Here is a 115,343-nt window from a genome sequence, read left to right as displayed (position 1 = left end):
GAGATGGCGGCACCGATCAATACGCCCGGCGCCAAGTCCACCGCCAGACCACGCACCGCGGCACGCTGAACCACCGTCCAATTGACGGCAGCGGCCAGGGGCACGCACAAAGCCACGACAAAACCCAGCCAGCCTTGCGTTGCCACTTCGGCGCCAAACATCCAAGCGATGCCCAAGGCCGCCATCACAATGGCGAGAGCGGTGCGAACATCGATGCGCTGACCCAGCACCACGCGGGCCACCAGCGCGGTAAAGAAGGGGCCCATCGCCATGGTGATCAGCACATTGGCCACGGTGGTCATGGTCAGGGCCAGCATGAAGGCGGTGAACATCACCGACCAGCACACCCCCGACAGCCACAAAGATACGCCGCCTTGGCGCATGCCCTTGAACACATCGCGCCCTTGTGTCAGGGGCAACAACACCAAAAGTGACAAGAAAGTGAACAGGCTGCGCCAAAAGGTGATTTCAAAGCTTTGGGCGCTCTCCAGCTGGCGCGTGACCACACCCGCAATCGACCACATGGCGGCGTTGGCCACCATCAAGACCACCGCTTGCCCATGGCTAAGCCCGGCCAACATGTTCAGGCCCCGGTGCGGCTGGCACGCTTGCGGTCGTGCTCTTTGAGGTGGCGCTTGCGCAAACGGATGCTTTTGGGGGTGATCTCGACCAACTCATCGTCCTCAATGAACTCGACTGCATATTCCAAGGTCAGCTCAATCGGCGGCGTGATTTTGATCGCATCTTCTTTGCCCGACACGCGGAAGTTGGTCAACTGCTTTTGGCGCACGGCATTGACCACCAAATCGTTGTCCCGGCTGTGGATGCCCACGATCATGCCCTCGTACACCGGGTCGCCATGGCGCACAAACATGCGGCCACGGTCGTCGAGTTTGCCCAAAGCGTAGGTGACGATTTCACCGTCATCCATGCTGATCAGCACGCCGTTTTTGCGGCTGGCAATTTCACCCCGGTATGCCTCGTAACCATCAAAGATGTTGCTGGCCAAACCGGTGCCACGGGTCAAGTTGAGAAACTCGTTTTGAAAACCAATCAAACCGCGAGCCGGGATGCGGTATTCCAAGCGCACACGGCCCCGGCCATCAGGCTCCATGTTGGCCAATTCGGCTTTGCGCTCGCCAAGGGCTTGCATCACACCGCCCTGGTGGCCTTCTTCAAGGTCCACGGTGAGCATTTCAATCGGTTCATGGCGTTCACCATTGACCTCTTTGTAAACCACGCGGGGTTTGGACACGGCCAACTCATAGCCTTCACGGCGCATGTTTTCCAACAAAATGGTCAGGTGCAATTCGCCACGGCCAGACACCTCGTAAATCCCGTCTTCGTCGGTGTCTTGCACGCGCAAGGCCACGTTGGCTTGCAACTCTTTGTCCAAACGATCGCGCAATTGGCGGCTGGTCACGAACTTGCCTTCACGACCTGCCAAAGGCGAGTTGTTGACGCAAAAATTCATGGTCAAGGTGGGCTCGTCAATTTTGAGCATGGGCAAGGGTGCGGGGGACTGGGGGTCGGTCAGTGTCACACCAATGTTGACTTGTTCAATGCCGTTGACCAACACAATGTCGCCAGGTCCTGCCTCGGTGGCTTGCACCCGCTCCAAGCCTTCAAATTTCAAAAGTTGCAGCAATTTGGCTTTGCCCAAAGAGCGCTCTGGCCCTTGCATCACCAACACCTCTTGATTGGGGCGGATGGTGCCTGCGTTGATGCGGCCCACGCCAATGCGGCCCACATAGCTGGAGTAATCCAGCGAGCTGATTTGCAGCTGCAAAGGGGCGTTGGGGTCACCGGCATGGGCAGGCACGTGATCAAGAACAGTGTCAAACAAGGCGCCCAAATCAGGCCCCCATTGCTCCCCAGGTGTTCCCTCGTTCATGCTGGCCCAGCCATTCAAGCCAGAGGCGTAAACCACTGGAAAGTCCAATTGGTCTTCACTGGCGCCGAGTTTGTCAAACAAATCAAACGCGGCATTGATCACGTAGTCAGGGCGCGAGCCGGGGCGGTCCACTTTGTTGACCACCACAATCGGCTTCAAGCCCAAAGCCAAGGCCTTTTTGGTGACAAAGCGGGTTTGCGGCATGGGGCCTTCCACCGCATCGATGAGCAGCACCACACCATCGACCATGGACAAGGCCCGTTCGACCTCGCCGCCAAAGTCAGCGTGTCCAGGGGTGTCGACGATGTTGATGTGGGTGCCCTTCCAGCTCACCGCGCAATTTTTGGCCAAGATGGTGATGCCACGCTCTTTTTCCAAATCGTTGTTGTCCATCACCCGCTCGGTGATTTTTTCATTCGCGCGGAAGGTGCCCGATTGGCGAAGCAATTGGTCCACCAAGGTGGTTTTGCCATGGTCCACGTGGGCGATGATGGCGATGTTGCGAATTTGTTGAGTCATGCAGGGTTCTCCAAAAGGGATTTGATTTCTAGCGGGCTGAGCAGTCGCGTCGGGATGAGTTCACCGGCTTTGACATGGGCTGTGCCCAAAAGGCTGTGGGGGTCTTGTCCGTAGACAGAAACGTGTTCGCAATCGGGCCAAGCCCCTCGGCGGCGCAAGCCACTCAAGAAGCGCCCTGAATCATGCGGCTCCAATGTGATGGGTTGATGACCTTGCAACAGGCTGTCCACCGGGCGCAGTTGGGCCTGGCGTTGGTTGTCGTCCATGGCCTCCAATTGTTCGAGCGTGATGCAATCGGCCACCCCAAAGGGGCCGCTGCGGGTGCGGCGCAGGCTGATCAAATGCGCACCGCAACCCAGTGCTTTGCCCATGTCTTCGGCCAGCGTGCGGATGTAGGTGCCTTTGCTGCAATCCACCCACATGCGCACACAGCGCAGGCCGTCTTGGGGCTCGATTTCTTGCAAGCGCAAGGAATGGATGGTGATGGCGCGAGGCGCCCGCTCCACCGTCAAGCCCTCGCGGGCGTATTCGTACAAGGCTTTGCCGTCTTTTTTCAAGGCGCTGTGCATGGGTGGGGTTTGCTGGATCGGGCCGCTGAAGGTCTGCTCCACTAGGCGCAGATCATCGGGTGAAAAGGTGGCTTCGCATTGAGCCAGCACCTCGCCTTCGGCGTCCCCGGTGCTGGTGGTTTGGCCCATTTTGGCCACCGCCTCATAGGCTTTGTCGGCATCGAGGTGGATTTGCGAAAACTTGGTGGCCGCACCAAAACACAAGGGCAGCACGCCACTGGCCAAGGGATCGAGCGTGCCGGTGTGGCCGGCTTTTTCAGCGCGCAACAGGTATTTGGCTTTTTGCAAGGCGTTGTTGCTCGACATGCCCAATGGCTTGTCCAGCAGCAGCAGCCCATGCACAGGGCGCCGCTGCACCCTGGTGCGTGGCGCGTTCATGGTCAGTCCTCTTTGGCCCGAGAGGAAACGGCCTTGGCGATCAAGGCGTTCATGTCGGCTGCTTTTTCGGTGGTTCGGTCGTACACAAAATGCAAGGTGGGCACTGTGTGGATGTGCAGTTTCTTGAACAAACCACTGCGCAAAAAACCCGCCGCTTGGTTCAACCCCTCGGTGGCCAAGGCAGCGTCACCACCCAGGCAACTGAAGAACACTTTGGCATGCGCGTAGTCGGGCGTGACTTCCACCGCATTGATGGTCACCATGCCCACCCGTGGGTCTTTGAGCTCACGGGCGATCAGACCCGTCAAATCGCGTTGGATTTGATCGGCCACCCGAAAACCTCGGTGGGGCAAAGATGACTTTTTGGTTGCCACAAGCTGAATGCGAAATCATGTTTTATGACGCCTGGGCGTCACAGAACCCGGGCCACTTCTTTGATTTCAAAGAACTCAATCAAATCGCCCTTGGAGATGTCGTTGTAGCCCTTGATGTTCAAGCCGCACTCAAAGCCTTCTTTGACCTCGCGCGCATCGTCCTTGAAGCGCTTGAGGCTTTCCAGCTCACCCGTGAAGATGACCACGTTGTCGCGCAACAAGCGCAACCGCGCACTGCGACGCACCAAGCCAGCGGTGACCATGCAACCCGCGATCGAGCCGATCTTGCTGACCTTGAACACTTCGCGAATTTCGGCGGTGCCCAAAATTTCTTCTTTTTTGTCCGGGGTCAACATGCCCGACATGGCGGCTTTGAGGTCGTCGACCGCGTCGTAAATGATGTTGTAGTAACGGATGTCCACACCATTGCCTTCGGCCACCTTGCGGGCGCCGGCGTCAGCACGGGTGTTGAAACCAATCACCACCGCCTTGGAGGCAATGGCCAAATTGATGTCGCTTTCGCTGATGCCACCCACAGCGGCATAGACGATTTGCACCTTGACTTCGTCGGTCGAGAGCTTGAGCAAGGACGTGGCCAAAGCCTCTTGTGAGCCTTGCACATCGGCCTTGACGATGATGGGCAACATCTTGACGTCGCCAGCGGCCATGTCGGTGAACATGTTCTCCAATTTGGCGGCTTGTTGCTTGGCCAATTTGGTGTTGCGGAATTTGCCGGCCCGGTAGGTGGCGATTTCACGTGCCCGGCGCTCATCGGCCATGACCATGAATTCGTCACCCGCTTGGGGCACCTCGGTGAGGCCTTGGATTTCCACCGGAATGGAGGGGCCTGCCGATTTGATGGGTTTGCCGTTTTCGTCGAGCATGGCGCGAACACGGCCAAAGGTTTGACCTGCCAAGACCACGTCGCCCACATTCAAGGTGCCCGATTGAACCAGGATGGTGGCCACGGGGCCGCGACCTTTGTCGAGCTTGGCTTCAATCACCAGGCCCTTGGCCATGGCGTCGATGGGGGCCTTGAGCTCCAAAATTTCGGCTTGCAACAGCACTTGCTCTAAGAGTTGATCGATGCCGTCCCCGGTTTTGGCGGACACAGGCACGAAGGGTGAATCACCGCCAAACTCTTCTGGCACCACTTCTTCGGTGACCAACTCGCCTTTGACGCGATCGGGGTTGGCGTCGGGTTTGTCCATTTTGTTCAGCGCCACGACGATCGGCACACCCGCCGCTTTGGCGTGTTTGATGGCTTCACGGGTTTGCGGCATCACGCCGTCGTCGGCGGCGACCACCAAAATCACGATGTCGGTGGCCTGCGCACCACGGGCCCGCATGGCGGTGAACGCCTCGTGGCCAGGGGTGTCCAAAAAGGAGATCATGCCGCGCGGGGTTTCAACGTGGTAAGCCCCAATGTGCTGGGTGATGCCACCGGCTTCACCGGCGGCCACACGGGCCTGGCGGATGCGGTCGAGCAACGAAGTTTTGCCATGGTCAACGTGGCCCATGACCGTCACCACAGGGGCTCGGGGCAAAGACTCTGATTTGGTGGCTGAATCTTCTTCATCGGTGAAGGCCTCTGGGTCATCCAGGGCTGCCACGATGGCTTTGTGGCCCATTTCTTCCACCACGATCATGGCGGTGTCTTGGTCCAAGGGCTGGTTGATGGTCACCATTTGGCCGAGCTTCATCAATTGCTTGATGACCTCAGAAGCCTTGATCGCCATCTTGTGCGCCAACTCTGCCACGGTGATGGTTTCGGGCACATGGACTTCAATGATGCGCTGTTCAACAGGTGCCGAGGCCTGGGGTTGGTCATCGCGATCGCGGTCACGGTTGCGGGCCCGTGGACCACCGCGCCAACTGTTGCGCCCCACACCGGTGTTGCTGTCGCCGCGGGTTTTGATTTCTTTTTTCTTGCTTTGGTCATCGGCCCAGCTGGAAGACAGTTTGGCGCTTTTGAGCTCTTTCTGTCCTTCTTTGGGCGCTGTGGCATCGGTGCCAGCGGGTTTGGCCGCAGCTGGTTTGACTGTGCCCACGGCGGGCTTGTGCAAGGTTCCCTTTTTGGCACCAGCAGCTTCTGCAGGCTTGGGCTCGTCAGGTTTTTTCGCCACCAAGACCCGTTTGGGCGCATTCATCATGGTGCGAATGGCTTCGGCCTCAGCCAAGGCCTTGCTGCGACGCTCGTCGCTGGATTTGCTGGCTTCCAAAGCGGTGTCAGCGGCTTGCTGGGCCTTTTCGGCGGCCGTCAAAGCCACTGGGGCTGCGGGCACGGCGGCCTCAACCAACGGTTCGATGGGCGCTTGGGTCGCTGGTTCGGCCACCGTCTCTTGAGGTGTGGGCTCTTGCTGGGCTTGTTTGGCGGCCAAAGCCCGGGCATCAGCGGCTTCGCGTTTGGCCAGAATTTCGGCTTCTTGGCGGCGAATCAGTTCGGCTTGGCGCAGCGCGTCTTGTTCGCGCCGTTGTAATTCGGCTTCATCAATGGCCGGTGCCACGGGCACGGGCGCAGCCGCGGGACGAGGGGCTTCAACCGGGGCAGGGGCTTCAACGGCCTCTGGGCCATCATCGCGCTTGATGAAGGTGCGCTTCTTGCGCACTTCGACTTGAATGGTGCGGGCTTTGCCGGTGGCATCGGCTTGCTTGATCTCGCTGGTGGACTTTTTGACCAAGGTGATTTTTTTGCGCTCGGGCGATTCTGTGCCGTGGCTGGCTTTGAGATGGTTCAATAGCTTTTGCTTGTCACCATCGGTGAGGGCATCGTTGGGGGTTGATTTTTCAACACCGGCCAAGCGCAATTGCTCGATCAGCGTGCTGGTGGATTTTTTGAGTTCGTTGGCAAACTCGGCAACCGTCGTACTGGACATTTGTGGTGTTCCTCTCCATGACCATTACTCTTGACCTGCGAACCAATGTTCGCGTGCCTTCAGGATCAGGGCCTTGGCCTCCTCCTCCGGTTGGCCGGTGATGGCGGTCAGCTCATCCACGGCCAGGTCTGCCAATTCGTCTCGGGTGTTGACACCGTTTTGCGCCAATGTGGCGATCAAATCGGCATCCAAGCCCTCCAGGTCGCGCAGGTCTTGAGAGACCTCTTCGATGCTTTCTTCACGGGCAATTTCCATGGTCAGCAGCATGTCTTTGGCGCGGGTGCGCAACTCGTTGACGGTGTCTTCGTCAAAGCCTTCGATTTCCAACATTTCTTGCAAGGGGACATAAGCCACCTCTTCCAAGCTGGTGAAACCCTCGGCGATCAAGATGTCGGCAATCTCTTGGTCGACGTCGAGCTTTTCCATGAACAAGGTGCGCAGGTAATCGGTTTCGTTGGCTTGTTTTTGCGCCGATTCGTTGGCGTCCATGATGTTGATCTTCCAACCCGTGAGGTCAGAAGCCAAACGCACGTTTTGACCACCACGGCCAATGGCGATGGCCAGGTTTTCTTCGTCAACCACCACGTCCATGGCGTGCTTTTCTTCGTCCACCACGATCGAGCTGACGTTGGCGGGGGCCAAAGCGCCAATCACGAACTGCGCGGGGTCTTCGCTCCACAACACAATGTCCACCCGTTCGCCGGCCAATTCGTTGGTGACGGCATTGACACGGGTGCCGCGCACACCGACACAGGTGCCGATGGGGTCGACCCGCTTGTCGTGCGAAATCACGGCAATTTTGGCGCGTGAGCCTGAGTCTCTGGCGCAAGATTTGATCTCCAGCAAGCCCTGCTCGATCTCGGGCACTTCTTGGCGGAACAGCTCCATCATGAACTCTGGCGCAGAGCGCGACAAAATGATGGGGGCGCCGCGCAAGGTCAGGTCCACTTCCATGATCATGGCGCGCACGCGGTCGCCGTTGCGCAGGTTTTCTTTGGCGATCATTTCGCCACGTCTCAAACGACCTTCCACCCGGCCGCTCTCGACGATGATGTCGCCCTTGTCCATGCGCTTGACCGTGCCGACAAAAATTTTGTCGCCACGCGACAAAAAGTCGTTGAGCAGCATCTCGCGCTCGGCGTCACGGATTTTTTGCAAGATGACTTGCTTGGCCGCCATGGCACCAATGCGGCCAATCGGCAGAGATTCCACGCCCTCTTCGATGTACTCACCCACCTCGACATCAGACACGCGGTCGGTGGCGTCCATGAGCAATTCTTCAGCATCCGGGTTTTGCAAACCGGCCTCGTCGGGCACCACCATCCAGCGGCGAAAGGTTTCGTAATCACCACTGTCGCGGTCGACTGCCACGCGGATGTCCACGTCGCCTTGAAACAACTTTTTGGTGGCCTGGGCCAAGGCCAATTCGACCGCCCCAAACACCACATCGCGCTCGACATTTTTCTCTCGCGAGATGGCATCCACCAACATCAACATTTCGCGGTTCATGATCTCTGACTCCTCTCGTGCTCAAACTGAACGGGCCGAACGACCCTTGAAATCAACCAAAGGCGCAAGGCGTGCCTCGCGCAACTCTTCCAATGCAAACCCCAGCACCTGTGATGGCGGGGTTGCCCTTTTCTGACTGATCCGCTGACCGGGCTTGGTGGGCGCCTCATCGCGCCAAACAATTTGCCAATGTCCGGGGGCCTCGCCTTTTTCCAGCGTGCCTCTGAATTTTTTCCGAAGTGCCGATACCTGGCCACCGGCCGCAGCACCCATGGCCGCCTTCAAGGTGATGTCAATCACTTCACCCGCAAACCGCTCAAAGTCGGCTTGGTGGCGCAAAGGCCGGTCGATGCCCGGCGAGGACACCTCCAAGCGGCGGTATTCCGCTTCCTCTGCTTCCAACACAAATTGCAGTTGGCGGGTGACTTTTTCACAGTCTTCCACCGTCACAAACACGGCCTCGTCGCCCATGGTCCAGGGGTGGTCAATGGTGATGCGCAGCAAACCACCGGCCGAGCGTTCCAGCTCCACCAGGTCGTAACCGAGTCCGGTCACGGTTTGAACAACAACTTCTTGCAAGGCCACAGACAATCACACCCCAAACCGAAAAGCGATTGACCAAAAAAAACGGGCGGTTGGTATCCGCCCGGTTGGTCGTCAAGCAAATATTATAACCGCTAAATATTTGATTTCAATCGCTTTATGACCTTGCGATGGCTGGGGCTGAGGCCTGCACCAGGGTTTGGGTGTAGGTGTGGCGGGGTTGTGCCAACACGGCTTGGGTTTCGCCTGACTCCACCACTTGGCCATCTTTCATCACCATGACCTGATGGGCCATGGCTTGGATGACGTCCATGTCGTGGGTGATCAGCAAATAGCTCAAGCCACGCTCAGCTTGCAAGGTTTGCAGCAGTTGCAGCAATTGCTTTTGAATCGACACATCCAGGGCGCTGGTGGGTTCATCCAAGACCAGCAATTGAGGCTCCAACACCAGCGCACGGGCCACCGCGATGCGCTGGCGCTGACCACCGGAAAACTCATGGGGGTAGCGCTGCAACAAGCCTGGAAATTCGCTCTCACGCATGCCCACCTCAGCCAAAACCTGCTTGACCATGGCTTGGCGCTCTTGATCTGACAGCTGGGGCTGATGCACCCTCAAACCCTCGCCCACCACGTCTTCCACCGTCATGCGCGGTGACAGCGAGGAGTACGGGTCTTGGAACACCACTTGAACCACGCGGCGCAAGGGCAAGTCTGCTGGGTGATGGTGTTGCCAGCCTTGCCCCATCACTTGCAACTGACCTTGGAACGGCAACAGGCCCAACAATGCCAAGGCCAAGGTGGATTTGCCTGACCCCGACTCGCCCAAAACACCCAAAGTTTCGCCTCGCCGGATGGAAAAGCTGACCTGGTCAACGGCGACAAAAGCACCCGCTTTGAACCAACCCCGCCAGCCCGGCAATCGGGTTCGGTAACTGACCCGCAAGTCTTTCACCTCGGCCACCAAAGGGGCCTGGGCTTGCACATCAGCCAAATGGCGCTGGGGTCGGCTGTCCACCAGTTTGCGGGTGTAGGGGTGTTGCGGTTGTTGGAGCACTTGCTGCACCGGACCGTGTTCCACCACATGCCCCTGTTCCATCACCGCTACCCGATCGGCAAAGCGTTGCACCAAATTCAGGTCGTGGGTGATCATCAACACCGCCGTCCCGGTTTCGCGCTGCAAAGTGTCGAGCAAGTCCAAAATTTGACCCCGCATGGACACATCCAAGGCGGTGGTGGGCTCATCGGCCAACAACAATTTGGGGCGGCAGGCCAAGGCCATGGCAATCATCGCGCGCTGGCGTTGCCCCCCAGATAGTTGGTGCGGGTAGGACTTCAAAAAACGCTCGGGCGGGTTCAAGCCGGTTTGGCTGAGCATTTCTGCACTGCGCTCCCAGGCATCGCGGCGCGACAGAGCCATTTTGAGCAGCAACACTTCAGACAGTTGATCGCCGATGGTGAACAAGGGGTTGAGCGCGGTCATGGGCTCTTGGAACACCATGGCGATGTCTTGGCCACGCAGCTGCTGCATGCGAGCCTCGCTGGCTTGCATCAGGTCTTCACCATTGAACCAGCATGTACCGGTCAATTGCGCGGTGCCCAGCAACCGCAACACACCCAACGCTGTCACAGTTTTGCCCGAGCCCGACTCGCCGACCAAGGCCAGGCGTTCGCCCGCCGCCAAGTCCAGGTCGATGCCGTGCACCACCTCATGCCCACCAAAAGACACCCGCCATTGGCGCAGAGATAACAAAGGGCTTGGGACCTGGCTCATTGGTCCGCCTTGCGCGGGTCCAGGGCGTCGCGCAAAGCGTCACCCATGAAGGTCAGCAACAACAAGGTGCCCACCAACACCAAAAACGTGGACAAGGAGATCCACCAGGCGTCGATATTGGTTTTGCCCTGGGCCAGCAGTTCACCCAAACTGGGCGTGCCTGGGGGCACCCCCAAGCCCAGAAAATCCAAGCTGGTCAGGGCCAAGATCGCGGCACTCATGCGAAAGGGCAAGAAAGTCACCACGGGCGTCATGCTGTTGGGCAACACATGGCGTCGAATGATCGCCCAGGGGCTCAAACCCAGGGCTTTGGCCGCCCGCACATAGTCGAGTTGCCGGTTGCGCAAAAACTCTGCGCGCACATAGTCGCTCAAGCCCATCCAACCAAACAAACTCAACAAGATCAGCAGCAAGCCCACGCTCGGGTCAAACACCGCCGCAAAAATGATCAGCAAATACAGCTCGGGCATGGCCGACCAAATTTCGATGAAGCGTTGAAAGGCCAAATCGGTTTTGCCGCCAAAAAACCCTTGAATGGCCCCTGTGACCACACCCAAAATCGTGCCAACGACCGTCAAGGCCAAGGCAAACAGCACCGACACCCGAAAGCCATAGATCAGCCGGGCCAACACATCGCGGCCCCGGTCATCGGTGCCCAACCAGTTGTCTGCCGACGGGCCGCTGGGGTTGGGCTCTTTGGCAAAGTAATTCAAGGTGCTGTGGTGGTAGGGGTTGACGGGGTAAATCGCCCAGTTGCCGGGCTTGGCGAATTGGGCTTGGATAAAAGGGTCTAAAAAGTCGGTGGGGGTGTCGAAGTCCCCGCCGAAAACCGTCTCCGGCAGGTTTTGCACCAATGGCACATACCAGCGCCCGTCATGGCGGGCCAGCAAGGGCTTGTCATTGGAGATGAGTTCGGCGCCCAAGCTGAGCAAGGTCATGGCCACAAAAATGACCAGGCTGGCAAACCCCAGGCGATGGCGCTTGAACCGCAACCAAGCGCGTTTGGCCGGTGTGGGCGAAGCCACCCAAGTGGATTCAATCGAATTTGACACGCGGATCCACCCACACATAACAAAGATCACTGATGAGTTTGGTGACCAAACCAATCAGGGTGAACAAATACAAAGTGCCCAAGACCACCGGGTAATCACGGCGCATCACACTTTCGTAACTGAGCAAACCCAGCCCATCCAAAGAAAACAAAGTTTCGATCAACAAGGAACCGGTAAAAAAAGCCCCAATGAACGCTGCGGGGAACCCGGTGACCAATGGAATGAGGGCATTGCGCATCACATGCTTCCACAGCACGCGCCCCTCGCTCATGCCCTTGGCGCGGGCGGTCAACACATATTGCTTGCGAATCTCTTCCAAAAATGCATTTTTGGTCAACATGGTGGTCACCGCAAAAGCACCCAACACACTCGCCGTGATGGGCAAGGCAATGTGCCACAGGTAATCCACCACTTTGGCACCAAAGCTCAACTCAGCCCAGTTGCCAGAGGTCAGCCCACGCAACGGGAACCATTGCAACTGCCCCCCAAAAATCACCAGCAAGGCCACACCCAAAACAAAACCGGGAATGGCGTAACCGGTCAGCACCAATAAGCTGGTCAAGGTGTCAAAGCGGGTGCCTGCACGCACGGCTTTGGCGATGCCCAAGGGCACCGATATCAAATAACTGAGAAAGAAGGTCCACAGCCCCAAGCTGATCGACACCGGTAATTTTTCTTTCACCAACTCCCACACCGACTTGGGATGGAAAAAGCTTTTGCCCAAATCAAACCGGGCAAACTGGCCCAGCATTTGCACAAAACGCTCGGTGGCAGGTTTGTCGAACCCATACAGCTGCTTGATCTCTTCGATGCGGGCTGCATCAACACCCTGTCGGCCACGGTAGCCAGCACCACTTTGCGCCGCCCCTTCGCCACCGCCATCGCGGCCTTGCAGTTGCGACACCATTTGCTCCACGGGTCCACCCGGCACAAACTGAATCACCGCAAAGGTCACCAACAACACACCAAACAAGGTGGGAATCATCAACAACAAACGTTTGAACACATACATCAACATGTCAGCGCACCCCCGCCCCTTGACTGCGGTTGGCCGCATTGGCCCACCACGTCGAACTGATCCAAGCTTCGGGTTGGTAATAACGCGGCGTGACCGCCGGTTGCTCAAAGCGCCCGCCCCGCCAGGCCACCCGGTGCACGCCGCCATACCAGTGCGGCACGCTGTAGTGGCCATGGCGCAGCACCCGGTCCAAGGCGCGCAGGGCATCGGTCAACTGCGGCCGGGTTTGGGCGGTGATCACCTGGTCGAGCAAAGCATCTACCGCCGGGTCTTTGAGCCCCAACACATTGCTCGAGCCTTCGGTGTCAGCGGCTTTGGAGCCAAAGCGCTCCAGCAATTCAGTCCCCGGCGACTCGCTGCCCACATAGCGCGAGCTGATGATTTCAAAATCAAACACATCCATGCGTTTTTGCAAAATGGCGAAATCAATCACCTTGTAATTCACGCTGAAGCCCAACTTTTGCAGGTTCTTGGCAAACGGGGTCACCACCCGGCCCATGCTGCCGGAGTTGTCCAAAAACTCCAATGTGAAGGCCTGGCCCTGGGCATTGCGCAAAGCGCCATCGCGGTAGGTCCAGCCGGCATCTTGCAACAATTTTTTCGCCAGACGCAGGTTGTCGCGCAAAGTTTTGCCCGACGCTGGGTCCAAAGACGTCACCGGTGGCAAAGGAACGGGCTGATCAAACACCGCCGCATCGAGCTGGCGACGCAAAGGCTCGAGCAAGGCCAATTCGCGCTCGGTGGGCAGACCCTTGGCCTCAAAGTCACTGCCCACAAAATATCCCCTCACCCGGGTGTAGGCGTTGTAGAAAAGCTGTCGGTTCATCCACTCATAGTCCATGGCCAGGGCAATGGCTTGGCGCACCCGCACATCTTTGAACTTGGGCAAGCGGGTGTTGAACAAAAAACCTTGAAAGTCACCCGCATTGCCATGCTGCAGCTCACGCTTGATGAGTTGGCCGCTGTCAAAGGCTTTGCCAGAATAGGCCCGCGCCCATTCACGCGCCACAAAAGCCTGGATGTATTCAAATTCCCCCGCTTTGAACGCTTCCAACTGCGCCGTGCTGTCTTTGTACAGCCGGTAGGTGATGCGGTCAAAGTTGTACATGCCTTTGCGCACATTGATGTCTTGGGCCCAATACTTGGCATCGCGTTGGTAATGCACATCGCGGCCAAAATCCACCGAGCCAATGGTGTAAGGGCCAGAACCAATCGGTGTGTCGGTGATGATTTTGTCCAGCGGCTTGCCTTCGCCCCAGCGGTGGCTGAAGACCGGCATGCCTCCCACGATCAAAGGCAACTCGGGGTTGACACGTTTGAAATCAAACCGCACCAAACGCTCACCCAGCACCACCACCGCCTTGACCTCTGCAAAGTAGGTGCGGTATTGGGGGGCGGCGGCGCGGCTGGTGAGTTGGTCAAATGAGTGCTTCACATCCAAGGCCAACACCGGGTCGCCATTGTGAAAGCGGGCTTGCGGTCGAATTTTGAAGGTTGCCGACAAGCGGTCTGCTGACACACTGACATCCTCTGCCAGCAAACCATAGGACGTGGTGGGTTCGTCCATGGTGCCAGTCAGCAAGCTCTCAAACAGCAAACTGCTCAATGCCGGTGGTGGGGTTCCCTTCAGGGTGAAGGGGTTGTACTTGTCAAAATTGGAGCCGCGGGTGGGGGCCACCATGGCGATGCTGCCGCCCTTGGGGGCTTGTGGATTCACATATTCAAAATGGCTGAAATCCGGTGGGTATTTGATGTCACCAAATTGGGCATAGGCATGCGCCGCCCAAGAAGGCGCAACCACCCAACACAAACACAGGAACAAAAACCATCGCATGCGACAATTCTGCAAGATTTTCAATGGAGATGCGCGCCATGTCGCAAATAAATGGTTTTTTGAGCGGGAAAAAACTGCTGATCACCGGGGTCTTGTCGAACCGCTCCATCGCCTACGGCATTGCCCGCGCCTGCCGCCAGCAAGGTGCCGAGATCGCTTTGAGTTATGTGGGCGAGCGTTTCAAAGAGCGCACCGCCGAATTTGCCAAAGCCTTTGACAGCGAACTGATTTTTGACTGCGATGTGGGTGACGACGGCCAGATTGAGCGGCTGATGACGGACCTGAGCGCCCATTGGCCAAAGTTTGACGGCTTGGTGCACGCCATTGGATTCGCCCCCCGTGAAGCGATTGCCGGTGACTTCCTCGAAGGCTTGAGCCGAGAGGCTTTTCGCGTTGCTCACGACATCAGTGCCTACAGCTTTCCGGCCTTGGCCAAAGCGGCCCTGCCCCACCTCAATGACAACGCGTCTGTGCTGACGCTGAGCTATTTGGGCGCATTGCGCACCGTGCCCAACTACAACACCATGGGCTTGGCCAAAGCCTCGTTGGAGGCCAGTGTTCGTTACCTCGCTGAATCGCTGGGCAGCCAAGGCCGGGGTTTGCGCGCCAATGGCATCAGTGCCGGCCCGATCAAAACCCTGGCCGCCAGTGGCATCCAAGGGTTTGGCAAGATCCTCAAAGTGGTGGCCGAAGCCTCACCCATTCGGCGCAACGTCACCATTGAAGACGTGGGCAATGTGGCGGCCTTTTTGCTGAGCGACTTGGCGGCTGGCGTCACCGCTGAAATCACTTACGTGGATGGCGGCTTCAGCCAAGTGGTGGGCGGCATCGCCGAGCCCAGCGCTTAATACTGACACCACCCACGCAACGCCCCTGCCCAGGGGCGTTTTCATTCAGGTGCCGACTTTGACGCAATCCGCGTAATAGTGCGTCACACCCTGGGCGTCTTTTTCTTCGACCAAACCATGGATGTCGCTCTCGAACCCCGGGCATTGGGTGTTGAACTCGCGTGAAAACTTCAAGTAGTCGATGATTTTTCGGTTGAACACCTCACCAGGGATCAGCAAAGGAATGCCCGGTGGATAAGGGGTGACCAAACTGGTGGTGATGCGCCCTTCGAGCGCATCGATGGGCACGCGCTCGGTGTTGCGGTGCGCAATTTGCGCATAGGCGTCGCTGGGCTTCATGGCCGGCGTGAGGTCGCTCAGGTACATCTCGGTGGTCAAGCGGGCCACATCGTGTTTGGCGTACAGGCTGTGCACATGCTGGCACAGGTCTTTGAGGCCCATGCGTTCATAGGTTCTGTGCTTTTGACAAAACTCCGGTAAGACCCGCCACAGGTGTTGGTTGCGGTCGTAATCGTCTTTGAACTGCTGCAAAGCCGTGAGCAAGGAATTCCACCGGCCCTTGGTGATGCCAATGGTGAACATGATGAAGAAACTGTAAAGCCCGGTTTTCTCCACGATCACACCGTGCTCGGACAAAAACTTGGTCACGATGCTGGCCGGTATGCCTTGTTGGTCAAAAAGCCCATTCAGGTCCAGGCCAGGGGTGACGATGGTGGCCTTGATCGGGTCCAGCATGTTGAAGCCATCGGCCAACTTGCCAAAGCCATGCCATTTGGCGGTGCGACCCTCTGCCTTGATGATCCAGTCTTCGGCGCGGCCGATGCCATCCTCGACCAATTGATCGGGGCCCCACACTTTGAACCACCAGTCTTTGCCGTACTCGTCATCGACCTTGCGCATGGCGCGGCGGAAATCCAGCGCCTCCAAGATACTTTCTTCCACCAGGGCGGTCCCACCCGGGGGCTCCATCATGGCGGCGGCCACATCGCAACTGGCGATGATGCTGTACTGCGGGCTGGTGCTGGTGTGCATCAAATAGGCTTCGTTGAACAAATGCCGATCCAGCTTGTTGTTTTGCGAGTCTTGCACCAACACATGGCTGGCTTGGCTGATGCCGGCAAGCAATTTGTGGATGGATTGGGTCGAATACACCATCGACTCCAATGGGCGCTCGCGCTTTTTGCCCATGGCATGGTAGGTGCCATAAAACGGGTGAAACGCCGCATGCGGCAACCAGGCCTCATCAAAATGCAAGTTGGCCACATAGCCATCGAGCATCTTTTTGATGGTTTCGGTGTTGTACAACACGCCGTCGTAGGTTGACTGTGTCAAGGTCAGCACCCGGGGCTTGACCTGTTTTTCATCCACCCCTTTGAGCAAAGGGTTGGCCTTGATCTTGGCCTGAATGGTGGCGGGCTCAAATTCCGACTTGGGGATGGGACCAATGATGCCGAAGTGGTTGCGCGTGGGCTTGAGAAACACCGGCACAGCGCCCGTCATGATGATGGCGTGCAGCACCGATTTGTGGCAATTACGGTCGACCACCACAACGTCCCCCGGGGCCACCGTGTGGTGCCACACCATTTTGTTGGAGGTGCTGGTGCCGTTGGTGACAAAAAAGCAGTGATCGGCGTTGAAAATGCGCGCGGCATTGCGCTCGCTCTCGCCAATGGCGCCGTCGTGATCGAGCAATTGACCGAGCTCTTCCACCGCATTGCACACGTCGGCGCGCAACATGTTTTCGCCAAAAAACTGGTGAAACATTTGGCCCACGGGGCTCTTTAAAAATGCCACGCCACCCGAGTGACCCGGGCAATGCCAGGAATAAGAGCCATCTTCCGCATAGTCGAGCAAGGCTTTGAAGAAAGGCGGTTGCACGCCCTCCAAATAACTTTTGGCCTCGCGGATGATGTGGCGTGCCACAAACTCAGGCGTGTCTTCGAACATGTGGATGAAACCATGCAGTTCGCGCAAGATGTCATTGGGCAAATGGCGCGAGGTTTTGGTTTCGCCATAGACATAAATCGGCACGTCAGCGTTTTTGCGGCGCACTTCGTTGATGAAGCTGCGCAGGTTCACCACCACCGGGTCCAAATCGGGACCGGGAGAAAACTCTTCATCGTCAATCGACAAAATGAACGCACTGGCCCGCGACTGTTGCTGGGCAAATTGACTCAAGTCGCCGTAACTGGTCACGCCGAGCACCTCAGAACCCTCGGATTGAATCGCGTCGGCCAAGGCACGGATGCCCAATCCCGATGTGTTTTCAGAGCGAAAATCCTCGTCAATGATGACGATGGGAAAGCGAAACTTCATGCACGACTCCTGTCAAGCCGGGTGAGGGGCGGGTCAAATAGGCGCGAAGTGTACCTGCATAGCACTGCTACAATTTGACGCTTCCGGAGAGGTGGATGAGCGGTTTAAGTCGCACGCCTGGAAAGCGTGTGAGGGTTAACAGCCCTCCGCGGGTTCGAATCCCGCCCTCTCCGCCAAATGCCCCATTCATGGGGTATTTTTTTGGCTATTTTTTGGTCGCCTGCATGCAAATCACGCGCACCTTGAATTCAATTTGCTCAGATGAACTGGTGTCTGTGCTGGGTGGGTCCATGGCCAAGCCTGGAAAAGGTGGTTTGAAGGCAGATAACTGGCAGTGTTTTTCGTAGGCAGACAGGCCAGGCCGCAAATCACCGCCTCCACGCAAAAATGACAGCTCTTTTCGGTGCGGCGCACCGATGGGGCTGGCGTAAAAACTCTCCCGGTCCATGCACTCCATGGGCCTAGCGGCCAAAAACCGGTCCCAGGCTTGGGTGTTTTCTTGGCTTTGTTCTTCCCATTTGGTCAGCCTGATTCTTTGGTCTTGCTGTGACTCGAGTTCAGCCGCAACACCCGCTGTGACACATCGATCAACTTCGGACTGGCATGCAGACAACAACCCCAAAGCTGCCAGCATCGATGCAGCCAAAGCGCGCTGGACTGTCACGCCCGCATTGACAAACGATGTGGATGCTGAAACCACTGGCTCGCTACACATCATGATGACACCTTCAATTCAAGAGGGGCTTTTTTGCCACGGCTCAACCAGGTCAACAAGGAAAAACAGATGAAAGCCAACAGGCTCAAAGCGATGAAGCCAGAGCGATAGGTGCCGGTGGCATTGGATATCCAACCCACCAAGGGGGAGCCAAACACCACCCCTAAAAACGTCACCGCCAGGGTGCCACCCGTGGCCACGCTGGCCATGCCCGGCGGGGCTTGGCGCGCCACTTCGGCGAGATAAACACCATTCCAGCCGATCGCCGTGGCACCAAACACCACCAACACCGCGTTGAACCACAAAGCCGAGGTGCCCACCTCGAAAAAGGCACAGGCCATGGCCGTGCCCGACATGGTGATGGCGAGCAAGCTGAGCGTGCGCAAGGGTTTGATCCAGCGGTCGGCCACATAGCCCCACATCACCCGCCCCATCACCCCACCAAATTGGGTCAAGGTCATGGCCAAGCCGGCACCGACCAAGGTCAGCATCAATTCATCGTGCAAATAGGTGACCAAATAGGTCATCAAAGACATTTGGACCACTGAAAACATGAAGGAACAAACCGCCAGGGTGGCCAAAGAACGGTGCGAAAACACCAGCCGAATGGGTTGCAAAATATTGCCCCAGCGCAGGGGCTGATCGGGTTTTCGATCGTCATCCAAGGCGTCGCGCTGGGGTTGCGCCGCCAGCGCACACAACATGCAAGCTGCCGAAACAATCAGCAGCGATGTTTGCCAATCCACCCACAACAACAGGGGCGGAACCATGGCCCCAGCCATCATTCCCCCCAGCGGGACACCGGTTTGCTTGACCGAAAACACCAAAGACAAGCGGTGTGCTGGCGTAGAGCGGGCCAACAGGTGCGAACTCGCCGGGGTCATGGGGCCGTAACCCAAACCCACCAAAAAAGCGCCCAGCACCATGGCAGGAATCCACGGCATGGCGCACAAAGCCAAGCCCAGCGCGCACAGCACCAAACCCCACTGGCTCACCCGAATGGGGCCCATGCGGATCACGCTGGCACCCGAGGCCAAGCTGGCCAAAATGGCACCCACATAAGAGATGCCGATGTACACCCCCAACAAGGTGGGAGAGACATTCATGGCTTTGGCCACCACCGGGGCCATCACCGGCAAGGTCAACAATGCCATGGTCACCAGGGCCTGGATCAACAAGGTGATGAACAAGGGCATCCAGGTGCGCCAAGGTGGATTAGACATAGAGAAGTTTTCTCAATTCGGTTTTCAAAACTTTTCCAGTCTCGTTCTTGGGCAAATGATCCACCACACGGTATTGCTTGGGCCGCTTGAAGCGTGCCATGTGCGACAAGCAATGGGCATCCAAATCATGCAAGGTTTGTTGTTCGTCCCCATTGGCGAGGGGCCGCAACACCACAAAAGCCACCACTTCTTCGCCCCATTCTGGGTGGGTGCGCCCCACCACCGACACCTCAGACACGCTGGGGTGCAGCAGCAGCACCTCTTCCACCTCACGCGGATAGATGTTGCTGCCGCCCGAAATGATCAGGTCTTTGCTGCGGTCCTTGAGGGTTAAAAAGCCTTCTTCATCCAAGCTGCCCATGTCGCCGGTGTGCAGCCATCCCTGACGCAGGGTTTGCGCCGAAGCCGCAGGGTTTTGCCAATAGCCTTGCATCACCACCTCGCCGCGAACGCAAACCTCGCCAATCTCGCCCACCGCGACAGGCCGGTCTTCATCGTCCATCACCTGCACTTGCAATCCTTCAAAGGGCCTGCCGACCGAAGCCAAACGCAGGGCATGGCGTGGATGCTGGGCATCGCGGTGCATGTCTTTGGAGCTCACGGTGATGGTCATGGGCGACTCACCTTGGCCATAAATTTGCACAAACCGCGGGCCAAATCGGGCCAAGGCCGCTTCAATATCGGCCACATACATGGGTCCACCACCGTAAATGATGGTTTTCAATCCGGTGAACGGATCATCGCTGGGGGCTTCGACCAAGCGCTTGAGCATGGTCGGTGCGGCGAACATGGAGATGCCCTGCCAGTGGGTGCCCAAATCAAACAACTCTTGGGCATCAAACCCACCCGACTCGGGGATCACGTTGCACGCAGCCCGCGCCAAATGAGGCACTGAATACAAGCCCGAGCCATGTGACATGGGCGCGGCGTGGATGATGCAGTCCTCCACCCCGATGTCATCGACATCGGCGAAGTAGTGCTGGCACATGGCCATCATGTTGTGGTGCGACAGCATGACGCCTTTGGGTCGCCCCGTGGTACCACTGGTGTAGAACAACCAGGCCAAATCTTGCGCCCCTCGCGCGGTCAAGGTCATGGCTGGCGCTTGGGCCATGCGCCGGTAAGCCGCGCCATTGATATCCACCACATGGCGCACGCTGTGGGACAGCGCGGCACCTTGCTCACAGGCGCTCAAGGTTTTGGGGTGGGCCAGCACCAAAGGGGTTCCAGCATCGTCAAAGATGTAGGCCAGCTCCTTGGGGTGCAGTTGTGAGTGGATGGGCACAGCCACCAAACCGGCATGCCAAATGGCCAGCAGTGACTCCCAATAAGCAGGGTGATTGCGCATCACCAAACCCACCCGGTCGCCGCTTTGAAGGCCCAGGGCCAGCATGCCAGATGCCATGGCGGACACTTGCTTGAACAAACCCAGATGGTCTTGCAACACTGTTTTTCCCCAAGCCAAGGCGGGGGCATGCGGGTGATCGCGGGCAGCGCGTTCGAGCAAATGGGCCAAGTTCATGGGTACGCGCTCCTAGGCTTTGCGGGGTATGACCACGCCGTCAAATTCTTTCATGGCGATGCCCAGCGCTTGAGAGGCCATGTCTCGCACAGCGGCAGGTTGCCCGGCTTGAAAAATATAAGCCGTGTAAAACTGCTTGAGCGTGGGATGGGCCAAAATTTCTGCCTGGGTGCGGCTTTGGGTGATTTGGTCTCCGTAGACCATGGGCAAAGGCACCCGCACATTGCGCTCAGCATCGCGCAAGATGGCCTTGGGCTCGCCGCCTTGGGCCACTGTGTCCATTTCCTCAAAGAAGCGGCGGCGCATGGCCACAATGCCCCTGTCACTGGCACTCAAGTTTTCTCGGCTGCGGTCGGCGATGCGGCCTTGCCCCACCCAAGCCAAAAAATCTTGGTTCATCACATGGGTGTCGATCCAGCGACCGTGCTCGTCTTTCACCGGGCCCCACCAAGTCGGGATGTGGGTTTGTGCATAAGGCTCGCGTTCGCGCGGCACACGGGTGTATTTCCAGGTGACGCTCAAGGTGTTGTCGTCATCAATGGGCACACGCCACTCAAAGTGCTCCCCCAAGAAGAAGCCGTTGGGCCACAAGCAAACCCGGCCCACGGTCCAGGCCTGGTCGTCTTCGCTGGTGTCTTGTTTGACCCGGTGATAGGTGAAGCCAAACTCAAACTCTTTGAAATCCAACTTCACATGGGTAGCGCCAAAGCAAACCTCGCCGGTGCGCTGGCGGTTGCCCCAGTTCTCGTGCATCCATTCAAAATGCACCGGATCAATCGAATTTTCTTGGCATTGAAACCAATTGCACGGCACCTCTGAGAGCACCACTTGGGTGAAGCCGTTGTCCCACGAAAACGCCTCCCAATCGGGCAGCAAGGGGGCCGGTTGTGGCCCCATGTAAGCCCACAGCATGCCGCCCTTGGCTTGCACTGGATACGCCGTGAGCTTGACCCGCGCTTTGGCTTGGCGCTCAGGGTGCGCAGTGTCCTCAAACGGTTGATGGATGCAAGCGCCGTTTTGATCGAATTGCCAGCCGTGGTAGCTGCAGCGCAAGCCCTGCGCCTCCACCATACCAAAGCTCAAATCGGCGCGTCGGTGTGGGCATTGGCGCTGCACCAAGCCGTAAGTGCCGCCCAGGTCCTTGTACAGCACCAGGTCTTCGCCCATCAAGCGAATCGGTTTGGTGCTGGTTGCGTCAAATTCAGACACGCCCGCGATCGGCATCCAATAGCGGCGCAATAAGTTGCCCATGGGGGTGCCAGGACCCACACGCACCAAGCGCTCGTTTTGCGCTGGCGTCAACATCTGTGCATGCCGGTGATATGGGTGCTCTTCGGGTGGGCTTGCCGCATCAATCGGATTTGATGTTGGCCAATTTGACGGCACGCTCGTATTTGCGAACGTTTTTCTTGATGATCTCGCCGTACTCGTTGGCGTTGCTGTAAATGATGGAAAAACCTGTTTCCTTGAACTTGGCCAAAAAGTCAGGGCTCTCGGTGGCTTGCTTGACTGCTGCCTGCAGCTTGTTGACGATGGCCGGGGGAATGCCCGCTGGACCCAGGACCCCTGTCTCGGCCTGGAAGTCGTAGTCTTTGACCATTTCCGCCAAAGACGGCGTATCGGGAAAACGCGACCAGCGCTTGCCACCGGTGACGGCCAGCAAATTCAAGGTGCCGGCTCGGATGTGGGGCGCAGAGGCGGTGAAAGCGGTCAACAAAATCGGCACATCGCCAGCCAACACGGCGGGCACCGACTGCCCGCTGCCTTTGTAGGGAATGTGGGTGATGTCCAAGCCCGCATCGGCCTTGAAGGCTTCCATCGAAATGTGGTGGATGCTGCCCACACCTGAGGAGCCGTAATTGACCTTGCCTGGATTCGCCTTGACCTCTTTGACCAGGTCTTGCAGGGTTTTGATGCCTGTTTTGGCATTGGCCACCAACAACAAAGGCTCATAGGTCAAGCCAGAGATGGGCGTCAAGTCTTTGAAGGTGTCATAGGGCATGCTTTTGAAAATATGTGGCGCAATGCCCAGTTGGCTGGTGTCGCCCAACATCAAGGTGTAGCCATCGGCGGGCAATTTCACCAATTGAGCGGTGGCGGTCAAACCACCCCCACCGGGTCGGTTTTCAACCACAAAGGGTTGGCCCAAGATGTCAGTGAGTTTTTGGGCCAAAGCGCGGGCCACGAAATCGGGGCTGCCACCGGCCACATAGCCGACCAAAATTTTGACCGGTTTGACGGGGTAGTCTTGCGCCCAAGAGAGCACAGGCGACAGACAAACCAGGGCAATGGACAGGGTTTTGAGCAAAAAATTCATGGGTCATCCTGGTTGAAGTAAAAGGCTGCCTCACTGGGACGGCGGTGGCTGAGCAGGGTCTGCGGCCTGAGAACAAAGACCGGCGCAGATTACACCAAATCGATTTGGCCCTGACGCCAAAGCTGGCCAGCTCAGTCGTGTGCACGACAGGGTCTGCGCGCCGGGCCATGTTGTTGGTTACAGTTTGCAGCCCACCACCCCACCAGGAGCGCCCATTGCCACCACCCCATCCCAGATCAAAACCGTCATCAAGACCGGCGGCACCCACGGCCTGGGCTCGGAAATGACCAAAGCCTTGATCGATGCCGGGCACCGGGTGGTGATCGATATGGCCCAGTGGGCTGACTGCGAACAGGCTACGCCCCTATGGACCCTGCAAGCTTGAACCTCTGCACCAAGGATTTCCGCCTGTCCTCTTTTTTTTGCATGTCTTATCCATGAGTTTTTGGGCTGACATCATCGCCTTGCTGGCTGCCACCTGTTGGGCTGGGGCCAACACCTGCATTGCGCGGGGCTCTTCCCACCAAGGGGGTGAGAACGGGGCTTTTTTATCCATCCTGCTGACCGCCTTCATCGCTGGCGTGGTGTGGTTGATCGGTGGAGGTACCGATGGGCAGGCCTTGAACACCGAGGGACTGGCTTGGTTTGTCGCTGCCGGTGCATTGACCATTTTTGTGGGCCGGGTGTTTTTTCATTCCAGTGTGCAATACATGGGCGCGGTGCGCAGTTCTTCGGTCAAGCGTTTGGTGCCTTTGTTCTCGGTGGTGCTGGGCGTGGTTTGCCTGGGAGAAAGCCTGAACCTGTCAGCGATGGTGGGCATGGCCTTGATCTTTGCCGGGTTTGGCGTCTTGGTGTGGGAGTCCAAGCAAAAAATCACACCGCACCATCCTGGTGACGCCGCGTACCAGGGGCCGACCCGCCAGACCTTGCGCATGGGCATGGTGTACGGGGTGGTCTCGGCGGGGGCTTATGCCACCGGCAATATGTCGCGCAAATTTGGCCTGCTGCACATCCCTGAACCGGCATTTGGTGCCATGCTGGGGGCCTTGGTAGGGGCCATTCTTTTTTTGGCCTCGGCGGTGTTTTTGCAAAGTTACCGCGAGGCGGTGAAAAACACCTTGCAAAAACCCAACCCCTGGCTGCTCAGCGCGGGCATATTGGCTTCAGCCGGGCAGTTGCTTTATTTTGTGGCCATTGACTGGAGCTCTTTGTCGCGGGCCACCTTGATTGTGTCGATGGATGTGTTTTTGACCATCCTGGTGGCCCTGGTGTTTTTTCAGAAACGCGAAGCCGTCAATCGATATGCTGTGACCGCGGCCGCCTTGGGCGTGCTGGGCACTGGCGTGATCATTGGGGGCTCAGCCTGATTGGCGGCACTCTTTTGGGTTTGGATTGGCTTTAAAGAGCGATTCACAGGCCCGCTTTTTCAGTGCTGCGCGGCAACACAATGCCGTCATACGGTTTGGCATCGATGCCCATGGCTTGTGAGAAAGCCAGCCGCACATCCTCGGGTTGACCAGCCTGAAACGGGTAAGTGGCATACAGAATCTTCAAGCGCGGATTGGCCATGATTTGCTCTACCGTGTGGGCTTGCAGCAGCTCCTCTCGGTCCATCATGGGCAAGACCACGCGCTGATTTTGGGCCGGGTCACGCAGGATGCCCTTGGCTTCCTCGCCCTTGGCAATGCGCGCCATTTCATCAAAAAAGCGCCGCCGAATGGTCACCACCCCACCGTCACTGGCACCCAACATCTCTTGGCTGCGGTCGGCAATCACACCTTGGCCCACCCAGGCCAAAAAGTCTTGATTCATCACATGGGTATCGATCCAGCGCCCCTGTGCATCTTTGAGCGGTCCGTGCCACGTGGGGATGTGGTCTTGCACGTAGGGTTCGCGCCCAGCTGGCACGCGGGTGTATTTCCAGGTGATGCTCAGGGTGTTGTGGTCGTCGATGGGCACACGCCACTCAAAATGCTCGCCCAAGAAAAACCCATTCGGCCACAGGCAGACACGGCCCACCGTCCAAGCTTGGTTGTGCTCGTCGCTGTCTTGTTTGGTGCGGCGATAGGTGAAGCCAAATTCAAACTCATCAAAGGCCAATTTCAAATGGGTGGGACCCAGCTTGGTGCTGCCGGTGCGCAGGCGGTTGCCCCAGTTCTCGTGCATCCATTCGAAGTGCACGGGGTCGATGGAGTTTTCTTGGCACTGAAACCAGTTGCAGGGCACTTCAGAGATGACCACCTGGCTAAAGCCATTGGGCCAAGAAAAGGCCTCCCAGTCGGGCAACAAAGGCACAGGCTGCGGCCCCATAAATGTCCACAACATGCCACCTTTGCTCTGCACCGGGTAAGACTTGATGCGGATGCGATCTTTGGCCTTGCGCTCGGGGTAAACGGTGTCTTCATAGGGTTGTGCAATGCAGCGCCCTGATTCATCAAAGTTCCACCCGTGGTAATTGCAGCGCAGGCCTTTGGCCTCGACCATGCCATAACTCAGGTCGGCGCGGCGGTGGGCGCATTGCCGATCCACCAGGCCATAGGTACCGCTCAAATCTTTGTACAGCACCAAGTCTTCACCCAACAAACGAATCGCCTTGGTGGCTTGGTGGTCAAACTCTGACACGCCAGCGATCGGCATCCAATAGCGGCGCAGCAATTCGCCCATGGGCGTGCCCGCACCCACTTGGGTCAGTTGTGCGTTTTGTTCCGGGTTGAGCATGAAGGTTCTCCTGAAGGGGGATCACCAAGCGCAGTGCTGCAGAGGACCTGCTGAGTGCTCAGGACCGCCACAAGACAGAGGCTGGTGATAAATGTGTTGGGGATTTTCCACCACCCCGTCGGCGTCGCCATACTGCAAGGATCATTTCAGCATGTGTTCGTAATCCGCACCCATCACTTGGCTGACGGGTTGACCGGCCCGCAGGGCTTGGGCCATGGCGGCTTCGCGGCCGACGATCATTTCAGCGGCCTGCAAAACGCGGTCAATGTCTGCGGCGGCAATGAACACCGCCCCGCTGGCATCGGCAATCACGTAATCCCCTGGGCAAACCGTCACTTCACCGATGCGCACCGGTTGGTTGGTGAAGGCTTCAGCCACCCGAGAACGAGCGGTGCGGGCCGTCAGGCCACGGGCGTAGACCGGAAACTCATAGGCGCGGGCCTCGTCGATATCGCGCACCGGGCCATCCACCACCACCCCCGCCACTTGCCGCAGTTTGGCCGCCAAGGACAAAATGCCGCCCCAGGAGCCTGCGTCCAAACCGGTGCGTTGCTCGATCACGATCACGTCCCCGGGCTGCGCGGCTTCAATCGCGGTGGTGCCCAGTTGTCGCGGGGCCCCTTCATGGGGCGGCACTTGCGCAGCCGGCACCAATTTGTAGGTCACCACTTTTCCTGCAATGCGTTGTTGGGTCGATTGTTGGGTCAGGCCGCTGACGCTGGGGGGCAGGCCCAATTTGTCCATGGCGTCGGACACCGCACACACATCCAGGCGCTGCAAGCGCTGGCCCGGGTCATCCATGCTGACCGTCCTTGACCACCGCAACGACCTCGATTTGAACCAGCATGCCACCCGGCAAGTCGGCCACCATGGTGTGGCGAGCGGGTCGGTCATGCGGATCAGGGAAACATTGGAGCCACTCTGCATTCAGCGCATCGCGGTGGCTGTTGTCTTTCACATAGGCTTTGACATGCACCACATCGCCCAGATCGGCCCCACCCTGGGCCAACAAGCTGCGCAAGTTCATGAACATGAACTTGGCTTGGCTGGGGCCATCAGCTGGCAAGGTGTCGGTGGCAGGGTCTTTGCCCATGATGCCGGATGAATAAATCATGTTGCCCACCCGGGCACCCATGGGAATCGGGGCATTGCCATGGCTGACGCCAGGCACTTCGATGGATCTGCGGCCTCGGTTGGGCATGGATGTGCTCATTTAATGTCCTTAAAAATCAATGGCTTGCTTCAAACCCGTTGCCCGTGTTGCCATCCTGCGGACGGCCTAGCGTGGAACACGACTTTGAAACCATGCTAAACGGTCAAGCTCGCGGCTTGACAACATCGGTGCAGGCGGGGAAATGCACAGTTGTGCTTGCGATGATAGACTCCCTCCCCCTTTAAGGAGAGCCCCATGCCTGGATTGCTGCCCCTCGTCGACCCCCATGGACTGCTGGAATATTCGGTGGTCTACACCGACCGTTCGCTCAACCACATGTCCAAAGACTTTCAAAGCGTTATGCGCGATATTTCGCGCTTGATCAAGGAGGTCTACCACGCCCACAGTGCGGTCTTGGTCCCGGGCAGTGGCACCTTTGGCATGGAAGCCGTGGCCCGACAATTTGCCACCGACAAGCCTGTGCTGGTGCTGCGCAACGGCTGGTTCAGCTACCGTTGGACGCAAATTTTTGACATGGGCCGCATCCCATCGGCCTGCACCGTGCTTAAAGCGCGGCGCATGAAGCCGGGCGCCCAAGAGCCCTTCTCTCCCGCCCCCATCGAAGAAGTGGTGCGCACCATTGCCGCCGAAAAACCCGCTGTGGTGTTTGCCCCGCATGTGGAAACCTCTTGCGGCATGATGTTGCCCAACGACTATTTGCGCCAAGTCGCCGACGCGGTGCACGCGGTGGGTGGATTGTTTGTTTTGGACTGCATTGCCTCGGGTGCCATGTGGGTGGACATGCAAGCCTGCGGCATCGACGTGCTGGTGACCGCCCCCCAAAAGGGTTGGAGCAGTTCGCCGTGTTGTGCGATGGTGGCCATGAGCGAGCGCGCCCGCCAAGCCATTGACGGCACCACCAGCACCAGCTTTGCCTGTGACCTGAAAAAATGGCTGCAAATCATGGAAGCCTATGAAGCAGGCAGCCATGCCTACCACGCCACCATGCCCACCGATGCGCTCAAGCGCTTGTGCGCCGTGATGTTGGAGTCCCAAGCCCTGGGTTTTGATCGTTTGCGCTTGGCCCAAGCAGAACTCGGTCGCAAAGCCAGAGAAATGCTCAGCCGCCACGGCATCCCCAGCGTTGCCGCCCCCGGCTTTGAAGCCCCGGGTGTGGTGGTCAGCTACACCCAAGACCCGGAAGTTCAGTCTAGCAAAAAGTTTTTGGCCCAAGGCCTGCAAACCGCTGCCGGTGTGCCTTTGCAATGCGATGAAGGCAGCGACTTCATGACCTTCCGCATCGGCTTGTTTGGCTTGGAAAAGCTCCTCAATGTGGACCGCACCGTCGACTTGCTCGAAGGCGCCCTGGAACAAGTCATGCCGCAGGCCCTGGCCCAGACGGCGTAAAACAAACACCTCGCCCAACGTGCCCTCCACCCTGAGGGCGAACTGGGTTGAGGCGGTGTGATACAGGTGAGTCAGGTTTTACCTGTGCACCATCCCCAAGAAAAAGGCCCCTCACGGGGCCTTTTTCAATGGTTGCGGGATCGGCCGCTGATCAGCGCACCACGGACAACATGTCGCGCTTGCCACCTTTGTAGGTGTACAAAGTCAATGCGCCGTTTTTCACATCGCCTTTGTCGTCAAAGGAAATGGTGCCGGTCACGCCTTTGTAGCCTGTGGTTTTGGCCAAAACGGGCAGGTATTTGGCTGGATCACTGGACTTGGCAGTGACCATGGCGTCCACCATCAAATTCACAGCGTCGTACACATAAGGTGCGTACAGCTTCACATCGTCATTGAAACGCTTTTTGTAGCGCACCCCAAAATCGTCCATGGCTTTTTTCTGTGTGCCTTCAACGCCGCCCGCTTCGGCGCACACCACTTGGCCATCGGCCATGGCGTCACCGGCCAATTTGGACAACTCACCGGTGCAAATACCATCACCGCCCATGAACTTGGCGCTCACGCCCAAGGACTTCATTTGCTTGAGCATGGGGCCGGCCACGGCATCCATGCCGCCAAAGAACACCACATCGGGCTTTTTGCCCTTGAGGGTGGTCAAGATGGGCATGAAGTCGGTGGCTTTGTCGTTGGTGAATTCGCGACCCACGATGGTGCCGCCAGCAGCCTTGACGGCCTTTTCAAACTCATCGGCCACGCCCTGTCCGTAAGCGGTGCGGTCATCGATGACAGCAATGTTTTTGCCCTTCATGGTTTTGACCGCATAGCGGCCCAAGGTGCCGCCCAAGTGAACGTCATCGGCCACCACACGGAAGGTGGTTTTGTAGCCCTGGCGGGTGAATTTGGGGTTGGTGGCCGAGGGGGAGATTTGGGGAATACCGGCATCGCTGTAAATTTTGGACGCCGGGATGGAGGTGCCCGAATTCAAGTGGCCAATGACGCCATTGACCTTGCCGTCCACCAATTTTTGCGCCGCTGCTGCGCCTTGTTTGGGATCGGCCGCATCGTCTTCGGCAATCAATTCAAATTTCACCTTGGCGCCACCAATGCTGATGCCCTTGGCATTCAAGTCTTCAATGGCCAAACGCGCACCGTTCTCGTTGTCTTTGCCCAGGTGGGCAATGGCGCCACTGATGGGGCCCACATGGCCAATTTTCACCACGGTTTGGGCTTGTGCCGACACCGCCAACAAAGCGGCCGAAACCAGGAGGGAGTACTTGATCAACATGGGGGTTCCTTTCAAAGGGTTGTACCGAACGGGTGGTGCACAAAATATAACCCATGGTTTGCTTTGTGGGCGCCAAGGTGAGCCAATAACCTGGGCCATGGCATGCCATCCATCCAGTGGTTTAGGGATTTTTGAATGCCGACTTGTCGGTTTCGGCAGGGTCTGCCAAACCTGGCTGAAGGGGGCTTTGCTGCAAATGCGCGCGCACGGTGGCGCGGATCAAATCGGGCAATTGGGCCAACAACTGGTCGGTCACCATCATGCACAAACGGGTTTCGTCCAGGGCCGAGGGAAAAGGCTGGGCTGGGGAATGCGCTGCTGGCGCTTGGATCGGGGCCTGGTTCAGCGCAATTTCTTGGGTCAGGGTGGGCACCCATGATGGGGGTGGTTCTGTGGGGTTCATGGCGCAGTGGAAGTGGGCGAGGCATCGTGCCGGGTCAAGCGGTGCTGGGCTTGGTCGTAGGCACGCCAGCGCTGCCTGGCTTGGGCCCGCTCGGCCTCAGCCAAACCCACCACTTCAATCACCCTTTCATAGTGGGTGTACTCAGTGGGGATTTCCGCAAACAAGTTGAGCAGCATCGGTGGGGTCTGACCGGGGTCTGGCCGGGTCAATGTTTCGCACAACACAATGGGGCTGCACATCAGCACTTCAGCCGGCGCATCGGCCCAAGCATGGGGCACGAATTCGGTGGGTGACAAGGCCCACAACTGCTGGTCGATGTCTTGCAAGCGCTCTCGGGACCCCGTCACCGTGACCCGCGCGCCCCGGGCATGGGCCTTGCGCAACAAACGGCAACAGTAGTCCGTGGGTTGGCTGACATTGAAGTGGAATGCCACTTCCATCAGCGCCCGCCAGCCTCTGCTTGGGACAGCAAGTAATGCAGCAGCAAACCCACGGGTCGTCCGGTGGCGCCTTTGGCCGCGCCACTTTTCCAGGCGGTGCCGGCGATGTCCAAATGGGCCCAGGGAAAGTCCGTGGCAAAGCGCTGCAAAAATTTAGCAGCAGTGACCGAGCCCGCAGCCCGGTCTGCCACGTTGGCCACATCGGCAAAATTGGATTTCAAGCCCTCGGCATAGGCCTCGTCCAAAGGCATGCGCCAACACAGGTCTTGGGCGGCTTCGCCCGCCGTTTCCAGGGCTTTGGCCAGGCCATCGTCGGTGGCATACAGGCCGCTGCGCACATGGCCCAAAGCGATCACACAAGCGCCTGTCAAAGTGGCAATGTCAATCACCGCGCTGGGCTTGAAGCGCTTGGCGTAGGTCAGGGCATCGCACAAAATCAAGCGGCCTTCTGCGTCGGTATTGAGGATTTCAATGGTTTGCCCGCTCATGCTGGTGACCACATCACCGGGCTTCAAGGCGCGGCCATCGGGCATGTTTTCGCAAGCGGGGATCAAACCCACCACATTGATGGCCGGTTGCAATTTGGCCAGGGCCATGAAGGTGCCCATCACGCTGGCGGCGCCACACATATCAAACTTCATTTCGTCCATGCCGGCACCGGGCTTGAGCGAGATGCCACCGGTGTCAAAGGTGATGCCCTTGCCCACCAACACCACCGGCGCCTTGGACTTGGCCGCCCCGTTGTAGTGCATCACAATGAAGCGCAAGGGTTCTGTGGAGGCCTGGGCCACGGCGGCGAATGAGCCCATGCCCAGCTTGGCCACCTCTTTGGGTCCCATAACCTGGACGCGCATGCGCCGCTGCTTGCCCAAACTTTGTGCTGCTTTGGCCAGCATGCTGGGGGTGGCGTGGTTGGCGGGTCGGTTGCCCCACTCTTTGGCCCACTCCACGCCTTCAACCAGGGCTTGCTGGCGGGCAAACTCGGTTTTGTGCTTGACCGCATCGGGCATGGCCAGGGTGACCCGCTTGAGGTTGCGCGCCTTGGCGCTGGGTTTGGTGGTGGTGAACACATAGCTGGCATCGGCCAGGGCCTGCATGGCGGGACCCACCAATGGGGTCGCAGACTCCGGTACCCAGACGGTGATGGCCTCGGGTTTGGCCCCCTTCAACACCCCCCAGGCGGCGGTCAGGGCTTGGCGAACCTGGGCTGCACCTGCACTGCCCGCGCCCACAAAACAAACCCGTTTGGCAGCCCAAGCTGGGGCCTCAAACAAAGAGACATGAAAGCCGACTTGGGTGGAAAAATCCCCGTTTTTGAGATGCCGGGTCAACCAATCGGCCAAAGGACCGCGTGCGGGCTTGAGCCCGTCAGGAACCAGGACCACCAAAGCATCGGTTTTGTGGCTGTGGACGGCATTGGATGAAAGCGTGAGCAAGCTGAAGTTCATAATCGGGTTTTCCTCTGCACGGTATGTTATTCGATTCCAGTCTCAAACAAGAGCTCAACCGCAGCTTTGGCGCCACCTTGGTGGTGCTGGTCACGGTGGTGATGACCATGGTGCTGATCCGCACCCTGGGTCTGGCGTCCAATGGCAATGTCAACCCCGCAGAGGTCAGCCTGGTGCTGGGTTTCACGGTTCTGGGCTATTTGCCCACCGTCTTCACACTCAGCCTGTTTGTGGCCATGGTCAGCACCTTGTCTCGGTTGTACCGCGACAGCGAAATGGTCATTTGGCTCACCAGTGGTCAAGGCCTGGTGCAACTGTTACGCCCCTTGTGGCAATTTGGCTGGCCGCTGATTTTGATCGTCGCCGCCCTGGTTTTGTGGGTCTGGCCCTGGAGCAACCAACAGGTCCAAGAGCTGCGCGAGCGCTATGAAAAACGTGGCGACTTGGAGCGCGTCACCCCTGGGCAATTTCAATCCTCGGCCTCTGGGCAGCGGGTGTTTTTCATCGAAAAAGACCAAGTCGGCGATTTGCAAGGCAAAAACGTTTTCATCTCCATCACCGACGCCGACAAAACCGTGATCGCCACGGCGCGCACGGGCCTCATCGATGTGCGTGACGACGAGCGCTTTTTGGTCTTGGAAAATGGCCAAAGGCTGGAGCGCCGACATGCCAACCAAGAACTCACCTTGGCCGAGTTTGAAACCTATGCCACCCGCATCAGCCGCACCCTGATCGATCCAAGCCAACTGTCGGCCAAGATGCTCACCCTGGATGAGTTGTTGATCCAGCCTAACCTAGAAAACCAGGCTGAATTGGTGTGGCGTTTGGGCAGCATCTTGGCCTGTTTCAATTTCATCTTATTGGCCTTGTTGGTGGCGCAATTCAACCCGCGCTCGGGGCGCAGCTTGCAGTTGATGCTGGCCTTGTTTTCATTTTTGGTCTACACCAACATGATCAACATTGGCAAAGCTTGGGTGGTCAACCACAAAGTCACCCCCCTGGGGTTTGCCTTGGCTTTGCACGGGGGGGTGCTGGTGCTGGCCTTGGCCGGTGTGTGGATCAGGCACCACCAATGGTCTTGGCGCCATTGGCTGCCGGCCCGATCCTTGGCTAGGACCACGCCATGAAAACCATGCGCCGGCTGATTTATACCGAGGTCTTGACCGCCGTGGGTTTTGTGACCTTGGCATTTTTGGGCTTGTTTTTCTTTTTCGACTTGGTTGAAGACCTGCAAAACGTGGCCGGACGCCATTCGCCCAACTACCAACTCAACCATGCTTTGCTCTATGTGGCACTGCTGATCCCCATCCATGTGTATGAGTTGATGCCGATCACGGTGCTCATTGGCTGCATTTTTGTCATGGCGCGAATGGCCCAATCGTCGGAGTTCACCATTTTGCGCACCAGTGGCATGGGCCCTGGCTTGGCCTTGCGCCACTTGATGCTGTTGGGCTTGTTGTTTGCCCTGCTGACATTTGTCATGGGCGACCACATCGCCCCCTGGTGCGAGCGCGAAGGCCGCTTGCTCAAGTCGCGCTTTGAAGGCGGTGTTTTGCACATCGGTCAAAACGGTGCTTGGCTCAAAGAGAAACAAAAACACAGCCAGTTCGCCGTCAACGTGGGGGCCATCAACGGCGAGGGCCAAATGCGCGACATCCGGCTTTATGAATTTTCATCCAGTGGGCGCTTGATCTCGCACACCTTGGCGCAAAAGGGCCGCATCGCCAACACCGGTGGGTGGGTATTGATCGATGTGGCACGCAGCGAGTTCGGCCCCAGCCAAGAGACCCCCAAGCCCGTCGCCCAAAGCCAATTGCCCGACATGCTGTGGCCCTCAGACATCAGCCAAGACATGGTCACCGTGGCCTTGATCAAACCCGAACGCATGGGCATTTGGGACTTGTTTCACTACGTGCGCCATTTGGAAAACAACGCGCAAACCGCGCAACGGTATGAAATTGAGTTTTGGAAAAAGGTGTTCTATCCCTTGAGTTGCTTGGTCATGGTGGTGCTGGCCCTGCCCTTTGCTTACCTGCACATGCGCAATGTCAATATCGCCACCTATGTGTTCATTGGGGTGATGTTTGGGGTGAGTTTTTTCTTGCTGAACAACATGTTTGGTCATATCGGCAACTTGAACCAATGGACCCCATGGCTGGCTGCGGCCTTACCGGGCATGATTTATTCCCTGATGTCGCTGGGCGCATTTGCCTGGCTGGTGTTGCGCCAATGACCGCCATCGTTTTATTCGCCCATGGTTCCCGCGACCCGGCGTGGCAGCGCCCGATGCTGGCCGTGGCCCAGCGCATCCGTGACCTGGCCCCCACCATGTGGGTGGCTTGCGCCTATTTGGAATTGACCGAGCCCAGCCTGCCACAAGCCGTGGCCCAAGCGGTGGAGGCGGGGCATGTGCAGATCCGCGTGGTGCCCATGTTCTTGGGCGTGGGTAAACATGTGCGCGAAGACCTGCCCATCTTGATGGCGCAGTTGCAAGCTCAACACCCCCATGTGCAGTTTGACCTGCAAGCAGCGGTGGGCGAGCAAGCGGCAGTGCTCGACACCTTGGCCTTGGCCGCCACGATGGACATGGGCTTGCAGCCCGCTCCTTCTCAACCCGCCAAAGCGCCCCCATGAACCTGCACCAATTCAAATTTGTCCAAGAGGCGGTGCGGCGCAACCTGAACTTGACCGAAGCGGCCAAAGCCTTGCACACCTCACAACCCGGTGTCTCCAAAGCCATTTTGGAGTTGGAACATGAGCTGGGCATCGACATCTTCACCCGCCACGGCAAACGCCTCAAACGCGTCACCGAGCCCGGCCAACAAGTGCTGCACAGCATTGAGCGCATCTTGGCCGAGGTGAACAACCTCAAACGCATTGGTGAGGAATACAGCCAGCAAGACCGTGGCACCTTGTCGATTGCCGCCACCCACACCCAAGCCCGGTATGTGTTGCCCAAGCCTGTGGCTCAGTTGCGCACCACTTACCCGCTGGTCAATGTCAGCATGCACCAAGGTGCGCCCGCTCAAGTGGCCCAAATGGTGCTCGACGAAGTGGCTGAACTGGGCATGGCCACCGAGTCCCTGGCCGATTACCCCGATTTGGTCACCCTGCCCTGTTATTCATGGGAACATGTGTTGGTGCTGCCCTTGGGCCATCCCTTGGTGGACCAGCCCCTGAGCTTGGCCGCCTTGGCCGAACAGCCCTTGGTCACCTACCACCCGTCTTTCACAGGGCGCACCCGCATCGACAACGCTTTTGCCAAAGCCCATTTGCAGCCGCGTGTGGCTTTGGAGGCCATCGACTCGGATGTGATCAAAACCTATGTCCGGCTGGGCATGGGGGTGGGCATCGTGGCCGAAATGGCCATGAACGAGAAAAACGAGGAAGACCTGGTGTCTCGCCCCTTGGGCCACTTGCTCGGCCACAATGTGGCCCGCGTGGCCTTCAAGCGCGGCGCTTATTTGAGGAATTTTGTGCTTGAATTTGCCCACATGCTGAACCCTTCCCTGACCCACCAAGCCCTGCAAGACGCCATGCAAACGCCTTGGATGGCCCCTGCCCACAACCCATCTTGACCTTTTTTGACCATGACACCGATTCTTGACACCAAACTGCCCAACGTGGGCACCACCATCTTCACCGTCATGTCGGCCTTGGCCACCGAACACCAAGCGGTCAATCTGGGCCAAGGCTTTCCAGACTTTGGCTGCGACCCGGCCTTGATCGATGCGGTCAGTGACGCGATGCGCGAAGGCCTGAACCAATACCCTTCCATGCTGGGTGTGTTGGAGTTGCGCCAAGCCATCGCCCAAAAAATCCACACCCTGTATCAAAAGCAGTACGACCCCGTGGCGGAAATCACCGTCACCGCTGGGGCCACCCAGGCCATCATCAATGCCATCTTGGCGGTGGTGCGCGCCGGTGATGAGGTGATCGTGCTCGAACCCTGCTACGACAGCTACATCCCCAACATTGAACTCGCCGGCGGCACCGTGGTGCGGGTGCCGCTCACCCCGGGGAGCTTTCGGCCGGACTTTGACCGCATCAGCGCTGCCATCACCCCGCGCACCCGCGCCATGTTGATCAACTCGCCGCACAACCCCAGCGCCACGGTGTGGAGCGATGCCGACATGCTGCGGCTGCAAGAAATCCTCGCCCCCACCCAGGTACTGCTGATCAGCGACGAGGTGTATGAACACATGGTCTACGCCCCGCTGGTGCACCGCAGCGCCGCTTCTTACCCGGGCTTGGCCGAACGCGCTTTCATCATCTCGAGCTTTGGCAAAACCTACCATGTCACCGGTTGGAAAGTGGCCTATTGCGCCGCTCCGCCCAGTTTGACCGCTGAGTTTCGCAAGGTGCACCAGTTCAATGTGTTCACCGTCAACACACCGGTGCAGCATGGTTTGGCGCGCTTCATGGAACGCACCGAGCCCTACATGGGCTTGCCCGCTTTTTATGCCCGCAAGCGCGATCTGTTCCGCGCAGGGTTGGAACGCACCGCCTTCAAGCTGCTGCCCAGCGAGGGCAGCTACTTTCAATGTGTGCGCATTGACGAGCTGAAAGTGGCCGAAAAAAACCTGAGTGAGAGCGACTTTTGCCAGTGGCTCACGCGCGAGGTGGGCGTGGCCGCCATTCCCTTGTCGGCTTTTTATGCCGATGGCTTTGACCAGCGGGTGATTCGCTTTTGCTTTGCGAAAAAGGACGAAACCTTGAACCTGGCTTTGGAGCGCTTGGCCCGCCTTTGAACTTGGCTCACCACTGCGCTTGAAAGGCTCAGTGGTTAAGCTGGGCCCAGGCTTTGTCCAAACGCTTGCTGCTGACCGGTTGCGGGGTGCGCAACTCCTGGGCAAAAAAGCTCACCCTCAATTCCTCGAGCAGCCAGCGAAACTCCAGCATGCGCTCATCGGCCACGCCTTTGCGCTCGGCCACCAAGCGCCAATAGCGCTGCTCTTGGGGTTTCAACTCGCCCAAGCGCTGGGCATCCCGGGCCGGGTCGGCGCGCCATTTGTCCAAGCGCAACACCACCGCTTTGAGGTAGCGCGCAAAGTGCTGCAACTGCGGCCAGGGGGTGGCAGCCACAAAGTTTTTGGGCATCAAGCGCTGCAACTGCTGGGCGCAGTCGGCCGTGGCCTCGGGGGCGTTTTTGGTGTCTTTGATCTTGCGCACCGCCAAGGCGTATTCGGCCAACACCGCACCCACCAAGCGCGCCACCTCTTGGGCGATCAGGGTCAAACGACCACGCCCATCGGCCAGTCGGCGTTGAAAAGCAGCGGCGTCGCTGGGCAAGGGGTCGAGCAAAAAGGCCCGGTCAAAAGCCACATCCAAAATTTGACCGCGCAGCTCTTCCACGCTGCCCAGGGGCATGTAGGCAACCGCCATTTTTTGCAAGTCGGGGATGTTTTTTTCCAGGTACTTCAGCGCATCTTTGATTTGCAAGGCAAACAAACGCCGCAGGCCGGCATGGTGTTTGGCGGCGGCCATTTCGGGCTCGTCAAAGACCTCGATGCACACGCCGTCCCCCGCATCGACCAAGGCCGGGAAACCCACCAACACCTGCCCAGACTTGCGAATTTCCATCAGCTCGGGCAATTCGCCAAAGTCCCAGCCGGTGTACTTTTGATCGCTGGACGCGGCCCCGTTGGAGCGGCCTGCGCCGGGTATGGCCTGCGCTGGCGGGTGGCTTGGCCCCGGTGAGGTCCCCATGGCGGGCTTGGCATCGGAGGCCTTGGTGGACTGATCATCAGGGGCCGCTGGGGCCAGGGTTTTGAGTTGGGCCAAGGCCTGAAACGCCCCACGGGCTTGGCTGCCCCATTCGGCTTTGAGCGCACCCAGGTTGCGGCCCATGCCCAACTGCCGACCGTGCTCGTCGATGAGCCGCAGGTTCATGAAAAAGTGCGGGCTGAGCATGTCCAACTTGAAGTCCGCGCGTTTGACATCCAGGCTGGTTTCGCTGCGCACCCGGGCCAACAAGGCATCGGTCAAGGAGCCCAAGCCAAAGGCTTCGTTCTCGCCCATGGCTTGCGCCAGCCTGGCCGCGGCTTCTGGCAGGGGCACAAAACGCGAACGCGGTTTTTGCGGCAGGCTTTTGAGCAAGGCTTGGATCTTGTCTTTGAGCATGCCCGGCACCAGCCATTCGGTGCGCTCTTCGCTGACTTGGTTAAGCACAAACAAGGGCACGCTCACAGTGATGCCGTCACGCGCGTCCCCCGGCGCATGCAAATACTCGGCGCGACAGTCCACGCCACCCAAACGCAGGGCATTGGGAAAGGCCTGTGCGGTGACACTTTGGGCGCTGTGGCGCATCAGGTCTTCGCGGCCCATTTGCATAACCTCGGCCTGGACAGCGCGTGCTTTTTCATACCACTGCTGCAAGCTGCGCCGGCTGTTGACATGGGCCGGCAGTTGGGCCTCGTAAAAAGCCTCGATGATCGCGTCATCCACCAACACATCTTGGCGGCGCGACTTGTGCTCCAAGGCCTCGACCTGGGCCAATAAGCGCTGGTTGGCGCGCAAAAAAGGCCAATCCCCATCGAGTTGACCGTCAACCAAGGCTTCGCGGATGAAGATTTGCCGCGCACCCGCCTCGTCCACCCGGGCATAGGGCTTGCGCCGGCCGCTGTAAACCACCAAACCATACAAGGTGGCTCGCTCCATGGCCAGCACGTCCCCACTGCGTTTGTCCCAATGCGGGTCCAGCATTTGGCGCCGCAGCAAATGCTCGGACACCTGCTCCAGCCATGTGGGGTCGAGTTGCGCCAAACCGCGGCCAAACAAGCGCGAGGTCTCCACCAGCTCGGCGCACACCACCCAGCGACCCGGTTTTTTCTTCAGCCGGTTGCCGGGGTGGGGGTAAAAGCGGATTCCCCTGGCCCCCAAGTAGGCCTCATCGTCATCGGGCTTGAAGCCGATGTTGCCCAGCAAGCCCGACAACAAAGACAGGTGCAGTTGCTCGTGGCTGGCCGGTGCGCTGTTGCGCGTCCAGCGCTGCTCGGTGACCACCGTGACCAGTTGCGCATGCACATCGCGCCATTCGCGCCAGCGCCGCACATGGATGAAGCTTTGTTTGAGCAGGTTTTCCAGCTTGCGCTGGCTCAATTTGTCCTCGCCCACCCGGTGCGACTCGATCCAATCCCACAAGCGCAGGTAGCTGACAAATTCGCTCTTGTCGTCGTCAAAACGGGCATGGGCTTGGTCGGCTGCCGCGCGCGACTCGGGCGGGCGTTCGCGCACGTCCTGGATGCCCATGGCGGACGCAATGATCAGCACCTCGCTCAAGGACTGGCGCTGGCGCGCTTCCAGCACCATGCGCCCCACCCGCGGGTCCAGCGGCAAACGCGCCAGGGCGCGGCCCAATTCGGTGAGTTGGTTTTGCTCATCCACCGCCGCCAGCTCAGACAGCAGTTGGTAGCCATCGGCAATGGCCTTGGGCCGGGGCGCCTCTAAAAATGGGAACTCGGCCACCTCGCCCAGGTGCAGCGACTTCATGCGCAAAATCACGCCGGCCAAAGAGCTGCGCAGGATTTCCGGCTCGGTGAAGGCCGGTCGGGTGATCAGGTCTTTCTCTTCGTACAAGCGGATGCACACGCCTTCGGCCACCCGGCCACAACGGCCGCTGCGCTGGTTGGCGGCAGCTTGGCTGATGGGCTCGATGAGCAACTGCTCGACCTTGCTGCGAAAGCTGTAACGCTTGATGCGGGCGGTGCCCGCGTCGATCACGCAACGGATGCCCGGCACCGTCAGTGAGGTTTCGGCCACATTGGTGGCCAACACCACCCGGCGTTCATGGTGCGGGGCAAACACGCGCTCCTGATCGGCCTGGGACAAGCGTGAATACAGAGGCAAGACCTCGCTGCCACGCAAGGCCGGTTGGCGCGTCAAATGGCCGCGCAAATGGTCGGCCGCATCACGGATTTCGCGCTCACCGGGCAAAAACACCAGCACATCGCCCTGCCCGCGTGGGTCGCGCCACAGCTCGTCCAAGGCATCGGCAATCGCCTCGTTCAACCCATATTCGCGGCTGTCTTCAAAGGGGCGGTAGCGAAGTTCCACCGGGTAGGTCCGACCCGACACCATGATCACGGGTGCAGGACCGTGGGCCGAGGCAAAGTGCTTGGCAAACCGATCGGCATCGATGGTGGCCGAGGTGACGATGATTTTCAAATCGGGGCGGCGCGGCAAAATTTGCCGCAAATAGCCGAGCAAGAAATCAATGTTCAAGCTGCGCTCATGGGCCTCGTCGATGATCAAGGTGTCATAGGCCAGCAGCAAGGGATCGGTTTGCGTCTCGGCCAGCAAAATGCCATCGGTCATCAGCTTGACCGAGGCGCCCGGGCTCAAGCGGTCTTGGAAGCGAATTTTGTACCCCACCACCTCGCCCAAGGGGGTTTGCAGCTCGTCGGCAATGCGCCGCGCGACGGTGGTGGCCGCAATCCGGCGGGGCTGGGTGTGGCCAATCATGCGCGGTTTTTGGCCCGCTGGCGTGTGGCAAGCGCCACGGCCCAGCGCCAGGGCCATCTTGGGCAATTGGGTGGTTTTGCCCGAACCGGTTTCGCCGCAAACGATCACCACCGGATGCTGGGCGATGGCGGCCATGATGTCTTCGCGCCGCAAGGAGACGGGCAGTTCGGGGGGGAATTCAATCTTCAATGGGCGCGACCAAGCCGGGAGAGGTTCTGGGTGACAATCGTTAATTATCCGCTGAGCAAACGTTCCCACACCCCATGTCGACCGTTTTTAACTTCACCTTTGTGCCCTGGTTTCGATCGGTGGCGCCCTATATCCACATGCACCGCGGCAAAACCTTTGTCGTGGGCATTGCGGGCGAAGCCATTGCGGCTGGCAAATTGCCCAACCTGGTGCAAGACCTGGCCTTGATCCAAAGCATGGGCGTCAAGGTGGTGTTGGTGCACGGCTTTCGGCCCCAAGTCAACGAGCAACTGCTGGCCAAAGGGCATTCACCCCAGTATGTGAATGGCCTGCGCATCACCGACAGCGTAGCGCTGGACTGCGCCCAAGAGGCCGCGGGTCAACTGCGCTACGAAATCGAGGCGGCGTTCAGCCAAGGCCTGCCCAACACCCCCATGGCCGGTGCCACGGTGCGGGTGATGTCGGGCAACTTCATCACCGCCCGCCCGGTGGGCGTGGTCGACGGGGTGGACTTCCAACATTCGGGCGTGGTGCGCAAAGTGGACGTGCAAGGCATCACCCAAACCCTGCACGCGGGGGCGGTGGTGCTGCTCTCGCCCTTTGGTTTTTCGCCGACGGGCGAGGCCTTCAACCTCACCATGGAAGAAGTCGCCACCTCGGTGGCCTGCGCCTTGCAGGCCGATAAATTGATTTTTGTGACCGAAACCCCCGGCATCCGGGTGCGGCCCCAGGACCCTGCGGGTGAAGACAACCCGATCGACACCGAGTTGCCGCTGGCCGCCGCCGAGGCCTTGCTTTCCCAACTGCCCCCAGCCCAACTGCCCACCGACATCCCTTTTTACCTGCAGCATTGCGTGACAGCCTGCAAGCAAGGGGTGGAGCGCAGCCACATCCTGCCGTTTGCGGTCGATGGGGCTTTGTTGCTCGAGGTCTATGTACACGACGGCATTGGCACCATGGTGGTGGACGAAAAATTAGAAAGCCTGCGCGAAGCCACCCATGAAGACGTGGGCGGCATCTTGCAATTGATCGAGCCGTTTGAGCGCGACGGCACCTTGGTCAAGCGCGACCGCACCGAGATCGAGCGCGACATTGGCCAGTACACGGTGATCGAGCATGACGGCGTCATCTTCGCCTGCGCCGCCATGTACCCCTACCCAGAAGCGCATTGCGCCGAATTGGCCGCCCTCACCGTCTCGCCCGCGTCCCAAGGCCAGGGCGATGGCGAGAAGGTGCTCAAACGCATCGAGCAACGCTGCCGCGCCCAAGGCATTCAGCACATTTTTGTGCTGACCACCCGCACCATGCACTGGTTTTTGAAACGCGGTTTTGTGCAAGCCGATATCGACGCGCTGCCCGAAGCGCGCAAGCGCAAATACAACTGGGACCGCAAAAGCGTGGTCTTGGTCAAAAAGCTGTCTTGACCTGACTGGCCCACCTCGGGCGACAGTGCTGCCACAGCCCCACCATCATTTGCGTCTGTCGCCACAACAAAAAAGGGCCCCTCACGGGGCCCTTTGGCATTCCATCAGCTTGCCCAACGCAAGCTTGATGGGTGTCGCAAACTCACTTGACGTTGGCCAAGGTCTTTTCGGCTTTGGCCACCAAGTTGTTGCCAATCTGGGGCTTCCACTTGGTATATACCGCGCGGGTGGCGGTGACAAACTGCTCGCGCTGTGAAGCGGTGGGCACCACCACCTTCACACCCAGGGCTTCGATGTCTTTCAACAAGGGGCGACCGGCTTCGACCAAACCGGCGCGGGCCAAGGCGATTTCTTGCTTGCCGGCATCCACGGCGGCTTGGCGCACGATGTCGCGGTCTTGCGCCGTCCAGCTGTTCCAAATTTCTTTGTTGGCCACAAACACCAGCGGGTCGATCATGTAGCCCCACATGGTGACGTTCTTCTGGCCCACGGTGTGCAGCTTGGCTGCAGTGAAGATGGAAACCGGGTTTTCTTGACCATCAATCGCGCCCGAGGACAAGGCGGGTTGGGCATCGGCCCAGCTCATTTGCACCGGGTTGGCACCCAGGGCGGTGAACATGTCGATGAACAGGGGTGAACCCACGACGCGGATTTTCAAACCCTTGAGGTCGGCCGGTGTGTTGATTTCACGCTTGGAATTGGTCAGTTCGCGAAAACCGTTTTCGCCCCAGGCCAAGGGCACCACGCCCGATTTGTCCAAAATGGCAAAAATGTCTTTGCCCACCTCGCCGCCGGTCAGGGCGTCAAGGGAAGCGTAGTCTTTGATCAAAAACGGCAGCGAGAACAGGTTGAGCTCTTTCACCTGGGGCGACCAGTTGATGGACGAGCCAATGGCCAGATCGATCACACCTTGGCGAATCGCGGTGAATTCACGGGTTTGGTCGCCATTGATCAGCGACACGCCGGGATACATCTTGATGTTGATGCGGCCCTGGGTGCGCTCGCGCACCAAATTGGCCCAAATTTCGCCGCCCTTGCCCCAGGGAAAAGCGGTGCCCACCACGGTGGACATGCGGTACTCGGCTTTGTAGCCGGCAGGCAAAGCCTGTTGGGCTTGGGCGGTCAAGCCCATCAGACCCAGTCCCAAGCACAAGGCGTTGAGCCAATGGCGGCGAGTGGAAGGTTTGTTCATGTGGTCTCCTGATAAAAAAGGGTTCAAGCCCCGTTGAAAAATTCGTGATGGGTTTGCGCGAGTCAATACCCCAGGTACTGAGGCAGCCACAAAGCCAAAGGCGGGAAAAACAGCACAGCCAGCATGCTGATCGTCATGGCCAGCACCAGCCACCACACCCAAGGAAAAGTTTGCTCCATCGACACGCCGGCCATTTTGCATGAAACCATCAGGTTGACCGCCATCGGAGGGGTGAACTGGCCCACCGCTACCATCATGGTCAGCAAAATGCCAAACCACACCGGGTCCCATTGATAGGCACGCATCAAGGGCATGACCAAGGGCACAAAAATCAAGAAGATCGACACCCCGTCCAAAAACATGCCCACTACCAACAGCAAAGCCACCAGCAACAACAAGGCGCCGGTGGACCCCAAGCCGGTTTGCAAAATCGCCTGGGTGATGGGGTCAATGATGCTCAAGGTGTTGACCGAATAGGCAAAGATGGAGGCCAAGCCGATGATGAGCAAAATCACCGCAGAAATTTCGGCCGCTTCCTTGAAGATGGGGAACAAATCGGCCACTTTGATGGTGCGGTGCACCAGCATGCCCACAAACAAGCCATAGGCCACGGCCACGGCCGCTGCCTCGGTGGGGGTGAACCAACCCATGCGCATGCCGCCCAAAATCAAAAATGGCGCCATCAAGCCCCAAAAGGCTTCGCGCATGCTGGCCCAAAAAGGGGGACACTCTTGGCTGGCTTCGCCTTGGCCCAGTCCGTGGCGGCGCGACAGCCAAATGGTTGGCAATATCAAAGCCAGACCTGCCAAGATGCCCGGCACCATGCCAGCCGCAAACAAAGCCGGCACCGAAGCCCCGGGCACCAGCACGCTGTAGACGATCAAGGCAATCGACGGTGGGATCAAGATGTCGGTGGCTGCCGCCGCGCCAATCACCGAAGCTGAAAACGCAGAGGGGTAGCCGGCGCGGGCCATGGCCGCGATCATCACGCCACCCACAGCCGCCGCGTTGGCCGGGCCAGAGCCCGAAATGCCGCCCAAAAACATCGCCACCATGATGGCCACCACCGGCAGCATGCCGGGGCCGCGCCCAATGATGGCCACGGCAAAGTTCACCAAGCGCTGGGCCACGCCGGAGCGGTCAAAGATCGAGCCCACCAGCACAAACATCGGCAGCGCGAGCAAGGGGTATTTGGTCAGCGAGGCATAAAAGTTTTGCGGCACCGCCAGCAAGCCAAAGTGAGCGGTGTCCAAGTTGGCCAGGCCGATGGCCAAGACGCCACCCAAACCCAGGGCCACACCAATGGGCACACCGGCCAACATCAGCACCACGAAACTGACGAAGAGCAAAGCACCGATCATGGGTGGCCCCGCAGGCGCTTGAAACGCTGCAACGCTCGGGTGCAGACCACGCCACAAAAAATGGGCAGCCACACCGAATACCACCACTTGGGCACGCCAATGGCGGGGGAGGTTTCGTCATAACGGAACTCGTCCCAGGCCATTTGCGCCGACAACACGCCCATGATCGCAAACAACAGGGCATTGGTCAGGGCCGACAGCAAGGCCAAGCGGTGCTGGCGCTGGGCGGTGCCTCTGTCAAAGAAATACTCCACCCGGATGTGGGTGTCACGCACCAAGGCGGCGGCACTGCCCGCCATGGCCAGCAACAGCATCAAGATGCAAGAAATCTCTTCGGTCCAGGCAAAAGATTGGTCGGTGAAATAACGCACCACCACATTGACCAGGGTGATCAACAGCAAAACGGCCAGCAATCCCGCGCCCAGGCGGTCTTCAAGGGATGAGGATGGGGAGTTCATGGGTCGGATGGCGATGCCAACGCTTCAAAGCCCGTGAGCATAGCGCACCATTCCAGTGCCTTGCTGACACCCTCCCAGCCCCTGTACAGCAGGCCGCTACACTCCTGGGCCGAACCTCCCCGCAGGCCCGCCAAACCCTTGGAGCCCACCTTGTCAGACACCCACCGAACCCCCTTGTTGGGACAGCTCTACACCCAAATGGCGCGCATCCGCGCCTTTGAAAACGCCGCCGAAATTTTGAGCCAAGGCGGCGTCAGCGCCTACAACAAAACCGCCGATGGCAGCGCCAAGGTGCGCGGCCCGCTGCACCTGTCCACCGGCCAAGAGGCGGTGGCCGTGGGCGTGTGTGCCCATTTGCGCGCCAGCGATTACCTCACCTCCACCCACCGGGGGCACGGCCACACCTTGGCCAAAGGCGCTGACCTGACCCGCATGATGGGCGAGCTGTATGGCAAGGCCAATGGCTTCAATGGCGGCAAAGGCGGCTCGATGCACATCGCTGACTTTTCGGTGGGCATGCTCGGGGCCAATGGCGTGGTGGCGGCAGGTTTGCCGATTGCCACTGGCGCGGCACATGCGCAAAAACTACAGGGTCGCGACGACATCACGGTGTGCTTTTTTGGCGATGGGGCGATCAACCGCGGCCCCTTTTTAGAGTCGCTCAATTGGGCCCAGGTGCACCAATTGCCCGTGCTGTTTGTGTGTGAGGACAACCGCTGGAGCGCCACCACCGCCAGCGGGCCGATGATCGCGGGCGGCGGCGCCTCGGCGCGCAGCGAGAGTTTGGGCATCCCCGCCACCACGGTGGACGGCAACGATGTGCTCGCCGTGCACGATGCGGCCCAAGCCCTGGTTGTGGGGCTGCGCGCTGGCAGCGGGCCGCGTTTGTTGCACGCCCTGACCTACCGCATCAAAGGCCATGTGTCGGTGGACCTGGCCGCTTACCGCGACCCCGCTGAATTGGCCGCGGCATTGAAAACCGAACCTTTGGGCCATGCCCGCGCCCGATATCTGGCCATGGGCGGCAGCAGCGCCGAGCTGGACGCGATCGACGCCGCCGCCGCCGCCGAAGTGGCGCTGGCCATGCAAACCGCCGACGCCGCCCCCTGGCCCGAACCCTCGGGCGCCTTCACCGACATCCAAACCACAGGAGACGGCCAGTGGTACTGAACACCTTGCCCCAATGGAGTTACAGCGAAGCCGCTGTGCAAGCCCTGGCACTTGAAATGCAATCCGACCCCCGGGTGGTGGTGGTGGGCGAAGACGTCGGGCGCGGCGGCATTTTTGGCCAGTACAAGGGCTTGCAAGCCCAGTTTGGCCCGCAGCGGGTGATCGACACCCCCATCAGCGAGGCCGCCATCATGGGCGGCGGCGTGGGCATGGCCCTGGCCGGTTTGCGCCCCGTGGTGGAAATGCGGGTGGTCGACTTTGCCCTGTGTGCCATGGACGAAATCGTCAACCAAGCGGCCAAAAACCGCTACATGTTTGGTGGCCAAGGCCGGGTGCCCTTGGTGGCGCGCATGCCCATGGGCATTTGGGACGCCTCGGCAGCGCAACACTCGCAATCGCTGGAGGCTTGGTTCGCCCATTTGCCCGGCTTGGTGGTGGTGTGCCCCGGCAACCCCCAAGACAACCACAGCTTGTTGCGCGCGGCCTTGCAAAGTGGCGACCCGGTGATTTACCTGGAGCACAAAACCCTGTGGGGCCAAACCGGTGCGGTGGATGTGAACCTGAGGGTTCCTTTGGGCAAAGCAGCGGTGCAAAGGGTGGGCGAACAGGTCACCCTGGTGAGCTGGAGCCGCCAATTGCTCGCCTGCCAAACCGCTTGCGAGGCCTTGGCGGCACAAGGCATTTCGGTGGAATTGATCGACCTGCGCACCATTTGGCCCTGGGACCGCGAGACCGTGTTGAATTCCTGCGCCAAAACCGGCCACTTGCTGGTGGTGCACGAAGCCGTGCAAGCCGCAGGATTTGGCGCCGAGATCGCCGCCACCGTGGCCGAACAACTGGGTGCGCGCGTCAAGCGCCTGGGCGCGCCGCGCATCCCGGTGGGCTACTCGCCGGGCTTGGAAGCGGTGTCGCGGATCGGCCCGGAGGCCATCGCCTCGGCAGTGCACGAGTTGCTGGCCCCACGCAAAAGCATTTGATCGGGTACCCCGCGCCGCTCTGATGCACCACTGTGGCGGCAGAGCGCGCCAATCAGCTACCAGCTACCAGCGGAAACGGAAGCGGAAGGCAACAAGCGATCGTGCCCCAGCCTGATGGCCCCAGGCAGTCCTCATCGCCTCTTCAGAACCGGCTTTTTCTTCGGGCCTTGCAAAGCTTGCTAAAGTTCGCCCCATTCAAACGGAGAACACACCCCATGGCACGCACCATTCAATGCATCAAACTCGGACAAGAGGCCGAAGGTTTGGACTTCCCCCCCTACCCTGGCGACCTGGGCAAACGCATTTGGGAAAGTGTCAGCAAACAGGCTTGGGCCGACTGGTTGAAGCACCAAACCATGTTGGTCAATGAAAACCGCCTCAACCTGGCCGATCTGCGTGCCCGCCAATACCTGGCACGCCAAATGGAAAACCACTTTTTTGGCGATGGTGCCGATGCGGCCCAGGGCTATGTGCCCCCCAGCGCTTAATTCAAATCTGCCCCTCGCCTTCACGTCGACGCCCCCCGGGAACTGGGCCACTCTGCGTTGCACCCGCCCATGACAGATGAGGGACTGGACCCTGCCCTCGTTCCCCCCCATTTGCAGCCCGCCCTGACAGCGAGTCGCTTAGGGGAGGTTCCGCGCGCTTGGGCCCACCTGGACCACTGGACTTTGCGCTTGCCCGATGGCGAATGGGGCTTGGCTTTGCTAACCACTTGGGCGATGTGGCAGCAAGACCCTCACGCCCCCCAACGCTTGCATTGGCTGGCCCGCACCCAAGCGCCACCTCCCGTCCAAGATTGGGAAAGGCTGGGCCAAGACTGGCCGCACTTGAAACACCTGGCCCAAGATTGCGCACAGGCCTGCTGGGGTTTGTTGCCCGGTCTGCACCGCTTGGCTTGGGCCGATGGGCATGTGCAACTAAGCCTGTGGGTGGGCGAATCAGCGGCCAGCCAACGCTGGTGGGACCAAACCCCGCATCAGGTTTGGGGCCAACCCCCCACGCTCTCTGGCTCGACAACAACCGCCGATCGTGGTCGCCCAAATGGCGCGCCCAGGCGAGCCGCCCTGGTCTTGGGTGGCGGTTTGGCTGGCGCCAGCGCTGCCCGGGCCTTGGCCACGCATGGCTTTGAGGTCACCGTGTTGGATGCAGGCCCCTCGCCCGCCCATGGGGCATCGGGCTTGCCCGTGGGCTTGATGACGCCCCATGTGTCGGGCGACGACAACCCCTTGTCGCGCCTGACCCGTGCAGGGCTGCGCCAGGTTCTGGCGCATGCCCGGGCGCATTTACAAGCGGGTGAGGATTGGTCGCCCAGCGGGTTGCTCGAGCGCCGCCTGAGCGGCAAAGCGCGCCGTGGCCGCTGGCCCCTGTCTTGGGTGCTGCCCAATGACAATGAGTTTCAACTCATGGGCGCGGCACAAGATTGGTTCGCCCCGGCCAGCGATGCACAACACCTCAGCGCCGGATTGCCCCCACCAGAACCCGGCTTTGGCCCGGAGCCCAAAGGCATTTGGCACACCCATGCGGGCTGGATGAAACCAGCGCGTTTGGTCGCCTCCTTGCTGGACCATCCCCGCATCCGCTGGTGCGGCAACACGCGGGTGGTCAGCCTCCAGCCGGGAACACCCCCCGGCACTTGGGTGGCGGTGGACGAGACAGGCCAGCCACACCCAGCGGAACAGGTGGTGATCGCCCTGGGGCCTTCCAGCCTGGGTTTGCTGGCGCCCCTGTTGCCCAACGCCCATTGGCCCTTGGAGCCCTTGCGCGGACAGGTCACAGGTGGCCCCATGGCGAGCGCCATGGCAAGTTTGTTGCCACCCCATCCGGTGAATGGCTTGGGCAGCTTGATCAGCCAGGTGCCCATGGGGGATGACGGCCCCATGTGGTGGTATGGCTCGACCTATGACCACAGCCGCCAGGATGCCGTTTGCCTGGCCGCAGATCAGGCCACCAATTTGGCCCAGCTTCAAAGCCTGTTGCCCCAACTGGCCGGCTGGGTGCCGGACACCGAAGACGCAGACGCTTTCGCCACCCCCAAAACCTTGGGCTTGCGCAACTGGGCGGGGGTGCGTTGCACCACCTCCGACCGTCTACCGGTGGTGGGCTCACTGGCCCCCCTGGGTGCGCCGGGCGTGCACCTGTTGACCGCCTTGGGTTCGCGCGGCATCACCCTGTCCATGCTGTGCGGCCACTTGCTGGCGGCGCAAATTGGCGGGGAACCTTTGCCCATGGACCCTGCCATCGCCCATTTGCTGCGGCCGGAGCGCTTCAAAAAACAAACCTAAGCCATTGAATATAATGGGTTTTCAAGGGCTTTATGCGATTTCCATATATACCCCAAACTAAATGATTGTTTGAGTTGATATAACCTGAAACTACAGTCCGGTGCTTCAATGAATGGGCCCAGCCCCCTGCACCGTATGTACGCCTACACCGACTTTGACCGCCAATTTGTGCGCGATCGCGCCGCCCAGTACCGAGATCAACTGACCCGGCACTTGGCCGGCCAATTGAGCGACGATGCCTTTCGCCCTTTGCGGTTGCAAAACGGCTGGTATGTGCAGCGCTATGCCCCCATGTTGCGCGTGGCCGTGCCATATGGTGAGGTGTCGTCGGCACAGCTGCGGGTGTTGGCCCGCATCGCCCGTGAGTTTGACCAACCCGACGCCGCCTTGCTGGCCCAGGCCCAGCGCCAGCAAGATGCGATTGGCGCGGCACCGCGCTTGGTCACGGGCACCGCCCACTTCACCACCCGGCAAAACGTCCAGTTCAATTGGATTCCGTTGGCACGCAGTGCCGAGGTGATGGATTTGCTGGCCTCGGTGGACATGCACGGCATCCAAACCAGTGGCAACTGCATCCGCAACATCACCAGCGACGAGCGCGCCGGCATTGCCGCTGACGAGGTAGCCGACCCGCGCCCCTTTGCGGAAATCATGCGCCAATGGAGCACCCTGCACCCCGAATTTGCGTTTTTGCCGCGCAAATTCAAAATTGCCATCACCGGCGCCAGCGAAGACCGCGCGGCCACCGCCTGGCACGACGTGGGCTTGCATCTGCTGCGCAATGCCCAAGGGGACTTGGGTTTTCGGGTGCTGGCTGGCGGCGGCATGGGTCGCACCCCGGTCATTGCCAGCGTCTTGCGTGAGTTTTTGCCATGGGACCAAATCCTCAACTATTTAGAAGCCGTGGTGCGCGTCTACAACCTGTGGGGGCGGCGTGACAACCTCTACAAAGCCCGCATCAAAATACTGATCAAGGCCGAAGGCCAGCGCTACATCGACGAGGTCGAAGCCGAGTACCAGCGCATCGTGGACCAAGACGGCGCCCCGCACACCATCACCCCGGCCGAGCTGCAGCGCGTCAGCCAAAGCTTTCAACCACCGGCCAAACCCGCCCACAGCCCTGTGGACCACAAGATGCAACGCATTTTGGAGGTGGCCGCGCATGACGACACCGAGTTCACCCGCTGGTTGCAACAAAACGTGGCCGCGCACCGCGAACCACACTTGCGCATCGTCACCTTGTCGTTCAAACGCCTGGGCCAAGCACCTGGCGACGCCACCGCCGATCAGCTCGATGCGGCGGCCCAATTGGCCGACGCGTTTTCTTCGGGTGAATTGCGCGTGTCGCACGACCAAAACCTGGTTTTGCCTTGGGTGCCCTGCGACCAACTGCCCGACCTGTGGCGCCAAGCGCGCAAGCTCGGTCTGGCCCGGCCCCACACCCGCTTGCTCACCGACATGATCGCGTGCCCCGGGGGCGACTATTGCGCTTTGGCCAATGCGCGATCGCTGCCGATCGCAGCGGCCATCACCGAGCGCTACCAAGACCTCGATGAATTGTTTGACCTGGGTGAAATTGACCTGCACATCAGCGGTTGCATCAACTCCTGCGGCCACCACCACAGCGGCCACATTGGCATCTTGGGCGTCGACAAGGACGGCCAAGAGTGGTACCAAATCACCTTGGGCGGCTCGGATGGCTCGGTCTTGAGCGGTCTCCCGCAACCGGGCAAGGTGGTGGGCCCGTCGTTTTCCGCCCACGAGGTGGTGGATGTGATCGAAGCGGTTTTGGACACCTACCGCGATGTGCGCCAGCCTGGCGAGACCTTTGCTGACGCCTTGAAGCGCGTTGGCCACGAACCCTTCAAGCGTGCAGCCCATGCCAGCCGCTCGCCCGCCGCGCCCCTGACCCACACCGAACACAGCCCAGCCTGAAGGCCCGCCATGATCACACTTTCACTGCATTTGTTATCCGCCCCGGTGGCCCAGGGGCAACCCCAAGATGGCGCAGAGGTGCCCGCCGAGCCCGGCGTGCTGCGCCTGCCCAACGATGCCGATCTGCATGCCGTCGAGGTGCAACAGGTGCAACGCATCGAGTTGAACTTTCCCAAATTCACCGACGGCCGCGCGTTCAGCCAAGCCTGGTTGTTGCGCCGCCGCCATGGTTTCAGCGGCGACATCCGCGCCTGCGGCGATGTGCGGGTGGACCAGTTGCAACAAATGGCGCGCAGCGGTTTCAGCAGCGCGGTCTTGGCCAACGCGCAAGACCTGGCACTGGGCCGCCAGTTGCTGGGCCATTTCCATCGCTTCTACCAAGGCGACGCCCTCCATGGCCAGCCCCATTTCGGGTCTGGCCAGTCGCCAGCCGTGTATTCCCCACCACCCAGCACGGCACAGCCATGAGCGCGTCCACGACACTCAACCCGCTTCAGCAACCGGCCAAAACCTCCGCCACGCGCTTGCATGCCCAACCCAGCCCTGACTTTGCGCACAAACTGGCGCAAACCCAGGCCTTGCTGCAAAGTGCGGCCCGCGACTTCAGCCCAGTGAAGCAAGCCTCTAGCCTGGGGGCCGAGGACGTGGTCATCACCGATGTGATCAACCGTTTGCAACTGGCGATTCCGGTGTTTGTGCTCGACACCGGGGCGCTGCACACCGAAACACTGGCCTTGCTCGAGCGCTTGCAGGCGTTTTCCCACACGCCCGTGGAGGTGTTGCAACCGCAGCGCTTGGCGGTGTTGAACTTTGTTCGCCACCCCGGTCAGGCCGCCATTTACAACAGCCAGACCGAGCGCCAAGCCTGCTGCCACATCCGCAAATTGGAGCCCCTGGGCCGAGCTTTGGCCGGTCAGCGCGCCTGGATCACGGGCTTGCGCCGCGAACAATCCAACGCCCGCGCCGAGGTGCAAGCGGTGCAAAACGACGTGCAAAACGGCGTGGCCCTGAGCAAGATCAACCCCTTGGTCGAGTGGACCTGGGGCGATGTCTGGCACTACATCGCCACCCACGGCGTGGATTACAACCCGCTGCACGACCAGTTTTTCCCGAGCATTGGCTGCGCGCCGTGCACCCGCGCCATCAGCCTGGGCGAAGACTTTCGCGCTGGCCGCTGGTGGTGGGAAAACGCCTCGGCCAAAGAGTGTGGCTTGCATGCGCCCACTGCAACTGCAACTGCAACCGCCAGCCACATCCCCAAGGCCATCGAGTCAGCCATCCCCACCGGATCCACCGCATGAATGCACGCGCCGAACCCGACCGGCTCGCCCCGTTGAGCAATGCCCATCTGGACGCGCTGGAAGAAGAAACCATATACATCCTGCGCGAGGTGGCGGCCACCTTTGAGCGGCCCACCTTGTTGTTCTCTGGCGGCAAAGACTCATTGGTCATGCTGCGCTGCGCTGAAAAGGCTTTCATCGACCGCCAACACGGGGGCCGCCTGCCTTTTCCCTTGCTGATGATCGACACCGGCCACAACTTCCCAGAAGTGACCGATTTCCGCGACTTTCGCGCCCAAGAACTGGGTGCCGAATTGATTGTGCGCAGCGTCGAAGACTCGATGCGGCGCGGCACGGTGCGCCTGGCCCACCCCGGCGAGAGCCGCAATGTGCACCAATCGGTCACGCTGCTGGAAGCGATCGAAGAGTTTCGCTTTGACGCCTTGATGGGCGGCGCGCGCCGCGACGAAGAAAAAGCCCGTGCCAAAGAGCGCATCTTCAGCCACCGCGATGGTTTTGGCCAATGGCAACCCAAGGCCCAACGGCCAGAGCTGTGGAACTTGTTCAACACCCGCTTGCAACCGGGCGAGCATTTCCGCGTGTTCCCCATCTCCAATTGGACCGAGTTGGATGTGTGGCAATACATCGCCCGAGAGCGCATCGCCCTGCCCTCTATTTATTACAGCCACACCCGCAGCGTGGTGGAGCGCCGTGGCTTGCTGGTGCCCGTGACCGAGCTGACGCCGCCGCGCGCTGGTGAAACCGTGGTCGAGCGCGCGGTGCGTTTTCGCACCGTGGGCGACATCACCTGCACCTGCCCGGTGGAGAGTTTGGCCAGCACGCCCGAACACATCGTCATTGAAACCTTGGCGGCCGAGGTGAGTGAGCGCGGTGCCACCCGCATGGACGACCAAACCTCCGACGCCTCCATGGAAAAACGCAAACTCGAGGGGTATTTCTGATGAGCGACTCCCACGCCGCCTTGAAATTCATCACCTGTGGGTCGGTGGATGATGGCAAAAGCACCCTGATCGGCCGCTTGCTGGTCGACACCAAAGCGGTTTTGCAAGACCACTTGGCCGGTGTGCAGCGCCATGGACAAACCGATTTGGCTTTGCTCACCGACGGCCTGAGTGCCGAGCGCGAGCAAGGCATCACCATCGATGTGGCCTACCGCTACTTCTCTACTGAGCAGCGCAAATTCATCATTGGCGACGCGCCAGGGCACGAGCAATACACCCGCAACATGGTCACCGCCGCCTCCAGCGCCGACGCCGCCGTGGTCTTGGTGGACGCCACCAAAATCGATGCCACCAACCCCCAGCTGGCTTTGTTGCCGCAAACCCGCCGCCACAGCTTGTTGCTGCAGCTGTTGCGCGTGCCTTCCGTGGTCTTGGCCATCAACAAGCTGGATGCGGTGGACAACCCCAGCCAGGCCTATGAAAACATCCGCCAAGCATTGCTGAGATTTACCAAACAAGCGGGTATCGAGGTGGCTGCCGTGGTGCCGGTGTCTGCCCTGTTGGGGCACAACGTGGCCCAAGCTGAACCCGGTTGGTGCGGCTACAACGGCCCATGTTTGCTCGACATCTTGCACCGCTTGCCCATCACCCCGGCTGAGCGGCACCTGCCCTTCAGCGCGCCGGTGCAGTGGGTGGAAAAGCACCATGACCGGGCCGACACCCACCAAGGGCGCCGCATTTTCTGGACCCGGCTGGCCACGGGCCAGGTTCAAGTGGGTGACGGTGTGCGGGTCTTTCCCAGCGGTCAAACGGCGCAGGTGGCGCAGGTGCTCAACACGGTGCGCCAATCGCAAACTGTGGGCGCGCGACACAGCGCAGGCATCGTGCTGGATCGCGAAGTCGACATCTCGCGCGGCGACTGGCTGCTGGCCCCTGAGCCCTTTGCTTCCGCTGGGGCCACGGCCGGCCAAACCGAAATCCGCGCCACCGTGGCGTGGCTGGACGACGAACCGCTGATGGTCGGCCGGGTGTACTGGGCTTTGCACGGTCACCGCTGGGTCAAGGCCAAAGTCAAAGCCATCGATCACCGCACCGACATCCACACCTTGGCGGCCACCCCGGCCCAAGAACTGCCAGCCAATGCCATTGGCCAAGTGGTGTTGGGTTTGCAACAAGCCCTGCCGGTGAGCCCATTCGCCACCTCTCGCCCCCTGGGTTCCCTGGTGCTGGTCGACCCCGCCAGCCACCGCACCGCAGGGGCCGCCTTGGTGTTGGCTTGACGCGCCGCGTGCGCCGCCTCCTTCACCACGCACCGCCACACTGCCCGACCTTTCACAACTCCTTGCCGCACCCCGACGTCCCCGCCATCCGCCTCTATGCCAACACGCCCAAGGGGGTTGGCCGGGCTGGCCTAAAATACTGTCACTCTCAGCTTACACATCGCCACCATGACCCACGTTGTCACCGAATCCTGCATCCGCTGCAAATACACCGACTGTGTTGATGTCTGCCCCGTGGACTGCTTCCGCGAAGGCCCCAACTTCCTGACCATTGACCCCGATGAGTGCATCGACTGCGCCGTGTGCATTCCTGAGTGCCCGGTCAATGCCATTTATGCCGAGGAAGATGTGCCCAGCGACCAGCAGCACATGATTGCGCTGAACGTGGAGTTGGCCCGCTCCGGCTGGCCCAGCATCACCAAGCGCAAAATGCCCATGCCCGACGCAGACGACTGGAAAGAGAAAACGGGCAAGTTGAGCGAGCTCACCCGCTGAACCCTTCTCCCCCTGCCCCTGTGTCAGCGCCCATCGCCACCGATGTACTGGTGATCGGTGCCGGACCGGTGGGCCTGTTTCAGGCCTTTCAACTGGGTCTGCAAGACATCCGCTGCCACATCGTCGACAGCCTGCCCCACCCTGGCGGCCAGTGCACCGAGTTGTACGGCGACAAACCCATTTACGACATCCCCGGCATGCCGCGCTGTACCGGCAAAGAGCTGATCGAGCGGCTGCAAACCCAAGTCAAGCCCTTTGCGCCGGTGTTTCACGGCGGGCATAGCGTCAGCCATTTGGTACCCCAAGGCGATGGATTTGCGGTGCAAACCGCACAAGGCTTGCACGTTCAGGCCCGCAGCGTGGTGATCGCCGCTGGCGTGGGTGCGTTTGAGCCGCGCCAACTGCCCGCCGCTGGGTTCAAACCCCTGCGCGGCAGCCAGGTTTTCTTTGCCGGGCACGACCCATCGGTGTTTGCGGGCCAGGCCTGCTTGGTCGTGGGCGGCGACGGCACCGCCATCGAGGCCGCCTTTCAGCTGTGCGACTTGTCTGGCCCCAACGCGCCCACCCGGGTGGGTTTGATGCACCGGCGTGATGTATGGGACGCAGAACCGGCCCTGATCGAGCGGATGCGTCAATGGGTGCGCGAAGGCCGGTTGCAGTTGCACATTGGTCAACTGCTGGAGCCGCGATTGCAAGACCAGCGGATGCAAGCCGTGGATTGGGTCAACAGCGCAGGCGAAACCCGCAGCTTGCCCTGTGAAGCAATTTGGGTGCAACTCGGTTTGTCACCGCAATTGGGGCCACTGAGCGAATGGGGCTTGGCCATGCAACGCAAACAATTGGTGGTTGACAGCGCCAGTTTTGCCACCTCGGTGCCCGGGATTTTTGCCGTGGGGGATGTCAACACCTACCCGGGCAAACAAAAATTGATCTTGTGTGGATTCCACGAAGCCACTTTGGCCGCGTTTGCCATCGCCGCGCACTTGCGCCCCGGCGAAAGAACCACGCTGCAATACACCACCACCTCCACCCATTTGCACCGCTTGCTGGGGGTGGATGGCCGATAGGCCTCAGCGCTTAAGCAGACACGCCTTGGGTCTATGCCGGCGCGGCCTGACGCAACATGGCGGCGTAACTGGGGGCGGTGTTCATGCGCGCCGTCACCCCTTTTGCATGCAGCATGCGGTGCGCCAGAGGCAAATTCCAGCACGGGATTTGGGTGAACATGTGGTGCTCGCAGTGGTAATTCACCCAATACGGCGCCAGCCACATCCGCTCCCACAGGTTGGCATGGGTGGTGCGGGCATGGTGCAAGGGGTCGGGCTCGTTGGGCGCCACCAAGGCATGCTCTGAAATATTGCGCAAGCGGGTGATCAACGGCAACCAGGTAGCCATGGGCAGCAACCACAAAACCAACCACAGCCACAAGCAACCAACCGCCGCAAAGGCCAAAGCAAAAGCCGCATTGCCGCCCAAAAACCAACGCTCTTGGTGCATCCATTGCCCCAAGGATGACCAGCGGTTCAGCCCCGCTGCGGGGCTGCGCCATGCCATCACCCCCGGGGCGATGCGTTGCTTGAAAAAAGTTTGTCCCGAGATATCGCGCCACATTTTTCGCCGCAACGAGGCCCGGCTGATGGGGAACGGGGCCGACAACACCAAATCGGGGTCTTCGCTTTGCTGAACATAGCGGTGGTGCTGCAAGTGATAACTGCGGTAGGCGCGCATCTCGGTGCCGCAGAACCAAAAGCCCACCGCGTCGTTGATGCGCCTGTTGGGGTGCAGCACCGCATGGGCGGCGTCGTGCATCAAGATGAACAAGCCCAATTGCCGGTTGCCCACCCACAAAACCGCCAAGGGGATGAACAACGGCGACCAAGCCGCCAAGGCCATGGCAGCACCGATCACTGCCCAACAATGGGCCACGCAAGCCAAACCGCGCCATGAAGAGCGCTGGCTCAGGCGCGCCCACTCTTCAGGGCTGAAGAAGTCTTCGGGGTTGACGCGGGGTGCAGCGGCCATGTGGGTCGAAATGATGATTCATTTTGCCAGCCACCGCGGCCAAGTCCAGTGGATGGGCGATCGGCCATAATCACACCGCTTGCTGAGGCAAGTCGCTGGGGGTGCCGAGGTTTGAGGAATCAAACCGACGCTGAGAAAGTCCCTTTGAACCTGATTGAGGTAATCCTCGCGCAGGGAAGCACGCAGCACCGTCACAGGCCCATGGGGCCAGGGTCTGCTTATTTCCTGTGTCAACTTGAAAGAAGACACACCATGGAAAACACATCCAACCAAGCCCTGACACCGATCAGCCCAGACCAACGCGTGTTTGATGCGCGCAGCCATGCCAGCCTGTGGTTCAGCCTGGGCGTGGGCCTGTTGGTGATGCAAGTCGGGGCCTATTTGGTGCCGGCGGTCGGCACCCAAGATGCCGTGTGGGCCATCTTGCTCGGCTCGGTTTTGGGGGCCGGTTTGCTGGCATGGACGGCGCGCATTGGCTGTGTCAGCGGCTTGTCCAGCGCTGGCCTGATGCACACTGTTTATGGCCCCTCGATGGCGCGCTTGCCGGTGCTGCTCAACATCCTGCAATTGATCGGTTGGACGTCGTTTGAACTGGTGGTGATGCGCGACGGCACCGCCGCCATCTTGAAACAAGCCTGGGGCTTGGACCCCGCATCACCCCTCACACTGGTGCTGACCACCGCGCTGTGGGGCGGGGTGTTGATGGCTTTGATGGCGGGCAGCATGCTGGGCTTGGTGCGCGGCTTCGTGAGCCGCTGGGGCTTGCCCCTGGTGGTGCTGTCTTTGCTGTGGCTGACCTGGCACTTTGTCGGCGTGGCCCAGGCCAAGGGCTGGGAGGCCATTTGGAACCGGCCCGGCGCAGGCGGCATGAGCCCCATCAACGCACTGGACTTGGTGATCGCCATGCCAGTGTCTTGGCTGCCCTTGGTGGCCGACTATGCCCGCCATGGCCGCAGCGCGCGCAGCACCTTGGGCGGCACTTGGGTGGGCTATGCCCTGGCCAATGTGTGGTGTTATGCCTTGGGGGTGTTGGTGGTGTCGGTGGTGGAGCCGGGCACCGACTTGGTGGGCGCTTTGCTGCTGGCCCAAGGCGGTTTGCTGGCCCTGGGTTTGATTCTGCTGGACGAATTGGACAACGCGTATGGCGATGTGTACTCGGGCGCGCTGTCGGCACACAGCCTGCGGCCCCAAACCCCGTTGAAGCGCTATGGCCTGTGGGGCGCGGCCCTGTGCACCGTGCTCGCCATGGCCTTGCCCATGCACAGCTTGGAGCCGTTTTTGCTGATGCTCAGTTCCGTCTTTGTGCCTTTGTTTGGGGTGATCATGGGGCGATTGGGCTGGGGGTACCACGCCAACCACTTGTCACCCAAGGGGATTGATGGGACCAGCACCTTGCTGTGGCTGGCAGGCATTGGGCTGTACCACGCCCTGGCCACTTGGGGCCCCGCCTGGGGTTCTGCCCTGCCCACCTTGGCGGCCACTGTGGCAGCGGGCTGGCTCACGCGGCCGGGCGCGGCCCTCAAAGGGGCTTGAGGTGGCTGGCGAGTGGCGCAAACCCGTGGTTGAGCGGCCCATGCCCTTGGCCGGTTTTGATGGGTGCGCCCGATTGAATGGCTTGCAAGATGTAGCCACGGGCCAGGCGCACCGCCTCGCTCAAGCCGTGGCCCAAAGCCAAATGCGCGGCAATCGCCGACGACAGGGTGCAACCCGTGCCATGCACATTGCCACTGGCAATGCGCGGCGAGGCCAAACGCAGGCTGGGTTGGCCGGGCTGCACGAACAAATCCACCACGTCGTCCCCGGGCAAATGCCCGCCTTTGAGCAGCACGGCCTGCGCGCCCATGGCCAACAACTCATTGGCTGCCGCTGGCAAATCCGCGGGGTCTTTCAAGGGTCGGCCCAACAACCAGGCGGCTTCGTCCAAATTGGGGGTGATCAAGTGGGCGCGCGGAAACACCTCGCGCACCAGCACCGCCACCGTTTCCTCGGCAATCAAGCGGTCGCCACTGGTGGCCACCATCACCGGGTCGAACACCACATGGGCGGGTTGGTAATGCGCGATGGCCCAGGCCACCACCTCGGCAACTTCGGGGGTGTGGAGCATGCCAATTTTGATGGCGTCGGTGCCGATGTCGTCGAGCACCGACTGGATTTGCGCCTTCAAAAACGCCGCTGGCACGGCATGGATGTCTTGCACGCCCAGCGTGTTTTGCGCGGTCAAGGCCGTGATTGCGCTCGTCCCGTAGCAGCCCAGCGCGGCAAAGGTTTTCAAGTCGGCTTGGATGCCAGCGCCGCCGCCGCTGTCGGACCCGGCAATGGTCAAAACGCGGGCGTATTGGTGGGTGGGTGGTGTGGCTTTCATGCCCGGCATTATCAAGAAAGAGCAGTGGCTGCATGAGCGCCAGGCCGTGGAGCGTGGTGCTGGGCGCGGGTTTGATGGGCCGCTTGCTCGCCCAAGCTTTGGCCACAGAAGGCCACCGGGTCGAGGTGTTTGAAGCCCAACAAGCCGATGCCCAGGGTGCAGCGGCCCGGGTAGCGGCGGCCATGTTAGCCCCGCTGGCCGAATCGGCCATCACCGAATTGAGCGTGGTGCGCATGGGCCAACATGGCTTGCAGCGTTGGCCCGAATTGATCGCGCAACTTGAGCAGCCGGTGTTTTTTCAGCAAAACGGCACCTTGATCGTGTGGCACCGGCAAGACGCTCCCGAGGCGCGCCGCTTTGCCCAATTGCTGGATCAAACACAAAGCCAATGCCCAAGCCTGCCGAGAGCCCAGTCGCTCAATGCCAGTGGCGTGGCGCAACACGAGTCCGGCTTGGCCGAGCGCTTTGCACAGGCTTTGTACCTGCCCGGTGAAGGCCAGCTCGACAACCGGCAACTGCTGGACGCCTTGCTGCACAGCTTGCAGCAACAAGGCGTGCAACTGCATTGGGACAGCCCACGCAACCCAGACGACTTCAAACCCGGCACAACCGGTCAACCCGACTGGGTGTTTGACTGCCGTGGCTTGGGCGCAAGGGCGCAATGGTCAGCGCTGCGCGGTGTGCGCGGCGAGGTCATTCGCCTGCACGCGCCTGGCGTGCAGTTGGCGCGCCCGACCCGCTTGGTGCACCCGCGCTACCCCATCTACATCGCGCCCAAACCCAAGGATGTATTTGTCATTGGCGCGACCGAAATCGAAACCGAAGACCTGTCCCCTGCCAGTGTGCGCTCCACGCTCGAGCTGCTGAGCGCGGCCTACACCGTGCACCCCGGCTTTGGCGAAGCGCGCATCTTGGAGGTGGCCACCCAAGCCCGCCCCACCCTGGCCGACAACTTGCCGCACATCCGTTGCTCTGGGCTGCGCAGCGTGCAAATCAATGGTTTGTACCGGCATGGGTTTTTGATTGCCCCCGCCATGCTCGACGCCTTGATGGAATGGCTGCACACCGGCCAACACCCCATGGCCGACAATTGGGGCCTGCGCTTTGACACCAACCCATGAACCCCGCCCCCATTCCCGTTTTAATCAACCAACAAAGTCACCTCTTGCCCCCAGGTGCCACCTTGGCCGACGCCATCGAATGGGTGGGCATACAACCGCCTTTTGCGGCGGCCATCAACATGGAATTTGTGCCCCGCGGTCAATACCCTGAACGCCTCTTGCAAAACAACGACGCCATCGAACTCATCGCGCCCATCACCGGCGGCTGAGCATTGCCATGAACCCATCCGATACCCCATCCCACTCTGCCGATACCGACCCCTTGGTGCTGTACGGCCAAAGCTTTGCCAGCCGCATGATGCTGGGCACTTCTCGCTACCCCTCGCCCACCGTCATGGCGCAAGCGGTAGCCCGCGCCAACCCGGCCATGCTCACGGCGTCCTTGCGCCGCCAGACCGCCCAAGGCGACAACTCGGGTGCATTTTGGAAGTTGCTGCAAGCCATGGGCGTGCCCGTATTGCCCAACACCGCCGGTTGCCACAGCCTGCAAGAGGCCATCACCACCGCAGAGATGGCGCGAGAGGTGTTTGAAACCGACTGGATCAAACTGGAGTTGATTGGCGACGACTACACCTTGCAACCCGACACCTTGAACCTGCCCCAAGCGGCATCGCAGCTGATTCAAAAAGGCTTCAAGGTGCTGCCCTATTGCACCGAAGACCTGGTGCTGTGCCAAAAACTGGTGGATGTGGGCTGCCAAGCGGTGATGCCGTGGGCCGCACCCATAGGCACCGGCAAAGGCCCCATCAACCCCTACGCGTTGCGCATGCTGCGCGAGCGCTTGGATGTGCCCATGATCGTCGACGCAGGCCTGGGCTTGCCCTCGCATGCCTGCCAAGTGATGGAATGGGGCTTTGATGCGGTGCTGCTCAACACAGCGGTGGCCTTGGCACAAAACCCGGTGGCCATGGCCGGCGCCTTTGCCGATGCCGTGCACGCAGGACGCAGCGCTTTTTTGTCGGGCGCCATGCAAGCCCAAGACACCGCACAAGCCAGCACACCGGTGCTGGGCACCCCGTTTTGGCACCAGGCATGAAGCGCAACTGGCCACCTGCTATGGCTAACGCCTTTCTCCAAACATGACCACCCCACACGACACCCTGGCCTGGGCGCGGCAGATTACACAGCATCATGCGCAGCTGCAAATTGGCCAGCCGCTGAACCCCGCTGAGGCCGCCCTGCCCGCAGACGCCCATTTGCCCCAGGCCCAAGCTGCCGCCCTCCAAGGGGCGCGGATGCTGGGCTTCATCGAGACCGATGCCCAATGCGTGGCCCAAGCCTGGCAGCACCAAACCCAGCGCCTGGGACAGTTCGACCCCTTGCATTGGCCCGACCAAGCGCTTGACTTTCAGATGCCCACTTGGCCGCGCCAGAACGCTTTTACCCCCTGCCCCCGCGCCCTGGGTTTGTATGCGGTGTTACCCACCGCCCAGTGGGTGGCGCGCATGGCCCAAGCCGGTGTGCCCACCTTGCAACTGCGCTTCAAATCGGACAAACCCGCAGAGGTGGCCACTGAGGTGCGCGCTGCCGTCAAAGCCGTGGCCGGCACGGGTGCCTTGCTGTTCATCAACGACCACTGGCAACACGCCATCGATGCAGGTGCCCATGGCGTCCACCTCGGCCAAGAAGACCTGGACAGCGCCGACCTCACGGCCATCCGAAAAGCCGGCTTGCGCCTGGGGCTCAGCACCCACGGCTACGCCGAAATGATGCGCGCCGACGCCCTGAGCCCCAGCTACATCGCCATGGGTGCCGTCTTTCCCACCACCCTAAAAAACATGCCCACCGCCCCCCAAGGCCTGGGCCGCTTGGGTGCTTATGCAAAGCTGATGGAAGGCCACAGTTTGGTGGCCATTGGCGGCATAGATGAAACCCGTTTTGCCGATGTGCGCCGCACGGGTGTTGGGTCTATAGCCGTGGTGCGCGCCTTGGTGACGGCGGCCGATCCAGAGGTGATGGCGCGCAACTTGATGCGGCGCTTGGCTGGTATTTGAGCGTCTTTGAGCGCTATAGACTTTTTCTGATTTGACAGCGTCTTCAGCTTGTTTCGGGGGCAGGTAAGACGGCCCTAACAAGAAAAAAAGAGGGGTTACCAAACGGCAACCCCTCTTTTTATTGGCTCCTCGACCTGGGCTCGAACCAGGGACCTACGGATTAACAGTCCGGCGCTCTACCGACTGAGCTATCGAGGAATAAATCGGTTTTTTAGCAAAATTCGTGCAAATGGAAGCCACTTTTATGGGCTTTTTTGCCTTAAGCAACAACTCAACATTGTAGCAAAAAATTCATATGGGCTTGAGTTTTTGACCTGCCCAATCACTTGTCAACACTCGGTCTGGTTGAAGGTTCGGCAAATCCGCGCAGCCATGGTTCCAAATGGGCAAAGTCAAAGGTGCCTGATTCAAACATCTGGATCAATTCATCATGTATCTGCATGGGCGCACGGTGCAGTCGCCAACAATTGATGCGCAGAAACACATCGGCAGCGGCAAAGGCAACTCGCTTATTCCCATCTAAAAATGGATGGTTGATGGCCAAGCTCTCGAGCAGCGCCGCCGCCTGTGCAACGATATCTTCGTAGTAACCTGTTTGCGGTCGAAACAGCGCAGCCTTCAGCGCGCCAGGATCACGAAGCCCCAACACGCCCCCATAGCGTTGCATCAGTACCATGTGCATCCCCAGCACATCGGCGACGGTGAGGTAATCGCACTCCACCCCTTACTTTGCCAATTCGCGGTAGAGGTGATCGAAGTCATCAAGGCTGGATGCGAAAGCGGCCATCACATGGCGGCGTGGATGCTCCTTCTGCTGACGATCAATATAGTCTCGCAAAGCATCATCAAGCACCGCCTGAAACTGGCGCCCTTGACTTTCGGCAATTCGTCTCATGGCCAACAGCACATCGGGGGCGGCTTGGGAGGAAAACTTTTCGCGTGCGGTAGTGGTCATCATCACCTCCATCATGATGCATCATGAAATGTCATGATAAAGCAAGATAGTAAGCTCATCAAAAACGTCACCAAAATAAGGCGATTACGCTAGTGATGGACAACCGACACTTGGTAACCCGAAAAATTGGACGGGTCTCGAGCAATATTACCTTGAAATACCAGCATCAAGCTATTATTTCAATGATGTTTACACGTTTCAAACGCAAAGAGCTCTCTGTCATCAATGGCCCTCAGGATAATGTAAGAATTTCTTCAGAGTATCAGGTGGGACCGGTAAGTCAGAGAACGCCCGCCAAGCAACAGCGGAGCTCGGAAATATTATTGCCAATACAGTTAAAAAAATTGCAGTAAAGTACGTCGCCAAGCCTTGATTATTCACATACCACACTTCCAGAGAGCTCTTATAGGGTCCAAGAACGACCTTATAAAAATCGATGGAACCTAATTCACCGGCAAGTATCTCCTCTTCCTGGTGGAAAATGATTGAACCAACACCAGATAAACCGGGGCGAACTTGGGTCACGATTCGCTGAGCATGTTTTGGATAGGTTGAAAAGGCCTGTTCTGTAAGTGGCCTTGGCCCGATCACACTCATGTCGCCAATAACAATGTTCAATAATTGAGGGAGTTCGTTAATTTTGGTCTTACGAAGAAACTTACCAACTGGAAGAACACGAGGATCACCTTTCATTGTTACAGTCCCGGTTCCAATATTGGGACTGTTCTTCAACATGGTTACAAACTTAAACAGTTGAAACGGCTTTCCATCCTTTCCGATACGTTCCTGAAAATAGAAAACTTCTCCTTCGCCAGAGAATCTAAGAATTATCGCGACTGGAACAAGCAATGGTGAAAGCACAAACAACGCAAGACTTGAGAAAAATAAATCGAGAAATCGCTGCATAATTACATCCTTTGATCCAAATGTTTCCCAGTTTCCTTGTGAGCGAAATCCGGGAGTAGATGAAAAAATAACTCCACAATATGTTCTTTTGACCACGACTCTTTGACTCGCAACATATTGATCCCAGACTCAAAGGAGTCAAGTCGGCTGGATTCAAAACTTGCAGAATTGCGGATCACCCCAATGCTTTCAAAGCGCTCCATATCTACATCTTCCTTGTCTGTGAAAAACTCCTCAAAATCTTTTTCTCCCGTTGTATCACTTTTAAAAAAATAACAGGGCCACTTTTTGTTGGCAATTAGACTCTCCGCATTTTCACGTGCCTCGTCTTCATTCGCGCATTCAACGGGCTCGAACCCGAGTTGATGCAGATAACTGACAGCAATCGCTGAGAAAGATATCAAATGTAGTTTCTCACTTAACTTCGGAAAAAAAATGTCTCGGTTTTCACCCAGTAAACATGACATCAAACACAATTCGCCAGATTCTTGCGAGGTTACAAAATATCGCTTCACATCACTGGGAGCAGAAAATGGTTGATGCTTAGCAAATCTCTGGCTAAAACCGTGCAAAAGTGATCCGTCGGAAAATGCAACATTTGCAAAACGTGCTGTCGACACGTTCTGAGTAAGGCTCTCGCGCATCAGAAACAATTCCATTATTCGCTTGCTAGCGCCCATCATGTTCACCGGATTAGCAGCCTTGTCTGTCGACACACAAAAATACTTGCGTGTACCTCCTGCTTTTGCCATTTGAAGGCTCTTTATAGTATTAAAGATATTGACATTTATTAGTCGCATCAAAGTGTAGGGGTCCTTCTCGCTACGAACATGCTTCAGGGCAGACAGATTCAATACGTAGTCGTACGGCCCCTCGACAGCCATTAGACATTCAAATTCACGGCTACCGCAATCGATAGCGAATGTACGGAAATCCCCTAGTGCATATCCAATCGTACTCCTAATATCCCTAACCAACTCCACCATATTGTTTTCACTGATGTCTGCCACATGAAGCTTTTTCGGACCACGCTTAAATATTTCGCGAGTTACAGCTTGCCCGATTGAACCAGCACCACCTATTACAAGAAAACTTGATCCAGATACTAACTCTTGAAGATGATCGCGATGTGCAGCGATATCGGTGTCGAATAAAGGAGAGTCTCTGCCAATCAATTGCAAGTTGTTCATTATTTATCCTACTCAGATTTATTTTTCAGTAAAAATAGTGCTGCAGGCGGAGTTAATCCCATCATCAACACCTTGAACAGGAGCCCAGTTCAAAAGCTCGCGGGTTTTGCGATCATCAACTTGCAAATTACCAAGAAGGCGACGTGCAAGATCACCCTGCCCGAGGGCACTTGCAGCATAACGCAACAGAATTTGGGGCACTGGAACTAATCGCGCAGGCGTGCCCAATCCAACGCCGAGACGTCGAAGAAGCCCTGCGGTTGAAAGATCCTCTCCGTCTCTCACCATAAAAACTTGGTTTGCTGCATTTGGATGGGTTAGGCACGTGATCATTAGCGACACCAAGTTGTCCACGGATACCATGCTACGGAGATTGTCATTTACCGCCCCAAAGGGTAAAGGAATCCCTTTTTTCACCGCCTGCATGATGCTCGCGAAATTACCTTTGACATTGGGACCATATACCAATGGAGGGCGCAAAATAACAACTTCCATACCAGTCTGTTCAGCCAACGCTAGCAGTCCTTGCTCAGCTTCAAGTTTTGTTAAGCCATAAGCATCCTCTGGTGCGGTAATATCATCGATGGTGAATGGTTGTCCGAGTTTGGTTGATTCACCATTAACCTTGATCGAACTTACGAACACAAAGCGCCGCACACCTGCAGCTACGGCTTGGCGAGCCAAATTCAAAGTGCCTTCAACGTTGACTGCGCGAAATGCGGACAACAGGTCGGCCTCAGAGCCTCGCATGACGGAGACTAGTGCGGCGCAATGAATTACAGCGTCTATGGCTTGTAAAGCGGGTAACCAGTTCGTTGTAGAACTCAGATCATTTGTATGAATGCACTCTATATGAGGGTCTGTGCAAGTGAGCTTTTTGCGAGTGCTCACGCGAACATCCAACCCTTGCTCCAACAAACGGGCCGACACCGTCTTGCCAATAAAACCCTGGCCTCCTGTGACCAAAACGCGTGGTGTCATTTAGAGTCTCTGCTACCTGGCTTAAACGCGACAAACAACAAACACAAGATAAAGAACCACAATCTATCGACACGCTTACGTCTGCACTGATTCGCCCGCAAGGCCAACCATAGAAACCCAAGGCGCCCCCCCCGCAAACCTTGCTGCACAACAGGTGCCGAGGTTGCTTGAACAAGATCAGCAATGAGCAACGACTGCTCAAAGCCATGGTTGTTCAGCATTTTTTTAACACGATGCCAATAGGGATTCCATCCCGAATTAACCCCAATCTGGTTGCTTTCATGCTGTCGATATTTCATACTCGACCAACTGTCAATGACCCAATGATAGTTATTCGCCCGCGCAAATGCATAAATTAGCCAGTCATGATAACCAACTCTCAGCAGACTCGCATCTGCACCACGGACCATTTTTTGAACCGATAAAGCGAGTCTATTTTGTAAAACATAAGTACATCCTGGGCCAGCCGCCTCGAACACATAATCCAATAAACGTTGCGGTTGCGATTTATTCACATACTGCGTTCTGCCAGAAGGCCAGAATGCAGTGACGTTACTCGAGTATCCAAGCGCACTTTGCTCCTCCATTAAACAGTGCGCCCGCCAAAGTTTTTCCGAATGCCAAATGTCATCTTGATCTGAGAAACTTACATATTCAAATCCATTTATATCGATGCACCGCAATAGTCGATAGAAATTCGTGCTTGCGCCACCAAAACGATGTCCAAATGGCAACAAAGTAAGTCGCGGTTCCTTTAAGGCCCATTCAGCGAGAAGATTCTCAGTACCATCAGAAGAAGTGTCAACACTTACGAATATTTGAAGCTCTACATATACTTGAGAAAGAATAGAGTTAATCTGCTCTCGTAAGTAGGCAACACCATTAAAAGCAGCAAGGCATACCGCAAAACGTGGCCAATTTTTTTCTATAGACATGTTGCTAAAGTGCATTATGGATGAGCAAACATGAAATTGAACTCACCCCTGTTGTCGAACCGCTAAGTGGTTCCATTATGCGGGCCTGTCCACCTTTGAGCAGTCGCACCCCCTCCATCTTAAATTCCAGTATTTACATAATTGCAGTTTTATTATACTCATCACTATCCCCCCGCGTCACAATAGTTGTCGCCTCCATAGAACCAAGAACCCGGGGGCGGCGATGAAGGACAGAAGTTGGCACGATACGGACAAACATTCAAGGACCGGGCGGTTGCGCGGTTGTTGCCGCCTGAAAGCGCGGCATTGGAGCTGGTGGCTTCGGAGTCCGTCCTGAACAATTGAATTTTTCAAACTGCCCCGAAATAGTTTGTCCGCGTAGATGGCGATATGTCTTGCAGCACCGTCTGCAAATTAAGCCCAAACTGGGCACAAAGAAGCCGCAGCTTCCTCAGCAGCATCCTCATGTTGTGGCCTGCTCCGCACATCACCGCATGCAGCGCATCACCCAGCTCACCTTTGAGCGGGTTTCGACTCAATTTGCCGTCCATCTTCATGTGCCCAATGGCTGGCTCGATGGCACTGCGCCGCTTGATCATCGCCTTCATGGCTCTTGTCGAATGGGCTCGCCAAAGTTTTTCTGGGTGCCAAAGATCATCCTGATCGGCAAAACTCAAATAATCAAAACCGGTCAGATCTACATCGCGCAAAAGACGGTAGAAATTCGGTCCAGCACCACCAAACCGCTGACCAAAAGGCAACAACCTTAGACGTGACTCCGATAATGCCCTCTCTGCAAGGCGAACTTCAGTACCATCTGTAGATTGATCAACACTAATAAACAACTGAACATCAACATTACTTTGCAGTAAAATTGAATTAATTTGGTCTTGAATGTAATTCATGCCGTTGTACGCAGCCAAAATAACAGCAAAACGTGGGGTTATATTAAACACTATATTATCAAGTCTTTAAGCTAGAGACGCCAAATCCTTTACACATGAATTTATCAAATGAAAGTTAATGGTTTTTTAATTAAAGTGCGGAGTAGCATAATTAAAGATTGCAAGGCCGGGGCATCTCCACATGCTACATTGTACGAATAAGCCTCAAGTATGCGCCTTGCGTGTTGAGTATTTGATATACCTACCGTTGAAAAACATCCAGTAATAGGTTCTTTATAATGCTTAAACTGAGCTCCATTTTCATATGCCCGCCTTAAAAAAAATGCATCGGCAAGAATTTTATATTTTTCATCGTAATCCCCTATAGACTCATGCAAACTGCGACGTATTAAAGTACCTACTGAATGGGAAGATACCAACCCGCCGACACTTACAAAGCATGGTCGCATAAGCTTTCGATGAAAAATTTTCTTATTAATCAGCACTGGAAATGATGCTATATCAATACCCTCAAATTCCCCATACTGAATCATCTCATCAATAATTAATAAAGATTTCGCATGGAGCGAATCATCACTACCAACAACAAGATAAAAATCACTTGTGCATTTAGTTAAAGCAAAATTTAAGGCACTATATATTCCCGAATCAAGCTTGGAATAAAACTGAATATTTTCATCACCAATCTCATTCCCCCATGCTGAAGATATTTCACACACCCCACTATCTTTTATAATCCATTCAATATTGGGTCCCAATGCAGGTTGAATGTCAGCCTTCAGCAAGGCCAACCCCTCTGGATTTTTGTGTGCAACTGTAATGATCGTTAAGTTAGGCATCTTTATATATGTAGTTATTTTAAAGAACTCGCACTCCATAAATGAAGCAATTCAGCATTTCTGGAAAATTAAATAGTTTATGAATGAATACAAAAGAAAAGTTACTAAAAGCTCGAACTATACAACAAAGTAACTAATCGCATGAATGCAATAAAAATAAATGTTAATTTTATATTTTTTCCATATGAATCCATCAGAATAAATTTAACTTCTAACAATCTAATATAAATTCCAAACCTAGCAGTAATTATGTAATCAACCGTAAAGCACAAAGCTATAAACACCCCTTCCAAAACAATCAATAACCTTCCATTATCTCTCGAAACAGGCATATGTCTTGAAAAGATAACTATCGAAATAGCAAATAACGATTGAACAATAAGAATTATTTTTGCACTAACATAATAATCAGTATTATCCACCACATATTCCCCGGTTAAATATTTAAACCAAGAGTCCGGAATATATAAATAACCAAAAACATCCAATACTATAATATAATTTAAGATCACTGGAAAGAATAACAGGCCTAAAAATATTAAAAAATATTTAAAAGCAGAAGGCTTTAACCTTCTAAAAATCATATAAATGATTACCGCAACTACTGATGAATAGTGAGTTAAAAATGCGAAACAGGATAAAACAAACCCCTTAATTTTGGACCCACCATAAACAAACACTATTCCAAGAATAGAAACTGAAATTAACTGACGGTATCCACCAAGAATAAGCCCAAAAATAACTAAAAAAAGATATATTGAAGCATAGAGATCTTTTTTTGATACCATAACTAATAATATTAATGTAGGCGTTATAGATATTAATCTTCCAAGTGATTGCGAGTAAAATTTATCATTTGTCGAACTTGTAATATCACATATTATTTGAAAACCTGGCTCCCATATAGTGAAGCCAGAGTTTTCAAAACAGGCGTTGTAGCCTTCGCTATCAAAAGGCGTCAAGACGCCAGTCATAAACAAAAATTGCGTAAGTATGACTATGAATAACTGAGCGAAAATTACAATTTTCCTAGTCATCATTTTTTTATTTAGATTTAATATTTGACACAGAAATCGCTTTTATAATTGTTTTAACAATATATAGTGTAAATCCAGGAAAAATAAGCCCTCGTAAATAAAGTTGAAAAAACCAATAATATAAAACTCTAAGTAGTCCAGACTTCTTAAGATGTTGTTGCCGGGTATAATCATGGGCTTGGTCAATAATCCCTACCCAGTACATTGAAATATCGGCAGGATAATACAACTTTAGCTCTTTTCTAGCTTCGTACCAACAGTATCCATAATCTAATGGCCGGATAAAAAAGTTTTTAACTATTTTAAAGATACTTAAATTTTTTCTCGAAGTATTTTTTTCAGGCAATTCAAAGCGTCTTATTAACTCATTTGGACGGTGGCAAATTTTTGAGCCTTTTAAAATAAATACATCTATCCTGGCAAAAAAATGAGGACTACTACTCCTTCCTTTATAATTTCTGAATCTATCTTTGAATGTATTACTATTTTTTTGTATAGAGTCCCCGATAAATCCAAATGGTAACTTATTAAGATTACAATTTAAATTGCAATCTACACTCAATATGCCTTTTTCAATCCCAAAAATACACAAGTCAAAATCAACCTCTAGCAATAACTTAACACAAGACCAATCAACTAAAAACTCATCATCATCCCCCATTATTATAATATATTTACCCTTTGCACTTTTAAGCAACACTTCAATATTCCCAGAAAATCCAAGATTTTCTTCGTTGCACTGATAATTAACATTATATTTTGAGACAACATTTTTAGTAGCATCAGATGATGCGTTATCAGATACATTTATTTCGCATTGCTCATTACAGTAACCACTTAAAACTAATCTTTTAAGACACTCATCTAATAATTCGCATCGATTGTAGGTTGGAATTAAAATTGACAGTCTTGGAGTTGACATTTTTTCTCTTTCTTTTTAAGCTATAATTAATGAATTTTAGTGTGGCTGAAGTTAATTTTAATTAATTCAAATAAAACTTTGCGTAATTTTTAAATTAGGGTTTTTAAGACGGTGTTTGTCAAGAAAGTTGTCCGCTTTACTAACTAGCCTCCGCAAAACCCGGGGCGATTCATTCTCATCTAATCAGATTACTGACAGGATTATCTCTTTTGTTGATAAACAAGCTCTTCATAGAGACTAGAATATTGCCTTGCAACCTTCACCAGATCAAACTTATCCTCGCACTTTCTCCTCGCTGCATGCCCAAGACTTTTTGATCTGGATTGATCTAAAACCCAAGCTATTCCATTTGCAAGATCTTCCACCTCATATGCAGTTGCAAGATATCCATTTAGCTTATGGTCAATAACATCTAACGGACCGGATGCACCAAAAGCCACGACAGGTGTACCACAAGCCATAGACTCACTGGCCGTCATTCCAAAAGCCTCTTGCATTGAAGGTGTGACGGTGGCATCCGCAGCCGAATAAAGTATAGCCAAACTCACATCGTCATGTAATCTACCCACGTAATGAATAGGGAAACCCAATTTAGGTGGCACGGCAGGTTCATTTGAACCAAACACCAATAAACTCAAATTTTCAAAACCGGGCATTTGAGCCAATCGCTTTAATGCAGGCACAAGAAACTGATAACCCTTGCGGGAATCACTCGTCCCTCCCATCGCGCCGAAAAGAACATAACGTCTATTTTTTGGAAGTCCTAAAATATCTTTTGCGAATTCCTTATCAATTGGCTTGAATAAATTAAGGTCTGTCCCATGGGGTATCACATCGACGCGCAAGTTTCGAAAAAGGCTACTTCTTTGGGCTTCTCCAGCCAACCATGTCGATGGCGCAACAATGGTCATGGGAATATCATTCCAATACTTTTTCTTCTTAGCTATAATTATGGTACTAATATCACTACGGCTTGAATTAAGCTGTGGGCAATTACCACATGAATTTACAAATCGTCCGCAAGAGTCATCGTAGTGACATCCCCCAGTGAATGACCACATGTCATAGAGAGACCACACTATTGGGGCATTTAGATGACGAAATTGTGAGATTGGCAAAAAACCACCACCAACCCAATGTAGATTAATGATGTCAGGTTTTAATTCTGATATAGTTGGTACTAATTTAAAATTAGGCAGAATATTAAGGCTCCATTGCGTTGGTTTTCTGTTTGGGTAAAAGCTCAGCGGCAAAGTGTCTAACTGAGGGCGCACCAGGCCAGAAATCTTGGCCATATTATTTTTCTTTATTGTCCAAACCCACGGAAAATCACCCGTTTTTCGTTGAACACACATCGAGACATCTTGTCCGTTATTTCGCAGCCCTTTGGCCAACCAATATGTAGCCCTAGCAGCACCACCTTCAATATCTGATGTGCTTAAAAAAAGTGTTTTCATTTGACGCTCCCAACTTATGTGCCACATCTGTTCTTTCGGTCAAGCACAAAGACTCATTCAGTGAGCCTCGCAGGCAAAAACCTGGATAACCTATTCGGCAGGACCAATGCTTACCTCTCTGAGTTATTTTAGTGCGCGCTTCAATCCAGACAAGAGCCCTCGTACTAAATTAAGCACTGGCCCGACTAGTCGAGATATAGTTTCTGCTCTTCTCGCATTGGACAAACTCAATTGACCAATCCGGTCAAATACCAAGGCATGTTCAGCACCTTTAACTTTCCCAACATATCGCAATCCAAGTGACTTCATAACGTATGGGAACGTACATCTAAGATGAAATGTGGAAGGTAAGTGACTTTGAATTAGCGGATAAAAGCAATTTGCAAAAATCACCTTTCCCCCTATTGCAACTGCACTTGCAATTTCGCTGGCCAATCTAATTGGATCCTCAACATGTTCAAGAACATCTTGAGCAACAATGGCTTCATATCTTTCAACAGCTAAATTTGGCACCACTTTAATTCGGGGCTCATTACGCAATCGCTCAAGACCGACCTTCGATGGATATGGCTCGACAATATAAACTTCGGCATCAGGCATGACCTCCGCAATTGAAATAGCCAACTGCCCAAATCCACCACCATAGTCAGCAACTAATTTCAGCTTGTCCGCTTGAAGATGTTTCGCAATGGCAGTGCGATGCGAAAAAGAAACGGGATCACACACAGAAAAAATCCCATTCATCAACCAAACAGGGTGTCCATAATAGCCCCCTATTGCTTGATTCAACAGACTAATGCGGTTATCAAGTTTTTGCTCGTGCCAAACTCTATCTAACTCGCCACAAATCCACTCTACTGTTGGCAACTCTGCGGGTAATTGTCGTAAATAATTTACTTCTGCTTCGGATAACCACTCACTAGGTATGCTAAAGCCCCAGATTGAAACTGCATTCATTTCTGATTGAACTGCTGTAAATTTCGTCATCTGTTGAAATTCCTATCTGCGAAGTAAGTTGGCCACTTTAGCTTTTACTCTTCTGTAAAAGGATAAGGCTATAAATTTCTTGGAATATCTGGCATCCAAAACTGTGCTTGCGAAAAAAGCTTCAGGGTGCTTCAAGGGGAATCCCATTTCCTCCACCTGCATGTTAGCCAACACACTACCACCGGTTGTGTGTGTTGCATCTACACCAAAACCGATATTTGAAATCAAATTTACGTTTGGCATGACAGCAATTCGACCATTTAGGCGACTACTAAAATTCCATTGGTAATCCCACGTATCGATCTTGCCATCGTAAACTTTATCAAAAGTACCGGACAAGTAGCGCTGCGCAGCTTTACTACCAAACCAATCTGCAGCACGAACCTCGTCACGAACCTTCGGCCAATGTTTCATTGCAACGTCATAATCGTTTTGCCAGCGACTGCGCCACGATGCCCATCCCCAAATATGGTTGAAGTTTGAGAAATAATAACTGTCGTCATTCAAGCGATGGCCAAACTGAAAGTTATCACCACTGATCATTCCTACTCGCTGATCATCTCTGTAGTATTCTAGCAACTCCTCGCAAAACCTAAAGAAAGTTGGATGCGGCAGGCAATCATCTTCCAAAATAATTGCTTCCTCTACCTGCTCAAATACCCAATCTAGCCCGCTTGACACACGATGTTTGCAGCCCAAGTTAACCTTAGAAAAATTGACCAAAACCTCGCAGTCCCAATCTACACGGTTAATAATAGCGCGTGTGGCAGCAACCTTTTCCGCCTCACCAAGGCGATTTGCACGTGCGCCATCACCTACAACCAACAATTTAGGTGGTTTGGCTTTCGCTATTTCTGCAAATACTCGTTCTGTCGTATCGGGGCGATTGAAAATAATAAAGGCGATGGGGGTTTTGAGTTTAAAGTCAGACATTCGTTATAATATTTCCTTATTTTGCGAGTCCATCATAGCGGCAGATAAACCGCGAATACCCGATGCGTCAGGTTTTCGCCCCTTCACTTCCCAATTCGATGGACGGTAAGATCTTAACTGCGCTGATGGTTAAGCACTAATCATAAAAATACGTTCCTGAAGTGCCAAGATCGTGATCATTACAAGATCGTTATCTATTATCATAGCAGCGGACTTGTTTTGTATCTGGTTTCAGCTAGCTACTCTACGGGTAACCCAGGAAAGCTTTTAATTAAACTTCGGCTTTAGTATTGCGACAACATTCTGGTAAGCATAAATTTCACAGAGCAATGGATTATATTTTTCTATTGGAACAAGACCATCTGGCAGCATTCTAAATAAATTATAGTTTGGCAACATGCTCCAAAAGTCTTTAAAACAAACTCTACTTACTATATTCATTTCATTAAATTCAAAATGGATCATGGCAACCTGACCAGCCTTTAAGTGAGCCTCAAAACCTTTTAGCACTTCAAGCTCATGACCTTCAGTATCAATTTTTAACAGACCCACTCTCGTTATTTTATTTTCAGAGGAAAATTCATCTAGTGAGATGATTTTTACCTCATGTTCTACTGATTTTCCTTGGTGAATCGACTCAATGACTTCTTTGTAAAGTGAAGCATGCTCCGAACCATCATCATTTTCGTAATCGTAGAGTTTTAGTATTCCTTGTACCGCGCCAACTGCTGCGTTATAAGTTTTTACTCTATCAAGCGCTACATTATTTACTAGCTTTTGGTATGTAGCTGGATGTGGTTCAAAAGCAAATATTTCAATACTCGGCTGTTGTTTTCTGATTAACTTTGCATATGTGCCTACATTTGCACCCACATCAATTACGACACCATTATTTATTTTTGAAACATAATTTTCAATGAAATATTCTTCACCACTCATTTTGTCAGTTTCGTAATTCAATATTCCGAGTCCGCGCAAACTCATGCCATAAAGCAACCTATTAAATTTATAAAATATTTTTCTTGCGAATAGCATTCTATACAAGTTATACACTAGATTTTTCATTTTCATCTCTTATAATTAAACGTTTAAAATATTCAGTCCTGACCTTCATTATCAAAATAATTCGCGCTTTAGTTGTAAATAAATCTATAAATAATCCCGTCATCGATTCAGCAATGACACTGCAATAATGGCACGGCCATATTCAACAAGTGCCAACTGGTCACATAATATTACTGTGACAACTGCACTTCGTCGATGATGCAACGTAAACTTTCGATTATGCTATTTTTGATTTTCAACAACTTTTCTGAAGTAAGCTATAGTTTCTTTCAAACCATCTTCCAGTTGCACTTTCGGTTCCCAATCCAACTTATTTTTGGCCAAGCTAATGTCGGGCTGGCGCTGTTTGGGGTCGTCGGTTGGAAGCGGTTGGTAAGCGAGCTTGGATTTTCCGCCGACTAACTGCAATACTTTTTCCGCTAATTCCAACATAGAAAATTCGTTGCGATTACCGAGGTTAACTGGCCCGGTGAAGCCAGCTTCCGTATTCATCATGCGTATGAAGCCTTCGATCAAATCATCAACATAGCAAAAACTACGCGTTTGGTTGCCGTCACCATAAATGGTAATGTTCTCACCCTTCAGTGCTTGCACGATAAAGTTTGATACCACTCTACCATCGTTCGGATGCATGCGCGGGCCGTAAGTATTGAATATACGCACTACTTTGATATCTAAATTATGTTGCCGATGATAGTCCAAAAATAGAGTCTCGGCGCAACGCTTGCCTTCGTCATAGCATGAGCGTGGGCCGATAGAATTGACGTGTCCCCAATAACTTTCAGGCTGCGGATGAACAAGCGGATCACCATAGACCTCCGAAGTTGAAGCCTGAAGAATCTGTGCATTAGTTCTCTTTGCCAAGCCCAGCATATTAATTGCACCATACACGCTAGTCTTAGTGGTTTGCACTGGGTCATGTTGGTAATGCGTCGGTGACGCAGGACAGGCCAGATTAAAAATTTGATCAACCTCAACATAAAGCGGAAAGGTCACATCATGACGCATCATTTCAAAATATGGATTAGCCATTAGGTGCGCAACATTTGCTTTGCTACCAGTAAAAAAGTTATCCACACACAAAACGTCGTGGCCGTCTTTAATGAGGCGGTCGCTAAGATGTGAGCCTAGAAAGCCAGCTCCACCCGTAATTAGAGTTCGCTTCATTTAAATTTCACTTTCTATGTTAGTCACGTTGCTGAATTCATTATTCCTTGATGAAGGATTAATGCACTTTATATCTCCATTACCAAGCTCGAATTCCTGCGTGCACTTCTTCAAAGTTGTATGGCGGTGGACGATGATGAGAATGGTTAGGTATTAACTAGGGCTTTCAATTGCTTACATTACTGTGGCATTTCCCCAATTTACTATACAGATTTCACAGCTCAGTTTGGCGGTGCCTCTTGAACTCTTGGCCGCTATTTGAAATTTAACGACTCAACTCGTAAGCCAGCGCGGGTAATGCAGACTATCTTTAGCAGCACACGATCGATTGCTCGTTTAAGCCACCTTCGTGATTTAACGTCGCTTGTTTGCCGACCATCCCGCAAACCTTTGAATCAAGTGCTTTGATCTTGATTCTTGCTGACAGGTCAGGATGTATGGAGGTCGCCTTCAAAAGCCAACTTCCAAACCCGGCATCCATCAAATGATCCTCAACGGTGACAACGGTAGCGAAGTTTTCCACTTGTCGTGCTTGAGCTTCTTTTGCCTTCATACTCCATAGTGGCATAGAGTTGAGCGACCAGTCCTTTAGGTCGGGATTCTTGACTAGCAGTTGATTCACAATTTCAAGAGTGGCTCCCGTGGTCAAATAGGTAAATCCATTTTTTTCACCTTCACGAATGCTGAGCCACTTACCAGGAAATATCTCGGGTACTTCAGTGTGGATACACGGCTCACCAACTTTCCCAAGACGCAGGTAGCTTGGCTGCGGATTGTTAACGAGGTAGCGCATACAGGCACGTACTTCCATCGGATCACCTGGGGCTGCAATCAGCATGTTGGGCATAACGCGAATCAAAGCGTAGTCTTGTACAGCATGATGTGAGTAACCAAGGTTTCCATAGGCCAGTCCACCACCAACAGCTACTACCGTTACCGGAAGATTGTGATAATCCACATCATTGCGAATCTGCTCAGCGCATCTAAATGTAGGAAAGTTTGCGATTGAGTAGACAAAAACGTGATAGCCCTCTGACGCCATGCCTGCAGCCAGCCCCATCATATTTTGTTCCGATACGCCCGCATTGATGAATCGAGAAGTGGCCGCGTTTGTTTAAACAACTTTCCCAGATTTATAAATGGACTGCGGGCGGGTTGCCAAAGGTGTCGTTTTGCCACGTGGCATATTGATCCGATAGCCTGGCCATTTGTTCAACGATCTATACATGGTGTTTACTTCTTATGGGGTTGAGCGTAACTTGCAATTTGCTGAATGGTGAACTCATGCATATCGGTCGCAGCCAGATAAGCATGATGCCAGGCAGTGATCTTCTCGAGTGCCGCTGAAAGCGCCAAGCGGGGCTGCCAGCACAAACGGGCTTTGGCTTTGGAGATTTCGAGCTTGAGGCAGTTGGCCTCGTGGGAGTTTTCGCCACCGTCCAGTTGCCAGCTTGCGCCGTTGCCCCAACTGCTGACCATGTGGTCCACAATCCACTGAACGGAGCGGGCGTCGTCGTGATGGGGACCAAAATTCCAGCCTTCGGCGTACGCTTGACCATCGGTGTAGAGGAGCTCGGCCAAGGTGAGGTAGCCCGAGAGCGGCTCCAGCACATGTTGCCAGGGGCGGGTGGCGTTCGGATTGCGGATGATGACGGCTTGGTTTTGCTCGAAAGCCCGCAAGATGTCCGGGATCAAACGATCTGCAGCCCAGTCGCCACCGCCTATGACGTTGCCAGCGCGGGCTGACGCTAGGGCAATGCCATTTTCTTGAAAAAAGGAGCGGCGATAGGCGCTGGTAACCAACTCAGAGCAGCCTTTGCTGTTGCTGTAGGGGTCATAGCCGCCCATGGGTTCGTCTTCACGGTAGCCCCAAGCCCATTCTTTGTTTTCGTAGCATTTGTCGGTGGTAATGTTGACCACTGCCTTGACGCCGGGGGTCTTCCGCACGGCTTCGAGCAAATGCACCGTGCCCATGACGTTGGTGGCGTAGGTTTCGACCGGGTTTTGGTAAGAATAGCGCACCAAGGGTTGTGCCGCCATGTGGATCACGATCTCTGGGCTGTGTTCAGCGAGGACTACTCGCAATTTGGCCAGGTCACGGATATCACCGATGACGCTGGTCATGCCTTGGCCTACGTTAGCGACTTCAAACAAACTTGGGTTGGTCGGCGGCGCCAAAGCATAACCAACCACCTGCGCACGCATGGATTGCAGCCAGAGCGACAGCCAGCTGCCCTTGAAGCCAGTGTGGCCCGTCAGCAGGACACGTTTGCCATTCCAAAAGGCTTGATTCATGACCACACCATCCACGGTGCTTCGCCCGATTGCCACAATTCCTCAAGGTGTAGCTTGTCGCGCAAGGTGTCCATCGGTTGCCAAAAGCCGTGGTGCGGGAACGCAGCCAAATCGTCCTCTTGTGCTAAACGTTCCAGTGGTTCGCGTTCCCAGGTTGTCTTGTCATAGGTGATGTAGTCGATGACTTTTGGCGACAGCACAAAGAAGCCGCCGTTGATCATGCCACCATCTCCCTTGGGCTTCTCCGAAAATGTAGTAACTTTATTTTCCTTAAGATTTAATGCTCCGAAACGTCCTGGTGGAATAGTCGCGATTAGTGTGGCTTTTACTTTTTGCGACTTATGAAAGGCGATTAAGTTGGTGACGTTGACGTCACTCACGCCATCGCCATAGGTTAGGCAAAAAGCTTCTTCATCCATAACGTAATCCGCTACACGTTTCAAGCGTCCGCCGGTCATAGTGTCTTCCCCTGTGTCTACAAGGGTTACCTCCAGGGCTCGGCATTTCGTTGATGCACCTCCATGCTGTTCTTGCTAATGTCAAAGGTGACGTCGGACATGTGAAGGAAGTAGTTGGCGAAGTATTCTTTGATGACATAGCCCTTGTAACCGCAACAAATCACGAAGTCGTTTATTCCGTGGTGGGAATAGGTCTTCATGATGTGCCAAAGAATCGGCTTGCCACCGATCTCAATCATTGGTTTTGCACGGGTCGATGTTTCTTCGGAGATTCTTGTGCCGAGGCCCCCGGCAAGAATGACTGCTTTCATGATTTATCCTTGTAGCTGTTTACTGTCTTTTTACTACTGATTGATTCACGATGTCTTGGTAACTGCCTGTGCGTTTGATGCCGCCTTCACCCAACTCGACGATCAGTGTGCAGTTTTTGAGTGTCGTGAGACGGTGTGCGATGATGAGCAGGGTGAGGTCTTTTCTGAGGCCCTCGATAGCTTCCATGACGGCTTGTTCAGTTTCAATGTCCAGCGCGCTAGTGGCTTCGTCAAATATGATGACATCGGCTTGCTTGTAAAGGGCGCGGGCAATGCCGATACGCTGGCGTTGACCACCAGAGAGGCGGATGCCGCGCTCGCCGACAAAGGTTTGGTATTGTTTGGGCCAGCTTTCAATGCTGTCGGCAATTTGCGCTTGTTGTGCGGCTTGCCGGACGCGCTGGGGGTCGGTCTGGTCTATGGGTACGCCAAAGGCAATGTTTTCTTCAATGCTGCTGTCGGCCATAAATATGGCTTGCGGCACATGAGCGATATGGGCTTGCCAGGCGCGGTTATTTGTGGACATCACAGGCTGCCCATCAATCTCCAAGGTGCCATCGGTTGGCTGTAGCAGGCCCATGACGATATCGAGTAGGGTGCTTTTGCCACTTCCGGTGGTGCCGATAAAACCTACGCGGCTACCTTTGGCGATGGTGAGGTTGAGCTGTTTTAGAACATAGGGCGTTTGCGGGCTGTAGCGGAACGAAAGTTGCTTGAGGCTGATGTTGTGCTTGAAGGGCAGCGGTTGGGCTGCTGGCTGGTCGGCGTAATCGGGTAAGGGTTGGTCGAGCAGTTCGAGTGTGTCTTGTAGTGAGGCTTGGCCACCTCGAATACTTGACCAAGATCCATAAGCTTGCTGCAATACAGGCAGTAAGCGCTGTGCGGCGAGCGCCAAGGCGCCGAGGATGGGGATGGCTTTGGCGATGCCATCGGCTTGCTGGGCAAGCGCATAGGCCAGCGCGGCGATAAGTGTCATGCCCAGAGCCTCCATGCCGTAACGTGGGCTGGAGCTGATAAATAAATTGTTGCCCTGTGCACGGCGCAGGGGAAGATCGGCATTGCGGTAAATATGGCAATAGGAAGCTTGGCTGCCATCAATGAGCACATCGCGGATGCCGCCCAAGCCTTCTTGCAGCGATTTGATGACATGGCTGGATTCGCGGGCGATGCGCTGGCTATCAGCCATTAGTTGCCTCCGGGTCAAGAGAATAATAAACGCGTAGATCAGACCAAATCCGCCAAAGGCCGCCAGGGCGATGACAGGCTCTACTGCCAACAGGGCGATAAGGATGGCAATGAGCATGACACTGGAACTGATTAGCGTTAAAGCCGGCACGATAATGTTGTAAATGACACCGCTGGCTTTGCTCGAGATGCCGTTGATGACCTCGCTGCTGTTGCGGGCGCAATGCACTGCATAAGGCTGATAAAGAGTGCGGCGGTAGATGCTGATGCTGAGGTCGGCCCCAGTGGCAAAGGATAGGCGGGTGCTGGCCCAGAGCAGCAATAAACGCATGGCGCCTGCGATGAGTGCCGCCGCCCCAAAGGCGATGGTAAGCGGCAATATTAGCTGCGCTGACGTTTTTAGCCCCAGTGTCTGGATGATTGGCTGTGCGGGGGCGTACTCAAAGACACGCTCTGGGACGGTTAATACTGCTATAAACGGCAACACCGCGCCGATACTAAGAATCTCCGCGAACGAGGCGAGCAGCATCAGCACAAGTAGTAGCCCGAATTGCCCCCGACGACGTGAGCTGATGTGGCGCCAGAGGCGTTTTAGTAGGTTTCGTATGGATTGGTTGGCTTGCATTAGATAAGCTTGAATTCGTTGCGCTACCAAGCCACAAAGCGGTGGATCTCTTCTTCCACTGTGATGGCAGGTCGGTAGTGGAATTGCTCGACGAGGTCAGCCACATCGGCGTAGGTATCGGGCACATCACCGGCTTGTAGAGGCAGTAGCTTTTTTTCGGCGAATTTGCCCAGTGTTTTTTTAGGGCGGCAATGTAGTCCATCAGCTCGGCGGTAAAAAGCCGGAGCACAAGGGCCAAGCCAATAAAACCAGCAGAACCAGTTACAAGAATTTTTCTGTTGATGGTTTCTATATTAATCTTGCCCAAACAAATCGCGGCTATACACCTTGTCTTCCACGTCTTGGATATTGTCGGTCATGCGGTTAGCTACAATCACATCAGCCTCTGCCTTGAACTGGGCCAGGTCATTCACCACCCGGCTGTTGAAAAACGTGGGCTCATGCAAAGCGGGCTCATAGACGATTACTTCCGCGCCCTTTGCTTTAATGCGTTTCATGATGCCCTGCACACTGCTGTCCCTGAAGTTATCTGAGTCCGCTTTCATCACTAGGCGGTAGATGCCAAAGGTGGGCGGTTTCAAGCCCTCACCCCAACCCTCTCCCAAAGGGCGAGGGAATTTTTTCAGTATGTCTTGGGCAATAAAATCTTTGCGGGTAGTGTTAGAGTCGACGATGGCACCAATCAGGGTTTGCGGTACATCGTAGTAATTGGCCAATAGTTGTTTGGTGTCTTTGGGCAGGCAGTAACCGCCGTAGCCAAAGCTGGGGTTGTTGTAGTGGCTGCCTATGCGGGGATCCAGGCATACGCCTTGGATAATTTGCTTGGTGTCAAGCCCGTAGGTGGCGGCGTAGCTGTCTAGTTCGTTAAAAAATGCCACGCGCATGGCGAGATAGGTGTTGGCAAAGAGTTTGACGGCCTCAGCTTCGGTGCTGTCGGTAAACAGTACTTCTATGTTTTGTTTGACTGCGCCTTGGCTCAGCAGTTTGGCAAAGGTCTGGGCGCGCTCACTGCGCTCACCCACCAAAATGCGGCTGGGGTGCAGGTTGTCGTATAGGGCACGGCCTTCGCGCAGAAATTCGGGCGAGAAGATAAGGTTGTCGCACTTGAACAGCGCACAGGTTTTGGCGGTGTAACCCACAGGCACGGTAGATTTGATTACCATCACCGCTTGGGGGTTGATGGCCATCACATCTTGAATGACGGATTCTATGGATCGGGTGTTGAAGTAGTTGGTCTCGGGGTCGTAGTCGGTTGGGGTGGCTATGATGACAAAGTCAGCACCTTCATAGGCTTCTTGCTTGTTGAGTGTGGCGCGTAGGTTCAGGGGTTTGTTCTGTAGGTAATCTTCTATTTCGGCGTCCTCAATGGGCGATTGCTTGCGGTTAAGCATGGCAACTTTTTTAGCGACGATGTCGATGGCTACCACTTGGTTGTGCTGTGCAAGTAGAACAGCGTTGGAGAGGCCGACGTAGCCGAGACCGGCGATGGCAATTTTCATGACTTATTCAACGCTCACGTTAACGCTGAAGCCGTTGGCTTTTAAAAGCGAGTGCTGCTTAGCTTGTGCCAAGTCATGGGCCACCATCTCAGCACACATTTTTTGCGCGCTAATCTCTGGCACCCAGCCTAGTTTTTGTTTGGCTTTGGTAGGGTCGCCGAGCAGGGTTTCGACTTCGGTGGGGCGGAAGTAGCGGGGGTCGATGCGGACGATGGGGTCTTTCGGGCATGGATTCCCGCTTTCGTGGGAATGACAATATGCCACTTCGTTGACGCCCTCGCCTTCCCAGCGAAGTTGAATGCCTAACGCCTCTGCGGTCCAGTTGATGAATTGGCGCACGCTGTATTGCACACCGGTGGCAATCACAAAATCATCAGCCTTTTCTTGCTGCAACATCAGCCATTGCATGCGCACGTAGTCTTTGGCGTGACCCCAATCGCGCAGCGCATCCAAGTTGCCCATATATAGGCAATCCTCGAGGCCTTGACTAATGTTGGCCAAGCCTCGTGTAATTTTGCGTGTGACAAAGGTTTCGCCACGGCGCGGGCTTTCGTGGTTAAACAAAATTCCGTTACAAGCGTACATGCCATAGGCTTCTCGGTAATTAACCACGATCCAATAGGCGTACATTTTGGCCACGGCGTAGGGGCTGCGCGGGTAAAACGGCGTAGTTTCCTTTTGCGGGGTTTCTTGCACCAATCCATACAGTTCGCTGGTGCTGGCTTGGTAAAAGCGGGTTTTCTTTTCCAACCCCAAGATGCGGATGGCCTCTAAAAGCCGCAGCGTACCCAAAGCGTCCACGTCAGCCGTGTATTCAGGGCTTTCAAAGCTCACGGCCACGTGGCTTTGCGCGCCCAAGTTGTAAATTTCGTCTGGCTGGGTTTCTTGCACGATGCGGATGAGGTTGCTGGTATCGCTCAAATCACCGTAGTGCAACTTGAAGTTGGCGTTGTCGACATGCGGGTCTTGATAAATGTGGTCCACCCGCTGGGTGTTGAAGCTGCTGGACCGGCGCTTGATGCCGTGGACGATGTAGCCCTTTTCCAGCAAAAACTCGGCAAGGTAAGAGCCGTCTTGGCCGGTGATGCCTGTGATGAGCGCAACTTTTTGGTTTGTCATGGTCGGTTTTAGTGGGGCTTGGCAACTAAGAAGTTTTGATAGGAAACAGTCAGGCCTTCATGCAGGCCCACTTTGGCTTGCCAACCCAGGGCGTTAAGGCGCGAGCTGTCCATCCACTTGCGTGGCGCGCCGTCTGGCTTGGAAGTGTCGAATTCAATTTGGCCTGTGTAGCCCACCGTTTGTGCAATCGCTTGGGCAACTTCGGCAATGGTCACGTCTGCACCACTGCCAACGTTGATGTGGCTTTGCATGGGGCTGGTTTGCTGGTCGTAAACCGCTTTGGGCAGGTTCATCACGTGCACACTGGCAGCGGCCATGTCGTCCACATACAAAAACTCTCGGCGCGGTGTGCCTGTGCCCCAAATGGCCACGCTGGGGGCGTTGGCCACTTTGGCCTCGTGAAAACGCCTGATGAGCGCGGGGATGACGTGGCTGTTTTCAGGGTGGTAATTGTCACCCGGGCCGTAAAGGTTGGTGGGCATGACGCTGCGGTAGTCCACGCCATGGCTTTGGCCGTACTGCCGGTTGTAGCTTTCACACAGCTTGATGCCTGCAATTTTGGCAATGGCATAGGGCTCATTGGTGGGCTCTAGGGTGCCGGTGAGCAAAGCGTCTTCGCGCATGGGCTGCTGCGCCATGCGCGGGTAAATGCAGCTGGACCCTAAAAAAAGGAGCTTTTTGACGCCATTTTTGAACGCGGCATCAATGACATTGGCTTGCACCATCAGGTTGTCATAGATGAAGTCTGCCGGGTAAGTGTTGTTGGCGTGAATGCCTCCTACCTTGGCAGCGGCCAAGTACACCTGGGTGGGGTTTTCTGCGGCAAAAAACGCTTGCACAGCCAACTGGTTGGTCAAGTCCAACTCAGCATGGGTGCGGGTGATGATGTGGCTTTGTGCCACCCCCTGGGCCAATAACTGGCGCACGATGGCGGAACCCACCATGCCACGGTGGCCTGCAACGTAAATTTTTTTAACGCTCATTTGTTGTCCAAACGGCCGTAGGTGTCTTCAAACCGCACAATGTCGTCCTCACCCAAGTAGCTACCCGACTGCACCTCGATGATTTCCAGCGGGATGGTGCCGGGGTTGGCCAAGCGGTGCACCTCGCCCAGCGGGATGTAGGTGGACTGGTTTTCGGTCAGGGTGAGCACCTTGTCGCCGTTGGTGATTTCGGCGGTGCCCGTCACCACAATCCAATGTTCGGCCCGGTGGTGGTGTTTTTGCAAGCTGAGGCTGGCCTTGGGTTTGACCTGGATGCGCTTGACTTTGAAGCGCCCGCCTTCGTCGATGCTGTCGTACCAACCCCATGGGCGGTGCACTTTGCGGTGCAGGGTGTGCTCTTCGCGATTTGTGGTTTGCAGTTGAGCGACGATGTGCTTCACATCTTGGCTGCGCGATTTGTTGGCCACCAAGATGGCGTCTGGGGTTTCGATGACAACCAGGTTGTCAACGCCCACCAAGCTGACCAAGCGACTGCTGGCATGCACCAAGTTGTTGTGGCTGTCGGTGCTCAGCACATCACCCACATGGGCATTGCCATGGGCATCTTTGGGCAGCACGTTCCAAACGGCGTCCCAAGCGCCCAGGTCGTTCCAGCCAGCATCCAGCGGCACCATTTGGATGGGAAAGTCGCTGCCCGGGCAGAGTTCCATGACCGCGTAGTCGATGGATTCGCTGGGGATGGCTTTGAACTCTGCGTTGCCGGGGCGGATAAAGGCCGCATCGGTGCTGCGCTGTTGCCAAGCTTGTTGCGTGGTTTGGGCAATGTCGGGGCGAAACTGCTCGAGCGCTTTAAGCCACACCGAGGCTTTGAGCACGAACATGCCGGCGTTCCAGTAATAGCCGCCTTCTGCCAGGTAACGTTGGGCTGTTTTACTATTTGGTTTTTCGACAAATTTTTCAACTTTTGCTGCCGCACCTGGAGCATCGTTTGAAAAGGCTTTGATGTAGCCATAGCCTGTTTCTGGCCGGTCTGGCTGTATGCCCAATATGACGATGCCACCAGCCTCTGCACTTTTGATCGCTTGATGCATGGCCAAGGTAAAGGCCTCTGGGTCCGTCAAAGTTTGGTCTGCAGGTGTGACCACCAATATAGGGTCAAGACCAAGCTCGACGGCTTGCAACGCAGCCAAGGTCAAGGCAGGTGCGGTGTTGCGGCCCACAGGCTCTAGCAAAGCTGCGCCCAAACCTATGCCTGCTTCACGCAATTGCTCTTGCGCCAAAAAGCGATGGTCTTCGTGACAGATGATGATGGGCGCAGATACCTCATCGCCCTGCCCTCCCAACACACTCAAGCGCTTGGCAGCCTGCTGAAACAAGCTGTCATCCCCCGTCAAACAAAGGAATTGCTTGGGAAAGCCCGAGCGCGACAAAGGCCACAACCTGGTGCCCGAGCCGCCGCAAAGAATGACTGGTTGAATGTGCGACATGTCAAGAAGCTTTTAATGTGTCTTGCTTGCCCGCGTCTTGACGCAATGACTCAATCTCGGCCTTCAAAGCCTCGTACTCTTGCATCTTGCGGTCCAGAAAACGGCTGGTCAGCGCCACCCTTTCGGCAATGCCTTGGGGGGTGAGCAGGTAAACATACTTGAACTTGTTTTTGCTGTTTTGGAAGTTTTGCATCTTGACCCAGCCCTTGTCCATCAAGGCTTTGAGGCAATAGTTCAAACCACCGACGCTCACACCCAGTTTTTCAGCCAACTCGCGCTGGGTAAGGTCTGGGTTTTCTTGCAGGATACGCATCACCCTGAAGTAGGTGTCTTCTTGAATTTGGGCTTGTCGACTTGTCATGGAGTAGCTCTAAAAAATAAAACTTAATTACTATTTGGGCACGCTACCGCAGTGCGAAAGCACTATTGGGTGTGCAATCTGTATGGCTGTAGGCGTGAAAATTTCGCCAAATGTTGTGCTAGTTTATTGCAAAAAGATCTTTTGTTCAATGCCGAACAAGAAAAATTCCAATAAGTTGCGAATATCTGTATGGTTGATTTGTATAAATCAGCTTTGATTTACTGCATGAACAATTGAGTCAGCTAACGTTATGTTAACAGTCAGACCCAACTCGGTTTTTATCTTGTTGATATCGGGCACATAGATATTGCGGTGTTGCCTTACATCCGATGCTCCAAGTATGTGTATCTGCTTATCGGGTGCTAATTTATCTCTGACTAATTTTGCGAGGTCGAAAATGCTAATAGCTTTGTCTGACCCCACGTTGTAAGCTTGGCCAGGGCGTCCCTTAATTAGAAGGCAATTCAGCCATACTGCTAACTCACGCTGATCTAAGTAAGAACGAAGGGGGGTTCCGTCACCACCCACAGTAATCACATCTGAGCTCAGAGCATCGCGAATAAAGTTACCAATTGCAAAATGTGCATCAAAGGGAAGGTCTTCTCCAATAAAAGCAAAGCATCGGGCAATTACAGTTTCAATCCCATTAGCTTCACCGTAAAGTATGCAGAGATGCTCGGCCATACGCTTACCAATCCCATAGGTACTACTAATTTGTAATGGATCAGGCATACCGCAATAGTCTTCGTGGATCTGACGCATTTCTGCCGGTTGAGGTCCATATACGCCACCAGAGCTGGTTAACAGAAACCTCTTCACTTTAAGCCGTCTAGCTAACTCCAACACATTGCGCGTTCCATTTACAATCTGGTCCAATTTCTCAACAGGAGACATAGCAGCAGCATCTGTTGAATCAGTCGCTGCATGCAAAACAGCATGTAAGGTTTCACCCGGCAGTAATGCATCAAGCGCCGGACGGTCACAAACATCGGCTCGAACCCATCTTAACCAAGGGGCATTAGCCAAAGTCTGATGCCTTGCTGCGAATTTCTCAGGGTTGCGGGATATCACTATGATTTCACTGAATTCCTGCGGCCGCCCAGAGGGCATTCGCCGTGCCTCGGCAAAAAAATGACGTAGTAAGGCGCGACCAAAAAAACCGGTGCCGCCAGTAATTAATAATTTATTGCCCATAAACCTATCATCGCCCCATTAAATCGAGCCGCGCCCGTGCGAGGTCCTCTGGAACTCCCATGTCAATAAAATATCCCTCTCTAACCAGTCCCTGGATAGGCCAATTTGGATCAAGCTTGGCTAGGTAATCGACTTCAAAGCTGAACGGAACTGCCCCAAACGAGATCAAAGGAGCCCGACGCTGTACGTAGAGTCCTGCATTGATAAGTCCCCCAGCAGTATGACCTTTTTCGCCGAACCCGATCACGCGCGTGTCTTCTGCCACCTGCACACGCCCATAACGGCTGCAGTCGTTCACTAAACGCAAAGCCATGCGAGTGGCCCAAGGCGAGGTATCAAAACCATCGACCATTGTGCGAACGTCACAATCAAATAATGTATCGCCGTTGACAACAAGCGCATGATCAAGATTGAAACTCTCCATAGCCAAATACACAGCACCACCGGTTCCAAGTGCCTGTTTCTCTTGTGAATAATTCACCGGGCGGCCTTTCCATGTGGCCTTGATGGCATCTGAAACCTGTTCCGCTTGGAATCCAGTGGCCAATATAAAGCCATCAATCTCCGGTATACAGAGCTTGTCGAGTACGTGTGCCAAGAATGGACGTCCTGCGACATCGAGCAGAGGTTTGGGTGTGTTAAACGTCAAGGCCCCGAGTCGAGTTCCCAAGCCGCCGCACAGAATAATGGCCTTCATATTTAACGTTTTTGTCCAAATAATTCCTCTTCAATGCAGGCGCATAAACAATGTTCGATAAGTAAATGCCCTTCCTGAATTCGTGGTGTCGAATTGGAAGGGACACAAATACAGATATCGCAGAGCGGCTTCATAGCCCCTCCACTTTGCCCTGAAAGCCCAATCACTGTCATGCCTAGCGCCTTCGCCTGTGCGATTGCTTTGATAATATTTGGCGAGTTTCCACTGGTGGAAATGGCGATAAATACATCGCCCTGCTGTCCAAATGCCTGGATCTGGCGTGAGAAGACATCTTCGAAGCCGTAATCGTTGCCGATTGCTGTTAGAACCGAGGTGTCTGTCGTCAGTGCAATAGCTGCAAGAGCAGGGCGATCAAAATAAAAACGGCTGACCAACTCACCTGCAAAATGCTGAGCATCGGCTGCGCTTCCGCCGTTACCTGCAATCAGCAACTTTCGCTGCTCACGATAAGCATGCACGCAAACGGCGCGGCTTGCAGTAAAAGCACTTTCAATTTCAGCGCTAGCCTGCATCTTTTGATGCATCTCAAACGTCTCATGCATTTGCTTCGAGAAAGTTAGTGTGACATCACCAGACACTTCGCCCCCCGTCTATGACTAGATTGGCGCCATTCAAATACTTGGACGCATCGGAACAGAGGAATACTATGGCACCACGATATTCATCTGGTTGAGCCATGCGCCCCATGGGAATCAATTTGACCAAATTGCTGACAAATACATCGTTCTGCCCCGCATAAACACCCCCAGGCGAAAGCGCATTGCAGCGAATTCCCTGATCGCTCCAGTAGGTCGCCAAATACTTGGTTAGTCCAATCAGGCCATGCTTGACAACAGAATAGGTCACTGGCTTAACGGGCTGTTCGTGAGGAGCTTTTCCCTCAATGCGATAAAGCCGTTGATCAGGGGCAATGACACCCAAATCGGAAGCGATGTTAACGATGGCGCCACCCCTGCCATCTTCCGCCATCTGCGCCCCAAACACTTTCGCGCAATGAAAAGCTCCACCAAGTCCCACCTCCAGATCAAGTTTCCATTGCAGATCAGGGAAGTTTTCGAGTCGGGAAAAGTTTTGCCCTTCTGAGCCTTCAACTTTGGGATTGCGAGCGGCGTTGTTGATCAGAACATCCACGCGCCCGATTTGCTGATGAATTCGCTGGGAGACATCTCGAATCGAAGCTTCCGACGTTACGTCTGCCACATGCCCTGTAAAGCGGTTACCAAACTCAGTCGACAAGCGATCGAGATTTTTGGCAATGCCATCGGCATTAATATCCAACAAAACGGGATGCGCTCCAAAGGTGGCTACTGCAGCAGCATGCTGAAAACCCAATAACCCTGCACCACCTGTGATAACCACTGTCTTTCCCGCCATCGAAAAAAGAGATTGATTCATATCTTAATTTGCCCCCCGTCAACTGTAACTACAGTGCCGGTCATAAATGAAGCCTTGGGAGAACAAAGAAACGCAGCAACGTTCGCGACTTCAGCAACATTCCCGAACCTCCGCATTGGGACATTTGTTTCCAACATAAGTTGGACAGCTTTATCATCTAACTTCAATTTATTCTCCCAAGTGGAGCCAGGAAACAATACATTGCCAGGTGCAAGTCCTACGATGCGAACACCGTCTTGTGCCAAAACTACGCTGATTCCTCTCACGTAGCTATTTAACGCTGCTTTGGCAGCCGAATACGCAATAGGTGCCCCTAATGCTGCCAGCCCACATATGGACGAAACACACAGAGCCGCGCCCTTGGATTCAGCCAACGCCTCTCGTGCAGCCGCAATGGTATTTACAGCGGACACAAGATTTAGGTTGAGCATACGGCTCCACTCTTCACTACTCTCAGTACCCGGCTCAACAGAGGTGCCACTGCCAACATTGGCTATGACGATATCGATTTTTCCAGCCGATTGGCGAGCAGTATCTACGACCTTTCGCGCCTGTTCTGGTATGGAAACATCGCCAACTATGTAAAGCACGCCCATGGATTGCGCACTCTGGGACAAAGCACCAAGATCTCGACCATTAAGGATGACCTGACATCCTTCATCGTGCAACGCCTGGGCAATGCCACGACCGATCCCACGCGATGAGCCCGTGACCAACGCAACCTTCCCAGTCAACTCAAGATCCAAGATAGCGCTCCAATAAAATTTGTGTTTTGTCAATATACCGAGCCAGAGTCTCTGAATGATCGCCATCTTGGGCTCGCGCTGTTTGCAATATCACAAGGCCTGAGTAGCGAAGCCGGCCGAGATTCTCAAAGACCGCTTCGAAATTCGCGTTGCCGGTACCCAGGGAGACTGTTGTCCCACCGAGCAAGCGATCCTTCATGTGCACGTTGTAGACGCGTTGGCCATAGGCAGCAAACTCATGGACGGGATCGAAGCCTAGGCTAGCACTGTTGCCTATGTCGTAGTTGATACCAAACACATCAGCAGGGAGTTTCGCGATAAACGCCGCCAACGCATCCGGCGAAAAATCCGATTCAAAGACAATACCGATCATTTTCTGTCGCAGAAACTCAACGCGGGCCATCAGTTCGGCAATGAGCAACGCCTCCTGCTCAGCCGATTCCAGCCGCCCGTTGTCCACCAAAGGTACGACCACAAGGCGCAAACCCAGAGTAGCGGCGCCTTCCAGCACTAAGTCCAACTCCCGCAGTCTCCGCCCGAACTCCTTACCCCGAACCTTCCAGAAAGGACGCTGCATGAAACAATCGCCGGTCAGAGTGCCCACCTGCAATGCATAGCGCTTGCTCAGTTGATGGATCTCTTCTCGCCCAGCCACCGTGCAAAAGGGGTTGTCTTCCAAACCTTCCGCATCCAGCGTCCACTCCAGCCAATGCAGTCCTAGCTTTTGCGCGGCAGGAAACTCATCTCGCCAGTGCTCAACAGGGAAAGCCTGAATCTTTCCATCGATCTGATCGACGAGTCGGCCTTGCATGAATCCAATGCGGTTTCGCATGCTTATAGTCCTTTCGCGGTCCAACCACCGTCAACCACCAGATCGGCACCGGTCATGTAGCTGCTCGCATCCGACATCAGAAAGATCGCAGCCCCCAACAGTTCGCTCGCCTTGCCCCAACGCCCCAGCATTGTTCGCGCAGAACGCGCTTCACGCTTGACGGGGTCGTTGAAGCTGCCCTTGGTCATATCCGTCTCAATATAGCCCGGCGCCAAGGCATTCACGCGGATATTCAAGGCACCCCAATCGAGCGCCAGCGCCTTGCTCAGCATGCGCAGCCCGCCTTTGGATGCCACATAGGCCGGATTCCCCGGAAAACCCTGAAATGCGCCGATGCTGGTGACCATCGCAATAGAGCCACTCTTTTGTGCAGCCATCACCTTAGCCACCGAACGGCAGCACCGGTAAGCGCTGCTCAAATTCACGTCCATCGTGACGCTGAATACATCGTCTCCCTGCGCCATCTCTGTGGTGGGATTGGTGACCCCCGCCACATGCAAATAGCCATCAATGTGGCCGTGGTCGGCATGCGCCCGTTTCACCAGTCGATCAAACGCTGCGCCATCGGTAATGTCACAAACCTGATAGTCAAACGCAATATTCGATGGCGCAGCGGAACGAGAAAAACCCAGCACCTGTGCTCCAGCCTCCTGGAGACCTTGCGCAATCGCAAGTCCAATCCCCCGCGAGGCACCGCTCACCAAGACAACGCGCCCCTTGAGCGAGAAAAGGTCCAAGGCAGACATCATGGAGCCTTATTCATCCAACAAAGGAATCAGCATGTTCCGCTGCAATTCTTCTCTGGACAGGAAGGGAAACAAATCCTCCAGCGGCGAAGAAACCATCTTGCCATCCGGCAACTGCTTCGAAGCAACCCGCGGAATGCGTGGTTCCTCGCGCATCACCACCACCTCACAGAGCAGCGGCCCCACATGGTCCAGCGCCTTCTGCAACTGTGCCTTCAAGTGGGGACCGTTTTCAATTCTTAGGAAGTCAACGCCGTAGGCTTTGCTGAGCGTCTCCAAGTCCGGTAAGCGGAGACCGCTGTTCTCGTCGGCACCGACTTGTCTTTTGAAATAATTCTGCTGTGAGCTGCGAATGGAGGCATAACCTCCGTTATTTACAACAAAGCACTTCACGGGCAGATTATTTGAGGCTAGGGTCGCGAGCTCTTGAACATTCATCTGCAGGCCCCCATCGCCCTCGACGCAAATAGTACGGCGGCGTCCTGCGGCCAAGCAGGCCCCGATGGCGGCCGGCAGGCCGAAGCCCATAGAGCCCGTGCCCCGGTTATGGAAACAGCGCTGACCCGCCTTGAGCCTCAGCGCCAGCAGGAAGAGCTCGGCCGTAAACCCCGCGCTACCCGACGCGATGATGTCTTCGTTGTTAAGCAAATCGGACAGCACATCCGTGAATTGATAGAGGCTCAGGGGCCCGTCCGTCTTGCGATGCTCCGGCTGAAGTAAGGGATACGTTTTGCGCCAATCCTGGATCTTTTTGAGCCAAGCCGCATAAGAAGGCAAACCTGCGTCCTTGCCTAGCTCTTTATGGATAGCCTCCAGAAATGCGCGGGCATCGGCCACGACGGGCAAGGCGATATCCATCTTCATCTTCTGAATTTCAGCCTGATCGATGTCAACCATGATCTTGACCGCACCACGTGCAAATCGCTCGTGCGCATAAGCGGTCATCGCCATATCCAAGCGACAGCCGATGACGAGCACACAATCTGAATTTTGCAATGCAAAATTTGCCCAGCGCGGAGCGATTGCCCCTGGTCGTCCAGCGTAGAGCGGATGATCATCCCCTATCAAATCCATGCCCAGCCAAGAGGTAAGCACCGGAATACCAGTCTTTTCGGCAAACTGCATCAACAAACCTTCGGCATGCGCACTGCGAACGCCACTGCCCACAATCAAGACGGGGCGCTGAGCCCCTTGCAACAACTTCACGGCTTGTTGGATTGAGTCTTGTGCCACGGGCGCCGGCAACACCGGAGTAGGCTTGTTTGCACGACGCAATGTGGCCGGATCAATCACCATGGCTTGAACATCAAGGGGAACCTCCAACCAAACCGGTCCACGGCGCCCCGATAGAGCCGCCGCTTCCAGCTCATCAAAAACTACGCCGATGTCTTGCGCGTTGATCAAGGTGACGGCCTTCTTTGTGATGGATTGGACAATGGTGACGATATCCGCCTCCTGAACACCCAACATACGCAATTGAGTACCTGTTTTCAGGTCAGCTGTTTTGACTTGACCGGAGATAAAGAAAACGGGCGTGGAATCCAGCCAAGCCCCCAGGGTGGCCGTCAGCAAGTTGGTAGCACCAGGGCCACTAGTCACCAGGCAAGCACTGGGACCCGACAGCAACTTGCCCGCCGCCTCCGCTGCAATACCGCAGGCTTGCTCATGAAGGCACACCACCGGCTCGAGACACTCGTGGCGCGCTGCTAGTGCGTCATTGAGGTGCATTGCACCACCACCGGGGAGGAAAAAGACTTGCTTGATTTGAAGTTGGACCAAGCGATCCATGATGTAGTCAGCGACACGCATGATTTAATTTCAGTAAGTTTACAAAAGGAGGATTCGAGAAGGCTCTACGCCCAGACTTTTGAGATTTTCCGCTATAGCCTCGCTACCCCACGAAACGGTAATTACCCAGGTTGCAAGGGGGAAACGAGCAGATGCAGCCACGCTATCTCCCAAAAGAGCAACTCTTGCATACATAAATACCAATTTGAGTTGGCAAGGCTCCGCGTCTAGAAAATTCAGTGCTCCGTAAAAGGGGCGCGGACTGATAACAAATCGGACAGAGGACTAGGCTATCAGTAGGGCGCATTTCCACCTTTATTTCGCCAACGTGCAAGCAACGAAAAACTGATGAAACTCAGACGCGCCAGAACTTATTTTCTTATCTTCAAATTTAAGTACTTCAAGGCCAGACGATCGAACCAAAGACTGGACAGATTTGCTGGTAAAGAAGTTCACATGTTCATGCCAATGACGCTTCGCAAGCAACCGTTCGGGGCCGGTCGTGTAGGTTCTCATGTGTACTTCGTTAGGGACTTCAAGATAAAGCACTGAGTTTCTATTCATAACCTTGGAGATTTCAGAAAGCATGACTGCAGGGTAAGGCATGTGCTCCAGCACATTACTGCACACCACCAGGTCATAGCTGTTTTCCATGGCCTCCTCGAGGTTGACGCGTGACACCCCAGGTATTGGCTCAACCTCACTGATGTCAAAAACGCGAATGCAATTGCCCCCATCTTTGAATGGTGTATTTACCCCGGTATCGCCCCCCCAGTCCAGAACGCTAAGCGTCTTCGGCAACAAAGGGCGCAAAAACTTCTCCACATCATCAAGGTAGCTGATGCCATGTTGGAAACCCTCATTTCGGATTCGATAGCCTGGCTCATATGCTTCTCTCAGTAGCGTGTATTCTTCGTCGCGGTAACCCGTATACAACCTAGATAAGGCGCCATCATCAAAGCGAATATCTAAAAAAATCAGACCGCAATCACGGCAAAACAATGAGTTACAAAGCGAATAAGCGCGCCCCTCCGGGATTGTTTGAAGCCCCCAACTCGAGTCGATGTTCACTGGTGCCCATCCAAATGCACGATCAGCCACAAAGGGCATTAAGACTGCAGGGGATTTTGCAATGCTTGAACAGCCACAACAAACACATGCAGTTGCAATCAACTCATCTTTCATTGAGTTTTACCTAGCGTTAACGGTTCCAACTTAATACCCTCAAGCATATCGAGAGCATGCCAGAAGCCTGCTCCATGATCTTTGTGGCCCTGCCAAACTTCCGGAATAAAACTAAGCCTAGTTGCTGCGCAGATCGCACTCCAAACTGGAGGCCAGTTCACATCTCCCGTCCCCATTACAACACCTTCGCCATTCGTACCGGCAGCATCAGACACATGCAAGTGCGCCGTATAGGGCAGCAACAGTTCCAAGGCCTTCTGAAAATCGAGGTGGAAGTGGTTGCAGGTCATTTGCAAATGCGCCAAATCCAAGCATAGGCGCAACCCAAACGCCTTGGCTTGATGCGCCAATTCCTCAGGCATCATGAAAATGTTTTGATGCCGCTGCCCACCAAAGTGCCAAGGGAAGGGCGCCATGTTTTGCGGGATCAGTTCGGTCCGCCCCCACTGGATTTGCTTGCAAGCGTCATGGAAACGTTGGTACAGCACTTCGCGATGTTCCAAGGGAAATGGCGCGTCGGCAGAGAAGCCGCCCACGTTACCTACGATCAGCAAGGAATCTGCCTTGGGGAAAAACGGTGCGATCGCCAAGGTCGCATCAACCACTCGCTGAAGGTTTTGGATCGAACGCGTACGATAGGCTGCATCCGCGCTCGATAGGTCCAGGAGCTCGCTATTTTCAAATAGCTCTGGCGCATGCACGACAAGACGTGTGCAGTGCGTAGCCTGGAGGTAAGGTGCCGGATCAACAGAAAGATCACGGTAAGAGAGGTGAAATTCAAACAGATCCGGCTCGATGCGCTGCGCGAAGTCCGCAAAATCGTGATACCGCACAGGAATACCCCATTTCACAGGGAAAGCATATTGCCGCTTGGCTATCCCCAGCCCAGTGATGTCACTCTCATAAAGGAAGTCACCTTGGGCAACCGACCTCTGAGCGGTCTTGCCGATTAACTCGGGCAGACGATAGGGCGGCAGACCTTGACCAGGACTGGCGACACGGAAGCAATTTTCCGAGAACACTTGCCCCATTTGGATGGGTCGCTGCGCCACAACGCTTTTTGCTAAGTTTTCCCGATTGAGGAGCTCGCCTTGGCTCACGTGCCGCGCTGGACCGTCCCAGCGTAAAGCCAGCTCAACGCTGCGAATACCATTGACCAGGTTTTTAAACTCCGCGGGTTCAAGGCTCGCCAGATGGTCGGGGCCCTCAAGCCCTCTATCCAAGGTGATGTGCCGTTCAACGATCCGCGCACCCAGAGCCACTGCGGCAATTGTGATTGCCGTACCTCGCTCGTGCCCAGAATAGCCAATCACCGGGTGCAGTTCCTTTAATCTCGCGATGTACGGTAATTGAATATCGCTCTCGGGTGCAGGATAGGCGCTATTGCAATGGAGTATGCCGAAAGGGGTGCCTAGCGCTGTCAGCTGTTCGATCGCACGAACTATTTCGTGCTCGTAAGACATACCCGTGGAAAGAATAAGAGGCACGCCGACAGAGGCAGCCTTTGCAATCAAATAGGGATTGCAAAGATCGGCCGACGCCATCTTCATAGCGGGAACATCCATAGTCGCCAGGGCATCCACACTAGGTTCGTCCCAGGGAGTGCACATATAAGTCACGCCACGGTGGCGGCAGAAGTCACGCAGTTCGCGGTGTTGTGCAAGCGTAAGTTCGACCTTGTTCAGCAAGTCCTGGATGTACTCAGCACCCAGGTCCTCGGCAACAGAGCCGTCGGCACGGATGCGGTAGAGCGCCTCGCGATTGCGAAGTTGGAACTTCACGCAGTCAGCGCCGGCATCGATCGCAGCGTCCACCAAGCGCATGGCCATCGCAAGATCGCCCTGGTGGTTATTACCGATTTCAGCAATGATGAAGACCCTCTCACCGCCGATTACATGCTTATCGATCGTGAATGTGTTGGGAACTGTTGTTTCGGTCATAAAACTTTGGTACGCCAAGAAGTGACACCACTCGTTTCAAAGCGGAAGCTGGATAGTTTGCAATTGTGCTTACGCAGTTCGTCGGCAACTTTCTGGCGATACTGGGGCTGCACAAAAAATAAAAAGAAGCCCCCCCCCCCTGCACCCAATAGCTTGCCGCCCAAAGCGCCAGCATTGCGCGCGGCTTCGTAGATGGCATCGATCTCCGGCGAGCTAATGACTGTGGAAAGACTGCGCTTGAGCTGCCAGGCCGTATCCAGATTTCGACCGAAGTCCAGCAACTCACCGCGAATGAGATGTCTGTGCATTTGACGGCATAAATCAACCATGATTGCCACGTGCTCCGCCTTCGCCTCTTGTGTATAGGCTTCTTTCTGCTGATGGTGCAATTCACCCGAGTTATGTTTAATTCGAGAGTCACAAAGGATCAGACACTCTTCCAACTCGTTAAGGATTGTGGATTCCATCCGGATAGCATGCACCAGATTTTTCTTGCCATCTAGCTCGATCAGGTTGAAACCGCCAAAGGCCGATGCATATTGATCTTGCCAGCCACCGGCAACGCCAAAGCACACTCGCTCGGCTTGGAACGCCAACTCTGCCACTTCGTAAGTCGACCAGCGATCCAGTCGCATCTCATTGAAGGCCGCGACGACCGCCGTGGCCACCGCGGACGAACCTCCCAACCCGGAGCCGACGGGGAAATCTGAGCGCACATACAGATCGAAACCGTAAGTGGGCTTAATGACAGACACCACCGCGCGCAAAAGGCCGCGACTGTCTGACAACAGTAGGTCAATCAAGGAACCGTACTGTTCGTGCATATCGAGATCTTCAGAGTAAATGTGGATCTCTTCGTCAGCCCGAGGGATCAAGGTAGCGTGGCAGTAAAGCGCTACGGTGGTGCTAAGCACAGCGCCTGGGCGATCCACAAAATAGTAGGTTACATCGGAACCTCCGCCGCTGAAGCTGATGCGCACAGGCGCACGCGCGCGGGTCAGAATGGGCGCCTCGGGCGAAGCCAAGTCGTACTCGGGCGTCACCAGATCAACCAACTTGCCATCGGCGTCCACACGGGGTATGACATGGAAGCCCAGATCCAGCAGTTTAAGGATCTCTTCGCGACTCGCATCGACTGAGACACTGCGAAAATTTCGATTCATGCACGACAGCACCAGGTCGGAGGTGCTGCCCCCAACCAGCAGATGACGGCGCAGGTCGCCATTCGTGATCAATCCGACTAAGATGCCTGACTCTTCCAGCACAAATACGATCTGAAAGCGGCTGGACTCCATGCGCTTGAGTGCCGCGAGCACATTGCTCGTGGCCGCCAACGTCAGCTGCTCAATGAGATTGTTCAAAAAGCAACTCCCAGGTAGCCCTCAATCTTCTGCGCTGCGAATTCCAGCATCTCCCGTGTCAGGGAGGGCTGCACACCGATCCAGAAGGTCGAGTTCATCACATTGTCGGTATTTGTTAGATCGCCACTTACGCGGTAGTGGGCCCCTTGCATATAAGGCTGGCGCACCAGATTTCCGGCAAACAGTAGCCGGGTGCCTATCTTGCTTTGGTCGAGGTAAGTCAACAGATCCAGTCGGGAAACGGGACAGTTGTCTTTGAGCGTTATCGGGAAACCAAACCAGGAAGGATCTGAGTGCTCGGTAGCCTGAGGCAACTGCACAAACTCTTCGCAAGCAGTCAGACGATCCTTAAGGAAAGCAAAGTTGTCTTTTCTCGCCTGGATGAAGCTTGGAGCTTTCTCCAACTGGGCCAAACCGCAAGCAGCCTGCATGTCAGTAATTTTCAGGTTGTAGCCCAAGTGACTGTAGGTGTACTTGTGATCATAGCCATGAGGCAGGTCGCCCAGTTGCTGGCAAAAGCGTTTGCCACAGGTATTGTCTTTGCCTGGCTGACAATAACAGTCTCGACCCCAATCGCGAATGCTTTCGGCAATGACTTTGAGTTCGTCATGCTTGGTGAATACTGCGCCTCCCTCCCCCATGGTGATGTGGTGCGCTGGGTAAAAGCTTAAGGTGGCGATGTCGCCAAAGGTGCCGACCATTTGTCCTCGGTAGGTTGTACCCAGCGCATCGCAGCAATCTTCGACCAACCACAAGTTGTATTTTTTGCACAACCCCGTTACCACGTCCAGGTTGAACGGGTTGCCTAGGCTGTGCGCCAACATGATCGCTTTGGTCTTTGGGGTAATGGCCGCTTCGATTTTGCTGGCATCGATGTTGTGATTTAGCGGATCTACATCAACAAACACCGGCACTGCACCAAATTGCAAGATCGGGTTGACAGTGGTCGGAAAACCGGCAGCCACACCTATTACTTCGTCGCCTTTTTGTATAGCCCGCTCACCCAACTTTGGCGAAGTTAAGGTATTGAAGGCTACCAGATTAGCCGATGAGCCCGAATTAACTGTTATCAAATGCTTGATACCGATGAAGGCTGCCAACTTCTTCTCGAACTCAGAATTGAAGCGCCCTGTTGTTAGCCAGCCGTCAAGACTAGCCTCGACCATGTACTTAAGTTCCTGGGCGCCAATGACTTTGCCAGATGGAGGCACGGCGGTCTGGCCAGGTAAAAAGGCCAGGGGCGCATAGATCACATCGGCATATTGCTGCACCAGGGCAGCGATTTCGCGGCGGATGGCGTCGGGGTGCTTGGGTGTGAATTGAATGGTCGAGGCTGTCATTTTGATGATAAAAATTATTGATGCGTATTTATGAATGAGGAATTGTTGATGTAAATTTACGAATTTGGATCAGGCACTGCTGGTTCATGTCCTCATTTGCCAGCCAGGCTCGATGCCAGTCATTAATGTGTTCGAGAGCACTGGCCAATGGCCAGCGTGGTTGCCATCCCAATCGCGCTTTGGCCTTGGAGATGTCAAGTTTGAGGTAGTTTGCTTCATGAAGGTGCTCGAAGTTGTCTTCCTGCCAACTGGCACCTTGGGCCCAGGCTCTTGACATATATTCAACGATCCATTTAACGGAACGGACATCATCGTCCTTAGGGCCGAAGTTCCAACCTTCTGCAAAGGCTTGACCTTGAGTATAAAGTTCCTCGGCAAGGCTTAAGTAACCCGACAGAGGCTCCAGCACGTGTTGCCAAGGTCGGGTGGCATGGGGATTACGGATTATCACTGGCTGGTTTTGTTCGAATGCGCGCAAGATGTCTGGGACAAGGCGGTCGGCGGCCCAGTCGCCACCGCCAATGACGTTGCCGGCTCGTGCTGTGGCAACAGCCTTACCTTGGGATTGCAAGAATGAGAGACGGTAAGCACCGGTAATCAGTTCAGCACAGCCTTTGCTGCTGCTGTAGGGGTCATGTCCACCCATGGGCTCGTCTTCTCGGTAGCCCCAGGCCCATTCCTTGTTGTCGTAACACTTGTCAGTGGTAACGACCACTATTGATTTCACGCTTTTTACCTGGCGGGCTGCTTCCAGCACGTGCACTGTGCCCATAACGTTTGTGGCATAAGTTCCGACTGGCTCGGCGTAGGACAGTCGCACCAAAGGCTGGGCTGCCATGTGGATCACGATATCGGGTTGCGCTGAACTCATGGCTTTTTGCACAGTCACAAGGTCGCGGATGTCGCCCATGGTATTGCTGGCGAGGCCTTTAGCTAAACGAGCCACGGTAAACAGATTGGGTGAGGTGGAAGGCGCAAGGGCAAGACCATGAACTTCTGCGCCCAGGCTTTGCAACCACAAACTGAGCCAACTGCCTTTAAAACCAGTGTGGCCGGTTAAAAAAACACGTTTGCCACGCCAGAAATCGGGGTTAACTGTCATCGCGTGCGAAGCTTGGCCATCCATGGCGTTATTCCCATTTCTTCCAGGGTGCTTGGCCACTGGCCCAAAGGTTTTCAAGCGTTTGCTTGTCGAATAAGGTGTCCATGGGTTGCCAGAAGCCATGGTGCTGATAGGCCATGAGTTGCCCATCCGCAGCGAGTTGCATCAAAGGCTCTTGCTCCCAGACGGTACTGTCGTTTTGTATATAGCCCAGCACTTTGGGGGACAAGACAAAAAAACCACCATTCACGACCGCTCCGTCACCCTTTGGCTTTTCTTTGAAACGCATGACTTGCCGGTTTTGAATGTCGATGGCCCCAAAACGACCTGGGGGAAAGGCTGCTGTCAAGGTAGCGGCTTTGCCATGGCTGCGGTGGAAAGCGATGGAGGCGGTGATGTCAACATCACCCACTCCGTCGCCATAGGTAAAGCAAAAAGACTCTTCGTTTTTAAGGTAATCAGCCACGCGGCGCAAACGACCCCCGGTCATCGAACTGTCTCCTGTGTCAACAAGCGTAACTGTCCAGGGTTCAGCGCGCTTATGGTGAACTTCCATGCGGTTGGATTGCATGTCGAAGGTGACATCAGACATGTGCAAAAAGTAGTTTGCAAAGTACTCTTTTATGAGGTAGCCCTTGTAGCCACAGCAAACAATAAAATCATTAATTCCATGATGAGAATATATCTTGAGGATGTGCCAAAGAATTGGGTACCCCCCTATTTCGACCATCGGCTTGGGACGTATAGCGGTTTCTTCGGAAAGGCGGGTACCCAAACCACCAGCTAGAATGACTGCCTTCATTATTATTGACTCCACACTGAAATAAACTTTGTAATCGTTGTGCTTTAGCAAGGCGAGTTTTTAGGCTTGCTGGCGCACTCTATATTTTACCTCGGAGGCGAAGACAAAGTCATTATTTTGACCAGCCGAACACGCTACCGCAGTACCAAAGCACCATGAGTGTGTACATTTGGCAGGCGCCTAGGTGTGCGACCCTCACTCAGATTAGATTGGATTAATTAACCGAGAAAACAAGGTTTGTTCGACACTGAGCAAAGATTGTATCCTCAATGAACTTCTGCCGAATTGAGCGCCCCGCAATTCCAAGGTCTTGGCAAAAGACATACAAATAAGGAATAAATAATCAATCCAACTGCAAATTCAACCCCTTCGCCGTCGCCGCCCAAATGCGGTCTTGCTCTTGCAAAAACTTCACAAATTGCTCAGGCGTCAATGGGTCGGCTTGAATGCCCAGGTTATCGAATTTCTCCACCACCGCTTTGTCCCTCAGCATATTCGTCGCGATATCGTTCAAGCGCTTGGTGATGGCGGGTGGCAAACCTGCGGGGCCGAAAAAGCCAAACCACCCTTGGGCAACAAACCCGGGATAGCCGGACTCTGCGACTGTGGGGATATTGCCGAGGATGGGCACGCGTTTCGATCCAGTGGTGGCCAGCACTTTCAAGCGCCCACTGTTGTAATTGGCCACCGTGTTGGTGAGCGAGCTTTCGAATGACAACTCCACCACGCCGGAGAGCAAATCTTGCATGGCCGGTGCTGCGCCCTTGTAGGGGATGTGGACCATGCCAATGCCGGCATCAAACGACAGTTTTTCAGCAATCAAATGGGGCAAGGATCCCAAACCCACGCTGGCGTAGCTGATTTTTCCGGGCTGGGCTTTGGCGGCTTTCACCAAATCGGGCAGCGAGTTGTAGGGCGTCTTGATGCCTGCCAAGACAGCACCCGGGGTGTTGACGATATTGGTGATGGGCGTGAAGTCTTTGGCCGGCACAAAGCTCAAAGATTTGTGGATGTGGGGGCCAATCGACATGGCACTGACCGTCATCACGCCCAGGGTGTAGCCATCGGGCTGCGCTTTGGCCAATACCGCCGTGCCAATGTTGCCGCCCGCCCCTGCCCGGTTGTCGACCACCACAGGCTGGCCTAAACCATCGCTCAATCGCTTGGCCAACTCGCGGGCGACCAAATCGGTCACACCCCCGGGCGGAAAGGGCACGATCATGGTGATGGGCTTGACCGGATAGGCCGCTGGCGTTTGGGCCATCGATAAGCTTGAAGCCCCCGCACACACAGCAAAAACAAAGGCGGCGATTTTGATCATCTTAAAAAGCCTCCAGCGCCATGTCAGTCACGCTGCCCGCACCTTCCACAATGCTGTCACGCAGGCCTGGGACTTTGCTCAAAATGTGGTCGGCATAAAAGCGCGCTGTGACGGCCTTGGCTTTCATGAAGGCATCGTCAGGGTTCTTTTGGGCCACCAGATAGGACCGGGCCAACTGCCAACCGGCCATCACATTGCCCGCCAACATCAAATACGGCACGCTGCCTGCAAAGGCGGCATTGGGGTCGGTGGCGGCATGGGCGACGATGAAGTCCACCACCTCTAAAAATGCCTGCCGGGCAAAGCTCAGGCGTTTGGCCATGGCTTTGGACTCTGCCGTGCCCAAGGTGAGCAAGGCCACTTCGGTTTTTTGCACTTCGCTGGCAATGGCCTTGGCGGTTTGACCCCCATCGCGAGAGGTTTTGCGTCCCACCAAATCGTTGGCTTGAATGGCGGTGGTGCCTTCGTAAATGGTGAGAATTTTGGCGTCGCGGTAGTACTGTGCTGCGCCAGTTTCTTCAATGAAGCCCATGCCGCCATGCACTTGCACACCCAGCGAGGTCACTTCCAAGCTCATCTCGGTGCTGAAGCCCTTGACCAGCGGCACCAAAAATTCGTAGAAGGCTTTGTTTTGCTGGCGCGTTTCAGCTTCAGGGTGGTGGTGAGCGGCGTCAAAGGCCGCAGCAGCCACCGACGCCATGGCACGGCAACCTTCGGTGTAGGCGCGCATGGTCATGAGCATGCGCCGCACATCGGGGTGGTGGATGATGGGTGCCGCTGCTTTGATGGAGCCGTCCACCGGGCGGCTTTGCACCCGGTCGCGCGCATATTGAGTGGCCTTTTGGTAGGCCCGTTCTGCAATGGCGATGCCTTGCACACCCACGGCGTAACGCGCGGCGTTCATCATGATGAACATGTACTCGAGGCCACGGTTTTCTTGACCTACAAGGTAGCCCACCGCGCCGCCGTTGTCGCCATATTGCAGCACGGCGGTGGGGCTGGCTTTGATGCCCATTTTGTGTTCGATGCTGACGCAATGCACATCGTTGCGCGCACCCAAAGAACCATCTTTGTTCACCATCACTTTGGGCACCACAAACAAGCTGATACCTTTGACACCCTCGGGCGCGCCCGTGACCCGCGCCAACACCAAATGAATGATGTTGTCGGCCATGTCGTGTTCACCGTAGGTGATGTAAATCTTGGTGCCGAACACCTTGTAAGTGCCATCGGCTTGCGGCTCGGCACGTGAGCGAACCATTGACAAATCCGAACCCGCTTGGGGTTCAGTGAGGTTCATGGTGCCGGTCCACTCGCCGCTGACCAATTTGTGCAGGTAAGTGGCTTTGAGTTCATCGCTGCCAGCGGTCAACAAGGCCTCGATGGCGCCGTCGGTCAGCAGCGGACAAAGCGCAAAACTCATGTTGGCCGAATTCAAAATTTCGCCACAGGCCGCGCCAATGGTTTTGGGCAAGCCCTGACCGCCCATGTCGGTGGGGTGTTGCAAACCTTGCCAGCCACCTTCGGCGTATTGTTGGTACGCCTGTTTAAAACCTGCGGTGGTGGTGACCACGCCGTCTTTCCAGGAAGAGGGGTTTTTATCACCCTCCCAGTTCAACGGCGCCAGCACATCTTGGTTAAAGCGGGCGCACTCTTCAAGCACCGCTTGAGCGGTTTCCATGCCCGCCTCTTCAAAGCCTGGGATCTTGGCGATCTCTTCCAAGCCAGCCAAATGCTGCATGTTGAAGAGCATGTCTTTGACGGGGGCGGTGTAGCTCATGGGTACCTCAGTACAAAATCAAGTGACCCAAAAGCCACGCCTTTGGGTCAGGCCAGGGCTGAAAAATCACAGTTGGGAGACCAACTCCGGCACAGCGACAAACAAGTCGGCTTCCAAGCCGTAGTCGGCCACGCTGAAGATGGGCGCTTCCGGGTCTTTGTTGATGGCGACGATGACTTTGCTGTCTTTCATGCCGGCCAAGTGCTGAATGGCTCCACTGATGCCGCAGGCCACATACAACTGCGGCGCGACGATCTTGCCGGTTTGGCCCACTTGCCAATCATTGGGCGCGTAGCCCGCATCGACCGCTGCTCGGCTGGCACCCATGGCCGCACCGAGTTTGTCGGCCAAGGGCGTGATGACCTCGGCAAATTTCTCCGAGCTGCCCAGTGCACGACCACCGGACACGATGATCTTGGCGGCAGTGAGTTCGGGGCGGTCGTTCTTGGCGATCTCGCTGCCCACATAGCGGCTCTTGCCCCCGTCGGCCAGGGCACTGACCACTTCCACGGTGGCCGAGCCCCCTTGGCTGGCCGCCGGGTCAAAACCCGTGGTGCGCACGGTGATGACCTTGACCGCATCGGTGGCTTGCACCGTGGCCATGGCATTGCCGGCATAAATGGGGCGCTCAAAGGTGTCTGGGCTGTCGACGCGGGTGATGTCGCTGACCTGGCCCACATCGAGCCTGGCCGCCACACGCGGCGCCACGTTTTTGCCGCCTGCTGTGGCGGGAAACAAAATGTGGGTGTAGCCAGCGGCCAGAGCGAGCACCTGGGCGGCGACGTTTTCGGCCAGGCCATGGGCCAAACCGGCCTCATCGGCATGCAGCACTTTGGCCACGCCTGCGATGTGGGCCGCGGCAGCCGCAGCGGCAGCGGCGTTGTGGCCGGCCACCAGCACATGCACCTCTGGGGCGCAGGCCAAAGCGGCGGTCACGGTGTTGAGGGTGGAGCCCTTGATGGACTGATGGTCGTGGTCAGCGATGACGAGTGCGCGCATGTCAGATCACCTTTGCTTCGTTTTTGAGTTTGTCAACCAAGGCCGCCACATCGGCCACTTTGATGCCTGCGCTGCGCTTGGGTGGTTCGCAGACCTTCAGGGTCTTGATGCGGGGCGCCACATCCACGCCGAGGTCTTCGGGCTTGAACACATCGAGCTGTTTTTTCTTGGCCTTCATGATGTTGGGCAAGGTGACATAACGCGGCTCGTTCAAGCGCAAGTCGGTGGTGATGACCGCTGGCATTTGCAGCGACAGCGTCTCCAAGCCGCCGTCGACTTCACGCGTGACTTGCACGCGGCCATCGACCACTTCGACTTTGGAGGCAAAGGTGGCTTGGGGCCAATCGGTCAGGGCCGCCAGCATTTGTCCGGTTTGGTTGCAATCATCATCAATGGCTTGCTTGCCCAAAATGATCAGGCCCGGTTGCTCTTTGTCGGCCAAGGCTTTCAGCAACTTGGCCACCGCCAGGGGTTGCAACTCTTCAGCCGTTTCGACCAAGATGGCACGGTCAGCGCCAATGGCCATGGCGGTGCGCAAGGTTTCTTGGCATTGGGCCACGCCACAAGAGATGGCGATGATCTCGGTGGCAAAGCCCTTTTCTTTCAAACGCACGGCCTCTTCGACCGCGATTTCGTCAAATGGGTTCATGCTCATTTTGACGTTGGCAATGTCCACGCCAGATTGGTCGGACTTGACCCGCACCTTGACGTTGTAATCGACCACGCGCTTGACGGGCACCAAGACCTTCATAAACAACTCCAAAAAGATGAAACATCAACCCACTTGCGGGTGTTGAACGGTGGGACAGTGCCCAGGGAAAACACGAGATTGTAAGAGCAAAACACTCACTTTTAGCACGGTCGTGCTTTTTCGCCCATACCCAGGGCGCCTCACATCTTGAGCAGCTGTGGAACGATCAAAATGATGGGCGGAAAAGCCACCAACAAGGCCAGAACAGCCACCAAGGTGTAGACGAAAGGCATGACGCCTCGGAAGATGGTCGAGGTGTCCAGATGGGGCAAGAGGCTTTTCACCACGAACATGTTCATGCCCACGGGCGGGCTGATCAGGCCAATCATCACCACCAACACAATGATGATGCCAAACCACACCGGGTCAAAACCCAGGCTGACCACCAGGGGGAAAAACACCGGGATGGTCAACAAAATCATGGACAACTCTTCCATGGCGGTGCCGAGCAAAATGTAGATCACGCAGATCGCCACCATCACGCTGATGGGACTGATTTGGTAAGACATCACAAACGCCTTGAGGTCGTTGGGCATGGAGGTGAAGTTGATGAAGTTACCAAATATCAAGGCCCCAACCAAGATCATGAACAACATACCGGTGGTGCGGGAGCTGTCGATCAAGATGTCCAGGGTCACACGCCAGGTCAGGGCTTTGCGGGCCAAGGCGATGCAAAAAGCGCCAAAAGCGCCAATACCAGCACCCTCTGTCGCGGTGAAGACGCCGCCATAAATGCCGCCCATCACGATAAAGAACAACAAGGCCACAGCCCACACATCCTTGAACGCCACCCATCTTTCAACCCAGCTGGAATGTTCCGCACGGGGACCCCAACTCGGGTGGCGCCAGGTGATGAAAGAAATGGTTGCGCACATCAGGACCACGGCCATCAACCCTGGCAAAAAGCCAGCTGCAAACAGTTTGCCGATGTTGGTCTCGGTGACCAAGCCATAAATCACCAAGATGGTCGAAGGGGGGATCAAAATGCCCAGGGTGCCGCCAGCGGCAATGGTGCCAGCGGCCAACTCGTCGGAGTAGCCATGCTCGCGCATCGAGGGATAAGCCACCTTGGTCATGGTGGCTGCCGTGGCAATGGATGAGCCGCAAATGGCCCCAAAGCCCGCACAGGCCATGACGCTGGCCATGGCCAAACCGCCCCGAAAGTGGCCCACCAAGGTGTAGGCCAAGCGGTACAACTCTTTGGACATGCCCGCACGGGTGACGAAGTTGCCCATCAAAATGAACAAGGGCACGACCGACAAGGTGTACTGAAAACCCGATTCATAAACCGTGGAAGTGGCCGATGCCATGGAAGGCAACACACCCTTCATCCACCACAACCCCAAAAAACCCACCAAGCCCATAGAGATGGCAATCGGCACCCGAATCAGGGACAGAGACAACATGGCCAACAGGCCCAAAATGGCTTCAGTCATGGTTTCTCGTGGGCAGCGGTATCAGGTGGTGGTCGGGCCCAGCGAGCCATGCTCGCGGTGGGGAATGAAAATCAGCGCCAAGTGGGTCAAGGCCGCAATGACAATCATCGTGCCCATGATGTAGGCCACGGGTGCCAGGGGCAGTTTGAGGACATTGGTGGTGTCGCCATATTCGGCCACACGCACTGCGCGGCGAAAAATCAAATAGCCAATGCCCGACAAGGTCAGACAACAAATGACATCTGACAGCTTGTTGAAAAAGGATTTGACCGCCGGGCTCATCAAAGTGTCCAAGGTGTCAATGACAATGTGCTCGCGGCGCATGGACACCAGCGGCAGCGCGGCGTAAATCAACACAGCCAAAGCCATTTCGGTCATCTCAAAACCGCCGGGCAAAGGTTTGTTGAGCACATAGCGCCCGAACACATCGACGGTGGTGATGATCATCATCAAAAACAGCACTGCCGCAGAAATCACACCCAATAGTTTTTCCAAGGTTTTGGTCACGCCTGTCATCACTTTTCTCCTGCGCGCGATTGTCGTGCTTTGCGCACCCAGGCATCAAAAGTGATGTTCATGATGCGGTCGGTGCGCAAAAAGTCACGGGCGCGCCGGGCTTGCTCCGCATCCACGGGCACCACCCCACCCACTGCTGCCGCATTGATTTGCAAGCGCGCCATGCGTTCCATGAAGACGGCCAAAAAACAAGCCTCTTGCACACTGCGCCCCGCGGTGAGCAAGCCGTGGTGGGCCAAGAGCAAAGCATGGGCTTGTCCCAGGCTGGCGCTGATCAGTTCGCCCTCGCGATCGGCCGTGGGCAAGCCCGGCCACTCCGGCAAAAAAACCATGTCTTCAAACAAGGGGGTGGCGTCCATGTGGGCGACCACCACGGGCACTTTGGCGGCAGCCAGTGCAGACGCCGCTGGCGGATGGGTGTGCACGATGGCGTTGACATCGGGCCGGCTGCGGTACACCCACAGGTGAAAGCGGGTGGCGGGGTTGGGCTCACGGATGCCGTGAGCCCCCTGCCCTTCAAGAACTTTCAAGTCGTTGTCGATCAACAGCCACGACCCGGGTGTGGCCTCGCCAAAAGCCAAACCCAGGGGCAAGGTCCAGTAGCAGTTGTCGCGCGGTCCGCGAGCGGTCAACTGCCCGGCCAGGCCCGACTCGTGATCCTCATCCGACAGTATCCAAGCGCAATGCGTTAAAAGCTCGCGCGGATCAAGCCCCAAGTTGCTCAATTTCAACGGCCAGCGGCCACCTTTTTGAGCTCTTCGTGGAACTCGGCATAAACCTTGGCGCCGTCAATGCCTTTGGCATTGGCTGCTTTGATCCAATCGTTGATCAGGGGTTCGGTGCGCTTGCGCACATCGGCCACAAAAGCAGGGTTGGCATCGACCATCACCACACCGGCCGCCTTCAAGGCTTCAATGCCCACCTTGTCAGCAGCGTCCCAAGCCTTGCCGGCCAAGCGGGCCAAGGCCTCGCCCGACACCGAGGTGATGGCGTCTTGGTCTTGCTTGGACAGCTTGTTCCACTTGTCTTCATTCATGAAAAAGCCAAATGACGAAGAGTAGAAACCGCCGGGGAAGTAGGTGGCGTGCTTGACCACTTTGTCCAGGTTGAAGGATTTGATGGATTCAGAGGGGAAGAAGGTGGCATCGGCCACGCCAGAAGACAGCAATTCGTAGGACTCAGGTGCTGGCTTGACCAAGGGAGAAGCACCCAGGGCCTTGGCCGAGGCTTCAGAAATGCCACCGCCGCTGCGCACCTTCATGCCCGACAAATCAGCCACCGAATTGACCGGCTTTTTGACCGAGAACATTTGCCCGGGGCCGTGGGTGAACACGCCCAGCAACTTCACGCCTTTGTATTCGTTGGCTTGCTGCAAATACTTCCAGTGGATGCGGTTGTAGGCCACCGAATTGACTTCTGCTGAGCCACCAGAACCTGGCAACTCGGCGAGCAATGGCAAAGGATGGCGTGCAGGTGTGTAGCTGGCAGTGACATAGGACACATCCACCAATCCGTCGCGCACACCGTCAAAAGTGCCGGCTGCGGCCATGGGTGCCTTGGGCAGCATTTGCAATTTGACGCGGCCGTTGGTGGCCTTTTCAACCGCTGCAGCCCAACCACCCAGCACATCACGGGTCAAGGGGTGGCTCGGGCCGACCCAGCTGGACATGGTCAAGGTGGTTTGCGCCGAAACGCCACCCACGGACAAGACACCCAGCACGGTTGCGGTCAGGGCAAATTTGAATGCGGAGAACTTCATGGTTCAACTCCAATAAAAGGGGGGATTGGCGAAAAAGATCAAGTTTTACAACAGATTGATCAGTATAGACAGCCCCACAGCCCCTCAAGCCCAGTGAAAACCCGACCGGGCGGTTGGTTAACGGACAAGGCGCTCCAGCGCCAAAACCTCCAGCGTTTTATCAAGATGGGCATCAACAACCATCACCATCCGAAAAAATGCACCGATAAGATAGGCCCATGCCACCTCGTCCCTACTGCCGCCCATGAAGACCGAGCACGCCAGCACCATGTGGCCGCCTCGGCGTGTGCTGGTCACCGGTGCCGCGGGATTTTTGGGCCAAGCCCTGGTGGTCAAGCATCTGGCGGCCGCCAGTGGCACCTGTGATGTGCTGCTCACCGATCTGGCGCCCAGCCAAACCAGCCCGGCCCATGCGCGCTGGGTGTGCGGCGATGTGGCCGACCCCCAGCTGTGGGACCGTTTGATGGAGAAACCCATTGATTTGGTGATCCATTTGGCCGCCATCGTCAGTGGCCGCGCCGAGGCCGATCCGCTGCTGGGCCGCAGGGTCAATTTGATGGCCCCGTTGGAAATGCTCGAGCGCTGCCGTTTGCAACACAGCGCCACCGGCATCCGAGCCCGGGTGGTGCTGAGCAGCTCCATCGCCGTTTATGGCACGCCCCTGCCACTGCGCATGCGCGACGACCACCCCATCCGCCCCAGTCTCAGCTATGGCGCGCACAAGCGCATGATGGAAATCGACCTGGCCGATGCCTCGCGCCGGGGCGAGATCGATGGCCGCGCCATTCGTTTGTCGGGTGTGGTGGTGCGCCCACCCCAAGCCAATGGGGCTTTATCCGGGTTCAACAGCGACATGATCCGCCAGCCCCTTACAGGGCACGATTACACCTGCCCCGTGGGCCCCGACGCCTGCACCTGGCTGACCAGTTTGGATGTGGCCGTTGACCAGTTGTGGCATGCGGCGCAAACCAGCGAGGAACGTTGGACGCAAGCCCTGCCTGTTGGCGAATGCGCCCTCAACGCCCCGACGTGGCCGGTCACCATGACTGACTTGCAACAGGCTTTGGGCGACATCGACGCCACAGCGCCCCAGCGATTGCGCTTTGATCCCCATTCGCCCTTGCACGAACAATTTGGCCGTTGGCCCCAAGACGTGGCTTTTGATCAAGCTGCCCAATTGGGCATGCCCAGCGACTGGCAACGCCACCAAGGTAATTTGGCCCACATGCTGCGTGCAGCCATGGACCCCATCAACCACTGAAGCCTGACCCATGACCCAGCCCAAACGCCCCCCATTCACCCCACCCACCCGCTTGAACTCGGCCCAACTCATCGAGGGCCTGGACCGCACGCCGCACCGGGCTTTTTTGCGCGCAGTGGGCGTGGATGAAGCCGACTTTGGCAAACCCATGATCGGCATCGTCAGCCAACACGGCGAGAACACGCCCTGCTCCATGTCCTTGGGGCCGCAAGCCGATGCGGCGCGGCTGGGGGTGGCGGCGGGCCAAGGCATTCCGGTGCCCTTCACCACGGTGTCGGTGTCGGATGGTTTATCAATGAACCACAAAGGCATGCGCATGAGCCTGGTCTCGCGCGAACTGGTGGCCGACTCCATCGAGGCGGTGATGGTCGGCCACGCTTATGACGGCTTGGTGGGTTTTGCCGGTTGCGACAAAACCTTGCCCGGCGTGCTGATGGCCATGGCGCGGCTGAACTGCCCCAGTGTGTTTGTGTATGGCGGGGCCATGTTGCCCGGCCAATGGCGCGGCAAAGACGTGACCATCTTGACCGCTTACGAGGGCGTGGGCGCGGTAATGACTGGCCAAATGACCGAGGCCGAGTTGGGCGAGTTGGAGCGCCAATGCGCGCCCACCGTGGGCTCATGCCCGGGTCAATTCACCGCCAACACCATGGCCATGGTGGCCGAAACCCTGGGCCTGGCCCTGCCCGGTTCGGCCATGATGCCCGCCGTTTACAGCGAACGCTTGGCCCTGGCGCGTGCGGCGGGTCGGCGGGTGACCGAGATTTTGCGCACGGGTGGCCCGCTGCCGCGCGACCTCATCACCCGCGAATCCCTAGAAAACGCGGCCGCAGTGGTGGCCGCCACTGGCGGCTCGACCAACGCCGGCTTGCACCTGCCGGCGATTGCGCACGAAGCAGGCATTGCGTTCACCTTGGACGATGTGGCCGAGGTGTTTGCGCGCACCCCCTTGATTGCCGATTTGCAACCCGGCGGGCGATTTTTGGCGGTGGACTTGCACCGGGTGGGCGGCACCCGGTCGGTGCTCAAGGCCTTGCTCGACGGCGGTCACCTGCATGGCCAAGCCCTCACCTTGTCGGGCCGCACGCTGGCCGAAGAATTGGCGCACACCCCAGCACCCGACGGCCAAGTGGTGCGACCCACCAACCAAGCCATCATGGCCACGGGCGGCGTGGTGGTGCTCAAAGGCAACCTGGCGCCAGACGGCGCCTTGATCAAAGTGGCGGGCTTGAAAAAACTGGTTTTTGAAGGCCCGGCACGGGTGTTTGAAAACGAAGAAGACGCTTACGCCGCCGTGTCGGCCAAGCAATACCAGGCTGGGGATGTGCTGGTCATCCGCAACGAAGGGCCCCGCGGAGGACCGGGCATGCGCGAGATGCTGGGCGTGACCGCCTTGGTGTATGGCCAAGGCATGGGCGAGCAAGTGGCCCTGATCACCGATGGCCGCTTTTCAGGCGCCACCCGCGGCATGATGATTGGCTATGTGGGGCCAGAGGCTGCCGCCGGTGGGCCGATTGGCTGGCTGCGCGACGGTGACCGCATCCGCATCGATGGCCAAGCCGCACGCTTGGATGTGCTGGTGGACGCAGCCACCTGGGCCCAGCGCCAAGCCGAAGCACCCCAGCCACCTGCCGAGCACCTGAGTGGGGTGCTGGAAAAATACGCCAAGCTGGTTTCACCCGCCCGCCTTGGCGCGGTGACCCACAGCGGACCGCCGCGACAACCCAGCTGAGTGCGCTCAAGCGGCCGGTCTGACCGCTCTGTTGGCTGATGCAGTCTCAGGCCCCCGGCGGCTTACATGCACTCAAGCCGGCTGTCGCCACTCGAGCGCGGCCACCGCCAGCACCACACCCTTGTCGCGCAGGGCTTGCAATACGGCCAAGTTCACCTCCGAGCGCACGCTGAGCTGGGCGATCATCGGGTCTTTGATCCAGTACACCAAGGTGAACTGCAAACCCAGCGGTGTGACTTCACGCAATTGGGCTTGGGGGGCGGGGTCATGGATCACGCGTTCAACCGCCAAAGCCGCTTGGACCAAAGCCGCCTGCACCACATCCACATCGCTGTCGTGTTTGACCGTCCAGTTGGAGCTGAGGATCAATCCATCTGCAAAAGGCAGCGGTACATCGCGCCTTTGCTTGAGCACCATGCCGGTGGTCAAGTCCTGGTTGGGCACCACCGCATCTTGGCCATTGGCCCCGCGAATCAAGGTGTAACGGGTGGTGATGTCCACCACCTGCCCTTCAAATGAATGCATCACGATGTTGTCGCCAATGCGCAGTGAGCGCTCCAGCAAAATCACAAACCCACTGACGTAATTGGCCGCCAGGTTTTGCAGGCCAAAGCCCAAACCGACCCCCAAGGCACCACCCAACACCGACAAAGCGGTGAGGTCCACGCCAATCGAAGACAGCGCAATCACCAACCCCAAAAACATGAGCAAGGCCCGCAAGGCGTTGCCAGCCATTTTGCGCACCGACAAGTCCGACACCGCTGGGGCGATCAGGGCACGCTCGGCCAAAGTGGACAGCCACAAAGTCACCATCAGCACCAAACCGGTGTAGGCCGCGCCTTGCAGCAAGGTGAGCAAACTCAACTTGTTCTTGCCAAAAACCAGCTCCACCGCTTCCAACTCGTGCAGCAAAGGTTTGTCCAGGCCGGTGAACCACATGACCAGCGCCAACCACACCAACCATGACACCGAGC

At 56.0% G+C, this 115,343-nt stretch carries 104 protein-coding genes, 2 tRNA genes and 1 pseudogene (2 of these 107 only partly in view); 29 read left to right on the top strand and 78 right to left on the bottom strand.

The features are described from left to right. From AC8GFZ_RS14800 to AC8GFZ_RS14750, 11 genes are all read right to left on the bottom strand, one after another. Positions 1-581, bottom strand: the 5' portion of a protein-coding gene (locus AC8GFZ_RS14800; RefSeq protein WP_506645675.1) for a DMT family transporter. 310 nt of this gene lie to the left of the window's left edge; the window shows 581 of its 891 coding nt (coding positions 1-581); it begins with the start codon at positions 579-581; its stop codon lies beyond the left edge, outside the window. A 2-nt stretch (positions 582-583) separates the two neighbouring features. After that, positions 584-2,413 carry a translational GTPase TypA gene (typA, locus tag AC8GFZ_RS14795; RefSeq protein WP_506645674.1) on the bottom strand — a complete coding sequence of 610 codons (1,830 nt, stop codon included), beginning with the start codon at positions 2,411-2,413 and terminating at the stop codon, positions 584-586. After that, positions 2,410-3,360 carry a tRNA pseudouridine(55) synthase TruB gene (gene truB, locus AC8GFZ_RS14790; RefSeq protein WP_506645673.1) on the bottom strand — a complete coding sequence of 317 codons (951 nt, stop codon included), beginning with the start codon at positions 3,358-3,360 and terminating at the stop codon, positions 2,410-2,412. Before truB ends, typA begins: the two co-directional genes overlap by 4 nt. A gap of 2 nt (positions 3,361-3,362) precedes the next feature. Continuing rightward, positions 3,363-3,734, bottom strand: a complete 372-nt coding sequence (gene rbfA, locus AC8GFZ_RS14785) for a 30S ribosome-binding factor RbfA (protein WP_506645672.1) — start codon at positions 3,732-3,734, stop codon at positions 3,363-3,365. A 38-nt stretch (positions 3,735-3,772) separates the two neighbouring features. Beyond that, a complete protein-coding gene (gene infB / locus AC8GFZ_RS14780; RefSeq protein ID WP_506645671.1) occupies positions 3,773-6,610 on the bottom strand; it encodes a translation initiation factor IF-2 in 2,838 nt (945 codons plus the stop codon). Between the two features lie 24 nt (positions 6,611-6,634). Then, a complete protein-coding gene (gene nusA, locus AC8GFZ_RS14775; protein WP_506645670.1) occupies positions 6,635-8,119 on the bottom strand; it encodes a transcription termination factor NusA in 1,485 nt (494 codons plus the stop codon). A gap of 21 nt (positions 8,120-8,140) precedes the next feature. Beyond that, on the bottom strand, positions 8,141-8,704 hold the full coding sequence (gene rimP / locus AC8GFZ_RS14770) for a ribosome maturation factor RimP (RefSeq protein ID WP_506645695.1): 564 nt from the start codon (positions 8,702-8,704) through the stop codon (positions 8,141-8,143). 115 nt (positions 8,705-8,819) lie between these two features. Next, a complete protein-coding gene (locus AC8GFZ_RS14765) occupies positions 8,820-10,433 on the bottom strand; it encodes an ABC transporter ATP-binding protein (RefSeq protein WP_506645669.1) in 1,614 nt (537 codons plus the stop codon). Then, positions 10,430-11,503, bottom strand: coding sequence for an ABC transporter permease (locus AC8GFZ_RS14760; RefSeq protein WP_506645668.1), 1,074 nt, complete (start codon positions 11,501-11,503; stop codon positions 10,430-10,432). The genes AC8GFZ_RS14765 and AC8GFZ_RS14760 overlap by 4 nt, the downstream gene beginning before the upstream one ends. Next, the gene (locus AC8GFZ_RS14755) at positions 11,469-12,503 is read right to left on the bottom strand and encodes a microcin C ABC transporter permease YejB (RefSeq protein WP_506645667.1); all 1,035 of its coding nucleotides are present in this window, start codon (positions 12,501-12,503) and stop codon (positions 11,469-11,471) included. The genes AC8GFZ_RS14760 and AC8GFZ_RS14755 overlap by 35 nt, the downstream gene beginning before the upstream one ends. Position 12,504: 1 nt before the next feature. Continuing rightward, complete coding sequence (locus tag AC8GFZ_RS14750) at positions 12,505-14,337, bottom strand: extracellular solute-binding protein (RefSeq protein ID WP_506645666.1); 1,833 nt, start codon at positions 14,335-14,337, stop codon at positions 12,505-12,507. Positions 14,338-14,375: 38 nt separating this feature from the next. Between AC8GFZ_RS14750 and fabI the strand changes: the two genes are divergently transcribed. Then, positions 14,376-15,185 carry an enoyl-ACP reductase FabI gene (fabI, locus tag AC8GFZ_RS14745; protein ID WP_506645665.1) on the top strand — a complete coding sequence of 270 codons (810 nt, stop codon included), beginning with the start codon at positions 14,376-14,378 and terminating at the stop codon, positions 15,183-15,185. A 45-nt stretch (positions 15,186-15,230) separates the two neighbouring features. On the opposite strand, the gene AC8GFZ_RS14740 is transcribed toward fabI, so the two are convergent. Beyond that, entirely contained in the window at positions 15,231-17,501 is a 2,271-nt protein-coding gene (locus AC8GFZ_RS14740; protein ID WP_506645664.1) for an Orn/Lys/Arg family decarboxylase, read from the bottom strand. Positions 17,502-17,586: 85 nt separating this feature from the next. Here AC8GFZ_RS14740 and AC8GFZ_RS14735 point away from each other — a divergent pair. Further along, a tRNA-Ser gene (locus tag AC8GFZ_RS14735) sits at positions 17,587-17,677 on the top strand. Positions 17,678-17,706: 29 nt separating this feature from the next. Here AC8GFZ_RS14735 and AC8GFZ_RS14730 read toward each other — a convergent pair. From AC8GFZ_RS14730 to AC8GFZ_RS14710, 5 genes are read right to left on the bottom strand one after another with little or no spacing between them, the layout of a single operon-like run. Further along, positions 17,707-18,165, bottom strand: a complete 459-nt coding sequence (locus tag AC8GFZ_RS14730; protein ID WP_506645663.1) for a hypothetical protein — start codon at positions 18,163-18,165, stop codon at positions 17,707-17,709. A 50-nt stretch (positions 18,166-18,215) separates the two neighbouring features. Beyond that, entirely contained in the window at positions 18,216-19,439 is a 1,224-nt protein-coding gene (locus tag AC8GFZ_RS14725; protein WP_506645662.1) for an MFS transporter, read from the bottom strand. Continuing rightward, positions 19,432-20,961, bottom strand: a complete 1,530-nt coding sequence (locus AC8GFZ_RS14720) for an AMP-binding protein (protein WP_506645661.1) — start codon at positions 20,959-20,961, stop codon at positions 19,432-19,434. Before AC8GFZ_RS14720 ends, AC8GFZ_RS14725 begins: the two co-directional genes overlap by 8 nt. Before the next feature lie 12 nt (positions 20,962-20,973). Continuing rightward, complete coding sequence (locus AC8GFZ_RS14715) at positions 20,974-22,266, bottom strand: Rieske 2Fe-2S domain-containing protein (RefSeq protein ID WP_506645660.1); 1,293 nt, start codon at positions 22,264-22,266, stop codon at positions 20,974-20,976. Positions 22,267-22,312: 46 nt separating this feature from the next. Beyond that, positions 22,313-23,278: a Bug family tripartite tricarboxylate transporter substrate binding protein gene (locus tag AC8GFZ_RS14710; RefSeq protein ID WP_506645659.1), complete on the bottom strand. Its 966-nt coding sequence runs from the start codon at positions 23,276-23,278 to the stop codon at positions 22,313-22,315. A 184-nt stretch (positions 23,279-23,462) separates the two neighbouring features. Between AC8GFZ_RS14710 and AC8GFZ_RS14705 the strand changes: the two genes are divergently transcribed. Next, the gene (locus AC8GFZ_RS14705) at positions 23,463-23,663 is read left to right on the top strand and encodes a hypothetical protein (RefSeq protein WP_506645658.1); all 201 of its coding nucleotides are present in this window, start codon (positions 23,463-23,465) and stop codon (positions 23,661-23,663) included. 52 nt (positions 23,664-23,715) lie between these two features. After that, positions 23,716-24,645 carry an EamA family transporter gene (locus tag AC8GFZ_RS14700; protein WP_506645657.1) on the top strand — a complete coding sequence of 310 codons (930 nt, stop codon included), beginning with the start codon at positions 23,716-23,718 and terminating at the stop codon, positions 24,643-24,645. Between the two features lie 43 nt (positions 24,646-24,688). On the opposite strand, the gene AC8GFZ_RS14695 is transcribed toward AC8GFZ_RS14700, so the two are convergent. From AC8GFZ_RS14695 to AC8GFZ_RS14685, 3 genes are all read right to left on the bottom strand, one after another. Further along, on the bottom strand, positions 24,689-25,996 hold the full coding sequence (locus AC8GFZ_RS14695) for a Rieske 2Fe-2S domain-containing protein (protein ID WP_506645656.1): 1,308 nt from the start codon (positions 25,994-25,996) through the stop codon (positions 24,689-24,691). 141 nt (positions 25,997-26,137) lie between these two features. Continuing rightward, the gene (locus AC8GFZ_RS14690; RefSeq protein ID WP_506645655.1) at positions 26,138-26,797 is read right to left on the bottom strand and encodes an RraA family protein; all 660 of its coding nucleotides are present in this window, start codon (positions 26,795-26,797) and stop codon (positions 26,138-26,140) included. Further along, positions 26,790-27,209, bottom strand: coding sequence for a RidA family protein (locus tag AC8GFZ_RS14685; RefSeq protein ID WP_506645654.1), 420 nt, complete (start codon positions 27,207-27,209; stop codon positions 26,790-26,792). Before AC8GFZ_RS14685 ends, AC8GFZ_RS14690 begins: the two co-directional genes overlap by 8 nt. Positions 27,210-27,404: 195 nt before the next feature. Between AC8GFZ_RS14685 and AC8GFZ_RS14680 the strand changes: the two genes are divergently transcribed. Beyond that, positions 27,405-28,556 carry an aminotransferase class V-fold PLP-dependent enzyme gene (locus tag AC8GFZ_RS14680; protein WP_506645653.1) on the top strand — a complete coding sequence of 384 codons (1,152 nt, stop codon included), beginning with the start codon at positions 27,405-27,407 and terminating at the stop codon, positions 28,554-28,556. Positions 28,557-28,707: 151 nt separating this feature from the next. Here AC8GFZ_RS14680 and AC8GFZ_RS14675 read toward each other — a convergent pair whose 3' ends face one another. From AC8GFZ_RS14675 to AC8GFZ_RS14660, 4 genes are all read right to left on the bottom strand, one after another. Then, a complete protein-coding gene (locus tag AC8GFZ_RS14675) occupies positions 28,708-29,841 on the bottom strand; it encodes a branched-chain amino acid ABC transporter substrate-binding protein (RefSeq protein ID WP_506645652.1) in 1,134 nt (377 codons plus the stop codon). Between the two features lie 121 nt (positions 29,842-29,962). Next, positions 29,963-30,244 carry a hypothetical protein gene (locus AC8GFZ_RS14670; RefSeq protein WP_506645651.1) on the bottom strand — a complete coding sequence of 94 codons (282 nt, stop codon included), beginning with the start codon at positions 30,242-30,244 and terminating at the stop codon, positions 29,963-29,965. After that, a complete protein-coding gene (locus tag AC8GFZ_RS14665; RefSeq protein ID WP_506645650.1) occupies positions 30,241-30,684 on the bottom strand; it encodes a DNA polymerase III subunit chi in 444 nt (147 codons plus the stop codon). Before AC8GFZ_RS14665 ends, AC8GFZ_RS14670 begins: the two co-directional genes overlap by 4 nt. Further along, positions 30,684-32,132, bottom strand: coding sequence for a leucyl aminopeptidase (locus tag AC8GFZ_RS14660; protein ID WP_506645649.1), 1,449 nt, complete (start codon positions 32,130-32,132; stop codon positions 30,684-30,686). Before AC8GFZ_RS14660 ends, AC8GFZ_RS14665 begins: the two co-directional genes overlap by 1 nt. A gap of 23 nt (positions 32,133-32,155) precedes the next feature. On the opposite strand from AC8GFZ_RS14660, the gene lptF reads away from it, so the two are divergent. The 5 genes from lptF to AC8GFZ_RS14635 are packed head-to-tail and all read left to right on the top strand — an operon-like array spanning position 32,156 to position 36,883. Next, entirely contained in the window at positions 32,156-33,259 is a 1,104-nt protein-coding gene (gene lptF, locus AC8GFZ_RS14655) for an LPS export ABC transporter permease LptF (RefSeq protein WP_506645648.1), read from the top strand. Next, positions 33,256-34,365 carry an LPS export ABC transporter permease LptG gene (gene lptG / locus AC8GFZ_RS14650; protein WP_506645647.1) on the top strand — a complete coding sequence of 370 codons (1,110 nt, stop codon included), beginning with the start codon at positions 33,256-33,258 and terminating at the stop codon, positions 34,363-34,365. Before lptF ends, lptG begins: the two co-directional genes overlap by 4 nt. Then, complete coding sequence (locus tag AC8GFZ_RS14645; RefSeq protein ID WP_506645646.1) at positions 34,362-34,766, top strand: sirohydrochlorin chelatase; 405 nt, start codon at positions 34,362-34,364, stop codon at positions 34,764-34,766. Before lptG ends, AC8GFZ_RS14645 begins: the two co-directional genes overlap by 4 nt. Beyond that, a complete protein-coding gene (locus tag AC8GFZ_RS14640; RefSeq protein ID WP_506645645.1) occupies positions 34,763-35,710 on the top strand; it encodes a CysB family HTH-type transcriptional regulator in 948 nt (315 codons plus the stop codon). The genes AC8GFZ_RS14645 and AC8GFZ_RS14640 overlap by 4 nt, the downstream gene beginning before the upstream one ends. A gap of 12 nt (positions 35,711-35,722) precedes the next feature. After that, positions 35,723-36,883 (top strand): pyridoxal phosphate-dependent aminotransferase, encoded by a 1,161-nt coding sequence (locus AC8GFZ_RS14635; protein WP_506645644.1) that lies wholly within the window; start codon positions 35,723-35,725, stop codon positions 36,881-36,883. A gap of 28 nt (positions 36,884-36,911) precedes the next feature. Here the strand turns inward: AC8GFZ_RS14635 and hrpA are convergent, their stop codons facing one another. After that, complete coding sequence (gene hrpA / locus AC8GFZ_RS14630) at positions 36,912-40,730, bottom strand: ATP-dependent RNA helicase HrpA (protein ID WP_506645694.1); 3,819 nt, start codon at positions 40,728-40,730, stop codon at positions 36,912-36,914. A gap of 128 nt (positions 40,731-40,858) precedes the next feature. Between hrpA and argA the strand changes: the two genes are divergently transcribed. Beyond that, entirely contained in the window at positions 40,859-42,208 is a 1,350-nt protein-coding gene (gene argA, locus AC8GFZ_RS14625; RefSeq protein ID WP_506645643.1) for an amino-acid N-acetyltransferase, read from the top strand. A 142-nt stretch (positions 42,209-42,350) separates the two neighbouring features. Here the strand turns inward: argA and AC8GFZ_RS14620 are convergent, their stop codons facing one another. From AC8GFZ_RS14620 to AC8GFZ_RS14610, 3 genes are all read right to left on the bottom strand, one after another. Further along, positions 42,351-43,340, bottom strand: coding sequence for a DctP family TRAP transporter solute-binding subunit (locus AC8GFZ_RS14620; protein WP_506645693.1), 990 nt, complete (start codon positions 43,338-43,340; stop codon positions 42,351-42,353). A gap of 122 nt (positions 43,341-43,462) precedes the next feature. Beyond that, a complete protein-coding gene (locus AC8GFZ_RS14615) occupies positions 43,463-44,761 on the bottom strand; it encodes a TRAP transporter large permease (protein WP_506645642.1) in 1,299 nt (432 codons plus the stop codon). Continuing rightward, positions 44,758-45,219 (bottom strand): TRAP transporter small permease, encoded by a 462-nt coding sequence (locus AC8GFZ_RS14610; RefSeq protein WP_506645641.1) that lies wholly within the window; start codon positions 45,217-45,219, stop codon positions 44,758-44,760. The genes AC8GFZ_RS14615 and AC8GFZ_RS14610 overlap by 4 nt, the downstream gene beginning before the upstream one ends. Before the next feature lie 198 nt (positions 45,220-45,417). Between AC8GFZ_RS14610 and AC8GFZ_RS14605 the strand changes: the two genes are divergently transcribed. The 11 genes from AC8GFZ_RS14605 to AC8GFZ_RS14555 all read left to right on the top strand — a co-directional run bounded on the left by AC8GFZ_RS14605 (position 45,418) and on the right by AC8GFZ_RS14555 (position 56,670). Then, on the top strand, positions 45,418-46,389 hold the full coding sequence (locus AC8GFZ_RS14605) for a thiamine pyrophosphate-dependent dehydrogenase E1 component subunit alpha (protein ID WP_506645692.1): 972 nt from the start codon (positions 45,418-45,420) through the stop codon (positions 46,387-46,389). Further along, entirely contained in the window at positions 46,386-47,366 is a 981-nt protein-coding gene (locus AC8GFZ_RS14600; protein ID WP_506645691.1) for an alpha-ketoacid dehydrogenase subunit beta, read from the top strand. The genes AC8GFZ_RS14605 and AC8GFZ_RS14600 overlap by 4 nt, the downstream gene beginning before the upstream one ends. A 215-nt stretch (positions 47,367-47,581) precedes the next feature. Further along, positions 47,582-47,854, top strand: coding sequence for an oxidative damage protection protein (locus AC8GFZ_RS14595; protein ID WP_506645640.1), 273 nt, complete (start codon positions 47,582-47,584; stop codon positions 47,852-47,854). A 69-nt stretch (positions 47,855-47,923) separates the two neighbouring features. After that, a complete protein-coding gene (locus tag AC8GFZ_RS14590; protein ID WP_506645639.1) occupies positions 47,924-49,651 on the top strand; it encodes an FAD-dependent oxidoreductase in 1,728 nt (575 codons plus the stop codon). Positions 49,652-49,786: 135 nt separating this feature from the next. Further along, positions 49,787-51,586, top strand: a complete 1,800-nt coding sequence (locus tag AC8GFZ_RS14585; protein ID WP_506645638.1) for a nitrite/sulfite reductase — start codon at positions 49,787-49,789, stop codon at positions 51,584-51,586. A 9-nt stretch (positions 51,587-51,595) separates the two neighbouring features. Next, positions 51,596-52,054: a DUF934 domain-containing protein gene (locus tag AC8GFZ_RS14580; RefSeq protein WP_506645637.1), complete on the top strand. Its 459-nt coding sequence runs from the start codon at positions 51,596-51,598 to the stop codon at positions 52,052-52,054. Next, complete coding sequence (locus tag AC8GFZ_RS14575; protein WP_506645636.1) at positions 52,051-52,887, top strand: phosphoadenylyl-sulfate reductase; 837 nt, start codon at positions 52,051-52,053, stop codon at positions 52,885-52,887. The genes AC8GFZ_RS14580 and AC8GFZ_RS14575 overlap by 4 nt, the downstream gene beginning before the upstream one ends. Then, positions 52,884-53,828, top strand: coding sequence for a sulfate adenylyltransferase subunit CysD (gene cysD / locus AC8GFZ_RS14570; protein ID WP_506645635.1), 945 nt, complete (start codon positions 52,884-52,886; stop codon positions 53,826-53,828). The genes AC8GFZ_RS14575 and cysD overlap by 4 nt, the downstream gene beginning before the upstream one ends. After that, entirely contained in the window at positions 53,828-55,108 is a 1,281-nt protein-coding gene (locus tag AC8GFZ_RS14565) for a sulfate adenylyltransferase subunit 1 (protein WP_506645634.1), read from the top strand. Before cysD ends, AC8GFZ_RS14565 begins: the two co-directional genes overlap by 1 nt. A gap of 168 nt (positions 55,109-55,276) precedes the next feature. Continuing rightward, complete coding sequence (fdxA, locus tag AC8GFZ_RS14560; protein ID WP_506645633.1) at positions 55,277-55,603, top strand: ferredoxin FdxA; 327 nt, start codon at positions 55,277-55,279, stop codon at positions 55,601-55,603. 20 nt (positions 55,604-55,623) lie between these two features. After that, positions 55,624-56,670 carry an NAD(P)/FAD-dependent oxidoreductase gene (locus AC8GFZ_RS14555; protein ID WP_506645632.1) on the top strand — a complete coding sequence of 349 codons (1,047 nt, stop codon included), beginning with the start codon at positions 55,624-55,626 and terminating at the stop codon, positions 56,668-56,670. 31 nt (positions 56,671-56,701) lie between these two features. Here the strand turns inward: AC8GFZ_RS14555 and AC8GFZ_RS14550 are convergent, their stop codons facing one another. Beyond that, complete coding sequence (locus AC8GFZ_RS14550; protein ID WP_506645631.1) at positions 56,702-57,625, bottom strand: fatty acid desaturase family protein; 924 nt, start codon at positions 57,623-57,625, stop codon at positions 56,702-56,704. Between the two features lie 252 nt (positions 57,626-57,877). Here AC8GFZ_RS14550 and AC8GFZ_RS14545 point away from each other — a divergent pair, with 252 nt between their 5' ends. Then, positions 57,878-59,158 carry a purine-cytosine permease family protein gene (locus tag AC8GFZ_RS14545; RefSeq protein WP_506645630.1) on the top strand — a complete coding sequence of 427 codons (1,281 nt, stop codon included), beginning with the start codon at positions 57,878-57,880 and terminating at the stop codon, positions 59,156-59,158. On the opposite strand, the gene thiD is transcribed toward AC8GFZ_RS14545, so the two are convergent. Beyond that, entirely contained in the window at positions 59,145-59,987 is an 843-nt protein-coding gene (gene thiD / locus AC8GFZ_RS14540) for a bifunctional hydroxymethylpyrimidine kinase/phosphomethylpyrimidine kinase (RefSeq protein ID WP_506645629.1), read from the bottom strand. The genes AC8GFZ_RS14545 and thiD overlap by 14 nt on opposite strands. Before the next feature lie 32 nt (positions 59,988-60,019). On the opposite strand from thiD, the gene AC8GFZ_RS14535 reads away from it, so the two are divergent. From AC8GFZ_RS14535 to AC8GFZ_RS14520, 4 genes are read left to right on the top strand one after another with little or no spacing between them, the layout of a single operon-like run. Further along, entirely contained in the window at positions 60,020-61,108 is a 1,089-nt protein-coding gene (locus AC8GFZ_RS14535; RefSeq protein WP_506645628.1) for an FAD-dependent oxidoreductase, read from the top strand. Then, on the top strand, positions 61,105-61,317 hold the full coding sequence (gene thiS / locus AC8GFZ_RS14530) for a sulfur carrier protein ThiS (protein ID WP_506645627.1): 213 nt from the start codon (positions 61,105-61,107) through the stop codon (positions 61,315-61,317). The genes AC8GFZ_RS14535 and thiS overlap by 4 nt, the downstream gene beginning before the upstream one ends. A gap of 8 nt (positions 61,318-61,325) precedes the next feature. Continuing rightward, positions 61,326-62,144, top strand: a complete 819-nt coding sequence (locus tag AC8GFZ_RS14525; RefSeq protein WP_506645626.1) for a thiazole synthase — start codon at positions 61,326-61,328, stop codon at positions 62,142-62,144. 43 nt (positions 62,145-62,187) lie between these two features. Then, positions 62,188-63,102, top strand: coding sequence for a thiamine phosphate synthase (locus tag AC8GFZ_RS14520; RefSeq protein ID WP_506645625.1), 915 nt, complete (start codon positions 62,188-62,190; stop codon positions 63,100-63,102). Between the two features lie 122 nt (positions 63,103-63,224). Here the strand turns inward: AC8GFZ_RS14520 and AC8GFZ_RS14515 are convergent. The 47 genes and pseudogenes from AC8GFZ_RS14515 to AC8GFZ_RS14285 all read right to left on the bottom strand — a co-directional run bounded on the left by AC8GFZ_RS14515 (position 63,225) and on the right by AC8GFZ_RS14285 (position 111,376). Beyond that, positions 63,225-63,300 (bottom strand) — tRNA-Asn (locus AC8GFZ_RS14515). Between the two features lie 124 nt (positions 63,301-63,424). Further along, positions 63,425-63,778, bottom strand: coding sequence for a type II toxin-antitoxin system death-on-curing family toxin (locus AC8GFZ_RS14510; RefSeq protein WP_506645624.1), 354 nt, complete (start codon positions 63,776-63,778; stop codon positions 63,425-63,427). Between the two features lie 48 nt (positions 63,779-63,826). Then, a complete protein-coding gene (locus tag AC8GFZ_RS14505) occupies positions 63,827-64,057 on the bottom strand; it encodes a hypothetical protein (protein ID WP_506645623.1) in 231 nt (76 codons plus the stop codon). Positions 64,058-64,279: 222 nt separating this feature from the next. Continuing rightward, positions 64,280-64,963 carry a sugar transferase gene (locus AC8GFZ_RS14500; RefSeq protein ID WP_506645622.1) on the bottom strand — a complete coding sequence of 228 codons (684 nt, stop codon included), beginning with the start codon at positions 64,961-64,963 and terminating at the stop codon, positions 64,280-64,282. 2 nt (positions 64,964-64,965) lie between these two features. Then, entirely contained in the window at positions 64,966-66,153 is a 1,188-nt protein-coding gene (locus AC8GFZ_RS14495; RefSeq protein ID WP_506645621.1) for a UDP-N-acetylglucosamine 4,6-dehydratase, read from the bottom strand. Between the two features lie 18 nt (positions 66,154-66,171). Next, positions 66,172-67,134, bottom strand: a complete 963-nt coding sequence (locus AC8GFZ_RS14490; RefSeq protein ID WP_506645620.1) for a UDP-glucose 4-epimerase family protein — start codon at positions 67,132-67,134, stop codon at positions 66,172-66,174. After that, positions 67,131-68,069 carry a glycosyltransferase gene (locus tag AC8GFZ_RS14485; RefSeq protein ID WP_506645619.1) on the bottom strand — a complete coding sequence of 313 codons (939 nt, stop codon included), beginning with the start codon at positions 68,067-68,069 and terminating at the stop codon, positions 67,131-67,133. The genes AC8GFZ_RS14490 and AC8GFZ_RS14485 overlap by 4 nt, the downstream gene beginning before the upstream one ends. A gap of 350 nt (positions 68,070-68,419) precedes the next feature. Next, entirely contained in the window at positions 68,420-69,025 is a 606-nt protein-coding gene (locus AC8GFZ_RS14480; protein ID WP_506645618.1) for a glycosyltransferase, read from the bottom strand. Between the two features lie 53 nt (positions 69,026-69,078). Continuing rightward, positions 69,079-69,852 (bottom strand): glycosyltransferase family protein, encoded by a 774-nt coding sequence (locus AC8GFZ_RS14475; RefSeq protein ID WP_506645617.1) that lies wholly within the window; start codon positions 69,850-69,852, stop codon positions 69,079-69,081. Between the two features lie 65 nt (positions 69,853-69,917). Then, entirely contained in the window at positions 69,918-70,850 is a 933-nt protein-coding gene (locus AC8GFZ_RS14470) for an EpsG family protein (RefSeq protein ID WP_506645616.1), read from the bottom strand. A 7-nt stretch (positions 70,851-70,857) separates the two neighbouring features. Continuing rightward, positions 70,858-71,772, bottom strand: a complete 915-nt coding sequence (locus AC8GFZ_RS14465; protein WP_506645615.1) for a glycosyltransferase family 2 protein — start codon at positions 71,770-71,772, stop codon at positions 70,858-70,860. 200 nt (positions 71,773-71,972) lie between these two features. Next, positions 71,973-73,229 (bottom strand): glycosyltransferase family 4 protein, encoded by a 1,257-nt coding sequence (locus AC8GFZ_RS14460; RefSeq protein WP_506645614.1) that lies wholly within the window; start codon positions 73,227-73,229, stop codon positions 71,973-71,975. A gap of 123 nt (positions 73,230-73,352) precedes the next feature. Next, positions 73,353-74,216 carry a class I SAM-dependent methyltransferase gene (locus AC8GFZ_RS14455; RefSeq protein WP_506645613.1) on the bottom strand — a complete coding sequence of 288 codons (864 nt, stop codon included), beginning with the start codon at positions 74,214-74,216 and terminating at the stop codon, positions 73,353-73,355. 12 nt (positions 74,217-74,228) lie between these two features. Then, entirely contained in the window at positions 74,229-75,149 is a 921-nt protein-coding gene (locus AC8GFZ_RS14450; protein ID WP_506645612.1) for a glycosyltransferase family 2 protein, read from the bottom strand. A 267-nt stretch (positions 75,150-75,416) separates the two neighbouring features. Further along, positions 75,417-76,214, bottom strand: coding sequence for an FkbM family methyltransferase (locus AC8GFZ_RS14445; RefSeq protein ID WP_506645611.1), 798 nt, complete (start codon positions 76,212-76,214; stop codon positions 75,417-75,419). A gap of 222 nt (positions 76,215-76,436) precedes the next feature. Further along, entirely contained in the window at positions 76,437-77,381 is a 945-nt protein-coding gene (locus AC8GFZ_RS14440; RefSeq protein ID WP_506645610.1) for a UDP-glucuronic acid decarboxylase family protein, read from the bottom strand. Between the two features lie 310 nt (positions 77,382-77,691). Beyond that, entirely contained in the window at positions 77,692-78,444 is a 753-nt protein-coding gene (locus tag AC8GFZ_RS14435) for a transketolase family protein (protein ID WP_506645609.1), read from the bottom strand. 170 nt (positions 78,445-78,614) lie between these two features. Continuing rightward, positions 78,615-79,676, bottom strand: coding sequence for a CDP-glucose 4,6-dehydratase (gene rfbG, locus AC8GFZ_RS14430; protein ID WP_506645608.1), 1,062 nt, complete (start codon positions 79,674-79,676; stop codon positions 78,615-78,617). Further along, positions 79,673-80,445, bottom strand: a pseudogene (gene rfbF / locus AC8GFZ_RS14425) (glucose-1-phosphate cytidylyltransferase). The gene rfbG (AC8GFZ_RS14430) and the pseudogene rfbF (AC8GFZ_RS14425) overlap by 4 nt, the downstream one beginning before the upstream one ends. A gap of 19 nt (positions 80,446-80,464) precedes the next feature. Then, positions 80,465-82,159 (bottom strand): ABC transporter ATP-binding protein, encoded by a 1,695-nt coding sequence (locus tag AC8GFZ_RS14420; protein WP_506645690.1) that lies wholly within the window; start codon positions 82,157-82,159, stop codon positions 80,465-80,467. A 389-nt stretch (positions 82,160-82,548) separates the two neighbouring features. Then, positions 82,549-83,754 carry a nucleotide sugar dehydrogenase gene (locus AC8GFZ_RS14415; RefSeq protein WP_506645607.1) on the bottom strand — a complete coding sequence of 402 codons (1,206 nt, stop codon included), beginning with the start codon at positions 83,752-83,754 and terminating at the stop codon, positions 82,549-82,551. Between the two features lie 3 nt (positions 83,755-83,757). Further along, positions 83,758-84,873, bottom strand: a complete 1,116-nt coding sequence (gmd, locus tag AC8GFZ_RS14410) for a GDP-mannose 4,6-dehydratase (RefSeq protein WP_506645606.1) — start codon at positions 84,871-84,873, stop codon at positions 83,758-83,760. An 8-nt stretch (positions 84,874-84,881) separates the two neighbouring features. Next, a complete protein-coding gene (gene fcl, locus AC8GFZ_RS14405; protein ID WP_506645605.1) occupies positions 84,882-85,856 on the bottom strand; it encodes a GDP-L-fucose synthase in 975 nt (324 codons plus the stop codon). Beyond that, a complete protein-coding gene (locus AC8GFZ_RS14400) occupies positions 85,853-87,304 on the bottom strand; it encodes a mannose-1-phosphate guanylyltransferase/mannose-6-phosphate isomerase (protein WP_506645604.1) in 1,452 nt (483 codons plus the stop codon). The genes fcl and AC8GFZ_RS14400 overlap by 4 nt, the downstream gene beginning before the upstream one ends. 1 nt (position 87,305) lies before the next feature. Beyond that, positions 87,306-87,665, bottom strand: coding sequence for a MarR family EPS-associated transcriptional regulator (locus AC8GFZ_RS14395; RefSeq protein ID WP_506645603.1), 360 nt, complete (start codon positions 87,663-87,665; stop codon positions 87,306-87,308). 207 nt (positions 87,666-87,872) lie between these two features. Beyond that, complete coding sequence (locus AC8GFZ_RS14390) at positions 87,873-88,859, bottom strand: NAD-dependent epimerase/dehydratase family protein (protein WP_506645602.1); 987 nt, start codon at positions 88,857-88,859, stop codon at positions 87,873-87,875. 7 nt (positions 88,860-88,866) lie between these two features. Next, positions 88,867-89,556: a sugar phosphate nucleotidyltransferase gene (locus tag AC8GFZ_RS14385; RefSeq protein ID WP_506645601.1), complete on the bottom strand. Its 690-nt coding sequence runs from the start codon at positions 89,554-89,556 to the stop codon at positions 88,867-88,869. Between the two features lie 2 nt (positions 89,557-89,558). Continuing rightward, on the bottom strand, positions 89,559-90,089 hold the full coding sequence (locus tag AC8GFZ_RS14380; RefSeq protein ID WP_506645689.1) for a D-sedoheptulose-7-phosphate isomerase: 531 nt from the start codon (positions 90,087-90,089) through the stop codon (positions 89,559-89,561). A gap of 55 nt (positions 90,090-90,144) precedes the next feature. Then, positions 90,145-90,972 carry an SDR family oxidoreductase gene (locus tag AC8GFZ_RS14375; protein ID WP_506645600.1) on the bottom strand — a complete coding sequence of 276 codons (828 nt, stop codon included), beginning with the start codon at positions 90,970-90,972 and terminating at the stop codon, positions 90,145-90,147. Beyond that, complete coding sequence (locus AC8GFZ_RS14370) at positions 90,969-91,718, bottom strand: SDR family NAD(P)-dependent oxidoreductase (RefSeq protein ID WP_506645599.1); 750 nt, start codon at positions 91,716-91,718, stop codon at positions 90,969-90,971. Before AC8GFZ_RS14370 ends, AC8GFZ_RS14375 begins: the two co-directional genes overlap by 4 nt. Further along, positions 91,708-92,550 (bottom strand): sugar phosphate isomerase/epimerase family protein, encoded by an 843-nt coding sequence (locus tag AC8GFZ_RS14365; protein ID WP_506645598.1) that lies wholly within the window; start codon positions 92,548-92,550, stop codon positions 91,708-91,710. The genes AC8GFZ_RS14370 and AC8GFZ_RS14365 overlap by 11 nt, the downstream gene beginning before the upstream one ends. Before the next feature lie 2 nt (positions 92,551-92,552). Beyond that, a complete protein-coding gene (locus AC8GFZ_RS14360; RefSeq protein ID WP_506645597.1) occupies positions 92,553-93,296 on the bottom strand; it encodes an SDR family oxidoreductase in 744 nt (247 codons plus the stop codon). 9 nt (positions 93,297-93,305) lie between these two features. Next, a complete protein-coding gene (locus AC8GFZ_RS14355) occupies positions 93,306-95,105 on the bottom strand; it encodes a thiamine pyrophosphate-binding protein (protein ID WP_506645596.1) in 1,800 nt (599 codons plus the stop codon). Between the two features lie 294 nt (positions 95,106-95,399). Beyond that, positions 95,400-96,269 carry a class I SAM-dependent methyltransferase gene (locus AC8GFZ_RS14350; protein WP_506645595.1) on the bottom strand — a complete coding sequence of 290 codons (870 nt, stop codon included), beginning with the start codon at positions 96,267-96,269 and terminating at the stop codon, positions 95,400-95,402. Continuing rightward, a complete protein-coding gene (locus AC8GFZ_RS14345; protein ID WP_506645594.1) occupies positions 96,266-98,227 on the bottom strand; it encodes an N-acetylneuraminate synthase family protein in 1,962 nt (653 codons plus the stop codon). Before AC8GFZ_RS14345 ends, AC8GFZ_RS14350 begins: the two co-directional genes overlap by 4 nt. Next, complete coding sequence (locus AC8GFZ_RS14340; protein ID WP_506645593.1) at positions 98,206-99,570, bottom strand: GHMP family kinase ATP-binding protein; 1,365 nt, start codon at positions 99,568-99,570, stop codon at positions 98,206-98,208. The genes AC8GFZ_RS14345 and AC8GFZ_RS14340 overlap by 22 nt, the downstream gene beginning before the upstream one ends. Further along, positions 99,567-100,910: a lipopolysaccharide biosynthesis protein RfbH gene (rfbH, locus tag AC8GFZ_RS14335; RefSeq protein WP_506645592.1), complete on the bottom strand. Its 1,344-nt coding sequence runs from the start codon at positions 100,908-100,910 to the stop codon at positions 99,567-99,569. Before rfbH ends, AC8GFZ_RS14340 begins: the two co-directional genes overlap by 4 nt. A 28-nt stretch (positions 100,911-100,938) precedes the next feature. Beyond that, positions 100,939-102,036 carry a CDP-glucose 4,6-dehydratase gene (gene rfbG, locus AC8GFZ_RS14330; RefSeq protein ID WP_506645591.1) on the bottom strand — a complete coding sequence of 366 codons (1,098 nt, stop codon included), beginning with the start codon at positions 102,034-102,036 and terminating at the stop codon, positions 100,939-100,941. Positions 102,037-102,040: 4 nt separating this feature from the next. Next, complete coding sequence (gene rfbF / locus AC8GFZ_RS14325; protein ID WP_506645590.1) at positions 102,041-102,814, bottom strand: glucose-1-phosphate cytidylyltransferase; 774 nt, start codon at positions 102,812-102,814, stop codon at positions 102,041-102,043. A gap of 343 nt (positions 102,815-103,157) precedes the next feature. Continuing rightward, on the bottom strand, positions 103,158-104,135 hold the full coding sequence (locus AC8GFZ_RS14320) for a Bug family tripartite tricarboxylate transporter substrate binding protein (protein WP_506645589.1): 978 nt from the start codon (positions 104,133-104,135) through the stop codon (positions 103,158-103,160). A 1-nt stretch (position 104,136) separates the two neighbouring features. Further along, on the bottom strand, positions 104,137-105,915 hold the full coding sequence (locus tag AC8GFZ_RS14315; RefSeq protein WP_506645588.1) for an acyl-CoA dehydrogenase: 1,779 nt from the start codon (positions 105,913-105,915) through the stop codon (positions 104,137-104,139). A 66-nt stretch (positions 105,916-105,981) separates the two neighbouring features. Then, the gene (locus tag AC8GFZ_RS14310; protein WP_506645587.1) at positions 105,982-106,914 is read right to left on the bottom strand and encodes an electron transfer flavoprotein subunit alpha/FixB family protein; all 933 of its coding nucleotides are present in this window, start codon (positions 106,912-106,914) and stop codon (positions 105,982-105,984) included. A gap of 1 nt (position 106,915) precedes the next feature. Next, complete coding sequence (locus AC8GFZ_RS14305) at positions 106,916-107,665, bottom strand: electron transfer flavoprotein subunit beta/FixA family protein (RefSeq protein ID WP_506645586.1); 750 nt, start codon at positions 107,663-107,665, stop codon at positions 106,916-106,918. A gap of 140 nt (positions 107,666-107,805) precedes the next feature. Continuing rightward, entirely contained in the window at positions 107,806-109,101 is a 1,296-nt protein-coding gene (locus tag AC8GFZ_RS14300; RefSeq protein WP_506645585.1) for a TRAP transporter large permease, read from the bottom strand. A gap of 21 nt (positions 109,102-109,122) precedes the next feature. After that, positions 109,123-109,617, bottom strand: coding sequence for a TRAP transporter small permease (locus AC8GFZ_RS14295; protein ID WP_506645584.1), 495 nt, complete (start codon positions 109,615-109,617; stop codon positions 109,123-109,125). Beyond that, positions 109,617-110,348: an aldolase gene (locus AC8GFZ_RS14290; RefSeq protein WP_506645583.1), complete on the bottom strand. Its 732-nt coding sequence runs from the start codon at positions 110,346-110,348 to the stop codon at positions 109,617-109,619. The genes AC8GFZ_RS14295 and AC8GFZ_RS14290 overlap by 1 nt, the downstream gene beginning before the upstream one ends. After that, positions 110,345-111,376, bottom strand: a complete 1,032-nt coding sequence (locus AC8GFZ_RS14285; RefSeq protein ID WP_506645582.1) for a TRAP transporter substrate-binding protein — start codon at positions 111,374-111,376, stop codon at positions 110,345-110,347. Before AC8GFZ_RS14285 ends, AC8GFZ_RS14290 begins: the two co-directional genes overlap by 4 nt. 244 nt (positions 111,377-111,620) lie before the next feature. On the opposite strand from AC8GFZ_RS14285, the gene AC8GFZ_RS14280 reads away from it, so the two are divergent. Both AC8GFZ_RS14280 and ilvD read left to right on the top strand, forming a co-directional pair. Further along, the gene (locus tag AC8GFZ_RS14280) at positions 111,621-112,637 is read left to right on the top strand and encodes an NAD-dependent epimerase/dehydratase family protein (protein WP_506645581.1); all 1,017 of its coding nucleotides are present in this window, start codon (positions 111,621-111,623) and stop codon (positions 112,635-112,637) included. Positions 112,638-112,647: 10 nt separating this feature from the next. After that, positions 112,648-114,369 carry a dihydroxy-acid dehydratase gene (gene ilvD, locus AC8GFZ_RS14275; RefSeq protein WP_506645580.1) on the top strand — a complete coding sequence of 574 codons (1,722 nt, stop codon included), beginning with the start codon at positions 112,648-112,650 and terminating at the stop codon, positions 114,367-114,369. Positions 114,370-114,441: 72 nt separating this feature from the next. Here ilvD and AC8GFZ_RS14270 read toward each other — a convergent pair whose 3' ends face one another. Then, a protein-coding gene (locus AC8GFZ_RS14270) for a mechanosensitive ion channel family protein (RefSeq protein ID WP_506645688.1) crosses the window boundary here: on the bottom strand, positions 114,442-115,343 show its 3' portion. It continues 340 nt past the right edge of the window; 902 of the gene's 1,242 nt are visible here — the last part of the coding sequence; its start codon lies beyond the right edge, outside the window — the gene reads right to left on this strand; it ends in the stop codon at positions 114,442-114,444.

It is taken from the genome of Limnohabitans rimovensis (SeqCode), from assembly GCF_965234775.1.
Taxonomy (GTDB): Bacteria; Pseudomonadota; Gammaproteobacteria; order Burkholderiales; family Burkholderiaceae_C; genus Limnohabitans; species Limnohabitans rimovensis.
This window is presented reverse-complemented; position numbering and strand designations above follow the sequence as displayed.

Excerpts from the sequence above, each read along its gene's own strand:
- typA (WP_506645674.1), bottom strand. The coding sequence starts at position 2,413 with ATGACTCAACAAATTCGCAACATCGCCATCATCGCCCACGTGGACCAT.
- truB (WP_506645673.1), bottom strand. The coding sequence starts at position 3,360 with ATGAACGCGCCACGCACCAGGGTGCAGCGGCGCCCTGTGCATGGGCTG.
- infB (WP_506645671.1), bottom strand. The coding sequence starts at position 6,610 with ATGTCCAGTACGACGGTTGCCGAGTTTGCCAACGAACTCAAAAAATCC.
- nusA (WP_506645670.1), bottom strand. The coding sequence starts at position 8,119 with ATGAACCGCGAAATGTTGATGTTGGTGGATGCCATCTCGCGAGAGAAA.
- AC8GFZ_RS14765 (WP_506645669.1), bottom strand. The coding sequence starts at position 10,433 with ATGAGCCAGGTCCCAAGCCCTTTGTTATCTCTGCGCCAATGGCGGGTG.
- AC8GFZ_RS14760 (WP_506645668.1), bottom strand. The coding sequence starts at position 11,503 with ATGTGTGGGTGGATCCGCGTGTCAAATTCGATTGAATCCACTTGGGTG.
- AC8GFZ_RS14755 (WP_506645667.1), bottom strand. The coding sequence starts at position 12,503 with ATGTTGATGTATGTGTTCAAACGTTTGTTGTTGATGATTCCCACCTTG.
- AC8GFZ_RS14750 (WP_506645666.1), bottom strand. The coding sequence starts at position 14,337 with ATGCGATGGTTTTTGTTCCTGTGTTTGTGTTGGGTGGTTGCGCCTTCT.
- fabI (WP_506645665.1), top strand. The coding sequence starts at position 14,376 with ATGTCGCAAATAAATGGTTTTTTGAGCGGGAAAAAACTGCTGATCACC.
- AC8GFZ_RS14740 (WP_506645664.1), bottom strand. The coding sequence starts at position 17,501 with ATGAAGTTTCGCTTTCCCATCGTCATCATTGACGAGGATTTTCGCTCT.
- AC8GFZ_RS14725 (WP_506645662.1), bottom strand. The coding sequence starts at position 19,439 with ATGTCTAATCCACCTTGGCGCACCTGGATGCCCTTGTTCATCACCTTG.
- AC8GFZ_RS14720 (WP_506645661.1), bottom strand. The coding sequence starts at position 20,961 with ATGAACTTGGCCCATTTGCTCGAACGCGCTGCCCGCGATCACCCGCAT.
- AC8GFZ_RS14715 (WP_506645660.1), bottom strand. The coding sequence starts at position 22,266 with ATGTTGACGCCAGCGCAAAACGAGCGCTTGGTGCGTGTGGGTCCTGGC.
- AC8GFZ_RS14710 (WP_506645659.1), bottom strand. The coding sequence starts at position 23,278 with ATGAATTTTTTGCTCAAAACCCTGTCCATTGCCCTGGTTTGTCTGTCG.
- AC8GFZ_RS14700 (WP_506645657.1), top strand. The coding sequence starts at position 23,716 with ATGAGTTTTTGGGCTGACATCATCGCCTTGCTGGCTGCCACCTGTTGG.
- AC8GFZ_RS14695 (WP_506645656.1), bottom strand. The coding sequence starts at position 25,996 with ATGCTCAACCCGGAACAAAACGCACAACTGACCCAAGTGGGTGCGGGC.
- AC8GFZ_RS14690 (WP_506645655.1), bottom strand. The coding sequence starts at position 26,797 with ATGGATGACCCGGGCCAGCGCTTGCAGCGCCTGGATGTGTGTGCGGTG.
- AC8GFZ_RS14685 (WP_506645654.1), bottom strand. The coding sequence starts at position 27,209 with ATGAGCACATCCATGCCCAACCGAGGCCGCAGATCCATCGAAGTGCCT.
- AC8GFZ_RS14680 (WP_506645653.1), top strand. The coding sequence starts at position 27,405 with ATGCCTGGATTGCTGCCCCTCGTCGACCCCCATGGACTGCTGGAATAT.
- AC8GFZ_RS14675 (WP_506645652.1), bottom strand. The coding sequence starts at position 29,841 with ATGTTGATCAAGTACTCCCTCCTGGTTTCGGCCGCTTTGTTGGCGGTG.
- AC8GFZ_RS14670 (WP_506645651.1), bottom strand. The coding sequence starts at position 30,244 with ATGAACCCCACAGAACCACCCCCATCATGGGTGCCCACCCTGACCCAA.
- AC8GFZ_RS14665 (WP_506645650.1), bottom strand. The coding sequence starts at position 30,684 with ATGGAAGTGGCATTCCACTTCAATGTCAGCCAACCCACGGACTACTGT.
- AC8GFZ_RS14660 (WP_506645649.1), bottom strand. The coding sequence starts at position 32,132 with ATGAACTTCAGCTTGCTCACGCTTTCATCCAATGCCGTCCACAGCCAC.
- lptF (WP_506645648.1), top strand. The coding sequence starts at position 32,156 with ATGTTATTCGATTCCAGTCTCAAACAAGAGCTCAACCGCAGCTTTGGC.
- lptG (WP_506645647.1), top strand. The coding sequence starts at position 33,256 with ATGAAAACCATGCGCCGGCTGATTTATACCGAGGTCTTGACCGCCGTG.
- AC8GFZ_RS14645 (WP_506645646.1), top strand. The coding sequence starts at position 34,362 with ATGACCGCCATCGTTTTATTCGCCCATGGTTCCCGCGACCCGGCGTGG.
- AC8GFZ_RS14640 (WP_506645645.1), top strand. The coding sequence starts at position 34,763 with ATGAACCTGCACCAATTCAAATTTGTCCAAGAGGCGGTGCGGCGCAAC.
- AC8GFZ_RS14635 (WP_506645644.1), top strand. The coding sequence starts at position 35,723 with ATGACACCGATTCTTGACACCAAACTGCCCAACGTGGGCACCACCATC.
- hrpA (WP_506645694.1), bottom strand. The coding sequence starts at position 40,730 with ATGGCCGCCATCGCCCAGCATCCGGTGGTGATCGTTTGCGGCGAAACC.
- argA (WP_506645643.1), top strand. The coding sequence starts at position 40,859 with ATGTCGACCGTTTTTAACTTCACCTTTGTGCCCTGGTTTCGATCGGTG.
- AC8GFZ_RS14620 (WP_506645693.1), bottom strand. The coding sequence starts at position 43,340 with ATGGGCTTGACCGCCCAAGCCCAACAGGCTTTGCCTGCCGGCTACAAA.
- AC8GFZ_RS14615 (WP_506645642.1), bottom strand. The coding sequence starts at position 44,761 with ATGATCGGTGCTTTGCTCTTCGTCAGTTTCGTGGTGCTGATGTTGGCC.
- AC8GFZ_RS14610 (WP_506645641.1), bottom strand. The coding sequence starts at position 45,219 with ATGAACTCCCCATCCTCATCCCTTGAAGACCGCCTGGGCGCGGGATTG.
- AC8GFZ_RS14605 (WP_506645692.1), top strand. The coding sequence starts at position 45,418 with ATGGCGCGCATCCGCGCCTTTGAAAACGCCGCCGAAATTTTGAGCCAA.
- AC8GFZ_RS14595 (WP_506645640.1), top strand. The coding sequence starts at position 47,582 with ATGGCACGCACCATTCAATGCATCAAACTCGGACAAGAGGCCGAAGGT.
- AC8GFZ_RS14590 (WP_506645639.1), top strand. The coding sequence starts at position 47,924 with ATGACAGATGAGGGACTGGACCCTGCCCTCGTTCCCCCCCATTTGCAG.
- AC8GFZ_RS14585 (WP_506645638.1), top strand. The coding sequence starts at position 49,787 with ATGTACGCCTACACCGACTTTGACCGCCAATTTGTGCGCGATCGCGCC.
- AC8GFZ_RS14580 (WP_506645637.1), top strand. The coding sequence starts at position 51,596 with ATGATCACACTTTCACTGCATTTGTTATCCGCCCCGGTGGCCCAGGGG.
- AC8GFZ_RS14575 (WP_506645636.1), top strand. The coding sequence starts at position 52,051 with ATGAGCGCGTCCACGACACTCAACCCGCTTCAGCAACCGGCCAAAACC.
- cysD (WP_506645635.1), top strand. The coding sequence starts at position 52,884 with ATGAATGCACGCGCCGAACCCGACCGGCTCGCCCCGTTGAGCAATGCC.
- AC8GFZ_RS14565 (WP_506645634.1), top strand. The coding sequence starts at position 53,828 with ATGAGCGACTCCCACGCCGCCTTGAAATTCATCACCTGTGGGTCGGTG.
- fdxA (WP_506645633.1), top strand. The coding sequence starts at position 55,277 with ATGACCCACGTTGTCACCGAATCCTGCATCCGCTGCAAATACACCGAC.
- AC8GFZ_RS14550 (WP_506645631.1), bottom strand. The coding sequence starts at position 57,625 with ATGGCCGCTGCACCCCGCGTCAACCCCGAAGACTTCTTCAGCCCTGAA.
- AC8GFZ_RS14545 (WP_506645630.1), top strand. The coding sequence starts at position 57,878 with ATGGAAAACACATCCAACCAAGCCCTGACACCGATCAGCCCAGACCAA.
- thiD (WP_506645629.1), bottom strand. The coding sequence starts at position 59,987 with ATGAAAGCCACACCACCCACCCACCAATACGCCCGCGTTTTGACCATT.
- AC8GFZ_RS14535 (WP_506645628.1), top strand. The coding sequence starts at position 60,020 with ATGAGCGCCAGGCCGTGGAGCGTGGTGCTGGGCGCGGGTTTGATGGGC.
- thiS (WP_506645627.1), top strand. The coding sequence starts at position 61,105 with ATGAACCCCGCCCCCATTCCCGTTTTAATCAACCAACAAAGTCACCTC.
- AC8GFZ_RS14525 (WP_506645626.1), top strand. The coding sequence starts at position 61,326 with ATGAACCCATCCGATACCCCATCCCACTCTGCCGATACCGACCCCTTG.
- AC8GFZ_RS14520 (WP_506645625.1), top strand. The coding sequence starts at position 62,188 with ATGACCACCCCACACGACACCCTGGCCTGGGCGCGGCAGATTACACAG.
- AC8GFZ_RS14510 (WP_506645624.1), bottom strand. The coding sequence starts at position 63,778 with ATGGTACTGATGCAACGCTATGGGGGCGTGTTGGGGCTTCGTGATCCT.
- AC8GFZ_RS14505 (WP_506645623.1), bottom strand. The coding sequence starts at position 64,057 with ATGACCACTACCGCACGCGAAAAGTTTTCCTCCCAAGCCGCCCCCGAT.
- AC8GFZ_RS14500 (WP_506645622.1), bottom strand. The coding sequence starts at position 64,963 with ATGCAGCGATTTCTCGATTTATTTTTCTCAAGTCTTGCGTTGTTTGTG.
- AC8GFZ_RS14495 (WP_506645621.1), bottom strand. The coding sequence starts at position 66,153 with ATGAACAACTTGCAATTGATTGGCAGAGACTCTCCTTTATTCGACACC.
- AC8GFZ_RS14490 (WP_506645620.1), bottom strand. The coding sequence starts at position 67,134 with ATGACACCACGCGTTTTGGTCACAGGAGGCCAGGGTTTTATTGGCAAG.
- AC8GFZ_RS14485 (WP_506645619.1), bottom strand. The coding sequence starts at position 68,069 with ATGTCTATAGAAAAAAATTGGCCACGTTTTGCGGTATGCCTTGCTGCT.
- AC8GFZ_RS14475 (WP_506645617.1), bottom strand. The coding sequence starts at position 69,852 with ATGGAGTGCGAGTTCTTTAAAATAACTACATATATAAAGATGCCTAAC.
- AC8GFZ_RS14470 (WP_506645616.1), bottom strand. The coding sequence starts at position 70,850 with ATGACTAGGAAAATTGTAATTTTCGCTCAGTTATTCATAGTCATACTT.
- AC8GFZ_RS14465 (WP_506645615.1), bottom strand. The coding sequence starts at position 71,772 with ATGTCAACTCCAAGACTGTCAATTTTAATTCCAACCTACAATCGATGC.
- AC8GFZ_RS14460 (WP_506645614.1), bottom strand. The coding sequence starts at position 73,229 with ATGAAAACACTTTTTTTAAGCACATCAGATATTGAAGGTGGTGCTGCT.
- AC8GFZ_RS14455 (WP_506645613.1), bottom strand. The coding sequence starts at position 74,216 with ATGACGAAATTTACAGCAGTTCAATCAGAAATGAATGCAGTTTCAATC.
- AC8GFZ_RS14450 (WP_506645612.1), bottom strand. The coding sequence starts at position 75,149 with ATGTCTGACTTTAAACTCAAAACCCCCATCGCCTTTATTATTTTCAAT.
- AC8GFZ_RS14445 (WP_506645611.1), bottom strand. The coding sequence starts at position 76,214 with ATGAAAAATCTAGTGTATAACTTGTATAGAATGCTATTCGCAAGAAAA.
- AC8GFZ_RS14440 (WP_506645610.1), bottom strand. The coding sequence starts at position 77,381 with ATGAAGCGAACTCTAATTACGGGTGGAGCTGGCTTTCTAGGCTCACAT.
- AC8GFZ_RS14435 (WP_506645609.1), bottom strand. The coding sequence starts at position 78,444 with ATGATGGGGCTGGCTGCAGGCATGGCGTCAGAGGGCTATCACGTTTTT.
- rfbG (WP_506645608.1), bottom strand. The coding sequence starts at position 79,676 with ATGAATCAAGCCTTTTGGAATGGCAAACGTGTCCTGCTGACGGGCCAC.
- AC8GFZ_RS14420 (WP_506645690.1), bottom strand. The coding sequence starts at position 82,159 with ATGCTGCTCGCCTCGTTCGCGGAGATTCTTAGTATCGGCGCGGTGTTG.
- AC8GFZ_RS14415 (WP_506645607.1), bottom strand. The coding sequence starts at position 83,754 with ATGAAAATTGCCATCGCCGGTCTCGGCTACGTCGGCCTCTCCAACGCT.
- gmd (WP_506645606.1), bottom strand. The coding sequence starts at position 84,873 with ATGACAAACCAAAAAGTTGCGCTCATCACAGGCATCACCGGCCAAGAC.
- fcl (WP_506645605.1), bottom strand. The coding sequence starts at position 85,856 with ATGAGCGTTAAAAAAATTTACGTTGCAGGCCACCGTGGCATGGTGGGT.
- AC8GFZ_RS14400 (WP_506645604.1), bottom strand. The coding sequence starts at position 87,304 with ATGTCGCACATTCAACCAGTCATTCTTTGCGGCGGCTCGGGCACCAGG.
- AC8GFZ_RS14395 (WP_506645603.1), bottom strand. The coding sequence starts at position 87,665 with ATGACAAGTCGACAAGCCCAAATTCAAGAAGACACCTACTTCAGGGTG.
- AC8GFZ_RS14390 (WP_506645602.1), bottom strand. The coding sequence starts at position 88,859 with ATGGGCAATAAATTATTAATTACTGGCGGCACCGGTTTTTTTGGTCGC.
- AC8GFZ_RS14385 (WP_506645601.1), bottom strand. The coding sequence starts at position 89,556 with ATGAAGGCCATTATTCTGTGCGGCGGCTTGGGAACTCGACTCGGGGCC.
- AC8GFZ_RS14380 (WP_506645689.1), bottom strand. The coding sequence starts at position 90,089 with ATGCAGGCTAGCGCTGAAATTGAAAGTGCTTTTACTGCAAGCCGCGCC.
- AC8GFZ_RS14375 (WP_506645600.1), bottom strand. The coding sequence starts at position 90,972 with ATGAATCAATCTCTTTTTTCGATGGCGGGAAAGACAGTGGTTATCACA.
- AC8GFZ_RS14365 (WP_506645598.1), bottom strand. The coding sequence starts at position 92,550 with ATGCGAAACCGCATTGGATTCATGCAAGGCCGACTCGTCGATCAGATC.
- AC8GFZ_RS14360 (WP_506645597.1), bottom strand. The coding sequence starts at position 93,296 with ATGTCTGCCTTGGACCTTTTCTCGCTCAAGGGGCGCGTTGTCTTGGTG.
- AC8GFZ_RS14355 (WP_506645596.1), bottom strand. The coding sequence starts at position 95,105 with ATGCGTGTCGCTGACTACATCATGGATCGCTTGGTCCAACTTCAAATC.
- AC8GFZ_RS14350 (WP_506645595.1), bottom strand. The coding sequence starts at position 96,269 with ATGAAAGATGAGTTGATTGCAACTGCATGTGTTTGTTGTGGCTGTTCA.
- rfbH (WP_506645592.1), bottom strand. The coding sequence starts at position 100,910 with ATGACAGCCTCGACCATTCAATTCACACCCAAGCACCCCGACGCCATC.
- rfbG (WP_506645591.1), bottom strand. The coding sequence starts at position 102,036 with ATGGATGGCCAAGCTTCGCACGCGATGACAGTTAACCCCGATTTCTGG.
- rfbF (WP_506645590.1), bottom strand. The coding sequence starts at position 102,814 with ATGAAGGCAGTCATTCTAGCTGGTGGTTTGGGTACCCGCCTTTCCGAA.
- AC8GFZ_RS14320 (WP_506645589.1), bottom strand. The coding sequence starts at position 104,135 with ATGATCAAAATCGCCGCCTTTGTTTTTGCTGTGTGTGCGGGGGCTTCA.
- AC8GFZ_RS14315 (WP_506645588.1), bottom strand. The coding sequence starts at position 105,915 with ATGAGCTACACCGCCCCCGTCAAAGACATGCTCTTCAACATGCAGCAT.
- AC8GFZ_RS14310 (WP_506645587.1), bottom strand. The coding sequence starts at position 106,914 with ATGCGCGCACTCGTCATCGCTGACCACGACCATCAGTCCATCAAGGGC.
- AC8GFZ_RS14305 (WP_506645586.1), bottom strand. The coding sequence starts at position 107,665 with ATGAAGGTCTTGGTGCCCGTCAAGCGCGTGGTCGATTACAACGTCAAG.
- AC8GFZ_RS14300 (WP_506645585.1), bottom strand. The coding sequence starts at position 109,101 with ATGACTGAAGCCATTTTGGGCCTGTTGGCCATGTTGTCTCTGTCCCTG.
- AC8GFZ_RS14295 (WP_506645584.1), bottom strand. The coding sequence starts at position 109,617 with ATGACAGGCGTGACCAAAACCTTGGAAAAACTATTGGGTGTGATTTCT.
- AC8GFZ_RS14285 (WP_506645582.1), bottom strand. The coding sequence starts at position 111,376 with ATGAAGTTCTCCGCATTCAAATTTGCCCTGACCGCAACCGTGCTGGGT.
- AC8GFZ_RS14280 (WP_506645581.1), top strand. The coding sequence starts at position 111,621 with ATGAAGACCGAGCACGCCAGCACCATGTGGCCGCCTCGGCGTGTGCTG.
- ilvD (WP_506645580.1), top strand. The coding sequence starts at position 112,648 with ATGACCCAGCCCAAACGCCCCCCATTCACCCCACCCACCCGCTTGAAC.